The 113555-nt window shown below is 52.9% G+C and carries 117 protein-coding genes (1 of these 117 only partly in view); 53 read left to right on the forward strand and 64 right to left on the reverse strand.

Annotation, left to right across the window (positions count from 1 at the left end; all coding sequences use genetic code 11):
• Together IV04_RS10345 and aaeR are read right to left on the reverse strand one after the other, a co-directional pair.
• Positions 1 to 143 carry the start of an acetamidase/formamidase family protein gene (locus IV04_RS10345; RefSeq protein WP_037397397.1) on the reverse strand. Its footprint begins 760 nt before the window's first position, so the window shows 143 of its 903 coding nt (coding positions 1-143); the start codon lies at positions 141 to 143; its stop codon lies off the left edge, out of view.
• Between the two features lie 261 nt (positions 144 to 404).
• On the reverse strand, positions 405 to 1316 hold the full coding sequence (gene aaeR, locus IV04_RS10350) for an HTH-type transcriptional activator AaeR (RefSeq protein WP_037397399.1): 912 nt from the start codon (positions 1314 to 1316) through the stop codon (positions 405 to 407).
• A 292-nt stretch (positions 1317 to 1608) separates the two neighbouring features.
• On the opposite strand from aaeR, the gene aaeX reads away from it, so the two are divergent.
• The 5 genes from aaeX (at position 1609) to IV04_RS10375 (ending at position 5718) form a co-directional block, all read left to right on the forward strand.
• Entirely contained in the window at positions 1609 to 1812 is a 204-nt protein-coding gene (gene aaeX / locus IV04_RS10355) for a p-hydroxybenzoic acid efflux pump operon protein AaeX (protein ID WP_037397401.1), read from the forward strand.
• Between the two features lie 7 nt (positions 1813 to 1819).
• Positions 1820 to 2752, forward strand: coding sequence for a p-hydroxybenzoic acid efflux pump subunit AaeA (gene aaeA, locus IV04_RS10360; protein ID WP_037397954.1), 933 nt, complete (start codon positions 1820 to 1822; stop codon positions 2750 to 2752).
• The gene (aaeB, locus tag IV04_RS10365; protein WP_037397404.1) at positions 2752 to 4719 is read left to right on the forward strand and encodes a p-hydroxybenzoic acid efflux pump subunit AaeB; all 1968 of its coding nucleotides are present in this window, start codon (positions 2752 to 2754) and stop codon (positions 4717 to 4719) included. The genes aaeA and aaeB overlap by 1 nt, the downstream gene beginning before the upstream one ends.
• Before the next feature lie 239 nt (positions 4720 to 4958).
• A complete protein-coding gene (locus tag IV04_RS10370; RefSeq protein ID WP_037397406.1) occupies positions 4959 to 5414 on the forward strand; it encodes a ribonuclease domain-containing protein in 456 nt (151 codons plus the stop codon).
• Positions 5415 to 5418: 4 nt separating this feature from the next.
• Positions 5419 to 5718 (forward strand): barstar family protein, encoded by a 300-nt coding sequence (locus tag IV04_RS10375; protein WP_037397956.1) that lies wholly within the window; start codon positions 5419 to 5421, stop codon positions 5716 to 5718.
• Between the two features lie 33 nt (positions 5719 to 5751).
• Here IV04_RS10375 and yjgA read toward each other — a convergent pair whose 3' ends face one another.
• Complete coding sequence (gene yjgA, locus IV04_RS10380) at positions 5752 to 6300, reverse strand: ribosome biogenesis factor YjgA (protein WP_037397409.1); 549 nt, start codon at positions 6298 to 6300, stop codon at positions 5752 to 5754.
• Positions 6301 to 6571: 271 nt separating this feature from the next.
• Between yjgA and pmbA the strand changes: the two genes are divergently transcribed.
• On the forward strand, positions 6572 to 7912 hold the full coding sequence (gene pmbA / locus IV04_RS10385) for a metalloprotease PmbA (protein WP_037397412.1): 1341 nt from the start codon (positions 6572 to 6574) through the stop codon (positions 7910 to 7912).
• Positions 7913 to 8028: 116 nt separating this feature from the next.
• Positions 8029 to 8415 carry a cytochrome b562 gene (cybC, locus tag IV04_RS10390; RefSeq protein WP_037397415.1) on the forward strand — a complete coding sequence of 129 codons (387 nt, stop codon included), beginning with the start codon at positions 8029 to 8031 and terminating at the stop codon, positions 8413 to 8415.
• A gap of 62 nt (positions 8416 to 8477) precedes the next feature.
• Here the strand turns inward: cybC and rnk are convergent, their stop codons facing one another.
• A complete protein-coding gene (rnk, locus tag IV04_RS10395) occupies positions 8478 to 8888 on the reverse strand; it encodes a nucleoside diphosphate kinase regulator (RefSeq protein WP_037397417.1) in 411 nt (136 codons plus the stop codon).
• Between the two features lie 418 nt (positions 8889 to 9306).
• Between rnk and IV04_RS10400 the strand changes: the two genes are divergently transcribed.
• The 10 genes from IV04_RS10400 (at position 9307) to IV04_RS10445 (ending at position 18162) form a co-directional block, all read left to right on the forward strand.
• A complete protein-coding gene (locus IV04_RS10400) occupies positions 9307 to 9654 on the forward strand; it encodes a glycine dehydrogenase (protein WP_037397420.1) in 348 nt (115 codons plus the stop codon).
• Between the two features lie 36 nt (positions 9655 to 9690).
• Entirely contained in the window at positions 9691 to 10056 is a 366-nt protein-coding gene (locus IV04_RS10405) for an SFCGS family glycine-rich protein (RefSeq protein ID WP_037397423.1), read from the forward strand.
• Positions 10056 to 10352, forward strand: a complete 297-nt coding sequence (locus tag IV04_RS10410) for a DUF4312 family protein (protein WP_037397426.1) — start codon at positions 10056 to 10058, stop codon at positions 10350 to 10352. Before IV04_RS10405 ends, IV04_RS10410 begins: the two co-directional genes overlap by 1 nt.
• A 55-nt stretch (positions 10353 to 10407) precedes the next feature.
• Positions 10408 to 11184, forward strand: coding sequence for a DUF4311 domain-containing protein (locus IV04_RS10415; protein WP_037440792.1), 777 nt, complete (start codon positions 10408 to 10410; stop codon positions 11182 to 11184).
• An 11-nt stretch (positions 11185 to 11195) separates the two neighbouring features.
• Positions 11196 to 11846: a DUF4310 family protein gene (locus IV04_RS10420; RefSeq protein WP_197062164.1), complete on the forward strand. Its 651-nt coding sequence runs from the start codon at positions 11196 to 11198 to the stop codon at positions 11844 to 11846.
• A gap of 51 nt (positions 11847 to 11897) precedes the next feature.
• Entirely contained in the window at positions 11898 to 13037 is a 1140-nt protein-coding gene (locus IV04_RS10425; RefSeq protein ID WP_037397435.1) for an amidohydrolase/deacetylase family metallohydrolase, read from the forward strand.
• On the forward strand, positions 13021 to 14139 hold the full coding sequence (locus IV04_RS10430) for a DgaE family pyridoxal phosphate-dependent ammonia lyase (RefSeq protein ID WP_037397438.1): 1119 nt from the start codon (positions 13021 to 13023) through the stop codon (positions 14137 to 14139). The genes IV04_RS10425 and IV04_RS10430 overlap by 17 nt, the downstream gene beginning before the upstream one ends.
• The gene (locus tag IV04_RS10435; protein ID WP_037397440.1) at positions 14136 to 14876 is read left to right on the forward strand and encodes a KDGP aldolase family protein; all 741 of its coding nucleotides are present in this window, start codon (positions 14136 to 14138) and stop codon (positions 14874 to 14876) included. Before IV04_RS10430 ends, IV04_RS10435 begins: the two co-directional genes overlap by 4 nt.
• 139 nt (positions 14877 to 15015) lie before the next feature.
• On the forward strand, positions 15016 to 16194 hold the full coding sequence (locus tag IV04_RS10440) for a lactonase family protein (RefSeq protein ID WP_037397442.1): 1179 nt from the start codon (positions 15016 to 15018) through the stop codon (positions 16192 to 16194).
• A 51-nt stretch (positions 16195 to 16245) separates the two neighbouring features.
• Positions 16246 to 18162: a transcription antiterminator gene (locus IV04_RS10445; RefSeq protein WP_037397444.1), complete on the forward strand. Its 1917-nt coding sequence runs from the start codon at positions 16246 to 16248 to the stop codon at positions 18160 to 18162.
• A gap of 51 nt (positions 18163 to 18213) precedes the next feature.
• Here the strand turns inward: IV04_RS10445 and IV04_RS10450 are convergent, their stop codons facing one another.
• The 3 genes from IV04_RS10450 to fdrA are packed head-to-tail and all read right to left on the reverse strand — an operon-like array spanning position 18214 to position 22020.
• On the reverse strand, positions 18214 to 19032 hold the full coding sequence (locus IV04_RS10450) for a DUF2877 domain-containing protein (RefSeq protein ID WP_037397447.1): 819 nt from the start codon (positions 19030 to 19032) through the stop codon (positions 18214 to 18216).
• A 45-nt stretch (positions 19033 to 19077) separates the two neighbouring features.
• A complete protein-coding gene (locus IV04_RS10455; protein ID WP_037397450.1) occupies positions 19078 to 20343 on the reverse strand; it encodes a DUF1116 domain-containing protein in 1266 nt (421 codons plus the stop codon).
• Between the two features lie 9 nt (positions 20344 to 20352).
• The gene (fdrA, locus tag IV04_RS10460; protein WP_037397453.1) at positions 20353 to 22020 is read right to left on the reverse strand and encodes an acyl-CoA synthetase FdrA; all 1668 of its coding nucleotides are present in this window, start codon (positions 22018 to 22020) and stop codon (positions 20353 to 20355) included.
• A gap of 494 nt (positions 22021 to 22514) precedes the next feature.
• Here fdrA and allD point away from each other — a divergent pair, with 494 nt between their 5' ends.
• From allD to allE, 3 genes are all read left to right on the forward strand, one after another.
• On the forward strand, positions 22515 to 23564 hold the full coding sequence (allD, locus tag IV04_RS10465; RefSeq protein ID WP_037397456.1) for an ureidoglycolate dehydrogenase: 1050 nt from the start codon (positions 22515 to 22517) through the stop codon (positions 23562 to 23564).
• Positions 23565 to 23658: 94 nt separating this feature from the next.
• Complete coding sequence (allC, locus tag IV04_RS10470; protein ID WP_037397459.1) at positions 23659 to 24891, forward strand: allantoate deiminase; 1233 nt, start codon at positions 23659 to 23661, stop codon at positions 24889 to 24891.
• Between the two features lie 73 nt (positions 24892 to 24964).
• Positions 24965 to 25750: a (S)-ureidoglycine aminohydrolase gene (allE, locus tag IV04_RS10475; RefSeq protein WP_037397462.1), complete on the forward strand. Its 786-nt coding sequence runs from the start codon at positions 24965 to 24967 to the stop codon at positions 25748 to 25750.
• A 318-nt stretch (positions 25751 to 26068) separates the two neighbouring features.
• On the opposite strand, the gene IV04_RS10480 is transcribed toward allE, so the two are convergent.
• The 8 genes from IV04_RS10480 to IV04_RS10515 form a co-directional block, all read right to left on the reverse strand.
• A complete protein-coding gene (locus tag IV04_RS10480; protein ID WP_037397465.1) occupies positions 26069 to 27370 on the reverse strand; it encodes a uracil/xanthine transporter in 1302 nt (433 codons plus the stop codon).
• Between the two features lie 71 nt (positions 27371 to 27441).
• A complete protein-coding gene (gene allB, locus IV04_RS10485; protein WP_037397468.1) occupies positions 27442 to 28803 on the reverse strand; it encodes an allantoinase AllB in 1362 nt (453 codons plus the stop codon).
• Between the two features lie 105 nt (positions 28804 to 28908).
• Positions 28909 to 30384, reverse strand: coding sequence for a putative allantoin permease (locus IV04_RS10490; protein WP_037397471.1), 1476 nt, complete (start codon positions 30382 to 30384; stop codon positions 28909 to 28911).
• Positions 30385 to 30686: 302 nt separating this feature from the next.
• A complete protein-coding gene (glxR, locus tag IV04_RS10495; protein ID WP_037397474.1) occupies positions 30687 to 31568 on the reverse strand; it encodes a 2-hydroxy-3-oxopropionate reductase in 882 nt (293 codons plus the stop codon).
• A 10-nt stretch (positions 31569 to 31578) separates the two neighbouring features.
• Positions 31579 to 32358: a hydroxypyruvate isomerase gene (hyi, locus tag IV04_RS10500; RefSeq protein ID WP_037397476.1), complete on the reverse strand. Its 780-nt coding sequence runs from the start codon at positions 32356 to 32358 to the stop codon at positions 31579 to 31581.
• 10 nt (positions 32359 to 32368) lie between these two features.
• Complete coding sequence (gene gcl, locus IV04_RS10505; protein WP_037397479.1) at positions 32369 to 34150, reverse strand: glyoxylate carboligase; 1782 nt, start codon at positions 34148 to 34150, stop codon at positions 32369 to 32371.
• A gap of 120 nt (positions 34151 to 34270) precedes the next feature.
• Complete coding sequence (allR, locus tag IV04_RS10510; protein ID WP_037397482.1) at positions 34271 to 35095, reverse strand: HTH-type transcriptional repressor AllR; 825 nt, start codon at positions 35093 to 35095, stop codon at positions 34271 to 34273.
• A 76-nt stretch (positions 35096 to 35171) separates the two neighbouring features.
• Positions 35172 to 35663: an ureidoglycolate lyase gene (locus IV04_RS10515; RefSeq protein ID WP_037397958.1), complete on the reverse strand. Its 492-nt coding sequence runs from the start codon at positions 35661 to 35663 to the stop codon at positions 35172 to 35174.
• A gap of 344 nt (positions 35664 to 36007) precedes the next feature.
• Between IV04_RS10515 and allS the strand changes: the two genes are divergently transcribed.
• Entirely contained in the window at positions 36008 to 36922 is a 915-nt protein-coding gene (gene allS / locus IV04_RS10520) for an HTH-type transcriptional activator AllS (RefSeq protein WP_037397485.1), read from the forward strand.
• Positions 36923 to 37133: 211 nt separating this feature from the next.
• Here allS and IV04_RS10525 read toward each other — a convergent pair whose 3' ends face one another.
• Positions 37134 to 38261: an iron-containing alcohol dehydrogenase gene (locus IV04_RS10525; RefSeq protein WP_037397487.1), complete on the reverse strand. Its 1128-nt coding sequence runs from the start codon at positions 38259 to 38261 to the stop codon at positions 37134 to 37136.
• A 273-nt stretch (positions 38262 to 38534) separates the two neighbouring features.
• On the opposite strand from IV04_RS10525, the gene IV04_RS10530 reads away from it, so the two are divergent.
• The 4 genes from IV04_RS10530 (at position 38535) to IV04_RS10545 (ending at position 42619) form a co-directional block, all read left to right on the forward strand.
• Complete coding sequence (locus IV04_RS10530) at positions 38535 to 39299, forward strand: LuxR C-terminal-related transcriptional regulator (RefSeq protein WP_037397490.1); 765 nt, start codon at positions 38535 to 38537, stop codon at positions 39297 to 39299.
• 99 nt (positions 39300 to 39398) lie between these two features.
• Entirely contained in the window at positions 39399 to 40700 is a 1302-nt protein-coding gene (locus tag IV04_RS10535) for an FAD-binding oxidoreductase (protein ID WP_037397493.1), read from the forward strand.
• Positions 40701 to 40739: 39 nt separating this feature from the next.
• Positions 40740 to 41105, forward strand: coding sequence for a cupin domain-containing protein (locus IV04_RS10540; RefSeq protein ID WP_037397496.1), 366 nt, complete (start codon positions 40740 to 40742; stop codon positions 41103 to 41105).
• A gap of 20 nt (positions 41106 to 41125) precedes the next feature.
• Positions 41126 to 42619, forward strand: coding sequence for an aldehyde dehydrogenase family protein (locus IV04_RS10545; RefSeq protein WP_037397499.1), 1494 nt, complete (start codon positions 41126 to 41128; stop codon positions 42617 to 42619).
• 56 nt (positions 42620 to 42675) lie between these two features.
• Here the strand turns inward: IV04_RS10545 and npr are convergent, their stop codons facing one another.
• From npr to IV04_RS10600, 11 genes are all read right to left on the reverse strand, one after another.
• Positions 42676 to 42948: a PTS phosphocarrier protein NPr gene (gene npr / locus IV04_RS10550; protein ID WP_037397501.1), complete on the reverse strand. Its 273-nt coding sequence runs from the start codon at positions 42946 to 42948 to the stop codon at positions 42676 to 42678.
• Positions 42948 to 43799 (reverse strand): RNase adapter RapZ, encoded by an 852-nt coding sequence (gene rapZ, locus IV04_RS10555; RefSeq protein WP_037397504.1) that lies wholly within the window; start codon positions 43797 to 43799, stop codon positions 42948 to 42950. Before rapZ ends, npr begins: the two co-directional genes overlap by 1 nt.
• A 131-nt stretch (positions 43800 to 43930) precedes the next feature.
• A complete protein-coding gene (gene ptsN, locus IV04_RS10560) occupies positions 43931 to 44392 on the reverse strand; it encodes a PTS IIA-like nitrogen regulatory protein PtsN (RefSeq protein ID WP_197062162.1) in 462 nt (153 codons plus the stop codon).
• A 237-nt stretch (positions 44393 to 44629) separates the two neighbouring features.
• Positions 44630 to 44917: a ribosome hibernation promoting factor gene (gene hpf / locus IV04_RS10565; protein ID WP_037397510.1), complete on the reverse strand. Its 288-nt coding sequence runs from the start codon at positions 44915 to 44917 to the stop codon at positions 44630 to 44632.
• A gap of 23 nt (positions 44918 to 44940) precedes the next feature.
• Complete coding sequence (rpoN, locus tag IV04_RS10570) at positions 44941 to 46374, reverse strand: RNA polymerase factor sigma-54 (RefSeq protein ID WP_037397513.1); 1434 nt, start codon at positions 46372 to 46374, stop codon at positions 44941 to 44943.
• 30 nt (positions 46375 to 46404) lie between these two features.
• Positions 46405 to 47130 carry an LPS export ABC transporter ATP-binding protein gene (lptB, locus tag IV04_RS10575; protein ID WP_037397515.1) on the reverse strand — a complete coding sequence of 242 codons (726 nt, stop codon included), beginning with the start codon at positions 47128 to 47130 and terminating at the stop codon, positions 46405 to 46407.
• A gap of 6 nt (positions 47131 to 47136) precedes the next feature.
• Positions 47137 to 47676 (reverse strand): lipopolysaccharide ABC transporter substrate-binding protein LptA, encoded by a 540-nt coding sequence (gene lptA / locus IV04_RS10580; protein WP_037397517.1) that lies wholly within the window; start codon positions 47674 to 47676, stop codon positions 47137 to 47139.
• Entirely contained in the window at positions 47645 to 48223 is a 579-nt protein-coding gene (lptC, locus tag IV04_RS10585) for an LPS export ABC transporter periplasmic protein LptC (RefSeq protein WP_037397519.1), read from the reverse strand. The genes lptA and lptC overlap by 32 nt, the downstream gene beginning before the upstream one ends.
• On the reverse strand, positions 48220 to 48774 hold the full coding sequence (kdsC, locus tag IV04_RS10590; RefSeq protein ID WP_037397521.1) for a 3-deoxy-manno-octulosonate-8-phosphatase KdsC: 555 nt from the start codon (positions 48772 to 48774) through the stop codon (positions 48220 to 48222). The genes lptC and kdsC overlap by 4 nt, the downstream gene beginning before the upstream one ends.
• A gap of 16 nt (positions 48775 to 48790) precedes the next feature.
• Positions 48791 to 49777, reverse strand: a complete 987-nt coding sequence (gene kdsD / locus IV04_RS10595; protein WP_037397523.1) for an arabinose-5-phosphate isomerase KdsD — start codon at positions 49775 to 49777, stop codon at positions 48791 to 48793.
• A 15-nt stretch (positions 49778 to 49792) separates the two neighbouring features.
• Positions 49793 to 50773, reverse strand: a complete 981-nt coding sequence (locus IV04_RS10600; RefSeq protein WP_037397526.1) for a calcium/sodium antiporter — start codon at positions 50771 to 50773, stop codon at positions 49793 to 49795.
• A 434-nt stretch (positions 50774 to 51207) separates the two neighbouring features.
• Between IV04_RS10600 and mlaF the strand changes: the two genes are divergently transcribed.
• From mlaF to mlaB, 5 genes are read left to right on the forward strand one after another with little or no spacing between them, the layout of a single operon-like run.
• Positions 51208 to 52023, forward strand: coding sequence for a phospholipid ABC transporter ATP-binding protein MlaF (mlaF, locus tag IV04_RS10605; RefSeq protein ID WP_037397530.1), 816 nt, complete (start codon positions 51208 to 51210; stop codon positions 52021 to 52023).
• 4 nt (positions 52024 to 52027) lie between these two features.
• Positions 52028 to 52810 (forward strand): lipid asymmetry maintenance ABC transporter permease subunit MlaE, encoded by a 783-nt coding sequence (gene mlaE, locus IV04_RS10610; protein ID WP_037397533.1) that lies wholly within the window; start codon positions 52028 to 52030, stop codon positions 52808 to 52810.
• A 4-nt stretch (positions 52811 to 52814) separates the two neighbouring features.
• Entirely contained in the window at positions 52815 to 53348 is a 534-nt protein-coding gene (gene mlaD / locus IV04_RS10615) for an outer membrane lipid asymmetry maintenance protein MlaD (RefSeq protein WP_037397537.1), read from the forward strand.
• Between the two features lie 14 nt (positions 53349 to 53362).
• Positions 53363 to 53992, forward strand: a complete 630-nt coding sequence (mlaC, locus tag IV04_RS10620) for a phospholipid-binding protein MlaC (protein ID WP_037397541.1) — start codon at positions 53363 to 53365, stop codon at positions 53990 to 53992.
• Entirely contained in the window at positions 53992 to 54294 is a 303-nt protein-coding gene (gene mlaB / locus IV04_RS10625) for a lipid asymmetry maintenance protein MlaB (protein ID WP_037397545.1), read from the forward strand. Before mlaC ends, mlaB begins: the two co-directional genes overlap by 1 nt.
• A gap of 107 nt (positions 54295 to 54401) precedes the next feature.
• On the opposite strand, the gene IV04_RS10630 is transcribed toward mlaB, so the two are convergent.
• The 11 genes from IV04_RS10630 to IV04_RS10680 form a co-directional block, all read right to left on the reverse strand.
• The gene (locus IV04_RS10630; RefSeq protein WP_037397548.1) at positions 54402 to 55169 is read right to left on the reverse strand and encodes a C40 family peptidase; all 768 of its coding nucleotides are present in this window, start codon (positions 55167 to 55169) and stop codon (positions 54402 to 54404) included.
• 100 nt (positions 55170 to 55269) lie between these two features.
• Entirely contained in the window at positions 55270 to 56214 is a 945-nt protein-coding gene (gene lafU / locus IV04_RS10635; protein WP_037397551.1) for a putative lateral flagellar export/assembly protein LafU, read from the reverse strand.
• Positions 56207 to 57076 (reverse strand): flagellar motor stator protein MotA, encoded by an 870-nt coding sequence (motA, locus tag IV04_RS10640; protein WP_037397554.1) that lies wholly within the window; start codon positions 57074 to 57076, stop codon positions 56207 to 56209. Before motA ends, lafU begins: the two co-directional genes overlap by 8 nt.
• Positions 57061 to 57777, reverse strand: a complete 717-nt coding sequence (locus IV04_RS10645; RefSeq protein ID WP_037397557.1) for a FliA/WhiG family RNA polymerase sigma factor — start codon at positions 57775 to 57777, stop codon at positions 57061 to 57063. Before IV04_RS10645 ends, motA begins: the two co-directional genes overlap by 16 nt.
• Before the next feature lie 22 nt (positions 57778 to 57799).
• On the reverse strand, positions 57800 to 58267 hold the full coding sequence (gene fliL, locus IV04_RS10650; protein ID WP_037397560.1) for a flagellar basal body-associated protein FliL: 468 nt from the start codon (positions 58265 to 58267) through the stop codon (positions 57800 to 57802).
• 7 nt (positions 58268 to 58274) lie between these two features.
• Entirely contained in the window at positions 58275 to 59375 is a 1101-nt protein-coding gene (locus tag IV04_RS24660) for a flagellar hook-length control protein FliK (RefSeq protein ID WP_051916752.1), read from the reverse strand.
• Positions 59375 to 59680 carry a hypothetical protein gene (locus IV04_RS10660; protein WP_037397563.1) on the reverse strand — a complete coding sequence of 102 codons (306 nt, stop codon included), beginning with the start codon at positions 59678 to 59680 and terminating at the stop codon, positions 59375 to 59377. The genes IV04_RS24660 and IV04_RS10660 overlap by 1 nt, the downstream gene beginning before the upstream one ends.
• Positions 59673 to 60068, reverse strand: coding sequence for a flagellar export chaperone FliS (fliS, locus tag IV04_RS10665; protein WP_037397566.1), 396 nt, complete (start codon positions 60066 to 60068; stop codon positions 59673 to 59675). Before fliS ends, IV04_RS10660 begins: the two co-directional genes overlap by 8 nt.
• 15 nt (positions 60069 to 60083) lie before the next feature.
• Complete coding sequence (gene fliD, locus IV04_RS10670) at positions 60084 to 61403, reverse strand: flagellar filament capping protein FliD (protein ID WP_037397570.1); 1320 nt, start codon at positions 61401 to 61403, stop codon at positions 60084 to 60086.
• A gap of 332 nt (positions 61404 to 61735) precedes the next feature.
• Positions 61736 to 62575 carry a flagellin gene (locus IV04_RS10675; protein ID WP_037397573.1) on the reverse strand — a complete coding sequence of 280 codons (840 nt, stop codon included), beginning with the start codon at positions 62573 to 62575 and terminating at the stop codon, positions 61736 to 61738.
• Between the two features lie 214 nt (positions 62576 to 62789).
• Positions 62790 to 63629 (reverse strand): flagellin, encoded by an 840-nt coding sequence (locus IV04_RS10680; protein WP_037397576.1) that lies wholly within the window; start codon positions 63627 to 63629, stop codon positions 62790 to 62792.
• A gap of 383 nt (positions 63630 to 64012) precedes the next feature.
• On the opposite strand from IV04_RS10680, the gene IV04_RS10685 reads away from it, so the two are divergent.
• Together IV04_RS10685 and IV04_RS24665 are read left to right on the forward strand one after the other, a co-directional pair.
• Positions 64013 to 65011 (forward strand): transcriptional regulator, encoded by a 999-nt coding sequence (locus IV04_RS10685; RefSeq protein ID WP_231566267.1) that lies wholly within the window; start codon positions 64013 to 64015, stop codon positions 65009 to 65011.
• The gene (locus IV04_RS24665; RefSeq protein WP_051916753.1) at positions 64983 to 65447 is read left to right on the forward strand and encodes a hypothetical protein; all 465 of its coding nucleotides are present in this window, start codon (positions 64983 to 64985) and stop codon (positions 65445 to 65447) included. Before IV04_RS10685 ends, IV04_RS24665 begins: the two co-directional genes overlap by 29 nt.
• A gap of 127 nt (positions 65448 to 65574) precedes the next feature.
• On the opposite strand, the gene IV04_RS10695 is transcribed toward IV04_RS24665, so the two are convergent.
• The 12 genes from IV04_RS10695 to flgB form a co-directional block, all read right to left on the reverse strand.
• Positions 65575 to 66582, reverse strand: a complete 1008-nt coding sequence (locus IV04_RS10695; protein ID WP_037397581.1) for a hypothetical protein — start codon at positions 66580 to 66582, stop codon at positions 65575 to 65577.
• Between the two features lie 5 nt (positions 66583 to 66587).
• Positions 66588 to 67505 (reverse strand): flagellar hook-associated protein FlgL, encoded by a 918-nt coding sequence (gene flgL / locus IV04_RS10700; protein ID WP_072010868.1) that lies wholly within the window; start codon positions 67503 to 67505, stop codon positions 66588 to 66590.
• Between the two features lie 83 nt (positions 67506 to 67588).
• Positions 67589 to 68959, reverse strand: coding sequence for a flagellar hook-associated protein FlgK (flgK, locus tag IV04_RS10705; RefSeq protein ID WP_037397584.1), 1371 nt, complete (start codon positions 68957 to 68959; stop codon positions 67589 to 67591).
• 3 nt (positions 68960 to 68962) lie between these two features.
• Entirely contained in the window at positions 68963 to 69358 is a 396-nt protein-coding gene (locus tag IV04_RS10710; protein ID WP_037397587.1) for a rod-binding protein, read from the reverse strand.
• A gap of 11 nt (positions 69359 to 69369) precedes the next feature.
• Complete coding sequence (locus IV04_RS10715) at positions 69370 to 70464, reverse strand: flagellar basal body P-ring protein FlgI (RefSeq protein ID WP_037397590.1); 1095 nt, start codon at positions 70462 to 70464, stop codon at positions 69370 to 69372.
• An 11-nt stretch (positions 70465 to 70475) separates the two neighbouring features.
• Positions 70476 to 71141, reverse strand: coding sequence for a flagellar basal body L-ring protein FlgH (gene flgH, locus IV04_RS10720; RefSeq protein ID WP_037397592.1), 666 nt, complete (start codon positions 71139 to 71141; stop codon positions 70476 to 70478).
• 28 nt (positions 71142 to 71169) lie between these two features.
• On the reverse strand, positions 71170 to 71955 hold the full coding sequence (gene flgG / locus IV04_RS10725) for a flagellar basal-body rod protein FlgG (RefSeq protein WP_037397595.1): 786 nt from the start codon (positions 71953 to 71955) through the stop codon (positions 71170 to 71172).
• A 27-nt stretch (positions 71956 to 71982) separates the two neighbouring features.
• Entirely contained in the window at positions 71983 to 72714 is a 732-nt protein-coding gene (locus tag IV04_RS10730) for a flagellar basal body rod protein FlgF (protein WP_037397597.1), read from the reverse strand.
• On the reverse strand, positions 72714 to 73907 hold the full coding sequence (flgE, locus tag IV04_RS10735) for a flagellar hook protein FlgE (RefSeq protein WP_037397599.1): 1194 nt from the start codon (positions 73905 to 73907) through the stop codon (positions 72714 to 72716). Before flgE ends, IV04_RS10730 begins: the two co-directional genes overlap by 1 nt.
• Positions 73908 to 73951: 44 nt before the next feature.
• Positions 73952 to 74629, reverse strand: a complete 678-nt coding sequence (gene flgD / locus IV04_RS10740) for a flagellar hook assembly protein FlgD (RefSeq protein ID WP_037397601.1) — start codon at positions 74627 to 74629, stop codon at positions 73952 to 73954.
• Positions 74629 to 75054, reverse strand: coding sequence for a flagellar basal body rod protein FlgC (gene flgC, locus IV04_RS10745; RefSeq protein WP_037397603.1), 426 nt, complete (start codon positions 75052 to 75054; stop codon positions 74629 to 74631). Before flgC ends, flgD begins: the two co-directional genes overlap by 1 nt.
• Before the next feature lie 21 nt (positions 75055 to 75075).
• Complete coding sequence (gene flgB / locus IV04_RS10750; RefSeq protein WP_037397605.1) at positions 75076 to 75426, reverse strand: flagellar basal body rod protein FlgB; 351 nt, start codon at positions 75424 to 75426, stop codon at positions 75076 to 75078.
• An 86-nt stretch (positions 75427 to 75512) separates the two neighbouring features.
• Here flgB and flgA point away from each other — a divergent pair, with 86 nt between their 5' ends.
• From flgA to IV04_RS10765, 3 genes are all read left to right on the forward strand, one after another.
• Positions 75513 to 76319: a flagellar basal body P-ring formation chaperone FlgA gene (gene flgA, locus IV04_RS10755; RefSeq protein ID WP_081893197.1), complete on the forward strand. Its 807-nt coding sequence runs from the start codon at positions 75513 to 75515 to the stop codon at positions 76317 to 76319.
• A 258-nt stretch (positions 76320 to 76577) separates the two neighbouring features.
• On the forward strand, positions 76578 to 76757 hold the full coding sequence (locus tag IV04_RS10760) for a flagellar biosynthesis anti-sigma factor FlgM (protein ID WP_231566268.1): 180 nt from the start codon (positions 76578 to 76580) through the stop codon (positions 76755 to 76757).
• 2 nt (positions 76758 to 76759) lie between these two features.
• A complete protein-coding gene (locus IV04_RS10765) occupies positions 76760 to 77197 on the forward strand; it encodes a flagella synthesis protein FlgN (RefSeq protein ID WP_037397611.1) in 438 nt (145 codons plus the stop codon).
• 315 nt (positions 77198 to 77512) lie between these two features.
• Here the strand turns inward: IV04_RS10765 and IV04_RS10770 are convergent, their stop codons facing one another.
• From IV04_RS10770 to IV04_RS10805, 8 genes are all read right to left on the reverse strand, one after another.
• On the reverse strand, positions 77513 to 77800 hold the full coding sequence (locus tag IV04_RS10770) for a HigA family addiction module antitoxin (protein ID WP_037397614.1): 288 nt from the start codon (positions 77798 to 77800) through the stop codon (positions 77513 to 77515).
• Between the two features lie 75 nt (positions 77801 to 77875).
• Positions 77876 to 78313, reverse strand: a complete 438-nt coding sequence (gene fliJ, locus IV04_RS10775; RefSeq protein ID WP_037397616.1) for a flagellar export protein FliJ — start codon at positions 78311 to 78313, stop codon at positions 77876 to 77878.
• A 4-nt stretch (positions 78314 to 78317) separates the two neighbouring features.
• On the reverse strand, positions 78318 to 79637 hold the full coding sequence (gene fliI / locus IV04_RS10780; RefSeq protein WP_037397619.1) for a flagellar protein export ATPase FliI: 1320 nt from the start codon (positions 79635 to 79637) through the stop codon (positions 78318 to 78320).
• The gene (fliH, locus tag IV04_RS10785; protein WP_051916754.1) at positions 79630 to 80373 is read right to left on the reverse strand and encodes a flagellar assembly protein FliH; all 744 of its coding nucleotides are present in this window, start codon (positions 80371 to 80373) and stop codon (positions 79630 to 79632) included. Before fliH ends, fliI begins: the two co-directional genes overlap by 8 nt.
• 3 nt (positions 80374 to 80376) lie before the next feature.
• Positions 80377 to 81408 carry a flagellar motor switch protein FliG gene (locus IV04_RS10790; protein WP_037397622.1) on the reverse strand — a complete coding sequence of 344 codons (1032 nt, stop codon included), beginning with the start codon at positions 81406 to 81408 and terminating at the stop codon, positions 80377 to 80379.
• Positions 81380 to 83035, reverse strand: coding sequence for a flagellar basal-body MS-ring/collar protein FliF (gene fliF, locus IV04_RS10795; protein WP_037397625.1), 1656 nt, complete (start codon positions 83033 to 83035; stop codon positions 81380 to 81382). The genes IV04_RS10790 and fliF overlap by 29 nt, the downstream gene beginning before the upstream one ends.
• A 10-nt stretch (positions 83036 to 83045) precedes the next feature.
• The gene (gene fliE, locus IV04_RS10800; protein ID WP_037397628.1) at positions 83046 to 83420 is read right to left on the reverse strand and encodes a flagellar hook-basal body complex protein FliE; all 375 of its coding nucleotides are present in this window, start codon (positions 83418 to 83420) and stop codon (positions 83046 to 83048) included.
• Between the two features lie 19 nt (positions 83421 to 83439).
• Positions 83440 to 84495: a sigma-54-dependent Fis family transcriptional regulator gene (locus IV04_RS10805; protein ID WP_037397631.1), complete on the reverse strand. Its 1056-nt coding sequence runs from the start codon at positions 84493 to 84495 to the stop codon at positions 83440 to 83442.
• 532 nt (positions 84496 to 85027) lie between these two features.
• Between IV04_RS10805 and IV04_RS10810 the strand changes: the two genes are divergently transcribed.
• From IV04_RS10810 to IV04_RS10840, 7 genes are read left to right on the forward strand one after another with little or no spacing between them, the layout of a single operon-like run.
• Entirely contained in the window at positions 85028 to 85906 is an 879-nt protein-coding gene (locus IV04_RS10810) for a FliM/FliN family flagellar motor switch protein (RefSeq protein WP_037397634.1), read from the forward strand.
• Positions 85899 to 86300, forward strand: a complete 402-nt coding sequence (fliN, locus tag IV04_RS10815) for a flagellar motor switch protein FliN (RefSeq protein ID WP_037397638.1) — start codon at positions 85899 to 85901, stop codon at positions 86298 to 86300. The genes IV04_RS10810 and fliN overlap by 8 nt, the downstream gene beginning before the upstream one ends.
• Positions 86297 to 87052 (forward strand): flagellar type III secretion system pore protein FliP, encoded by a 756-nt coding sequence (gene fliP / locus IV04_RS10820; protein ID WP_037397645.1) that lies wholly within the window; start codon positions 86297 to 86299, stop codon positions 87050 to 87052. Before fliN ends, fliP begins: the two co-directional genes overlap by 4 nt.
• 2 nt (positions 87053 to 87054) lie before the next feature.
• Positions 87055 to 87327 carry a flagellar biosynthesis protein FliQ gene (gene fliQ, locus IV04_RS10825; RefSeq protein WP_037397648.1) on the forward strand — a complete coding sequence of 91 codons (273 nt, stop codon included), beginning with the start codon at positions 87055 to 87057 and terminating at the stop codon, positions 87325 to 87327.
• A 7-nt stretch (positions 87328 to 87334) separates the two neighbouring features.
• Entirely contained in the window at positions 87335 to 88108 is a 774-nt protein-coding gene (gene fliR / locus IV04_RS10830; protein ID WP_037397651.1) for a flagellar biosynthetic protein FliR, read from the forward strand.
• Positions 88108 to 89244 carry a flagellar biosynthesis protein FlhB gene (flhB, locus tag IV04_RS10835; RefSeq protein ID WP_037397654.1) on the forward strand — a complete coding sequence of 379 codons (1137 nt, stop codon included), beginning with the start codon at positions 88108 to 88110 and terminating at the stop codon, positions 89242 to 89244. The genes fliR and flhB overlap by 1 nt, the downstream gene beginning before the upstream one ends.
• Positions 89231 to 91327, forward strand: coding sequence for a flagellar biosynthesis protein FlhA (locus IV04_RS10840; RefSeq protein WP_051916755.1), 2097 nt, complete (start codon positions 89231 to 89233; stop codon positions 91325 to 91327). The genes flhB and IV04_RS10840 overlap by 14 nt, the downstream gene beginning before the upstream one ends.
• Positions 91328 to 91363: 36 nt before the next feature.
• On the opposite strand, the gene IV04_RS10845 is transcribed toward IV04_RS10840, so the two are convergent.
• Positions 91364 to 92362: a lysozyme inhibitor LprI family protein gene (locus tag IV04_RS10845; RefSeq protein ID WP_037397657.1), complete on the reverse strand. Its 999-nt coding sequence runs from the start codon at positions 92360 to 92362 to the stop codon at positions 91364 to 91366.
• Between the two features lie 283 nt (positions 92363 to 92645).
• Between IV04_RS10845 and ibaG the strand changes: the two genes are divergently transcribed.
• Entirely contained in the window at positions 92646 to 92900 is a 255-nt protein-coding gene (ibaG, locus tag IV04_RS10850) for a BolA family iron metabolism protein IbaG (RefSeq protein ID WP_037397660.1), read from the forward strand.
• Positions 92901 to 92956: 56 nt separating this feature from the next.
• Positions 92957 to 94216 carry a UDP-N-acetylglucosamine 1-carboxyvinyltransferase gene (gene murA, locus IV04_RS10855; RefSeq protein WP_037397663.1) on the forward strand — a complete coding sequence of 420 codons (1260 nt, stop codon included), beginning with the start codon at positions 92957 to 92959 and terminating at the stop codon, positions 94214 to 94216.
• Positions 94217 to 94413: 197 nt separating this feature from the next.
• Here the strand turns inward: murA and degS are convergent, their stop codons facing one another.
• From degS to zapG, 3 genes are all read right to left on the reverse strand, one after another.
• Positions 94414 to 95472 (reverse strand): outer membrane-stress sensor serine endopeptidase DegS, encoded by a 1059-nt coding sequence (gene degS / locus IV04_RS10860; RefSeq protein ID WP_037397666.1) that lies wholly within the window; start codon positions 95470 to 95472, stop codon positions 94414 to 94416.
• Between the two features lie 138 nt (positions 95473 to 95610).
• Positions 95611 to 96981 (reverse strand): serine endoprotease DegQ, encoded by a 1371-nt coding sequence (gene degQ, locus IV04_RS10865; RefSeq protein WP_037397669.1) that lies wholly within the window; start codon positions 96979 to 96981, stop codon positions 95611 to 95613.
• A 191-nt stretch (positions 96982 to 97172) separates the two neighbouring features.
• On the reverse strand, positions 97173 to 97574 hold the full coding sequence (zapG, locus tag IV04_RS10870) for a Z-ring associated protein ZapG (protein WP_037397672.1): 402 nt from the start codon (positions 97572 to 97574) through the stop codon (positions 97173 to 97175).
• 231 nt (positions 97575 to 97805) lie between these two features.
• On the opposite strand from zapG, the gene zapE reads away from it, so the two are divergent.
• The 5 genes from zapE (at position 97806) to sspB (ending at position 101506) form a co-directional block, all read left to right on the forward strand.
• The gene (zapE, locus tag IV04_RS10875) at positions 97806 to 98933 is read left to right on the forward strand and encodes a cell division protein ZapE (RefSeq protein ID WP_037397675.1); all 1128 of its coding nucleotides are present in this window, start codon (positions 97806 to 97808) and stop codon (positions 98931 to 98933) included.
• 221 nt (positions 98934 to 99154) lie between these two features.
• Entirely contained in the window at positions 99155 to 99583 is a 429-nt protein-coding gene (gene rplM, locus IV04_RS10880) for a 50S ribosomal protein L13 (protein ID WP_004958166.1), read from the forward strand.
• Between the two features lie 15 nt (positions 99584 to 99598).
• On the forward strand, positions 99599 to 99991 hold the full coding sequence (rpsI, locus tag IV04_RS10885; RefSeq protein ID WP_037397682.1) for a 30S ribosomal protein S9: 393 nt from the start codon (positions 99599 to 99601) through the stop codon (positions 99989 to 99991).
• Positions 99992 to 100376: 385 nt separating this feature from the next.
• Positions 100377 to 101018, forward strand: a complete 642-nt coding sequence (gene sspA, locus IV04_RS10890; RefSeq protein WP_037397685.1) for a stringent starvation protein SspA — start codon at positions 100377 to 100379, stop codon at positions 101016 to 101018.
• Positions 101019 to 101023: 5 nt separating this feature from the next.
• Positions 101024 to 101506, forward strand: coding sequence for a ClpXP protease specificity-enhancing factor (gene sspB, locus IV04_RS10895; protein WP_037397688.1), 483 nt, complete (start codon positions 101024 to 101026; stop codon positions 101504 to 101506).
• 123 nt (positions 101507 to 101629) lie between these two features.
• Here the strand turns inward: sspB and IV04_RS10900 are convergent, their stop codons facing one another.
• Together IV04_RS10900 and gltB are read right to left on the reverse strand one after the other, a co-directional pair.
• The gene (locus tag IV04_RS10900; RefSeq protein WP_037397691.1) at positions 101630 to 103048 is read right to left on the reverse strand and encodes a glutamate synthase small subunit; all 1419 of its coding nucleotides are present in this window, start codon (positions 103046 to 103048) and stop codon (positions 101630 to 101632) included.
• A gap of 11 nt (positions 103049 to 103059) precedes the next feature.
• A complete protein-coding gene (gltB, locus tag IV04_RS10905; RefSeq protein ID WP_037397695.1) occupies positions 103060 to 107520 on the reverse strand; it encodes a glutamate synthase large subunit in 4461 nt (1486 codons plus the stop codon).
• Between the two features lie 697 nt (positions 107521 to 108217).
• Between gltB and IV04_RS10910 the strand changes: the two genes are divergently transcribed.
• The 4 genes from IV04_RS10910 (at position 108218) to mtgA (ending at position 113531) form a co-directional block, all read left to right on the forward strand.
• Entirely contained in the window at positions 108218 to 109150 is a 933-nt protein-coding gene (locus IV04_RS10910; RefSeq protein WP_037397698.1) for a TIGR01212 family radical SAM protein, read from the forward strand.
• A gap of 422 nt (positions 109151 to 109572) precedes the next feature.
• Entirely contained in the window at positions 109573 to 111912 is a 2340-nt protein-coding gene (arcB, locus tag IV04_RS10915; RefSeq protein ID WP_037397701.1) for an aerobic respiration two-component sensor histidine kinase ArcB, read from the forward strand.
• A 237-nt stretch (positions 111913 to 112149) separates the two neighbouring features.
• The gene (elbB, locus tag IV04_RS10920) at positions 112150 to 112803 is read left to right on the forward strand and encodes an isoprenoid biosynthesis glyoxalase ElbB (protein ID WP_037397704.1); all 654 of its coding nucleotides are present in this window, start codon (positions 112150 to 112152) and stop codon (positions 112801 to 112803) included.
• Positions 112800 to 113531 (forward strand): monofunctional biosynthetic peptidoglycan transglycosylase, encoded by a 732-nt coding sequence (gene mtgA, locus IV04_RS10925; protein ID WP_037397707.1) that lies wholly within the window; start codon positions 112800 to 112802, stop codon positions 113529 to 113531. Before elbB ends, mtgA begins: the two co-directional genes overlap by 4 nt.
• Positions 113532 to 113555: the final 24 nt, after the last annotated feature.

Here is a 113555-nt window from a genome sequence, read left to right on the forward strand (position 1 = left end):
AATGCGGCCTGTTCAGAGGCGATCTGATCTTCGAAACAGTCGCAGGTTTCAAAGCAGACGTCGCTGCCGCTGGTAATTTTTGCCACAGGGGCATTATCACGCGACATGGCATAAACCACGTGCGTGCGAGGAATTGTTTCCATGGTGATTCCTGTCTAAAAAAGTTGTCTGAATTTTTCTTATGGGGGGAATTGCAATCTGCCGAAGACAGCATCAATTACCTTGCCTGAATTAATTAATCACACCCAACGGGGCGGTGGCAAGTGCAGCAAAAACCTGTTATCTGGGGGTTTAGATGAATATTCCGTATATAAAAAATATTCTGGTTATTTTTGTTGCCTTGGTGGTGTATGGCCTGATAACCGCTTTGCCATTCATCGAATGGCCAGCAGGTAAAATATCTATCAACGGTATCCCTGATAAACCGCCGCCACGCGTTTAAAGTATTCCGTCAGGTAATTAATGCACACCTGTACCTTCAGCGGCAGTTTGTCCTTTTTGGTGTACAGGGCGTACACCGGGCGGGGTTCTGAGTGATAACGCTTGAACAGGATTTCGATCTCGCCGCGCTTGATCTCTTCGATCACCCACATCAGGGGAACGTAGGCGATGCCAGCCCCGGCGTTCAGCCAGCGGATCATGGTTTGTGAATCGTTGGTCACGAAGCGCCCCTGCGGGGCAATGCGCGTACTGATGCCTTCTGGTGCCATCAGTTCAAATTCGCTGTCTGGCCGCACGCTGTATTCCAGCCAGGAAAAATTTGCCATATCGCTGGGCTTTTGTGGTGTGCCGTGCTGGCTGAGGTAACTTTTGGCGGCGCAAACCACCATCGGCATGGAACCCAACAGTTTGGAGAACAGACTGGAGTCTTGCAATGTACCAGTGCGGATCACCAGATCCAAACCATCGGTAATCAGGTCGGGAGCGGGGATGCCGGTAACCAGATTCACGGTTAAGCCGGGGTATTCTTGCAACATTTCGGCAGTCATGTTGGCCAGCACGTTTTGCGCGATGGTGGAGGAACTGCCGATGCGCAAGGTGCCGGTTGGCGTATTGTTCAGTGCATAAAGCTGTTCATGCACTTCGGTCACTTCCTGCAGCATCCGGCGGCAGCCTTGATAATAGATTTTGCCCGCTTCGGTGAGGCCGATGCTGCGTGTGCTGCGGTTAAGCAGCTTCACCTGCAGCTCATTTTCCAGCTTGGACACCGTTTGGCTGATGGAAGAAACGCTCATCGCGAGCTGGCTCGCTGCTGCAGTAAACGACCCACATTCAACCACTTTGGCGAACACCGACATCCGTTTTAGTCTTTCCATTGTTCACTCTGGCTTAAAAGTGATTTAGATCACATATTGTAGATGAGTTTATCGTAAGCAGGCTAATATACACCCATCGGGTGTATCTTCTGAGCGCTTGAGCGTGCTCAGCAATGCTGTTCGCCATGCGTTCCCTTTCATGAGTCTATGTCCGCAGTTTAACCCCTTTTCAGGTTTGTGGCCTGACAACCGTCCAGGCGTGACTTTTGGCGTCCTTTAGCCAAAATGTAAATGGGATGTGAAATCAGCAGGGTGCGATTTCCCGGTGCAGTAAACAATTAAGGAAAATGTGATGAGTTTGCTTCCGGTTATGGTCATTTTTGGGCTGTCGTTCCCGCCGGTTTTTTTTGAACTGTTGGCGTCGCTGGTGCTGTTTTTTATTATGCGTCGCTTGCTGCTGCCGACCGGGATTTACGATTTTGTCTGGCATCCGGCGTTGTTCAATACCGCGCTGTATTGCTGCCTGTTTTATCTGGTTTCATGTTTTTTTGTTTGAGGTGGCTGTGAAAACTTTTTCAATACAAATAACCCGAATTGCCGTCACGCTGATCGTTGTGGTGCTGGCCGCCATCGCGGTGTTCAAGTCCTGGGCGTTTTACACCGAATCCCCGTGGACGCGGGACGCCAAATTTGCTGCCGATGTAGTGGCGATCGCGCCAGACGTCAGTGGCCTGTTGACCGAGATACCGGTCACGGACAACCAGTTGGTGAATAAGGGCCAGATCCTGTTCGTGATCGATCGGCCACGTTACCAACAGGCATTGGCACAGGCTAATGCGGATGTGGCCTATTACCAGGCACTGGCTGAAGAGAAAAAACGCGAGGCAGGCCGCAGGACGCGCTTAGGCATTCAGGCGATGTCGCAGGAAGAGATCGACCAGTCGAGCAACTCATTACAAACCGTGCAGCATCAGCTGGCCAAAGCGATCGCCGCCCGCGATCTGGCGCAATTGGATCTCGATCGTACTACGGTACGAGCGCCCGCTGATGGCTGGGTGACCAACCTGAATGTGCACGTTGGGGAATTTATCACCCGTGGTTCCACCGCCGTGGCGCTGGTGAAGAAAGACACGTTCTACATTATGGCGTATCTGGAAGAAACCAAACTCAACGGCCTGCTGCAGGGCGATAGGGTAGAAATCACCCCGCTGGGCAGTAACCGTATTATGCATGGCACCGTCGACAGCTTGGCGGCGGCGGTGAACAACAGCAGCAGCACCGTTAACAGCAAAGGGCTGGCAGCGATCGACAGCAATCTGGAGTGGGTGCGCTTGGCGCAGCGCGTACCGGTGAAAATCAGGCTGGATGAGCAGGATCAGCAACACCCTTACCCGGCGGGAACCACCGCCACCGTAGTGATCACCGGTAAGAGCGATCGCAACGAAAACGGCTCACCCTTTATCCGGCTGATGCATCGGTTACGCGAGTTTGGCTGATGAATAGCCCAACGTTTATTCGGCTGAGATTTGCCTGCAAGCTCAGTTTCGCGATTGTCTTCGCGCTGTTTGTCGGTTTTCATCTTAACCTCGAAACCCCGCGCTGGTCGGTGCTGACGGCGGCGATCGTGGTGGCAGGGCCTGCTTTTGCCGCCGGGGGCGAGCCGTTCTCGGGGGCGATTCGCTACCGCGCCTGGCTGCGTATTATCGGTACTTTTATCGGCTGCTTTGTTGGTTTGGTGATCATCATACTTTGCGCGCGAGCGCCCGTGGTGATGCTGATGCTGTGCTGCATCTGGCTCGGGGTGTGTACCTGGATTTCGTCGCTGGTTAAAGTCGAAAACTCCTATGCTTGGGGCTTGGCGGGCTATACGGCGTTGATTATCGTTGTCACCTCCGCCAGCGGCCCCTCTGCGCTGTTGCAAGCACCGCAGTTCGCCCTGGAACGCTGTAGCGAGATTGTGCTGGGTATTCTCAGCGCCGTGTTGGCCGATCTGCTGTTTTCACCGCGCTCGATCAAACAGGATATCGATCGCGCGGTGGATCAACTGTTGGTGAGGCAATACCGGCTGATGCAGATGTGCATCAGCAATGCAGAAAAAGAAGACATCGATCGGGCCTGGGGCGATCTGGTCAAAAGCACCACCGCCTTGAACGGCATGCGCGCCAATCTGATGTTGGAGTCTTCCCGCTGGCAGCGGGTAAACCGCCGTGTGCGCGTCTTGCATACCCTTTCACTGACGCTGATAACTCAGGCTTGTGAAACCTACCTGATCCTGTTGAATCACCCCGAGGCCGTGCAGGAAAACATTCGCGAACTGCTGATGATGCCCGCAGAAACACCGCAGGAAGTGCATCAGAACCTGAAACGGGTGCGTCAGGTGTTAGCCACCAGTCTGACCCATGAAACCTTGCTCACCGTCAGCACTTGGGTGGGCACCGCGACGCGCTACCTGCTGGTGGCGAAAGGTGTGCACACCAACAGCGGCATCAGTGCGGTTGAAAACGAAATCTTGGCGGGTGAGGTTGAGGTAAAAAAACCGTCAGCGGAAGGCCATCATGCGTTGATCAACGGCCTGCGTGCGTGGGCAGCTACCTCTATTGGTTGCCTGTTCTGGCTGTGGACGGGTTGGACTTCTGGCAGTGGTTGCATGGTGATGATCGCCATCGTAACCGCCTTGGCGATGCGCACACCGAACCCGAAAATGATGGCGTTCGATTTTCTGTTGGGGGTGCTGATGGCCCTGCCGATGGGGGCGCTGTTCTATATGTTTATCTTGCCCCAGACCCAACAAAGCATGTTCCTGCTGTGCCTGAGCTTGGGTGCACTGGCATTTTTCATCGGTATTGAGGTGCAAAAGCGCCGCTTGGGATCGCTGGGTACGCTGTCGAGTACCATCAATATTATCGTGCTGAGCAACCCGATGCATTTCTCGATCACGACGTTTATCGACAGCGCGATCGGCCAGATCATCGGCTGTTTTGTGGCGATGATTGTGCTTTCCCTGATCCGAGACACTTCGCGCGAACGTACCGGCCTCACGCTGATGAACCAACTGGTCAGCAGCGCGGTTTCTGCATTAACCACCCAGGCAGCGCGGCGGCGCGAAAATCATCTGCCAGCGCTGTATCAGCGTTTGAACCAGTTGCTGATGATGTTCCCCAACGATATCGCCAAATACCGTTTGGGGCTTAATCTGATCATTGCTCACCAGCGTATGCAGCAGACTGAGATCCCGGCCAAGGAAGAACTGTCGTTGTTTCATCAGCAAATTCGCAAGACGGCTGACCATGTGGTTTCAGCCAAAAGCGCAAGAAAGCGGGCGTATTATTACGATCGTCTGCTGAAAGAGATGCACGAATACCAGCAGAAACTGGTGGATAACCAGGCGCCAATCAGCGTAACCGGGCCGGTAAAACGTCTGGCGGACATGCTGCATCGTTATCGACACGCTTTAATTGACTAGATCGCTTTGCCCTGAAAATCTGCAGGTAAAAACGTTACAATGAGCCATCTTTGATTCATCATTCTTTGCTATAAATTTATACTCGTCATACTTCAAGTTGCTTGGGTGTTGGCTGCCCTTGTTCACCCCAGTCACTTACTTGAGTAAGCTCCTGGGGCTTCACTCGGTTGCCGCCTACAAGCAACTCGAATTATTTTGGGTATAGCCATCATGGGGAATTCTCCTCATTCAGGGAAAATATGAATAAACGTACCCTTGTGGCGATGCTGATCGCCTTGGTGGTCGCCGGGTTTAGCGCATTGCACGGCAATACCGAACGGGCGATCGCTCCGTTACCGGCGGCCCCTGCTGCGGTGGCGAGTATCGATCAACTGACCGAGCCAAAGCGCGTTGCCCGTTATCTGCAACAGCATCAACGGTTGCCGGATTATTACCTCACTAAAAAGCAGGCGCGTGATCGGGGCTGGGAGGTGAGTGAAGGTAATCTGTGCCAGGTATTGCCGGGTAAAGCGATTGGTGGCGATCGTTTCTCTAACCGCGAAGGGCGTTTACCGATGGCAAAAACCCGGGTATGGCGCGAGGCGGATATCAATTATCGATGTGGCCGACGCGGTGCCGATCGCTTGCTGTATTCCAGCGATGGCCTGATTTTTATTACGCGTGACCATTATAAGAACTTCATACGGATGGAGTGAAATGATGGTGAAAATAGAGTTCGATTTTAACCAGATACCCGATCTACCGGCGTTTTATCAGCAATTTGCTGACAAGTTCGCGCTGAGTGAAGAGTTTGGCTCCAATCTGGATGCTCTGTGGGACGTGGTGACCGGCGGCATCAGCCTGCCGGTCGAGATTGAATTTACCAATCTCAATGCCCGGGGCAAACGCCGTTTTGGTGCCATTATTCTGCTGTTTGAAGAAGCAGAGGAAGAGCTGGATGGGAGCCTGCGCTTCAATCTCCGTGAGGCAGGCGCTGCAGCAACGCATCACCGGAGATGAACCGGGTTCATCCCACAGTGATGCTGCTGGCGATCACTGTTGCGCCTCAGCCAGATCGCGCAAGTACTGGAAGATTTGGCGGAAAGATTTTGGCGGCTTGTTAGCGGCCTTCTCTTTTTGCGCGTTACGCACCAGCGCGCGCAACTGCTGACGATCGGCTTCTGGATACAGATCCAGCACGGTCGGGATCGCATCATCACCTTCTTCCACCAGGCGATCGCGCAGCGCTTCCAGCTTGTGGAACAGTGAAACCTGTTGGTTATGGCGGTTCTTCAGCTTATCGAGCGCGGTCTGGATCGGCTCAACGTCACGGGCGCGCAGCAGTTTGCCGATCAGTTGGATCTGGCGGCGGCGGCCTTCTTTTTTGATCTTTTGTGCCAGTTCGATAGCGGCACGCAGATCTTCATCCAGCGGAATACGTTCCAGCGCGTTTTTACCCAGTTCGACCAGCTCGGTCCCCAGGTCTTTCAGCGCTTCGGCATCCCGTTTAATTTCACTTTTACTGACCCAGATGATCTCGTCATCGTCCTCATTTTCGTTCTCAGGGACGTCGTCGAGCCAGTCTTCAGGCTGTTTGTTCATGGTAGGCTCCGTTAAAAAGAGGCTAATCCTAACAGGTTGCTGGCTGTGTACCCAAAATAATTCGAGTTGCAGCCAACGCACATGCGGCTCGAAGTATGAAGGGTATATGCGAAATTCCACGCAGTTCCTGTTAGACTCAAAAACAGATTCGGCTGTATTCAGCGTTGCTGTGGCGAATGCGGTCTGGAATTATTTTGGCGCGTTGTAGCGCGCAAAACCACGCCGATACGGCACTTTTCTCAGCGATTTTCTGATTAATTATGGCAGATTGATGAAAGTAGTCACTCAAGTTGCAGAACAGCGCAAGGCGCTGGAACAAGCCGTTTCACAGGCTTTGGAACTGGCGCGTGCCGGTTCCGATGCGGCAGAAGTTGCCGTAACCAAAACGACCGGTATCAGCGTGAGCACCCGCTTTGGTGAAGTGGAGAACGTTGAGTTCAACAGCGACGGCGCGTTGGGCATTACCGTTTACTATCAGCAGCGTAAGGGCAGCGCCTCTTCGACCGATCTCAGCCCGGATGCCATTTCCCGCACCGTGCAGGCGGCGCTGGATATTGCCCGCTATACCTCGCCCGATCCCCACGCTGGCCCAGCGGAAAAAGATCTGCTGGCATTTACCGCACCGGATCTCGATCTGTTCCATCCAACCGAACTGGACGCCGAGCGTGGCATTGAGCTGGCGGCACGTGCTGAGCAGACGGCGTTGGCGGCAGATAAGCGCATCACCAACACCGAAGGCGGCAGTTTTAACAGTCATTATGGCGTTAAGGTGTTCGGTAACAGCCACGGCATGCTGCAAAGTTATTGTTCCAGCCGCCATTCGCTTTCCAGCTGTGTGATAGCGGAACATGATGGCGATATGGAGCGTGATTACGCCTATACCATTGGCCGTGCGATTGAAGATATGGCCAGCCCGGAGTGGGTTGGCCAGGAATGTGCCCGCCGTGTGCTGGCACGCCTGGCACCGCGCAAGCTTGCCACCATGAAGGCGCCAGTGTTATTCGCTTCTGAAGTGGCAACCGGGCTGTTTGGTCATCTGGTGGGGGCCATCAGCGGCAGCAGCGTTTACCGTAAGTCCACTTTTTTGCTGGATTCATTGGGTAAACAAATCCTGCCGGAATGGCTGACTGTCGAAGAACATCCACACCTGCTGAAAGGTCTCGCCTCTACGCCGTTCGACAGTGAAGGGGTGCGTACCGCGCGCCGCGACATCGTTAAAGACGGCGTACTGCAAACCTGGCTGCTGACCAGCTATGCCGCGCGCAAGTTGGGCATGCACAGCACCGGGCATGCGGGCGGCATCCACAACTGGCGCATTGCCGGGCAGGGTAATGATTTTGCCGCAATGCTTAAGCAATTGGGAACCGGCCTGCTGGTGACTGAATTGATGGGGCAGGGCGTCAGCGGTCTCACTGGCGACTATTCGCGCGGCGCGTCCGGTTTTTGGGTCGAAAACGGTGAGATCCAGTATCCGGTCAGCGAGATCACCATTGCCGGTAATTTGAAGGATATGCTGCGCAATATTGTCAGCGTCGGCAGCGATATCGAGACTCGCAGCAATATCCAATGCGGCTCCGTGCTGCTGCCGGAAATGAAGATTGCGGGTCAGTAATCACGCTTGAGGGCAGGCGTTCTGCCTGCCCTCTTTCCCGAATTATAAGTTTCGTTTTTGCTATTCAGTGTCTATGTTATTTATCGGTTAAATAAAACCACAACTGGAAGGTGAGCATGAAAAAAACATTAAAAGTATTGCTGGCATTGACGCTGTTGGGAGCCAGTTCAACGCTGATGGCGGTCGATCTGGAAACCGAGATGGGCACGTTGGCGAGCAATTACAAAGTGGTGCTGAAAACTGACTCTGTCGATACGTTCAAGCAGAGTCTGGAAAAGATGCGTGCAGCGGCGGTCATCGCAGAGCAAGGCACACCATCGAAGCTGAAAGGTAAGGCACCTGACAGCGCCGAGATGAAAGATTTCCGTCACGGCATGAAGACATTGATCGCACAGATCGACCAGTCATTGGCGTTGGCGAATCAGGGCAAACTGGAAGAAGCGCGCAAAATCGCGCAGGAATTCAAGCAAACCCGCGACACCAATCATAAGAAGTTCCGCTAACAGCACGTTGTGGGCGGTGTTTCAGCCGCCCGTTCATCCCCGCCGCCTTCCTTCATAAGCCATTAGCGGTGATATTCACCTGCGGCTTCTGGCTGATACAGCAGTTCCAGTACTTCAATCTGCGCTTCTTCACCATTCGGCAACTGCCAGTTGATCTGTTTGCCAATGTACATGCCCAGCAGTGCTGCGCCCAGCGGTGCCATCACCGAGAGCTGCTCGTTGCTGTCTTTGAGCGATGCCGGATACACCAACGTGCGGATATGCTCTTCTCCGGTGTGCAGATCGCGGAAGCGCACGCGGCTGTTCATGGTGACGACATTTGCCGGAATTTGTGATGGCGGTACGATGTCTGCGCGATCCAGTTCGTCATTCAGCGCGGCGGCGACGTCAGTGTTGGCAAAGGCAGGCTGTGCCAGCAGTGAATCCAGGCGTTCCGCATCCAGCTCATTAATGGTAATGGTTGGTTTGGTCATTCCACTCTCCAGTCAAATCAAAAGGCGCCCTTTCTGCGCCCATAAATTCGGAAAAACAACACAAAGCAACACCCCCGCGCCGTTGGGAGCGGGGGTGTAAGAAATCTCGACTTGTCCTACTGATAGTAGGCGCTTAAGCGCTGAAAAGGAAGAGATCGCGATCACGAAGTTTTTTGCCGCGTTTTTGCCCACTGTAAACGCGGCGTTGCGTCAGGCCATTGGCAAGAGCCACGATTTGCGAAATGGATCCCCCACTGTCACTCAATTTCCAGTTTGAACTGGAAAAAAACAGGCTACACAGGCAATGCCCTTAAGGTTAGGGTAAAGGCATCCGATAAAGTGGGTTATACCCGTCAGTTATTAGATGATGCACTTTACAACGTAAGTATTAATGTCTGAAACCTGGGGTGACTGAAAAGTGAATGAAGGAACTGCTTCGGTAAATGAAATAGAACAGGCAGATATCAGCAGAGCGGCAACCATCACCACGCAGGTGCTGGCAGATATCACGGCAATGTTGAGCGCAAAGGATATTTTTACCAATGCTGTGCAACAGCAAATGCTGGAGTCACATATTCGCGCCATGGTATTGCGCTCGATAACCGGTGAACCTTTGCCGGAAGTGGATAAATCCCTGTTTGACGAAATTTCTGCCGAGTCGATGCAAATGGCAGAACAGGTAGTGGATAAATTTGCCACATTGCCAATTGAAGAGGCTTACTTACTTTCCGTGCATTTTGAAGTAGCTAAAGATAATAACCAATAGGTTTGATGGAATTACATTCAATCAGGAGAACATACCATGGGTCAAATTACCGTAGTGATTGGCGATCGTTTGGGTAAAGGCCAGAAAGTCGGCCAAGGCATTGAAAATGCAGGCGCGAAAGCGATCGTTATTCCAGGCGTAGCGGCAGATATGAAGCTGGGTGACGTGATGAAAGCGGAAAGCGCACAGTTGGGCATTTCCTTCTGCGGCAGCGGCGGGGCCGGTGCCATTACTGCACAAACCAAGCATGGCTATAAAGCCAAATACGGTATGCGTTCGGTAGAGGAAGGTGTAACCGCCATTAACGAAGGCTACAACGTATTAGGCTTTGGCTTTATGGATAAAGAGGAGTTGGGCCAGCGACTGGTAGAAGCCTATATCAAAAAATATGGCAACGCGTAATGAAAGAACAATACACCACCTCGGTAACCGTGGAAGGTAAAGGCGACAGCAAAGCGAAAGCCTTTGCTTCCGCTTTGGCGAATGTACAGGGGGCAATATTAAAGTCCACCAGTAATATTCTGCTGCGCATTGAGCCACAAGACGTCAACGTATTAAAAGCGGAAGAGAAAATCACTAAAGAGAAATTTCTGTTTTTCTTTCTGCCGCGTGAAAGAAAGAGTTATGCCGTCTCTTTGGAAATAACCGTAAACGTGACGATCATCAATACCGAAAAAGTGGTTTTTACCACCAAATAAAACGTTATACCCAAAATCATCCAACGATGGGATATAGCATAAAAAGGGGATGTTAATGTTCTTAATCATCTTATTTAAGTCGATTATTATCGGCGGGCTGGTAGGTGTCGGCGTTGGTGCCGGTGCCGCACGCATGTTCCATGCCCCGACGACACAGGGTATGGGTGCTTTCCGCACCTTGGGCGAACTGAATTCCTGCGAAGGGGATCCGGCTTCTCACTTCTCATTCGGTCTGGGCTTCTTCTTTAACGCCTGGGCGTCTTCCGTGGCGGCGGGGGCTTTCACGCAGGACGTTGATCACCGCATTATCCCCAACTGGGGGGCAGCGGCCTTGATGATCAAGAACCGCAACGTGGCTGAAACGCTGCACGATCCGAAAAAAATGGCGATCGCTTGCGGCATCATCGGCATCCTGGTGGTGACTTTCCTCAATACTACCGCGTCGGCAGTGCCTGCGGCCTTGCAGGTGACGGCGATCAAGGTATTGGTCCCGGCAGCTAACCTGCTGGTGAACACCGTGATGCCGGTGATCTTCTGGCTGGCGGCCATTGAAGCCGGTAAACGTTCCGGGTTCTGGGGCACCATCTTCGGCGGTTTGGCGCAACTGATTATGGGCAACGCGGTGCCTGGGCTGGTTCTGGGGATCCTGATCGGTAAAGGCGTAGAAGAGAGCGGCTGGAACAAAGTCACCAAGATCATGATGGCGGTGATTGTGCTGCTGTTCGTGCTGAGCGGCTTCTTCCGTGGCTTTGATATGAAACTTCTGGAGTCCTTCAGCCTTGGCGTGCCTGGCTGGCTGGATGCCATTCATAACACCCTGAGCGGTAAATAAGGCGCTGAATGATGGAAACACAAACTCAAAAAGGCTTCTGGTACGCCGACTGGTCATTCCCGATTTTTGTCGGCCTGCTCTCGTCCGGCGTATTTGCCGGTACACATATGTATTACCTGTACGGCATTGGCGCGTTTAACGAAGTGGCGTTTGTCTCTATGTTGCGTGCCGGGATGGATACCGGGGTGTATGGCGCAGTGGCGGCGTTTGGGGCCAGCTTCCTGTTTGCCCGCATCATCGAAGGGTCGCTGGTGGGGATCCTGGATATCGGTGGGGCGATCCAGACCGGTGTCGGCCTTGGTGTTCCGGCGCTGTTGCTGGGGGCCGGGATCGTCTTCCCGGTGGCTAACTTTGCCGCAGCGCTGGTGACTGGCCTGGTAGTGGGGCTGGCGATTGGTTACCTGATTATTCTGGCGCGTAAATTCACCATCAACCAGAGCGACTCCACCTACGGCGCCGACGTGATGATGGGGGCCGGTAACTCCTCCGGGCGTTTCCTTGGGCCGTTGATCATCCTGTCTGCCATGGCTGCTTCGATTCCGATCGGGGTGGGCTCCCTGATCGGGGCATTGCTGTTCTATATCTGGGGCAAGCCGATTACCGGCGGTGCGATCCTTGGGGCGATGATCTTGGGGGCGATTTTCCCGGTAGCCATTGCTTAATCAAGAGTTCACCCCGAGGAGAAACCTCGGGGTGAAAGGGAGTCGTGAAGTATGTATGACCTAATTATCCGCCGCGCCAGACTGGTGGACGGCACCTTGGCCGATGTGGCCGTTCAAGGCGGTAAAATTGCCGCCGTGGGGCAGGTGCCAGCAGACGCCTGTGCACATCAGCAGCGCGATCTGGCGGGGAATTATTACCTGAGCGCCGGTTGGATCGACTCGCACGTACACTGCTACCCCTCTTCGCCGATCTACCATGACGAACCGGATCGGGTTGGCGTTGCCAGCGGTGTCACCTCGGTGGTGGATGCGGGCAGCACTGGCACGGATGATATTGATGAGTTCTACGCCCTGACGCGCAGTAGCAAAACCAACGTTTTTGCCTTCCTGAATATCTCGCGCATCGGTCTGTTGCGGCAGAACGAGCTGGCGGAGATGGCGGATATCAATAAACAGGCCATCAGAAACGCCATTGATGACAAACCGGGTTTTATTATCGGCATCAAGGCGCGTATGAGCAGCAGCGTGGTGGGCCAGAACGGCACCAGACCGTTGGTGCTGGCGAAAGAGATCCAGCAGGAAAACCAGCAACTGCCGCTGATGGTGCATATCGGTAACAACCCGCCGGATCTGGATGAAATTGCCGATCTGCTGACTCAGGGCGACATTATTACCCACTGCTATAACGGCAAGCCGAACCGCATCCTGACCCCCGCCGGTACGCTGCGTGAGTCGATCCAGCGTGCGTTAAAGCGCGGGGTGTTGCTGGATGTGGGCCACGGTACGGCCAGCTTTAGCTTTGAGGTGGCCAGACAGGCGATTGCGCTGGGCATTTTGCCGCACACCATCAGTTCCGACATCTATTGCCGTAACCGCATCAGCGGGCCGGTCTTCAGCCTGGCGGCGGTGATGTCCAAATTCTTTACCGTCGGGCTCTCACTCGCGCAGGTGATTGATTGCGTCACGGCAAACGCCGCTGCGGCGCTGCGCCTGACCACCAAAGGGCGCTTGCAGCCGGGACTCGATGCCGATTTGACCATTTTTGAGCTTCGCACCGCGCCACAGGTATTTGCTGATTCCGCAGGGGAATCGGTCAATGGCGAACAATTGCTGGTGCCACTGGCCGCCGTGGTGGCCGGGGAACTCCTATTAACCGATGAAGGGAAAGCCGCCGATGTCTTCAGTCTATGAAAAATATAATTTAAAACAGGTGATCAATACTTCCGGTCGCATGACCATTCTTGGCGTTTCCACGCCGCGCCAGGAGGTGATTGATGCCGTGGATTACGGCCTGAATCATTACTTTGAAATCAAGGATCTGGTGAACAAGACCGGCGCCTATATTGCCGAACTGCTGAACGTGGAAGATGCGGTGATCGTTTCCTGCGCTTCTGCCGGTATCGCTCAATCGGTGGCGGCGGTGATCGTCAAAGATGACGCCAACCTGCTGGTCAACCTGCATTCGGCAGCGGTGAAGGAACCGCGTGAGATCGTGTTGCCACGGGGCCATAACGTTAACTTTGGTGCGCCGGTTGACACCATGATCGCCCTCGGCGGTGGCAAAGTGGTGGAAGCAGGCTACGCCAACGAGTGCTCCCCTGAACAGATTGAAGCCTGCATCACGCCGCAAACGGCGGCGATCATGTACGTTAAATCCCACCATTGCGTGCAGAAAAGCATTCTCTCCGTTGAACAGGCGGCGGTGGTGGCACGCAAGCACAACTTGCCGTTGATCGTCGATGCCGCAGCTGAAGAAGATCTGATGTGTTACTACCAGATGGGCGCTGATCTGGTGATCTACAGCGGTGCCAAGGCGATCGAAGGGCCAACCAGTGGCTTGGTGATCGGCAAGAAACAGTACGTTGCCTGGGTGAAGCAGCAGTCCAACGGCATTGGCCGCGCGATGAAGGTCGGCAAAGAGGGCATTCTGGGCCTGACGCAGGCGATCGAAAGCTATTTGCGGCTGGAGAAAACCAGCGGTGCGCAAATGGTAGAACGCATGACGCCATTTATCACTCATCTCAATACTCTGAACGGCGTCAGTGCCAAAACCGTGTGGGATAGCGCAGGGCGTGATATTGCCAGGGCTGAAATCACGTTTGATGAAGCGGTGTTGGGTATGTCAACCGTCGACATCGTGCAGCGGCTCAAAACCGGCGACATCGCCATCTATTTCCGGGGCTATAAAGCTAACGAAGGCAAGATCGAAGTGGATGTGCGCAGCGTCAACGAGCAGCAGTTGATGACCGTTTTCACCTGTATTAAAAATCTGTTTACGGAGCAACAAGCATGAAGCTGAAGCCGAATTATTATAAAGATCGTGTGTGCCTGAACGTGTTGGCCGGTTCGAAAGATAACGCGCAAGAAATCTATGACGCGGCCCAGGGGCATGTGCTGGTGGGGGTGCTTTCCAAAAATTACCCGGACGTAGACAGCGCAGTCACCGATATGGCGCGTTATGCTCGCCTGATCGAGAACGCGCTTTCCGTTGGGTTGGGCGCAGGCGATCCGAAACAGTCAAATATGGTCAGCCAGATTGCCAAACAGGTGCAGCCGCAGCATGTGAACCAGGTGTTTACCGGCGTTGGTGCCAGCCGTGCGCTGCTGGGGCAAAGCGAAACCGTGGTCAACGGCCTGGTATCCCCGACTGGCCGGGTGGGTTGGGTGAAAATCTCCACCGGGCCGCTGAGTGCGCAGGCACCAGACGGTATCGTACCGGTTGAAACCGCGATCGCCCTGCTGAAAGACATGGGGGGCAGCTCCATCAAGTATTTCCCGATGGGGGGCCTGAAGCATAAAGACGAGTTCCAGTCTGTGGCGCGCGCCTGTGCTGAGCATGATTTCTTGCTGGAACCGACCGGCGGCATCGACCTGGAAAACTACGAAGCCATTATGGAGATCGCGTTGGCTGCCGGGGTAAAGCAGGTGATCCCGCATATTTACAGCTCCATCATTGATTCTGCCAGCGGCAATACCCGTCCACAGGATGTGAAAACCCTGTTGGCGATGACCAAGAAGCTGGTGGGTTAACACCTAACGTGTAGAGAGTGGGTACGGAACGGTAGTGAGGTGCAGGAGTTGATTTGTGGCACGTTCAGCCCCTTTTTCCTGTGGGAGAGGGGGGAGGAACAGGAGCTAACGTCTTTTCTAATCGGTTAAAAGGATAACTATGCGAAACTCTTTACGAATCACAACGCTATCCCTGGCACTGTTGGCGGTTGTCAGTCCGGCGCTGCAGGCTGAGAAGATCATGAAATCCCCATCGTCACAGTTTGCCTATATCGGCACCTACAATCCTAACGGAGAGGGCGTTTACCGGGTACGGGTGGATGCAACAAGCGGTGCGCTGAGTGACAGAACGCTGGTGAGCAATCTGCCGAATCCGGCACAACTGGTGGTCGATGCCAAAGGACAGACGCTGTATGTGGCCAGCGAAGTGGCAAATTTTAACGGTACCCAGCATGGTGGTATTGTCGCGTATCGCATCAACCCGCAAGACGGCAGCCTGACGCAGCTTAATCAGGTTGATTCGCAAGGCGCAGGGCCGGTTTACCTTTCCCTGTTACCTGACGGGCGGCACTTGCTGGTGGCGAACTATATCAGCGGCAGCGTGGCGGCCTTTCCGATCGATGCTGAGGGTAAGCTAGGAGCTGCCAGTTCGGTGCAACAGAGTGCTGGCCCGGCAGGTGCGGTAGAGGGCAGTTTTGCTATCAGCGATCACAACGGCCCGCATGCACATATGATTGCCAGCGATCCGAGCGGTAAATTTGTGTTTTCTACCGATCTGGGGTTGGATCGCATCTACCAGTGGCGTTTTGACAATGGCAGCGGCAAGCTGACACCGAACGATCCGCCATGGATTAGTGCTTCTTCCGCCGGAGCCGGGCCGCGCCACTTTGTGTTCCATCCAGACGGCAAAACGGTGTTGTTGATCAATGAAGAGGCTTCGACGCTGACCCGTTATCGTTTCGACAGCCAGAACGGCACGCTAAAGCAGCTCCAGGTTATTTCAAGCCTACCCGCTGATTACCGGGGCACCAGCTTTGCCGCTGGGCTGGCGCTGAGTGCCGAGGGGAAAAACCTGTACGTTGCCAACCGCTTGCATAACAGCATTGCGCAGTTCAGCGTAGGGGATAATGGCGTACTGCAACCGGTCGCAGAGGTGTGGACGCATGGGGATTATCCACGCACCCTGACTCTGGATCCGAGTGGCCGCTACCTGTACGCGTTGAATCAGCGCAGCGATAACATCACCCGTTTCAGCGTGGACCAGCAGAGCGGTAAACTCAGCTTTGTTGCTGGTTATATGCCGGTGGGCAGCCCTTCACAAATGGTGTTTATGCCATAACCCGTGGCCCGTCCGACGCGATCGGGCGGGCACATTAATAACGGAAAGAGCATGGTACGATTCCCCTACCCACGTTTGGCTTATCTGTTTGATGCTTTGCAGTCTGAGACTTTGCCTCAGGAAGAACTGGCGAAGCGTTTTGCCGTGTCTACCCGAACCGTGCGTGCGGATATCACTGCCCTGAATGACATCCTGGAAAAATACGGTGCGCGGTTTGTGCATAACCGGGGGGCGGGTTATCGCCTGCAGGTGGAGGACGCGGCGCTGTTCAGCGCCTTACAGCATCAGGAACGCAGAAAACAGGCCACCCCGCGCAGTGGGCAGGAACGGGTGCATTACCTGTTGATTCGCTTTTTGACCTCAGCCTTTTCTCTGAAGCTGGAAGATTTAGCTGACGAATGGTTTGTCAGCCGTGGCACGTTGCAAAACGACATGGCTGAGGTGAGGGAGCGTTTGGCGCACTATCAGTTAACCATTGAAACCAAACCGCGTTATGGCATGAAACTGTTTGGTTCAGAAATGGCGATCCGAGCCTGCCTGACCGATCTGCTGTTTCAACTGCATCTTGCCGACCCAGAAAATCCGCTGCTGAACAATGAGATCCTCCAGCAGCCGCAGGTGGCGAGCTTGGCTGGGCTGCTGCATCCGTTGTTGTCGCAGTATGCTATCCGGCTAACGGATGAAGGCGAGCAATACCTGATTTTCTATTGCGCGGTTGCGTTGCAGCGCATTATCGACGGTTATCCGCTGCCGGAGTTTGAGGTTGAAGACGGTGATGATTCAGTGCGCAAGGTTTCCAGCCGTTTGGCAAGCGAACTGCGTACATCGGCAGGTAAAGAGATCTCGGTAGCGGAAGAAGCCTATTTGCGGGTGAATATTGCCGCCCGGCGGGTACAGGAAATTCAGCCGACGGAAATCAATGCTGATGATGAAGATGCGCTGGTGGATTACATTCTGTCTTACATCAATACCCACTATAACTACAATCTGCAGGGCGACAAACAGCTACGTGCCGATCTGCTCACCCATATCAAGACCATGATTACGCGGGTGAAATACCAGATTACGATCCCGAATCCCCTGCTGGCTAACATCAAGCAGCATTACCCGATGGCTTACGATGTGACGCTGGCGGCGGTATCCAGTTGGGGGAAATACACCCCTTATACTCTGAGTGAGAATGAAATCGGCTACCTGGTGCTGCATATCGGCGTCGGCCTGGAGCGCCACTACAATATCGGTTATGAACGCCATCCGCAGGTGATGCTGGTGTGTGATACCGGCAATTCGACGGTGCGGATGATTCAGGCGCAGATTGCCCGCAAGTACCCGCAACTGGTGATGACGCGCATTGTTTCGCTGCGGGATTACGAGATCCTCAGCCAGATCGAAGAAGATTTCGTGATTTCCAACGCGCGTATCAGCGAGAAAAACAAGCCGGTGGTGGTGATGTCCCCCTTCCCGACTGAATATCAGCTCGAACAGTTGGGCAAGCTGGTGCTGGTGGATCGCACCAAGCCGTATATGTTGGAGAAATTCTTCGACGCCAATCATTTCATGATCGTCAACGAACCGCTGACGCAGGAACAACTGTTTAAAAAAGTCTGCACTCAGTTGGAGCAGGAAGATTATGTAGGCAGCGATTTTTACCCTTCGGTGGTTGAGCGTGAAGCGATCGTTTCCACCTTGCTGGGCGAGGGCATTGCCTTGCCGCACTCGCTGGGGTTGCTGGCGAAAAAAACCGTGGTCGTGACGCTATTGGCCCCGCAGGGCATAGCCTGGGGAGAAGGGGAGATCGCCCATGTGATCTTCCTGCTGGCGATCAGTAAAAGCGATTACGAAGAAGCGATGGCGATTTACGATCTGTTCGTCACCTTTGTGCGTGAACGTTCGATGAGCCGCCTGCTGAGCAGCGATAATTTCGACAGCTTCAAGGCGCTGGCGCTCGACTGCCTGAGCCGGATCTAGGCACCCCAGCCACCTGTTTGCACAAGCATCCTGGGGAGCTTTCCGCTTATGTTATGACTGGCTATTGATGGCCGCTACGCCCAGCCAGACCCCCAACAGAGTATCCGCGCCGGAGAAATAGCCGGTTTCTAACAGTTCACCGATCGCGGCCGGTAATTCATCGTGCCACAGCAAAGCCCGAGCCAGCCGCTGTAAGTGGGTAGAGAAAATGCCCTTTTCGGCGAACTGAAGATAGTGAGCACTTACCAGGGTGGTTAACTCGCCCAACGGCTGGCTGGCAGCAAAGAACGCGGGTAAACGGGCAATATCCACACGGCTATCAAGATGGGCGCTCAAGAGCATGCCGAGCACGGTATCGTCATTGCTTGGTGTCAGCCCTGGCCCTTTGCCCAGCACCGAACTCCAGTCAACGGCTTGCCCTTGCAGCCAGGCGACAAACTGCTGTTGCATCTCGTGGATCTCGGTACATAACGGCTGTCTGACAAGCAAAGCCAGGCGGCCAAACAAACCGGTATGGATCGGTTCATCGGCCAAGAGGGTGGCCAACGGTGAAAGCGGGATCTCATCGCGCAGGTTTAAGCGCAGATCCAGACGGTTATCCTGACGATGGATACAGATGTCTGCCAATTCGATACCCGCAGGCGAGAGCTGGCCGGGTTCTTCTCCCAATAGGCGGTCAAAGATCTTATCAAAATCACCACTGGCTATTTCCCAGCCCATTGGGCTGATCCCGCGTCCTTCGCGGTGGAGCGTCAACAGCCGCTCGCTTTGTGAGAGGAAATTGATGGCATGGTTGAAACGCCCCACACAACGTAGCGGGCCGTAATCCTGTGTGGCATGGTGGCTGACGGTTAACGCGGTAATTTCCATTAGAGATCCTCCTGTGCCTGGGGGGTGCCCAGGCACACACCTGATTTACGCGTTGATTCCCAGTTTTTCTGCCAAGGCTTCGATGGCTTTCTCAAAACAACCCAGTGGAGCGCGGACGGTGCCAGCCCCAATCTGGCCAATCCCGGCTTCCCGGTGAGCGATCCCGGTGTTGATTAATGGCGTGATGCCTGTTTCCACCACCCGCCGGGCATCCAACCCCAGGCAGGCCCCTTGGAAATCCCAGGTTGGGATCTGCAGCATCATGTTGTGTTCCAGATAAATCTCTGTCATTTCATCCGAGATATCGGTGGCGGCATTCATCCCGCCAGCAGCACCGACAAAGCGGGTGACGCCGGGCGCGGCCACCATCGCTGCCCCACCAATACCAAAGGTTTCTGTAATGGCGCTGTCGCCGATATCCGGGTTGGCATCGGCCTGGCTATAGCCGGAGAAGAACAAGCCTTCTGGCGTATTGACCGGCGCGGTAAACCATTGCTCGCCCATTCCGCTGATTTTGATGCCAAAGTTTTTGCCATTGCGGGTCATGACCGTCACGATCGTGCCCTGTTTGATCTCCGCCCCGGCATCCATTGCGGCCTTGCAGTAGGCCATTGCCAGGTTCAGGAAAAACTGATCGGTGATGCTGAGGAATTGCATGACTTTGGCCAGCTCGTTTTTATCCTGCTCCAGCAGGCTGATCTTGGGAGCCAGTTGGCGCATCAACAGTGCCGAGGCGGCAATATTGCGCTGGTGGAATTCATCCCCCATGGTGATGGCCTGTGCCATCACGGCGGTGAGATCGAGCCCCCCTTCGAAAGTGCTTAGCACTGCTTTCAGCACCGGAGCCAACGAGTCACGCATCCAGCGCAAACGCTCCTGCACATCTGGCCCATAGGCACCAAAGCGCATGACTTTGCCGATACCTTCGTTCATGTTGCAGTAGGCATGGTTACCATGAACGCTGTTTTTCACCACAATTAACGGCATATTCGCCGACGTTATGCCCCCCATCGGCCCGACCGCGCTAACGTTGTGGCAAGGGATAAATTCGATTTCGCCCTGTTCCAGCAAAGCCAGTGCCTGCTGTTCGTTGTCGGCCCATTGCTCAAACAGACAGGCTCCGATACAGGCCCCGCGAACCGGACCGCTCATTTCCTGCCAGGTAACCGGTGGCCCGGCATGCAGCAGCTTTCTGCCCTGAGCCAACTGGGGGATAAGTTTTTTGGCTAAATCAACATCTTGCCAATGTGGGCGTGCTTCGCGGATCCTGGCAATAACGGCAGCATTTGCTTGTTCAATAGATGCGTACATATCAATCCCTTACTTTAAATTTTTCAGTATGTTAGCCAATCGTTGATTGCCACCGGCAACCGGAGCCCATTGGTAGTGGACCACTGAAATATCATTGGTTTGCAGATCATCAGCAAAGCTGCGCAAACCCGCGTTAATCACGGAAACGCCGTCCAGCATTGCGGGGGCTGATGCGGTTACGCCAACCAGCGGGGGAGCAATGAGCTGGCTGGCCAGCAGCGTTGCTTCCGGCAGCGAGTTCATGACGGCAATACCTGCTGCACTGAGGGTGGCAATCTGTTTGGAGCGCTGCTGTGGATCCTGTTCAGTGCCGGTCACCGTGGCAATAACGGCCAGCGGCTGCGCCGCACCGCGCTTTTCACGCAGGCGTTTAACCTCATCAGCCAGCGAACTGGCGGGATCTTCCTGCGCGCCGTAGCCGATCACCACATCCAACAGCAACACGCCAACCTGTGGTTGTTGGGCAAGACGGGCAATTTCCTGATTGCGGGTAGAAGGGTCGATCATCGGGTGGGGCTTACCCTGAGTATAAAAATCATCCCCCAGATCGATAATGCGGTGCCCCTCGGTGTTGAGCATTGAGCCCTGTTGATGCTGGCGGTCGGCTTCAAGGCCTAACTCAGCAGCCAGCAGCATGGCGCATTCTGCTGCCAGCGTACCGCCAGCATACAAACCGCAAATCTTGCCGCCGCACACTGCGGGTTGTTGCGCCGCCATTTGCTGGATATGTGCCAACATTGCGGCAAGGCGGGCTGCCTCATCCAGCGTGCTGGCAAAAGTGATATTGCCCTCTTGCCTCACCGGGTTTTGCGCGCCAAGGAACAGCGCGACTACCGGTTTGCCGAGGGTTTTCATTTCTGCAATGACCTGCTTGCGCACGGTTTCTGCCGGGGGTTTGGAGACAAACGCCAGCACTTGGCTCTGTGGATCTGCTGCCAGCATGCGCAGTGCGCTGATGGCGCTGATTCCCCCCACGGCAGCCGTTAAGTCACGCCCGCCCAAGCCGATCGCGTGAGAAACGCCTTGCCTGGCCAGAGTAATTTGCGATATCAGTTCCTGGATCCCGGTTCCTGAAGCGCCAATGACGCCAATCATCCCTTTGGGAGCCAGATTGGCAAAGGCCAGCGGCGCTCCGGCGATATTGGCCGTGCCGCAGTCAGGCCCCATCACGATCAGGCCTTTGCTGCGCGCCTTGGTTTTTAACGCGACTTCCTGCTCAACGCTGACGTTATCGGAAAACATCATTACGTTGCAGCCATCATCCAGTGCTTGCTCGGCCAGCTCGGCGGCATATTCACCGGCAATCGAGATCAGCACCATATTGGCATCAGGCAGTTTCTGCCGCGCCATGCGCCAACTACGTGCTTTGAGCAGGCGTTTACCGCCCTGTTGCCCTTGAGCAAGCGCTTTCAGCGCCGCGTCTAACGCCTCACTGATTTGTTCAGTGATTGTGCCGTCGGCAACTGCTGTTTTGATCGCTACGCAAATGTCATTCGGGGTGGCCTCGCTGAATTGCGGGTGCCAGAAGCCGGTCGCTTCAAGCAAGGATTTATTGGCCGGGGTCCCCATCATGACCGAGATTTCTTCAACATTCGGTGATTCACTGAGTTTACGGGAAATGAGCATCAGGCTGACCGAGTCCTGAAAGCTCCCTTTTTTTATAAAAGCATGGATCATAGTGATATCCTTAAAACAGCATGTGAACTTCGCAAGCATTAATCATGAGCGGTAACCACAGGTATTTGGGGTATAGTTATTCGTTTCGTCTTCTTGTTTGCCAAGCTACAAATAAAACACTGCATTGAAGGTGAGTATCATCACACTTTATTTATTGTGAGATAAAATCATTAAATATTGCTTCAATTAATAAAGAAAATAATAAGATTGCACAACTTTGTTAGAAAAGTTTTAATAATGCCAAACCCATTCAATAAAAATTTAAGTCAATAAAGTAATATCCACCTGGATCACATTATTTTCTGCTGAGCTTTATACATTACCCTCCAGAGGTGGTTTTAATATACCCGTCATACTTCAAGTTGCTTGGGTGTTGGCTGCCCTCATTCACCCCAGTCACTTACTTGAGTAAGCTCCTGGGGATTCACTCGGTTGCCGCCTACAAGCAACTTGAATTATTTTGGGTATAAACCGTAGTAACAAAAGGACTGTCTATGAAAGTCTCTAAACAGCAATTGCATCAACTCATTCAAAATAAAATTCATGCTGCTGGTCTGAGCGAACAGCATGCAGGCATTGTCGCCGACGTTTTGGTTCACGCCGATGCCCGGGGCATCCATTCTCATGGCGCTGTGCGCGTGGAGTATTACTCTGAGCGCATCAGCAAGGGGGGAACCAACAATAATCCCCACTTTACGTTTGAAAAAACCGGTCCGTGCAGTGCTATTTTTGATGGAGATAACGGCGCCGGGCATGTTGCTGCCAAGCTGAGTATGGATCACGCGATCGAAATGGCTAAGGAAAATGGCGTTGCGGTGGTGGGTGTGCGCCGTATTGGCCACAGCGGCGCGCTGTCTTACTTTGTTCAGCAGGCCGCCCGTGCAGGCATGATCGGGATCTCTCTCTGCCAATCGGATCCGATGGTGGTTCCTTATGGCGGTGCGGAAGTGTATTACGGCACCAACCCGATCGCTTTCTCTGCGCCAGCGGAAGGTGATGACATCGTGACCTTTGATATGGCGACCACCGTGCAGGCATGGGGTAAAGTGCTGGATGCCCGTTCGCGCAACGCACCCATTCCAGATACCTGGGCCGTTGACAGTGAAGGTAAACATACCACCGATCCTTTTGCCGTGAGCGGGCTGTTGCCGATTGCCGGGCCAAAAGGCTATGGCCTGATGATGATGGTTGATATTCTGTCTGGCGTCTTGCTTGGGCTACCGTTTGGTAAACACGTCAGCTCGATGTATCACGATCTGAGCGCTGGCCGGGAATTGGGCCAACTGCATATCGTGCTCAACCCAGGTAATTTCACCAGTGCCAGCACCTTCCGTAAGCACGTCAGCCAGGTAATGAAAGAATTAAATGAAATCAAACCCGCTCCTGGTGTGGAAAAAGTGCTCTATCCTGGGCAAGGCAGCCATATGCGAGAAATACAGAACGAGAAGAATGGCATCGAAATTGTCGATGAAATTTATCAATATCTGATTTCCGATGATATTTACCAGCGTTCATACGATCATAAAGATCCCTTTGCCAGTTAATTCAGCAGATCATTAAAAAGGGCGTTTGAAATATCAGCGCCCTGCCTACCCCAAATAATTCGAGTTGCTGAAAATTGAAAGTGGACAGATAAAGATGAGAAATTTCCAACAAGCAATTAGCGAAACCTCTGGTTGGTTATCAAAAATAGGTGCAGATCCTGGCGGTGGCATGACGCGGCTATTATATACCCAAGAGTGGATCGATGCTCAACGTGCGCTTAAACAGGCATTTGAACGTGCGGGATTAGTGGCTTCTTATGACGCAATTGGTAACCTGTCCGGGCGCTTGCTGGGAAATAAATATCCCGACCAGGTGATCCTTTCCGGTTCCCATATTGATACCGTGGTAAACGGTGGCAATCTTGATGGGCAGTTTGGTATCGAAGCGGCTTATTTGGCGATTAAGTACCTTAAAGAGACCTATGGCACACCATTGCGGACTCTGGAGGTTATCTCCCTGGCTGAAGAAGAGGGCAGCCGATTTCCTTATGTGTTCTGGGGGAGCAAAAACGTTATTGGTACGGCAAACAGCGAAGAGGTTAAATCGATTTGCGACACGGCAGGCGTTAACTTTGTCGATGCGATGCATGACGCAGGTTTTGATTTCCCGGCGCCACATCAGCCGCCGCGCACAGATATTGCGGCCTTTGTTGAACTGCATATTGAGCAGGGCAAGGTGTTGGAAACCGAAGGGAAAACCATTGGTGTCGTGACCGATATCGTTGGCCAACGCCGCTATAATGTTACGTTGCTCGGTGAGGCTAACCATGCTGGCAGCACGCCGATGAGTTACCGCAAAGACACGATTCATGCTTTTAGCCGCATCTGTTGTGAGTCGATCGCTAAAGCACAGGCGGAAGGCGATCCGTTGGTATTGACCTTCGGCAAGGTTGAGCCGAAACCCAACGTTGTCAATGTGGTGCCAGGTTGTACGCATTTCACCATTGACTGCCGCCATACCGATCAGCCAACGTTGTTGCGCTTTACGCAGCAGTTGGAGGCCGACATTCAGCGTATTTGTGCGAAAATGGGCGTCATTTCTCAGATTGACTTGTGGATGGATGAGGCTCCTATCCCGATGGACCGGCGGTTGGTGCAAGATATCACCCATCTTTGCGAAACCGAGCGCCTCAGCTACCGCCTGATGCACAGCGGTGCAGGCCATGATGCGCAAATCTTCGCGCCACGGGTACCGACGGTGATGATATTTGTCCCCAGCGTTGCCGGTATCAGCCACAACCCAGCCGAAAAAACCGCCATCGGCGATCTGGCCGTAGGGGTCAATATTCTGGCTCACACTCTTTATCGATTGGCTTATCAGGAATAGGTAGCCAGAGGGCATCAACCTGTTCCTGCACGTTAAACACGTGGGAACAGATTTATTAATCAGGAGAATCAACGTGGGTTATTTCAACAATCAAATTGGCTATCCAACCGATATTTTATCATCTCGCTCAGTGATCAAACGCAACAACTATGCGCTTATTCCGGTAGAAGGCTTGGTACGCAATATCGTTCCGGGCTTTGAAAACTGCGATATCACTATTTTATCGACACCCAAACTGGGTGCCAGCTTTGTCGATTATCTGGTTACTCTGCACGCAGACGGTCGAAATCAGCAGGGGTTTGGTGGTGAAAACATTGAAACCTTTGTTTATGTGATCGACGGGAAAATTAACGCATCGGCTAATGAAACCTCTTATGCGCTGACCAGCGGCGGTTATCTTTATTGCCCGGCGGGGGTGACTTTGCGCTTGGCCAATGACAATGCAGGCAAGCCAAGCCAGCTATTCCTGTATAAACGCGCCTATAACCGCATTGCAGGTTATGAAGCTCATGTCGTTTGCGACAATGTGAAAAACCTCGAAAAGATCCACTACGAAGGTATGAGTGATGTGATCCTGCAGGACTTACTGCCGAAAGATCTTGGTTTTGATATGAATATGCACATTCTCTCTTTCGAACCTGGTGCCAGCCACGGTTACATTGAAACTCATGTTCAGGAACATGGTGCTTATATATTGAGTGGGAACGGTGTTTATAATTTGGACAATGAGTGGATCCCGGTGAAGAAGGGCGATTATATCTTTATGGCGGCCTATGTGCCTCAAGCTGGTTATGCAGTAGGTAAAGAGCGCTTCAGCTATATCTATTCAAAGGATTGTAACCGCGACGTTGAGATTTGATTTGGTTCAATTCGGTCGATGCCATTGGTATCGACCGACATTCTCCAACCAATTACTTCACCGTATCAAGCATGCGCCAGAGCACCACTTTATAAACCTGCTGCAGTGCCCCATCAAATTCCTGTTGCCTGCCATTACTGATAATCCTGATTCAACGTTAACAGCAGATCCGCTTCTTCTTGCGTACATTGATCCAGCCCTGCGCCGCTCTGTTCATTTTGCGAATACGCCGGGCAGTAGTTTCTTGTTTAACATACATGCTCCTGTTTATGATAAATGAACGGTTAGGTTTGTAATAATGGGAAAAATAAAGTCATCTTATTTCAGCCGATCCCAAGGTAAGATGTTTTCCAGTAACACTGACAGCATGACACCAATCAATAAACCATTACTCAGCAAGGGTCTGATCATCACGGGAACGCTGTGTAAAAAGCTAGCCGGAATGCTCATAAAGAATATCCCGAAAAATAAAGGGAACGCCAGACGGTAGATATTCTTTGGGCTCAAAGTAATCTGATTGAAAAAGAAGAAGGCTGAATAGAGCAACGGTAAATATGAGACCAGCATTACGGCACTGCTGATGGTTAACGGGATCGCGCAAAAAAAACGGGCTAACGCTGGCACTGCAGCGATCAACAGGAACAGTAGGCTACCTATTATGAACGATTGTCTGCTGCTGTCCTGCGTTTGGGTAATCAGGCCAATAGAAGAGACAAAGGGGGAAAATGGCACCACCCCTAATGGGGCCGAAAAACAGGTCAATAAACCGGAAGCGAAAAAACTGCGGCGGTAAAGCGCTTTGCTGGCCGGTTGATCACCATAAAACGCATCAGTACCGCGTATCGCCCCAAAACTGTTGGAAATATTAATCAGCCCGGCCAAGAGCGCACTGACAATAATGCCTGGCCGCAGATCTTGCGGTTGCCCAAGTGGGAAGAGCAGCCATTCATGGCTATCGATGCTCAACGCGTCGGGTTTGAATATCAGGCTATAGGCTACCCAGCCCACCACGGCCCCGATCAATAAAGCATATTTACCGATCGCGCGCGGCAAGAAAATAATGGTCACGACGATCAGCAGCATGATCGCAACTGCCAGAGAGAACGTCTGGTAGTTAATGATCACTGGCCCATTGTAGGCACCAAAAGGTAGCCCAAACATGCCTTTCATGAAGATCGCCACCAATTGGGCTCCCAGCAGGAACATAAACGTCCCCATAACGGCGGGGCGAAATAATGCTGCCAGCCGATGCCCAAGCCCGGTCACGCCAATCACAATGGTTAAAATACCTGACAGGAAAATCCCCACGGCCAGGCTACCGCCGATCACCGGCAGCGGCGTCCCGTTGGCCGATTCTGCCAGCGTCAGGGTTAATATTGTTACCCACCAGAGGCCGGTTGGCCCTTCCATAATGGCGCGCCGATGGCCGCCTATGACCTGGAACAGGCAGGCAATGGCGGTCGCCAGAAAGGTATATTGGGTAATACAGAAAGCCACACGGGGTGACAGATGAAATGCCGACTGCAAGGTGGGCGGAACCACCACCGTGTTGCAGAATATAAAGAAAAACCATTGAAAACCTGACAACAAGTGGCCTCGCCACCACGGGGTTCCACTCATGGTTACACCATCCTTCTCACTACACAAAGACAATCGCGTTCACCAGAAGATGAACGCGACATTAACGGTACTTATTGCTGGTGCTTCAGCACAAATCTGCCCGTAGGGCGTGCGCCAAAGCCGGTCTTGATATCGTAAATGACCTCACCGCGCAGAATGGTTTTTGCCACGCGTGCGTTGATTTTCCGCCCAACATACGGGCTGACTTTATGGCGATACTCGAGAGCGTCTGTGGTTAATACATAGCTGCTGTTTGGTTGAATGAATACCAGGTCTGCATCCTGACCAATAGCGATGCGCCCTTTATGTTTCAGACCAAATATATCGGCGGCGTTGGTGGACATTAATTTAGAGAAGTCAGGCAGCGACATCCCTCTTTTTTGTACCGCTTCATCAAACATGATATCGACGCAGTTTTGTATCCCAGCGATCCCGCCCCAGGCTTGCATGACATTGCCCGCTTTCATATCCGGTGGGCAAGGGGAGTGATCGGAAACCAGGCAGTCAATCTCACCATTAAACAGTTTGTCCCACATTCCCTGCTGATTTTTTGCATCACGAATCGGCGGTGAACATTTGGCTAATGTGCCAATTTCTTCAAACTGATCGGTATCCAGCACAAAGTAGTGCGGGCAGGATTCACAGGTGACCTGTTGCCCTTCCTGGCGTGCCCGGGTGACTTCTGCCACCCCTTCCGGGCTGCTGATATGGCAAATGTGCAGGCGGCAACCGGCGATTTTTGCCAGATACAGCACGCGGCGGATCGCTTCAACTTCGGTGAAGACGGGCCGTGACGCGACATAATCGTGGGCGGTGACGCGCCCAGCTTCTTTGGCTTCTTTACCCAACTCATCGCAAATCAGGGCATTTTCTGCGTGAACGGCCACCAGTTGGTCGAGCTTGGAGAGGATCTGCAATCCTCGGAAGTATTCAAAATCATTCACATCGCGGAAGTCATTGCTGACGCTGCGATCGCCACAGGTGGCGACAAAACATTTATAAGCCACCACGCCAGCTTTATCGAGTTCCTGCAGCCGATCCAGATTGTAGGAAACCAGGCCGCCGAATTGTGCAGCATCAATGGTGAGTTTGCCTTCTGCCGCAAAAAACTTCATTTCTATGGTGGCTTTGTCGACGGTGGCGGGCAACTGGTTCAGCGGCATTTCAATCATGGTAGTGATGCCGCCTTTTGCGGCTGCGCGCGTACCTGTTTCATAACCTTCCCAATGGGTGCGGCCTGGTTCGGACATATGCGCATGGGCGTCGATCATACCTGGTGCCACGACCATACCGGTGGCATCGATCTCTGTTTTAGCCCCCGACAGGCCATGACCGATGGCGGCGATTTTGCCCTCTTTTATGGCAACGTCTGTAATGATGGCTTGATGTTCAAGAACAACCGTGCCGTTTTTTATAATTGTATCGAATGACATAGTAACTCTCCTTTGTGAAATAAATTTATTGCGATTTAATATCTATACCCAAAATAATTCGAGTCAAAATCCAAGCAACTTGAAGTATGATGGGGATATATATTTCTACTTCGTTATGATATCCACATCAGGTATATTCTTGCCGCTTGCAGCGACCTTGCTTTTAATTAATGCATACAAACAGAAGGCACTAATAACGCCGACAAACCAGGAAACCCGGGACAAGGGCTCCAGGATGCTGATAAACTTGCCCCCCAGAGAAAGTACCACCGCGACTAAAGTCACAATAAAGGCTACGCTGTTAAAACCATTTTCGTAATATTTATAGTTGCCTGGTTCTGTGTATAAGGTGTCCAGATTAATGTCACTGCGTATCACAATAAAGTAGTGCGCCATCATTACCCCAATAACCGGCCCCAGAATCCCACCAATCACATCAAGAAACAGATAAATACTTTCCTGATTCTCCATTAATTTCCAGGGGCAGATGATGAGGCTGATAATACTGGCGATGACGACCCCATTTTTATAGGTCAGCTTCTTGGGGGCAATCGCCGCGATCTGGTAACCTGCCGGAATAATATTACCGGTTGCGTTGGTTGAAATCGTGGTCATCAAGATAACCAATACCGCAAACACCGAAGCAAAAACGCTATCCCATTTTTGTACGATATCCAACACGTTCCACGTATCAACCCCGTAATGGATGCTGGCTCCGGCTAAAATACAAACGCTGGCAACGGCAAAGAGCAAGTAGGCCACCACCAAGCCCAACGTTTGCCCGACAGCCTGTTGCTGGAAGCTTTTGGCATATTGGGTGAAATCGGATGCGCTGACCGCAGGTGCGGCCCAAACTGCCACTACCGCATTGATCACAACCAGAAACATAAAGCCGCTATTGCTGGTGATATCCGTATTTGCGGGGACATAGGCAATAATATTGCTCAACCCGGCGAGTGAGATGGCCCAGATCGCCATGCCACCAAATACGACGTAAATACAAGGGTTAAGGATCGCGGTGAATTTATTGAGAATGCTCCCGCCGCCTAAACCGATAGCCACGTTAACCGCCCAGAAAATCAGGAAAGCGATCAACCCCGGCAGGCTGATCCCCAGCAGGCTGAAATCGCCGCCTAACGTCAGGAACTCCGGCCACAGTTTGCCGAGTAGGATTAGAAAAGCCAGCGAACCGGCATAGCACTGCAGGCCAAACCACATGATAGCGGCCACACAGCCTCTGAGGATCCCCGGCAATAACGCTCCACGAACGCCATAAGATGCCCGCAGGAGCATGGCGAAAGGAATGCCGTATTTTGACCCTGCCGCACCGTTCATCACCATGACAAAAGCGATAACAAAAGCACTGAGGATAATCGCCGCCATAATACTGACGGTAGAAAGGCCCAGAATAAAAAAGCCCCCCACGGCAACATAGTTGGGGACGTTATGCACAGAACCCATCCAGAGAGTAAAATAGTTAATTGCTTTCCAGGTTTTCTTGTCCGTCTCTTTCGGGAGAAGATCTTCATGATAGCCACGCTGTTGGTATTTCTCTCGCTGCTTGCTGCTGATAGATTCCATGACAAGTCCTTCTTATTTTTAATAAGAAAATCGATTAAGTGAGTTTTTCTATCATTTACCTAAAATAGCCCACTGACATTTTTAGAAGCAGGTAGCACCTGAAAGCCATTCACAGCCTTGAGCATTAATAATTTAACTTGATAGAGAAAATACCAATATGTGCAGTAGTGTGAGCCAATTAAAAAAATAATATGCCAGGTGGCCTGCGATATATCGGGATCTATACCCTGTATACTTCAGGTTGCTTGGGTGTTCTGTTATCTACCAGCAACTAGAGTTATGCAGAGTAGAGATCCCACGCTTTAGCCAGATATTTTATGGTTGCCCATGATCTCCAACGCCTGAACTAAAGCGGAATGGTCCAGATCTTTGGCGCCGTTGGCAGCACAAAGGTTAAACAATTCCTGGCAAGAGGCCGTATTGGGCAAACTGAGGGCCAGAGACTTCGCTCCTTGCAGCGCAAGGTTGAGATCTTTTTGATGCAAAGAGATACGGAAGCCGGGTTCAAACGCCCGCTTGATCATCCGCTCGCCATGCACCTCCAGAATGCGCGAAGAAGCAAAACCGCCCATCAGTGCTTCACGCACCCGCGCCGGATCGGCACCGGCTTTGGAAGCAAAGATCAGGGCTTCAGAGACCGCCTCAATGGTCAGCGCCACAATAATCTGGTTGGCAACTTTACAGGTCTGGCCGTCGCCATTGCCGCCAACTAGCGTGATGTTTTTGCCCATCAGCGCCAGTAAAGGCTTCACGCGCCCGAATATGGCTTCGTCACCGCCGACCATGATAGTCAATGAGCCCTGTTTAGCCCCTACTTCGCCACCAGAAACCGGTGCGTCGAGGTAATCGGCACCCAGTTGGTTGATCCGTTTGGCAAATGTTTTGGTCGCCAAAGGTGAAATAGAACTCATGTCCACCAGGATTTTGTTTTTAAGCGCGGCTTCAGCGCAGCCATTGGCAGCAAATAACACTTCTTCAACCTGTGGCGTATCCGGCACCATAATGAAGATAATATCTGCCTGCTCGGCCACCTGTTTGGGGGTGGCGCAAGCTATTGCACCTTTTGCCAGCAATTCAGGGGGAACCTGGCTCAGCGTATTGGCATATAACTGGTGGCCACCCGCCATTAACTTTTCTGCCATCGGGGTGCCCATGATCCCTAAACCGATAAAGCCTACTTTCATGATATTTCCCTCAATGTTGATATTTCTTTATCCACGACATCCCGGCAACCGTCGTGGTGGCGGGCTTATATTCACAGCCGATCCAACCGCTATAGCCCATGTTGTCCAAGGCGCTAAACAGATAGTCATAGTTGATTTCACCGGTGCCGGGCTCGTGCCGCCCTGGATTGTCGGCAACCTGGATATGCGCTATTTGCTTGAGCAGTTTCTGCATGGTTTGGGTGAGTTCACCCTCCATACGTTGCATGTGGTAAATATCGTATTGAATAAACAGATTAGGGCTATCAACCCAATCCATCAGCTCTAATGCCTGGGTTGTCGTTTGCAAATAGAACGCTGGCATGTCGTATTTATTGATTGGCTCAACCAAGAAGCGAATATTCGCTTTCGCCAACTCCTTGGCCGCATAGCCCAAATTAGCCACCACAATTTCATCGGTTTTATGCCGCGCAACGGTGTTATCCGGGTTGCCAATCAGGCAATTGATTTGCGCACATCCTAAGCCCTGGGCATATTCAATCGCTAAACCTACGCCATCGCGAAACTCGGATTCGCGCCCAGGCAAACAGGCGATGCCCCGCTCACCTGCTGCCCAATTCCCCGCAGGCAGGTTCTGCAATACCTGAGTTAATTGATTTTCCTCCAGAGCATTTTTCAATGTCTGTAACGGATAATCGTAAGGGAACATATATTCTATCGCCGCGAACCCTTGTTCTTTGGCACAGCGAAAACGCTGCAAAAAGTCCACTTCGTTGAATAACATTGATAAATTAGCTGAAAACTTCGGCATAATTGTTCCCCTAACGATAATTGAAATAACTGACTGCGGTCGGGGCGTCTTCTGGTGACTCGGCAACAGGTTCAAATTCATTAACGTTGTCCAATTCTGTCCCCATTGAGATGTTGGTCACCCGTTCGAGAATAATCTCCACCACGACTGGAACCTGATGCAGACGCATGAGTTCTTGGGCCTGTTGGAACGCCGGGCCAATATCTTCCGGCTTAAACACCCGGAGAGCCTTGCATCCCAAGCCTTCAACCACTTTGACGTGATCAACACCGTACTCACCAATTTCTGAGTTATTGATGTTTTCAAAAGAGAGCTGAACGCAGTAGTCCATGTCAAAACCGCGTTGTGATTGGCGGATCAACCCCAGATAGGCGTTATTCACCAGCACATGGATATAAGGCAGCTTGAATTGCGCCCCTACCGCCAGTTCTTCGATCATAAACTGGAAGTCATAGTCACCGGACAGCGCAATGACTTTGCGTTGCGGATCAGCCGCACACACGCCAAGGGCCGAAGGAATGGTCCAGCCTAATGGGCCCGCCTGACCCGCGTTGATCCAGTGACGTGGTTTGAAAACATGCAGCAACTGGGCAGCAGCAATCTGCGAAAGCCCAATGGTGGTGACATAGCAGGCGTCACGGCCAAACGCCCGATTCATCTCCTCATAAACACGCTGCGGTTTGACCGGCACGTTGTCGAAATGGGTTTTGCGTAACAGGGTTTGTTTGCGCTTGAGGCAGGTTGCTGCCCAGGATGACCAGTTTGGCAAACTGCCTTGATCGGCCCGCTCACGCGCTCTGTCCAGCAACATCTGCAAGGCCGTTCTGGCATCTGAAACGATGCCAAGATCCGGGCAAATCACGCGGCCAATCTGGGTTGGTGCAATATCGATATGGATGATTTTGCGGCCTGCGACGTATTTATCCACTGACCCCGTGTGGCGGTTGGCCCAACGGTTACCGATGCCCAATAACAGGTCTGAATCCAGCAGGTTGGCGTTACCATAACGGTGTGAGGTTTGCAGCCCAGCCATGCCTGCCATTAAGGAATGATCGTCCGGAATGCAGCCCCATCCCATCAGCGTTGGGATCACCGGCACGCCGCACGTCTCTGCCAACTGTTGCAGCAAATCGGCAGCATCGGCGTTGTGGATGCCACCACCGGCAATGATCAGCGGTTTCTGTGCTGCACACAGCATGTCCAGGGCTTTGTCGATCTGCGCCTGAGTGGCGGCTGGCTTGTCGGCACCCAAAGATGAGTAGGTTTCTGGATCAAATTCGATCTCGGCCATTTGCACATCGTAAGGCAGATCGACCAGCACCGGGCCGGGGCGGCCTGAGCGCATCAGGTAAAACGCCTGTTGCAAGACGCGGGGAACCAGTGCAGGTTCCAGCACCGTCGTGGCCATCTTTGTGACGGGCTTCGCGATGGATTCGATATCAACCGCCTGGAAGTCCTCTTTATGCAGGCGTGCGCGCGGTGCCTGGCCGGTGATACAGAGAATGGGGATCGAATCGGCAGAGGCGGAATAAAGCGCAGTAATCATATCCGTCCCGGCAGGCCCGGAAGTACCGAGGCACACGCCAATGTTACCGGGTTTGGCACGGGTATACCCTTCTGCCATGTGAGAAGCGCCTTCAACATGGCGAGCCAGATAATGTTTGATGCCCCCATGTTGGCGCATGGCGTTATAGAATGGGTTGATCGCAGCGCCTGGCACGCCAAATGCGGTCGTTACGCCTTCTTTTTCCAGTACATACATTGCCGCATCTACCGCTCGCATTTTAGCCATCTGATACTCTCCTAATATTGGAAAATTTTTCCAAAATAAAAATGACTTCAAAAAAACCCGCTAGGTGGATAAACGCGGGGATCTCAGCCTGTAGGCGCTGCTGCGACTACAGGTCTTGCTTTAAAGGTTCTCTCTTTTACTGCGCGAATCGCCCAGGGCGGCGCTAATGTCGCTGGCCGCATCACGTACCAGTTCGCCCAACTCCTCAAAACGCTCGCTGCTCACGCGCGAACTTGGCCCTGAAATGGAGATCGCGGCAATCACGTTATTGTTACGGTCAAAAATCGCCGAGGCCAGGCAGTTCAAACCCAACGCATGCTCTTCGTCATCAATGGTGTAACCCTGTGACAGCGAGCGGGCGAGATCTTTCTGCAACAAATTCAAACTGGTCAGTGTTTTCGGGGTGAAGGAATGCAACCCTGAACGCACCACCAGATCCAGCATTTCTTCTTCCGCCAACGGGTAGAGCAACGCTTTACCCGCACCTGAAGCATGCAGAGGCAAGCGGCTGCCCAGTGGGGCACACATGCGTACCATCGCCTGACATTCACACTGGCGGATCAGCACAGCATCAACATTATTCCTGATTGCCAGGTTGGCCGTTTCGCCAGACAGGAGCATCAAGCGCCGCATATAAGGGCCTGCCACGGAGACCACATCTCTGTCGTTCATGTAGGTCGAACCAACAGTGAACGATTGTATGCCGATATGCCACCAGCCCAGTTGTGGATCCTGGAAAACAAACTCGGATTTCTCTAATACTTTCAATGTCCTGAATGTTGTCGACAGCGGTAAAGCCAACTGCTCGGATAACACGGAAACAGAGGAGCTACCACCGGCATTCGCCAGAAACTGCAGGATTTCCAGCCCACGCTCCAATGCTTGCGCGCCTTTTTTCACCCCCGATTCTGTCGTTGGTCTTCCTTTTCTGCGTAATTCGTTCATTCAGGCTTCCTTCATTTAGCTCAAGGTTTGGCTTTCTACCCGCTATAATAAACAGCCTGTACAGTTGGGGACAGCGCTATCCAAGGATAACTCGGCAAGGCTCTGGTAATTGGCTGACAACGCAGTTGTCTGCACCCCCACGATCGATGGTGAAAAAGTCGGTAACCTGACCAAAGGCAAACAAAGGGTGATGCCAGACGTTGCGATGATAATTCACCCCTTGCCGACCATTGGTGATAAACGCGCGCAACGTGTTAACCGGGATTTCATCACCTTTTCCCGCTTCGGCGACAATCACCACGAAACGCTCGCCATTCATCGGGATAAAAGCCTGTGAAGACAGGGGATGCTTTTCCAGCACTGAAAACTGCATCGGCATATCACAAGGTTCTGAGCGGTTGATGCTGGCCAGTACCCGATGACCATCAGAGACTTCGATTTTGGCAAGATCATGATATCGCGCCGTTTTCCCATCATTGATATGGAAAAATGACGATCCTTCGGTTTGCAGCACATCACCATAAGGGGCAAAGGCTTCTGGTGTGAGCTCAACGGCAATTAAATCCATCTGTTTCTCCAACATTATTTCCGGAACAACATGACAAACTGACTGATACCCACACTTTAAACAGGTCATCTGGAATTTAAAAGTTAAATTTGGAAAATTTTTCCACAATATGATCGCTCGCACAATTGGCGGTTTAAGTCATTTAAAATCAGTAAGTTAAAATATAATAAAGTCGGTGTCGGTTATTTAACAAAATAGTTACTTAGTCATTTTCTAACGCTGAACGCGGGCAAAGTGTGATCGGAGTCATGCTGTACCGTTTTATGACTAACCCGTAAAAGGTAAGAGCCGTAAATTATTCCGTATGGCACAAGAAATGTGGTAGTACTTTGTGAGGAATCATCATGCTGGACCAGGAAACCATTCGTTCGTTTATCAAAGTGGCAGAATGTCAGAGCTTTTCACGCGCTGCCGAATTACTGCACAAAACTACCGCCACCATCAGCTATCGCATCAAAGCATTGGAAGAAAGTATTGGGACCTTGCTGTTTATTCGCACGACCCGCAGTGTCAATCTGACCCCGGCCGGTGAATATCTGCTGGAACGCTGTAGTCAGTGGCATAACTGGCTCGTTTCTATGCCCGATGAGCTGCGGCAAATCAACGATGGGGTGGAACACCAGGTTAATATTGTGTTCAATAACCTGCTCTATAACCCGGTGACCGTTGCCCAATTACTGGCTTATCTGCAGTTACGCTACCCGTTTACCCAGTTCCATATTTCGCGTCAGGTCTATATGGGGGTATGGGATGCTCTGTTGAATGAGGATTGCCATCTGGCTATTGGAGCGACGGGTAATGAATCGTTGGAAAATACCATTAACGTATTGCCACTAGGCAAAATTAACTGGGTATTTGTCGTCGCACCGCATCACCCGCTCGCTAATGTGCCTGAACCGTTGCTCGAGGATCGGTTGCGACTTTATCCGGCAATTAACGTTGAAGATACCGCCCGCCATCTGGCTAAACGCATTGCCTGGCTACTCGCTGGTCAGCATGAAATTAAGGTGCCGGATCTGCATACCAAACTGGAATGCCATTTACGCGGGGTGGGGATCGGTTTTCTGCCGCATACGCTGTGTCAGCCTTATCTGGAGAGTGGGGAACTGGTACAGAAAAAGACCAAGCACCCGCGCCATCCATCAACCCTGTCACTGGCATGGTCAAGCCAGCGGAGTGGCGAGGTGGTAAAAAGCATCATTGCGTTATTCCAGGCCAGTGACCCGCTGATCGCAGGTTTTACGCTCCCCTTGGATTAACCCTGTGCTTTGCCAGCACGATCGGTTGCCTAAGCGGGAATTAAAACACTCCTCTCACGCAGGGAGAGGAGGCTGACGGTTGTTTACTCTTTCTTCTTGCCAAAGATCTTGATCAACGCACCGACGATCAGGCCAACCGCAATGCCGGTTAAAATCCAGTCGATAATACTCATGTCTTTGCTCCCGCTATTTTATTGATCTGATTATATAATCATTCAATCGGGAACGCTCCTTCGATCAGCCATCGCCGCTGTTGTTGCGAATAGTTGACCCAGGCGTTTTTGCTGTTGGACTTCTCCAGAACGATGGTCAGTTCATCGTGGCTGAGTGGTAAATCGTTCTGCCAGAATGGCACGATAGCGTTGCGGGTGATGAAATCGATCAAGAAATGCGCCGGGCTGCCCTGTTCTGTCGGGAACAGGCGGTACGCGAGTTCTGCCATTAATGCACGTTGTTGTGGGTGCTCACTTTCATTAAGCAATTCCAGAAAGGGCAACAACAGGCAACCGCATATTTGGCCGTGGTGGTAGTTACGCAGCGCCCCAATCTCACCCGCAATGCCGTGGATCACCCCGAGCCCAGCCGTACTCAGCGTCAAACCCCCAAGGTAGGAAGCCTGCATAATCGCTTCCCGCGCTTCATCACTGTGTTTCAACATCGGCCAAGCGCTGAGGAAATGCTGGATACCCGCCAGCGACAGAGTGCGTGACAGGCTGCTGGCCGTTTTGGACAGATAAGATTCAAGCAAATGTGTGAAAGCGTCGAGGGCGCAATAGGCCAGCACATCGTCTGGGGCTCCTTCCAACAGGGCGGGATCGAGGATCGCCACTTGAGGGACAAAGTTGTGGTGGCGCAATGAGGCTTTCACTTTGGCAAACCGGGTGTCGGTGAGCACAGCGTTTTGCGTTGCCTCGCTGCCTGTCCCGGCGGTGGTAGGAACGGCGATCACCGGCAGCGTCGCACCGCTGATTGGGCTATCACCGACTTTTTCCATATAGCGCAGCGTTGGCAGTGGGTGTTCGACGATCGCAGCAAAGGCTTTGGCGGCATCCAGCACGCTGCCACCACCAATCGCTACCACCCTTTTTACCTTGCCCCGCCAGCGGGCCACCCAGACATCAATCTCCTGTGGCGAAGCCTCATGGCTAACAATTTCACTGCCAACCAACAGCGGCGTCAGCGTATCTGCCAGTGACGAGTAAACGGAACCGGCCAGAAATGAACGGCAGGTGAACAGCAACGTCGTTTGGGGCTCGGCCCGCAGCAACGGGAGCAGTTGCTGAATACTCCCCTTGCCGAAATAGGTCTGTCGGTTAGCAATGATCTGGCTGGTTGTCATGTTCTCTCCTTAGACTCAGGTTTATCTGAAAATCACAGCTTAATTCAGCCGTTAACAGTGAACTAACGCTTTTTCATGTGCTAACTCTTAATTGTTAATATGTTAAATGTCACCCTGGGTCATGTGAATCAAACTTGTGATTTGTTTAACATGTAAACAGTCCCGGCCTTGCATTCTTGCCGGTTGAATGCTTTTTATAGGTGAGAGGCCACAGTCTGGCATTTGGCGTTGGAATAAACTGATTATTAATTTATTAATAATTTGGGGGCGGGGATGGGAATTCAGATCGAAAGGCTGTCAGCGGTGATCGACGCGGTGGCGACCCGCCAGTTCTATCCCAACTTGCTGGCCTATCTGGAAGGCTTTTTTGCTTTTGACAATGCGATTGTCTATGCCTTCGAGCGTGGTCAGGTACCGCGTTGCCTGATGAAGGCGGAAAAAGAAAACAGCGATGCGGTAAACCAGATTTATCAGCAAGGGGCCTACCTTGAAGATCCTTTTTACCGGGCGCTGAATGAAGGCGTGCATGGCAGCGTGTTTACCCTGCGCCAGTTAGCTCCCTGTGGTTTTTATCAGACGGATTATTACCGCAATTTCTACCGCAAAACCGGCTGGCACGATGAAGCTGGCGTATTGCTACAGTTGGCCCCAGAACGTGGTTTGGGGGTGTTTTTCGGCTCTGTGCGCCAAACGGTAGGCGTGCGCGCTCCCCGTCTGGCGGATTTACACGGGGCGTTGACGCTGGTGAAAAGCGTAGCGCGGCTGCACAGCGAAGTGGTACCCGCCAATCCACCGGTTTCCCCAGCTCCGCTGGCTGATAGCGCCGCTCAGGCGCGTTACGTTCTGACGCCGCGTGAGCGCGAGATTGTCGATCTGATCCTCAGCGGTAATGGCTCGCAGCAGATTGCCGAACGGCTGTTTATCAGCCTTGGAACGGTGAAAAATCACCGTAAAAATATCTATGGCAAACTGAAGATTGGTTCTCAGGCCGAACTGTTCAATCTGTTTCTTACCGCTCCTTTGCGGCGCACCGCATAATGTTAAAATTCTGTTGCAAATGTCCCTAAAGGGACATAGTCGCCTGTACTTGCCCTCCTGATAATTCAGGTTAGGAAATGAGTCAACGGGAGTGTAGCAATGAGTAATGAAATCGAATCGTTAACCTACTATGCGGCGACCAAGAAATACGATCTGCGCTTCCCGACGCTGGAAGAGGATCTGGACGTTGATGTGGTGATCATCGGCGGGGGCTTTTCCGGCATTAATACTGCGCTGGAGCTGGCAGAAAAAGGCATTACTAACATTGCCATTCTTGAAGGCCGTTATCTGGGTTACGGCGGTACTGGCCGCAACGGCGGGCAGGTGATGGCCGGGATCGGCCACGATCTGGAAAAGATCAAACGCCACGTTGGCCCGGCAGGGTTGGAGACTATCTTTAAGATCAGCAACCTGGGTGCCGGGATCATCCGCGAACGGATCAAAAAATACGACATTAATGCGGATTTCTGTTTTGGTTACGGTTATCTGGGCAGCAATGCGCGGCAAGAGAAAACCCTGCGTAGCTGGCTGAAAGAGTTCAAAGCGGTTTCACCGGATGAGGAGATCGAATTTTATACCGGCTCAGAGGTGAAGCAGGTGGTGGGCTCCGATGCCTATACCTGTGCGCTGAAACACATGGGGGGCGGCCACGTTCATTCGCTCAACCTGCTGCTGGGTGAAGCCAAAGCGCTGGCGGATTACGGCGTCAAAATCTTCGAAAACAGCAGCGTGCTAAACGTGGAATACGGTTCGCGGATCACCGTGCGCACAGCGATGGGGTCGGTGCGGGCGAATAAGATGCTCTGGGCCTGCAATGGTTTCCTGAACGGTATGGAACCTTTTATCTACCAAAAAACCATTAATACCTACGCTTTCCAACTGGCCACCGAGCCTTTATCTGACGATCTTATCCGCCAGATCAGCCCGATCCGCGGTGCTTACAGCGATATCCGACCGGTTATCGATTATTACCGCGTGACCAACGAGAACCGGCTGCTGTTTGGCAGCGCCACCCGCCTGATCGAATACATTCCGTCAGACCTGAAGGCCTGGAACCGTAACCTGATGCTGAAGGTGTTCCCGTATCTGAAAGACGTGAAGATCGATCTGGCCTGGGGCGGGCCGCTGTGCTGCAGTGCCAACCTGTTCCCGCAGATCGGCACGTTGCCACAGCATGACAATGTGTTCTATGTGCAGGGCTATTCCGGCTTTGGTGTGACGCCGAGCCATATCGTTTGCAAAGTGCTGGCAGAAGGGATGAGTGAGGGATCCGATCGTTACGATCTGATGAGCTCGATCCCGCACGTCAATATTTTCGGCAAGGACAAGCTGCGCCGGGTGATGACCACCGCTGGCAAAGTCTGGCACCAGACCTCGGGCTACTGGAAGGGCCGCCGTTAATTCTGTTGCCAACCATCATTAATTTTAAAAGGAAAAACCATGAAACCACTCCTGCTCAAACAAGCATTACCAGAACTGCTGCAAATCGGCAGCGTCAGCAATCTGGGCGCCACGGTTGTTGCCGGTGAACCCAACGTCGGCGTAGCGATGATCTTTGGTGAACCGTCGGACAACCTGAACTGTGGCGTCTTTAGCTGCACGCGCGGGGCGTTCGTGATGGAGTATCCGTTTAATGAACATGCCACGGTGTGGGAAGGCACGGCGACGCTGACCAATGAAAATACCGGTGAGGCGGTGCACTATCAGGCCGGTGATTCCTGGTTTGTAGAAAAAGGCACTCCGGTACGCTGGGAAATCACTTCCGATCGCTTTGTGAAGCACTATCTGGCGATTGTTGAGGGCTAACACGTAAAGAGGGGAATGCGATGACGGATATTACGTTGCTGCCGCAGGTGACGGCATTTCTTGGCCGTGAGCATGGTCATTACATTAATGGCCAGTCACTGAGCGGAACAGGAAAAGAGCAGTTTGCGGTCGTTAACCCGGCAACCGGGCAAGCCATTGCGCAGGTCATTGAAGGCGGGCAGAGAGAAGTAGAGGCCGCAATGCAGGCGGCATTTGCCGCTTTTCACTGCAGTTGGGCGCAGGTTTCACCCATGGAGCGCGGCAACTGCCTGACGCGTCTGGCTGACTTGCTGCAGGCAAACCGTGAAGAACTGGCGCAGTTGGAAAGCCTGTGTTCCGGCAAAACCATTCAATTGGCACGTGGCTTGGAAATCGACATGGCCGCGCAGTTCCTGCGCTACTTTGCAGGTTGGTCGAGCAAGATCAGCGGGGAAACGCTCAACGTCTCATTGCCCTCTTTCCGGGGGGAACAATATACCGCTTTCACCCGGCGCGAGCCCTTGGGTGTCGTGGTCGGGATCATCCCATGGAATTTCTCGATCATGATCGCCATCTGGAAGCTGGCTGCGGCGCTGACCTGCGGCTGTACGGTGGTGCTGAAACCCAGTGAATATACGCCGCTGACCATGCTGCGGGTCGCTGAGCTGGCGAAAGAGGCGGGGATCCCGGACGGGGCGCTTAATGTGATCAACGGTTCTGGTGCGCGTTTGGGCCCGGCGCTGATTGCTCATCCTCATTGCGCCAAAGTGTCGTTTACTGGCTCAGTCCCGACAGGCATTGCCGTGGGTAAATCCGCGATGGAGCAGGGGATTGTGCGCACCACGCTGGAGTTGGGGGGTAAAAATGGCGCGGCGTTTCTGGCCGATGTTTCTGTCGACAAGATGGTCGACGGTATTATCGAAGCCGGTTACCTGAATCAGGGGCAGATCTGCGCGGCGGCTGAGCGTTTCTATCTGCCCGCCAGCCATATTGATGCAGTGTTGGAGAAGTTGGCACAGCGTTTGGGGGCGATGAAGGTCGGGTCATCACTGGATGAAACTACCGAAGTGGGGCCATTAGCCAACGAGGCGCATTATCGCAAGGTACTTGGCCTGTTCGATAAGGCGCGTGCTGAAGGCAGCCAGATTGTCTGTGGCGGCCATGCGCTTGCTGGCCCCGGTTTCTTTGTGGCACCGACGGCGATCCGCGCTAACGGGCCCAATGATCTGTTGATGCGTGAGGAAACCTTCGGCCCGGTGGGCACGTTCCTGGCCTATAACGATGAAGAACAGTTGGTCGCGATGATGAACGATTCGCCTTATGGGCTGGCCGCCAGTCTATGGACCAACGATCTCAGCAAGGCAATGCGCATGATCCCACGGATCGAAGCCGGAACAGTGTGGATCAATATGCACACTTTCCTCGATCCGGCATTGCCGTTCGGTGGGATGAAATCGTCGGGGGTTGGGCGGGAATTTGGTAGCGCGTTTATCGAACATTATACCGAGCTGAAATCGGTGATGATGAGGTACTGAGTATACCCGCCGTGTTTCAAGCCGCAAAAATCTTGGCTGCGCAAGTGACCGGGGAATTAATCTTCATCAAAGCCGGAATTAAACAGTTCGATCACCGCCGCCAGGGCCTGCTGTTCTTCCGGCCCGGTGGCTTCAATTTCGATCTGGCGGCCTTGGGCGGAATCCAGCATCAGTAGGGCTATCACGCTGCTGGCTTCCGCTTCGGTGCCGCTGTCGTTGCGCAGCAGCACTTCAGCGTCAAAACTCTGCACCAGTTCAAACAGTTTCATCGCTGGCCGGGCATGCATGCCCAGCCGGTTCTTGATTTCTACCGTTTGCTTGACCGTCATTATTTGCGTTTTTCCAGCGTGCGGTGGCGTGACTGCACGTTCTTGCCGCGTGAGCGGAAATAATCAGCCAGCTGTTCTGCGACATACACCGAGCGGTGTTTACCGCCGGTACAGCCGATAGCCACGGTCAGGTAACTACGGTTGTTGGTTTCCAGCATCGGTAACCACAGTTCCAGATAGCTGCGCGTCTGGTAAATGAAGTTATGCACTTCGGTGTGACGATCGAGGAACGAGGCCACCGGTCTATCCAGGCCGGTCATTGGGCGCAACTTCGGATCCCAGTGTGGGTTTGGCAGAAAACGCACGTCGAACACGTAATCGGCATCAATAGGAATACCATGCTTGAAGCCGAAGGATTCGAACACCATGGTCAGCTCACGCTCGCGTTTACCCAGCAAGCGGGTACGCAACATTTCAGCCAGTTCGTGCACCGACATTTCTGAGGTGTCGATGATCAGATCGGCGCGTGAACGCAAGGGTTCGAGCAAATCGCTCTCTTCATCAATCGCGCTTTCCAGCGACAGATTTTTGGCAGAAAGAGGATGCAGGCGGCGAGTATCGCTGTAGCGGCGGATCAGGGTATTGCGATCGGCGTCGAGGAACAGCAACTGCGGTGAAAAGCTTTCCGGCAACTGAGTCATTGCGTGTTCAAACACTTCCGGCGATTCTGGCATGTTACGCACGTCAATGCTGACCGCTGCGGAGGTATTACGCTCAGCCAGCGTTTGTGCAAGCTGCGGCAGCAGAACCACCGGCAGGTTATCAACGCAGTAAAAACCCATATCTTCCAGCGCCCGTAGGGCGACAGACTTCCCTGAACCGGAACGGCCGCTGACAATCATCAGCACCATGTGGCAACTCCCCTGGCATCTCAATGGCGTTTATCGCCACCGTTAGGATCTTTTATTATCCAGGCCGGAGCCTGGATGATTCTCAGTAAAACAGTAGCGTTTTCATGGCTGAAAGTCACGCCAGGTAACGGTTATTCGGTGATAATCTGGTAGAGCTCTTCGTCTGTCTGTGCTGCACGCAGGCGGCGGCAGACAGTTTTGTCCGCCAGCCGTTTGGCGACCAGTGACAAAGTATGTAAATGCGTTTTGCATTGATCGGCTGGCACCAGCAGGGCGAACAGCAGGTCAACCGGTTGATTGTCGATGGCGTCAAAGGCGATGGGTTGTTCCAGACGGATAAACACGCCAACGGCTCGCAGGGTGTCTTCTTCCAGCTTGCCATGAGGGATGGCGATACCGTTGCCGATACCGGTACTGCCCATACGTTCGCGGGTGAGAACGGCGTCAAACACCACCTGCGGAGGCAGGTTGAGCTGATTGGCGGCCAATTCGCTGATAATTTCCAACGCCCGTTTCTTGCTGGTGCAGTGTACCGCGCTTTTGGTGCACTCGATGTTTAATACCGAGCTTAATTGCATTATTTCGTTGTTCATCTCATCTTCACTTAAAAAACCGCATCAAGCGCTAGGCTTGGATATCTGAAACCCGGTGAATAAAACAGCCGAGGTTGCAAACTACCTGTACCGATTACGCTCAATGAATCGGTTTTTTTCGCCGGTTTAACCCTGATGGCCGCTCGGCGCGCCCCGTTCAGGGTGACACGCCGATGCTTGCCTGGTAGCCAATGACTACAATTTGGGCCGCTGCCGCAGGCGGCAACTGCCCGAACGTCAGTGATGTTTTAGTTTGTCTTTATGTTTGTTCAATTGGCGTGCCAGTTTGTCGATCAGGCAGTCAATTGCGGCATACATATCTTCTTTTTCCGAAGTGGCGTGCAACTCGCCTCCATTCACGTGCACCGTTGCTTCCGCAATCTGTTGCACTTTTTCCACACTGAGAACGACATACACCTGATTAATGCGATCAAAATATTGCTCAAGTTTGGCGAACTTACTGTTCACAAACTCACGCATTGGTTCAGTGATTTCGATGTGGTGTCCGGTAATGTTGAGCTGCATAATGTCTTCCTTCTCTAGTGAGGTCAAATCAACTGTTTGCGCTGATTTGACGGCGGGATGGACAAAGACTCTCGGTACTTGGCAACGGTACGGCGTGCCACCATGATCCCCTGATCGGAAAGCATTGTGGCCAGCTTGCTGTCGCTAAGCGGTTTAGCGGGATTTTCCGCCGCAATCAATTTCTTCACCAACGCCCGGATCGCCGTCGAGGAGGCTTCGCCGCCGCTGTCGGTGTTCACATGGCTGGAGAAGAAATATTTCAATTCAAAAATGCCGCGCGGGCTGTGCAGAAACTTCTGCGTGGTCACGCGCGAGATGGTTGATTCGTGCATCTCCACGGCCTGGGCGATATCGGCCAGTACCATGGGTTTCATAAACTCTTCCCCCAGCTCAAAGAAGGCCTCCTGCTGCTCGACAATGCAGCGGCTCACCTTGAGCAGAGTCTCGTTACGGCTTTCGAGGCTTTTAATCAGCCATTTCGCTTCCTGCAGATTGCTGCGGATAAACTGACCATCCGCCTCGTTGCGCACGCTATTGCCAAGCGCCGCATACTGCTGGTTGATCTTCAGCCGTGGGATGCTGTCAGTATTCAGCTCCACCTGCCAGGTATCCTGTACCTTACGCACCAGCACATCCGGGATCACATACTCTGATTCACCGGTATTGATCGACTGCCCAGGGCGCGGATCGAGCGACTGGATCAGCACCATCGCTTCTTTCAGTGTATCTTCTTTTAAGCGGGTTGTTCGCATCAGGCTGCGAAAGTCGTGATTGGCCAGCAGATCCAGATGATTACTAATGATTAATTGTGCTTCGGCGAGATAAGGCGTGTTCTTGGCATATTGAGAAAGCTGGATCAGCAAACAATCGCGCAGATCGCGCGCCGCCACGCCGATCGGATCGAAGCGCTGTACGCGTTTCAAAACCGCTTCGACTTCGTCCAGGGTGACATTGTCGTCGCCGATGCTTTCCAGAATGTCTTCCAGCGGCACGGTGAGATAACCGGTATCATCAACGGCGTCGATGATCGAGGTGGCAATGGCGGCATCGGTATCAGAAAACGGCGTTAAATCCACCTGCCACATCAGATAATCCTGCAGCGTTTGGGTGGTTTCTCCCTGATAGACCGGCAACTCGTCATCGCTGTAATCGATGCTGCTACCGGAGGGAGTACCTGCCGTGTAGATCTCATCCCAGGTGGCATCCAGCGGCAGTTCTTCCGGTAGATCCTGCTGCTCCAGCGCTTCGCGGGTATCCAGCTCTTCGGTGTCGAGACGTTCCGCAGTCTCTATTTCGTCGTACGGGTCAGTCTGATCAAGCAAAGGGTTGCTCTCTAACGCCAACTGGATCTCCTGCTGAAGTTCAAGCGTAGACAGCTGCAACAAGCGTATCGCCTGCTGTAGCTGGGGAGTCATCGCCAATTGTTGGCTGAGCCTGAGTTGCAAACCTTGCTTCATAATCTTCGGTTGACTTCCGTTAGCCAGAACTTAGAGGCGGAACTCTTCGCCCAGATAAACGCGTTTGACTTGCTCATCAGCCAGAATAGCATCTGGTGTGCCGTGGGCAATCAATTTGCCCTGGCTGACGATGTAGGCGCGTTCACACACGTCCAGCGTTTCGCGCACGTTATGGTCAGTGATCAGCACGCCTAAGCCGCTGTCGCGCAGGTGTTCGATAATTTTTTTGATATCGATAACGGAAATCGGGTCAACCCCGGCAAAGGGTTCATCCAGCAGGATGAATTTCGGGTTGGCGGCCAGCGCTCGGGCAATTTCCACCCGGCGGCGTTCACCACCGGAAAGTGACTGGCCCAGGTTATTGCGCAGGTGCGAAATGTGAAACTCTTCCATCAGCTCTACCGCGCGGTCGGCGCGCTGTTCGCTGGTGAGGTCGTGACGGATTTCCAGCACTGCCATCAGGTTGTCGTAAACGCTCAAACGGCGGAAAATCGAGGCTTCCTGAGGAAGGTAGCCAATTCCACGGCGCGCACGCGCATGTAATGGCAGGATACTGATGTCTTCTTCATCGATGGCGATGCGCCCGGCGTCACGCTGAACGATGCCCACCACCATATAAAAAGTCGTGGTTTTACCGGCCCCGTTTGGGCCCAACAGGCCGACGATCTCACCAGATTTCACTTTTAGGCTGACGTCTTCAACGACTTTGCGGCCTTTATAGGCTTTCGCCAGATGTTCTGCGATAAGTGTTGCCATAAGTGATTAGTTACTCTTCTTTTGCGCGCTTTTGTCTTGCAACTGTGATGGCACCAATACGGTGGTCACACGGTTGCCTTTATCGCTGAACGCCTGCATTTGCTGCTGCTGCACCAGATAGGTGATGCGATCGCCTTGTACGTTGCTGTCGAGCTGTTCCAGGTAGGCATTGCCGGTGAGCGTGACCAGTTGGGTGGCAACGTCGTAACGGACTTTCTGCGCATGGCCTTTCACCGGTTTGCCGTTATCCTGCATCTGATAGAAGGTGACCGGGGTGCCGAAGGCTTCAATGTAGGTTTTGTTCTGATCGCCACCAGGGCGAGTCACGACCACTTTATCGGCCTTGATCTCAATCGTGCCCTGCTTGATGACCACTTCATCGGTAAACGTGCTGACGTTGCTCTGCATATCCAGCGACTGCTTCAGTGAATTGATATTCACTGGCTGATCGGCGTCGGATTTCAACGCCAGAACCGGGGTGCTGGCGGTCAAAACGAGGCTGGCGATCAATAGATTACGGAGTTGTTTTTTGGTTCTGAATTTCATAGTTGGTCTTGACCTTATCAATCAGCTCAGCGGTTTTGTCCCGCAGATTCCCACGCATTTTCATGCCATTAGAGGTAAAGTTGGTCCCGAACAGGGTGACTTCATCATCGGAAGAGATATCCTGTGTGACCAGATTAACCCAAGCATTATCTGTTTTAATTTTCTCTAGCTGCGAGGTGGTGGTCAGGCTGTTCACCTCAACGTGGCCGTACAGATACAGCATACGATCTTTGGTCAGTTTGGCGCGATCGGCGCGTACTGACCAGATAGCCACAGCGTTCTGATCAAACAGTGTCATCACCGGTTTAGTGAACCAGCTCAGTTCCTCGGCGGTAAAATACTGTACCTCTTCAGCCACCAGTTTATAGTTCAGCTTACCGGTTGGGCTATAGACCACGGTCACCGTATGCTGGCTCTGGTAGGTCGGATCCTGCTGATTGAGCGGGACTGGGTTATCATCGCCGCTGAAATCGGCCAGATTCCAGCCGATCAGTGCCAGTGCAATCACCGCCAGCATCAGAGTGACCCAAAGCTTGGTTTTACTCATATCGACAGCCCTTTGGCCTCTTCCAGCTTGTTCTGAGCCAAAAGAATCATGTCACACAGTTCACGCACGGCACCGCGCCCCCCGGCAATCCGGGTAACGTAATGCGCTCGCGGCGTCAGCAACGGATGCGCATCTGCTACTGCTACCGCCAAGCCCACCTCGGCCATCACCGGCCAGTCGATCAGATCATCGCCGATATAGGCGACTTCATCAGGGACTAACGACAGTTTATCCAACAGTTCACGGAAGGCCAAAAGCTTATCGGATTGCCCTTGATACAGATGGGTGATATCCAGCGTTTTTGCACGATCTTCCAACAGCTTGGCCGATCGGCCAGTGATGATAGCCACTTCAATGCCCGAGGTTTTCAGGCAGCGGATGCCATAACCGTCACGCACATTGAAGGCTTTCAGCTCTTCACCCTGGTTACCCATGTAGATCAGGCCGTCTGACAGTACGCCGTCGACATCACAAATCAGCAGGCGGATCTTCCCGGCTCGTGCCATGACGCTTTCAGTGATCGGCCCGTAGCAGGTTTCGACCATACTCATTGACTTCTTCCTTTCATTAGACAACGCCAGCGCGCAGCATGTCATGCATATGTACCACACCCAGCAACTGGTCGCCATCGGCAACCAGTACGGCGGTGATATGGCGTTGCTGCATCAGGTTGAGCGCATCGACCGCCAGCATATTCGGGCGTACCCGGATGCCGCCCAGCGTCATCACATCGGCAATTTTAGCGTTATTGAGATCGATACCCATGTCAAACACCCGGCGTAAGTCACCGTCGGTAAAGATCCCGGCGATCTTCATCAGATCGTTACAGATGACGGTCATGCCCAGATTTTTGCGGGTGATTTCCAGCAAGGCGTCGCGCAGAGAAGCCTCGGCGCTCACCTGCGGGATCTCATCACCGCTGTGCATGATATCGCTGACGCGCAGCAGCAGGCGGCGGCCCAGTGCCCCACCTGGGTGCGACAGCGCAAAATCTTCTGGCGTAAAGCCACGTGCTTTCAGCAGTGCCACCGCCAGAGCATCACCCATCACTAATGTGGCTGTGGTGCTGGTGGTGGGAGCCAGGCCAAGCGGGCAGGCTTCTTGCGGCACCTTAATACACAGATGCACTTCTGCGGCCTTAGCCATTGAGCTTTCCGGGTTGTTGGTCAGGCAAATCAACGGGATCTGCTGGCGTTTCAACACCGGAATCAACGCCAGAATCTCATTGGACTCACCCGAGTTGGAGATAGCCAGCACGATGTCCTGCGCCGAGACCATCCCCAGATCGCCATGGCTGGCTTCTGCCGGGTGCACAAAGAATGACGGGGTGCCCGTGCTGGCAAAGGTGGCGGCAATCTTGCAGCCAATGTGGCCGGATTTGCCCATGCCCATTACCACCACTTTGCCGCAGCAGGCGGCGATCATTTCGCAGGCGCGGGTAAAATCGGCATTGATATACTGATCAAGCTGGGCCAGGCCATCGCGCTCGATCTGGAGCACTTCTCTGCCTGCCTGCTGAAAATCAAAGCCCGGTTGCCACTGAATGTTCGACATACTTATTCCCATCACTTAGCCAAAAAACGCACTGAAAGGGTGAAAGAACAGCACCGCAAGATACGCAATAAACCCACATAATAACAGAGCCCCTGCCAGATGGCCGATGCGATGTTTGCGCCCCAAACACAAGGCACTGAGCAGGATGCTGGCTGCCAGCATCACCCAGTAATCACGCTGGAAAGCGGCGGGATCGATACTGCCCGGCGACAGCAGGGCGGGGACGCCCAGCACAATCACCAGATTAAAAATATTGGAGCCGATGATATTACCAATCGCCATATCATCTTCACCCTTTAGTGCTCCGGCGATGGTAGTGGCCAGTTCTGGCAGGCTGGTGCCGATAGCGATGATCGTCAGGCCAACCACCAATTCGCTGAGGGCGAAGTAATGGGCTATCACCGTGGCGTTATCGATGATCATTTTTGAAGAGAGCGGCAGGATGATAAATGCCAGCACCAGCCACAAGATGGCGACGGTGTTGCTGCTGTCCTGCGGCAGTTCGGCGAGCTGTTCCATAGTCAGGCTGTCATTGCCCTCGCGCTGGGCCTGCCGGGCGATTTTCAGCATCAGCAGAATAAACCCGGCAGCGGCGGCCAGCAATACTATGCCATCCAGCCTGCTGAGGGAGTTGTCCATCAGCACAAAACCACATAAAAGAGTGACGGCCAACATCAGCGGCAGTTCGCGCCGCAGGATGTCAGAACGGACCACCAAAGGGTGGATTAGGGCGGCCACCCCGAGGATCAATAAAATATTAGCAATGTTGGATCCCAAAACGTTGCCAACCGCCATGTCGGTCTGCCCGTTCAGTGCAGCGGTGACCGAAACAATCAGCTCTGGCAAGGACGTGCCAATGCCGACGATGGTCATCCCGATAATCAGCGGGGGAACGCCCAAAGAGCGGCTAATCACCGCAGCACCATAAACTAATCGATCTGCCCCATACACCAGTAAAAATAAACCAACGATTAACAATACTATCGCGAGAAACATGCAGGGTCCTTTATTGGGTATAATCCCCCGGTTTTTCAGGTTGTCGTGTTGTTGGTTTTGCACGTTCATCCTCAATGATTGAGGCACCGACTCACCGCCTGGCTACAACTTGAAATCCATTGGGTATCACCCCGGTTCGTTGGTAAAGCCGAAATTCGGCCATCTTGCTTGCCCAGCGTTGTGCAACTGCAGCAACGGATTTTCCCGGTTAAAAGTCAAACAGTTTCATTTTTTTGCGTTATCTCTTAATTTTGACTGGCTGAAGCTTAAAAGTAAAACCAATGGCATCATTGGTAGCGAAATGGCAGTAAGTTTTTGTAAAGATGAGACGCGCTGCGTCTGTTGCTTTAACATCACGGATAGATTTAAGGCCTGCGTAATCGCCTTAATTGCGGTGGCCCTTAGCAAGAATGCTCGGTAAAGGATCAATAAATATGCACCAGAAGGCAGATAATCTGGTCGAAGTGCGCGGTATGAGCTTTTCTCGCGGCGATCGGCTGATATTTGAAGATATTAATCTGACGGTCCCCCGTGGCAAAGTAACGGCGATCATGGGGCCATCAGGGATTGGTAAAACCACACTGTTGCGCCTGATCGGCGGGCAACTGTCACCCGATCGCGGTGAGATCTGGTTTGATGGTGACAACATTCCGGCACTGTCACGCCATCAACTTTATGAATCGCGCAAGAAGATGAGCATGCTGTTTCAATCGGGTGCGCTGTTCACCGATCTGACGGTATTTGAAAACGTGGCTTTCCCGCTGCGTGAGCACAGCCGCTTGCCGGAACCCATCTTGCGCAGCACGGTGCTGATGAAGCTCGAAGCCGTGGGGTTGCGCGGTGCGGCCAATCTGATGCCCAATGAACTCTCCGGTGGTATGGCGCGGCGTGCCGCACTGGCGCGAGCCATTGCGCTGGATCCGGAGTTGATCATGTTCGACGAGCCTTTCGTCGGCCAGGATCCCATCACTATGGGCGTGTTGGTGAAGCTGATTGACGAACTGAACCATGCGCTGGGCATTACTTGCATCGTGGTTTCACATGATGTGCCAGAGGTATTGAGCATTGCTGATTACGCCTATATCGTGGCGGATCACCATGTGATTGCCGAAGGCACGACACCGCAGTTGCAGAGCAATCCTGATGCGCGCGTGCGTCAGTTTCTGGATGGTATTGCCGATGGGCCGGTACCGTTCCGCTATCCGGCCAGTGATTACCAGACTGAGCTTCTAAGGAATGGGAGTAATTAACCTCATGTTTTTACAGGCGTTAGCGTCGTTAGGGCGCCGAGGTATCAATACCAGTGCGGCTTTTGGGCGCGCCGGGCTGATGCTGTTTCATGCGCTGGTTGGGCAGCCGGAACCGCGTAAGCAGTGGCCGTTGCTGCTCAAGCAGCTTTACAGCGTGGGTGTGCAATCTCTATTGATCATCATGGTTTCCGGTGTGTTTATCGGCATGGTGCTGGGGCTGCAAGGTTATCTGGTACTGACGACCTATAGCGCAGAGGCCAGCTTGGGTATGATGGTGGCACTGTCGCTGCTGCGTGAGCTGGGGCCGGTTGTGACCGCCTTGCTGTTTGCTGGCCGCGCAGGCTCGGCATTGACCGCTGAAATTGGCCTGATGAAAGCCACGGAGCAAATCTCCAGCCTGGAAATGATGGCGGTTGACCCGCTGCGGCGCATTGTGGCCCCGCGTTTCTGGGCAGGCTTGATCAGCATGCCGCTGCTGACGATCATCTTTGTTGCCGTCGGCATTTGGGGCGGCTCGGTGGTAGGGGTGGATTGGAAAGGCATCGACAGCGGCTTCTTCTGGTCTGCCATGCAGGGCGCGGTTGAATGGCGCAAGGATTTACTTAACTGCCTGATCAAGAGCGTGGTATTTGCCATAACCGTAACCTGGATTGCGATCTTCAACGGCTATGATGCAGTGCCGACTTCTGAAGGGATTAGCCGGGCAACGACAAGGACCGTGGTACATTCGTCACTGGCGGTGTTGGGATTGGATTTTGTGCTGACTGCACTGATGTTTGGGAATTAATTCGATGCAAACGAAGAAGAGTGAAATCTGGGTTGGGGCATTCATGCTGATTGCACTGTGTGCCATCGTCTTCCTCTGCCTGCAGGTGGCAAATATTAAATCGATCGGTAATGAACCGACTTACCGTATCTATGCCACCTTCGATAATATCGGTGGCTTGAAAGCGCGTTCCCCGGTGAAGATCGGTGGGGTAGTGATTGGCCGGGTGGCCGAGATCTCACTCGATGCGAAAACTTACACACCGCGGGTGGCGCTGGATATTCAGGATAAATACAACCAGATCCCGGACACCAGCTCGCTGGCGATCCGTACCTCTGGCCTGTTGGGTGAGCAGTATCTGGCGTTGAACGTTGGTTTTGAAGATCCTGATATGGGCACCACCATTCTGAAAGATGGCGGAACCATTCAGGACACCAAATCAGCGATGGTTCTGGAAGATCTGATCGGTCAGTTCCTGTACAAGAGTGGCGGCCAGGACAGTGCGGAAAAACCGGCTGTAGCACCAGACGCTGTTCCACAACCTGCCACAAGTCATTAATAGAGGAAGCCTGCATGTTTAAACGTTTACTGATGGTTGCGCTGCTGGTGGTTGCTCCGCTGGCTTCTGCGGTTGATCAGACCAATCCTTATAGCCTGATGCAGGATGCTGCGGATAAAACCTTCGCACGTCTGAAAGCCGAACAACCGAAAATCAAACAGGATCCCGACTATTTGCGCACTATCGTGCATGAAGAGCTGATGCCGTTTGTGCAGGTGAAATACGCCGGTGCGCTGGTATTGGGCCGTTACTATAAAGAGGCCACTCCTGCGCAGCGTGAAGCTTATTTCAGCGCTTTCCAGGCGTATCTGGAGCAGGCTTACGGCCAGGCACTGGCAATGTATAACGGCCAGACTTACCAGATCGAACCGGCGCAGCCTGTAGGGGATGCCGATATTGTCGCTATTCGTGTGACGATCATTGATAACGGTAACCGCCCGCCCGTGCGCCTGGATTTCCAATGGCGGAAAAACAGCAAGACCGGCTATTGGCAGGCGTATGACATGATCGCCGAAGGCGTCAGTATGATCACCACCAAGCAGAACGAGTGGGCGTCTACTCTGCGCACCAAAGGGGTGGATGGTCTGACTCAACAATTGCTGGTTGCCGCCAAGCAGCCGATCACGCTGGATAAGAAAAACTGATGGCCGAGGCATTAAGCTGGGAATCACAACAGCACACCCTCATTTTGCGCGGTGAACTGACCCGTGAAACGCTGCTGCCGTTGTGGCAACAGCGTGAGGCGTTGATGGCGGATAAAGCTATCGTTGATGTTGCATCGTTGCAGCGTGTTGATTCTTCCGGTTTGGCATTGCTGCTGCATTTGCGTGAACAACAGCGCCAACATGGCGTCGAGTTAAAAATTTCCGGCATGACAGAACGGTTGCAAACGTTGATTGCGCTTTACAATTTGCAGACGATAATGCCTGCTGATCCCACTGATTAATCACGTTTTCAGCGGCTGACAAGAAGCTCAGGGCCCGGTATTCCACCGGGCCCTGAGCTTTTAGTACTGCAAATTGCCTGTTGATTTGAATGGCACAGGAGAGGGCGTTACAACAACGCCGTCTCGGTGATGACCCGCTTGGCGCCGATGTAGTGGCTTTGCCAAAAGTTATCCGTCAATTTGCTGATACGGACATTAGCCCCGGTACGTGGCGACTCAATAAACTGCCCATCCCCCAAGTACACCCCGACGTGATCCGGTACGTCCTTTTTAATGCGGAAAAACACCAAATCCCCTTTGCGCAGTTCACCTTGTTTGATGTGCCGCAATTTTTTGCTTTGATACATCTGGTTGGTCGTGCGCGGCAGTTTTTCGTTCAGGTGCTGATTATAAACGTAATAAACCAGGCCGCTGCAATCAAACCCCTGTGATGGCGTTTGCCCGCCCCACACATAAGGAATGCCGATCTGGGATTTCAGCTTTTGGATCACGGTATGAATAGCGACCTCCACGCGAGGATTACCCAGATCGCCCATTAACTCTTCCGTTGCCAACGTTGGCATACGATCTGAACCGCCGATATAGCCTGGCTTCCAGCGCCCATGCATGGCCAGTTGTTCACGGTTCTGCAAACGCTGCTCCTGTTTCACCAGCGCTTCACGACGCGCCTGTTCCGGCGTCAGTGGGACAACGGCAAGGCGGCCTTTCGACTTAGCCAGCAGCTTCGCACGATTTTGCATACGTTCAAGGGCTTCTTTATTCTGCGGTTGCGTCGCATTCGATCCAGGCTTTTCCGCCGTTTTCTTTTTTGCTGGCGCTGCACTGGCCCCAAGGGAGATCAGTAACAACAGCGGCAGAATAAAAAAGCCAGTCATGCACCGACGAAGCCCTGCCGTAACCGGCAAGAAAGGTGCAGACAGCGTGCAAAAGATCACAAACAAAACAAGGTTTCCTACAATTTCCAAAACAAAACGATTACTCAGCGATATCAGGCGACAGCCGGGCAATTTTGTCCGCTAAAGGTTTAACCACTTTTTCTCCATTCACTCCAAAGAATTGATAGAGCGACTCGCTGGCAGCATGGGTTAACACCATGATCTCAATACGACGGTTAGAAGAACTGAGCGGATCCTCAGCATCCAGCAACATCTGGTCGGCCATTCCGCTTACCTGCAAAATTTTCGCCTGATCCAAGCCCCCTTGCGTCAGCACCTGACGGGCTTGCATGGCGCGCTCGCCGGAGAGATTCCAGTTGTTGTAATGCTCCTGATCGCGAAAACGGGTGGCGTCAGTGTGGCCGGTAATAATAATTTTGTTGTCGATGGTGTCTAATGCCGAGGCAAACTCACTCAACAGCCGTTTAAAGAACGGCGTCAGCACCGCGCTGCTGCGTTGGAACATTTCGCGTTTCTGATCGTCTTGGATCAAGATACGCAACCCCTGCGGCACTATCTCAATTTTCAGGTTGGACTGTGCATCGTAGGCCGAGGTGATCTGCATGATAATCCGGGCCAGGTTTTCAATTTCTGCCTCAGAACGCTTATTAACATCTTCAATGCTTTCTGCGATCGCCGCGACATTGGTCAGCACAGGCACTTGGCTGATCTCCATGACCGGTGCTTTTTGTTCGATATCCTGTTTGGCTGCCAGCACGTTCAGCGAGCCATTGGCGCCTTCCGGTTGAACCATTGGTGTGATAGACGCGCCGTCAAAAATCGTCTGCCCATTGAGCAGCATCACCACTTCTTTACGCTCTTCCTCGGTCACCGCGCCCATGATCCAAAGCACCATAAACAGCGCCATCATCGCCAGGGTGAAGTCAGCAAAAGCGACTTTCCAGGCACCACCGTGGATCGCATCATGGCCTTTACGCGATGAGCGTTTGATGATGGTGGTATGTCCTTTTGCTGAATTACGCATCAGATTCACTCGTCAGTTGATTTACCCAGCCATCCAGAGTGGCGAAAGTCGGTTTAGAGTCCAGCGGCAGCATTTTGCGCCCGGCGTCTACTGCCAGCAGAGTCGGCTTGCCCGCCACTTGATTGACCAGCACGGTACGCACGCACTCCAGCACCGCCATTTGCTTCTTGGTGCGCTGTTCCATGGCGTTAGACACTGGATCCATCAGGCAGTAACAGAAGAATACCCCCAGGAAGGTCCCTACCAGGGCTGCGGCGACTTTCACACCAATCACTGCGATCGACCCATCGATTGACTGCATGGTGATAATGATGCCGAGTACCGCTGCACAGATACCAAAGCCGGGCATGGCTTCTGCGGTGCGCTGCAAAGAGCGTGAAGGCTGTAGCAATTCTTCTTCCATCGCTACCAGTTCCTGCTCCAGGATCCCTTCCAGTTCGTGCTCGTTGATTTTCCCCATCGCCATCAGACGGAAGTTATCGGCGATAAAGGTCACCAGCGCTTTATCACGCAGAATTAACGGATACTTTTGAAACAGTGGGCTGCTCTCAGGCACTTCGATATGGGCGTCCAGCATTTTCAGGCCGCCGTTCTGTACCAATTCCAGCAGTTCGTGCAGCAGCATCAGAAGCTGTTGCTGATAGACTTCGGTGTACTCGTTTTTACGCATCACACCGCGGAACTGGCGATACATTTCACGCAGTACTGCTTTCGGGTTGGCTAATACCATGGCTCCCATACCGGCGCCGAGAATAATAATGATCTCTCCGGGCTGCCAAAAAGAAGCCAAACGGCCGCCTGACATAATAAAACCGCCAACAACACAGGCGAAAATAATGACTAATCCTAATAACTTTTGCATGAGGCTTCACTCTTAAAAAAACTTTGAATCTTTTGTGTAATGACTTTATTAAGTTGGCAGATCCTTGCCTCGGTTAAATCCAGTACCAGCGCGATCTCTTTCAAGCTCATTTCATGCTGGTAATACAGCGTCAAAATCAATTGCTCACGCTGTTCAAGGGTGGCCAGTGCGCTGCGTAAGGTGCGACTGTTAATAATCCCTTCTTCCAACGGGCGGCTGTCCAAGGCGCCCGTGTGAGTATCGCTGCTGAGCAGCTCATCCAAACTTTCCATTGCTTTAGCGCAATCCAACAACAAGTACTCCTGATATTCCTCGGCCGTGATAGACAGTTTGCTGGCCAAATCCTCAAAACTGGGTTCCCTACCCAATTCACGCGCTAATTCCCGGATCGCGTCATTAATTTTGTGGTTCTTTTGTCGCAAACGGCGCGGGCGCCAATCCAACTGCCGTAATTCATCCAATATGGCACCGCGGATCCGCCGGGCTGCGTAAGCGGCAAACTGCTCATCCGGATGCCCATAACGGCGCAGCGAAGAGAGCAAGCCCATCAGCGCAATCTGCTCCATATCCTCTTGGTCCATAACGCTGCTACTCTGATAAGAGAGTTGCTTTACGATACGGCGCACCAGCGGTAAATAGGCCTTCACATAACGTGATTCGTCAGCTGGGGTCAGCGCATCGCTGGCAATAAAATCCATCATTTCTATCAATCGCTTTAGCTACTTATTGAAAAATCATCTTGCTGATAATCACGTCATTGAACGGCATCTCGATCCCAAGCGTCTTAAAACGCGCCGTATAGGCCGCCATTAGGCGCTCGCGCAGTTCATTAACACTCAGCGCACGCGCATCGCTGTATTCAAGCTCAGAAAACAGGCTGACTGTGGCGCCGCGGATTGCTGGGGACATCTCTTCAATGCGCTTGATTTTGGCGTTTTCGTGGGTCACCAGTGCCAGTTCCAGCAGCAGGTAGTGTTCCTGCCTACCGCTGTTTTTCATCGTCAACACCACATTCTTTAATTCAAAAAAAGCGACCGGTTGCTCTTTTGTGGACTTGAAAAGGGAGCTTGATTTGCCCGCTTTTTCTTTATCTCCACTCAATAAATGGGTGCCGTACACCGTTGCGGCGGCGGTCAACAGTGCTGTTGCCAGCACTAAAACCAGACTCAGGGAAATCGTTTTTATATTCATCGTCTTCTCAAATGGTCAATAACACGGATTCATCTTGGTGCAGGCGTGAGTCCTGTGAATCACTGGCGAACTCGGCTTCTGGCAAAATCGCTGTTGAAGCCTCCTGCTGCTGTTCTCTCTTCTGCTGCTGCCCCGCTTGCGAGGAAATCTGAACATTCACCTGCACAAAGTTCTGTTCGGTCAAACTCTGGCGTAATTCATGGCTCATCTGAGTCAGCGCGCGATAAACCTCGCCTTGGCCTGCATTGATATGAACCTTGATGTTGCTGTTCTCTATCTGCAGGGAAATATCTATCTTGCCCATGTTGGGGGGATCCAAACGGATGGTGGCGTGTTGGATCTGATTTTTAACCTGCATCTGTAACCGCTCACCCAGAGCTGATTGCAGCTGCTGTGACCAACGCTCCTGCTCGCCTTCCAGTTTCAGCGTCGTGGCTTGCCCAGCGTGGAGCGGGTTGCTATTGCTGACGTTTTTGGCGCTGTGGTTGGTCGCTTCACCAATGGCTGGCGTATTTGCCGCAGGCATGGTTCCTTCTACGGGCGTCAGTGCCGCAGGTTGTGGCAGCGGGGTGAGCCCTTTCACGGCAGCCAACACCGATTGTGGCGTGTTCACGTCAACCTGCGCATCGGGCTGAGGTTGCGCTGCCGCCGCAGTAGGCTGAGGCATCCCGATTTGTGCCGCTGACGATGGACGAACATCGCCATTCAAGCGCTGGCTTAGCAGGACATCACTGCCCGGCAGAGCAGGGCTGTCTTCTGAAACCGCCGCTTTTGCCGCCAGTTGGCTTGCCATCAACAGCATATCCAACAGCTGTTGCGGGTTAGCGGCAGGATCGATCACCGCTGTGCTGTCGTTTTGCTCGGAAACGTCCTGAGACTGCGCCATGGCATCGTCAGAAGCCGTCTGTGACAGCTCTTCCTGGCCCGCCGCCGCCAGCAACGTATTGGTCACATCCATCAGCGCGCTGTTGAATGCGTTTACTGCCGCATCTGCCGTTGCTTCAGGTGTGGCTACCGATGGTGCTGCCTGTAATGGCGCAATGTCGGTACTGAGCATTGAAGAACTCCCCAGTTCCGTTGCTGCCGTTGGTGCAGTCATACTCATCATTAACCAATATCCTCATCATTCATAAACACAGCGTAAGCAAGCGCACCCTCTTGATTACGGCGGCGCAGCATCATTTCTCGTTCCAGGATCTCGCTCTGCCGACGGCAGTGTTCGTTCACTTCCTGGTGTACCTGCTTCAGTGTTCTCAGGGCTTCGCGCTGCGTGTTGCTTAATGGTTTACCTGCCAGCGCACTTAACAGTGAGGCGATCTGCTGATCGACTTTCAGGACGTTTGCCCAATTACTTTCGCTGGCAGATACTTCCAAAGCGCGCGTCAAAAAGTGAATGACCTGTACATCATCCATTCTGTTTCCCCATGCGCTGCCAACCATCTTGCAGGTTGCCGAGGATGCCTTCGACTTCATCGATAAACTCCACCGACATCTTGTGGCTGGCGCTGTACAGACGGTAAACGCAATAGTCGTAAAGATTGGCCATGCTCAGCGCCAGTTCACCGCCTTTGTCGTAATCCAGGGCGCTGGTCAAGGCATTGAGGATGTCGATGCACTTGTTGATGCTTTTCACCTTGCGCTCATAACGCCGGGCGGCGATATGGCTTTTGGCGCGTACCAGTTCATCCATCAGGCCATTAAACAGCATCAATACCAGTTGATGTGGTGTGGCTGCCGCCGCCTGAATAGTCAGATCTGACTGTTGATAGTGGCCCAGGCTTTCCTGCTCATTTGAATACATAAAAATGTGTCTCCGTTAAACTAAACCAAACATACTCATTGTGTTGTTCATCTGCGTCATCACCGATTGCAGTTGGGTAAACTGCCGCAGATACCGGTTGTAAGATGTCTCGTAACGCGCCGAGATCTTGTCCGTTCTGCCGTCAACTTCAGCCTGTTGGCGGTCAAGCGTTTCCTGACGCCCCTTCAGCATGCCGGTTGACGAGTTGAGGTATTTATCCAAAGACTGATCGACCTTTTTCAACAGCCCGTCATTACCGTTGAACAACGCATTCAAACCGTTAGGATCGTCAGTCAGTGCTTTATCTAATTTGCTGCTGTCAATCTTCAGCTTGCCTTCACGATCGGCAGTAATGCCGTATTGCGTGATGCTTTTCTCGCCAAACTCGGTGCGCAGCATGGCGTTCAATTCACGCTCCAGCGAGGCGATCGCCGAATCCCCTGCGAACGCTCCACGCTCTTTACCCCCACTGCCGCTGGCCGTCAGCGTATCCAGCGAAGATTTCAGGGCATTAAAGGCATCCACAAAGCTCTGCACCTGCTCTTTGGTTGACGACGTATCGGTGCCTACCTGAATACGCAGCGGTGTCTCACCTTCTTTCTGCGCTTGCGTCAGTTCGATTTTGACGCCGTCGATCAGCTTATCCAGGGTATTGGAGCTGCTGGTGTACTCTTTAGGGCTATCACCCAGACGGAAAATAGCGTCTGCGGCTTTGGAAATAGTGTCCTGATTGGCCGTATCAAACAGCCCGGCGCTGGTGCCGTCCATTTTGCTGGTATCGAGCGACACCTGATTGGCTGCACCGGTCTCATCGCTGCTGAACATCATGCTGACGTTACCGTCGGTGCGGATCAGAGAGACCGTCACGCCTGGGTTTTCTTTCGACGAATTCACCGCACCAGCAAAATCCGCCATGCTGTTAAGCCCGTCCATCTCGACATCGACAGATTTGCCATTGATGGTGATGCTCATGGTGCCAGTGGCGTTTTTGATCGCGTCATCATTCAGGTTGTCGTAAGAGACTTGATGTGCGGAAGCCAGCTGTTTGACAAACAGGTTATACGTCCCTTTTTGCGCCGTTGAACTGGCGGTCACCGTTGCCACGCCGTCCGTACTGGTGGTGGCGCTATTTTGCAGCATGCCATTGTCGGTCTTGTTTAAGGCGGTCAGCGCAGTGCGAAAATCGTTTAATGAGGTCCGCAAGGTATTCAGGGCGGTTTGCTGCGCCTTAAGATTCAGCGTTTGCTTTTGCAACGCTGTTTTCATCGAAAGGACATCGTAGCTGGCCAATTGAGAGGCCAGCGTTTGTGGATCAAGACTGGTAAGGTCGGACATTATTTTTCTCCAAATTTATTAGCGGCCGTGATACTGCGCTGTGCTTTTATAAAGCAACATGCGTGCCAACTATTTATTAAAATAAAATCAATCAGTTGAATATTAGGGGGAAAGGGAATTTCCGCTTTTGGCGGAAATCAGGAAGGAAATGTTCAAGCAAAAAAAAAGCACCGCCATACAAAGGATGGTGGTGCTTTTCTGAACTCATGTACTCGTTACGCTGCGCGTTGCAGAGTGGTTGCCCCAGTCACAGAGTGTTCTGTGCTGTCAAAGAGCCCCTGGCTCGCCGCTTTTCTGCCACACACAGACGCTGGAAGAGTCAATCAACTCAATTAGCCCAGCAGAGACATCACCATCCCAGACATGCTGTTAGATTGCTTGAGCATGGACATGCTGGTCTGTGACAGCATCTGGTTACGGGTCATGGAAGAGGCTTCTTTCGCGAAGTCTGCATCCTGGATGTTACCCAGCGCCAGTTCGGTGTTGTCTTTCATGTTGGCCAGGTTGGCCGCTGTGTGACCCAAACGGTTAATGTTGGCACCCAGGCTTGAGCGCAACGTACCGACGTCACCCAGTGCGGTTTCGAGCCCGTCGATCACATCGCTAAATGCCGCGCCATCTTTCAGCGTAAACGCACCCACATCACCCATTGAGGTGCCAACTGCGGTCATTTCGGTACGCAGATCCACACTCATCACTTCAGCAGAGCTGGCACCAATCTGGAAGTTCATGGCACCGCCAGCCAACTTACCGCCTTCCAGCAGTTTCTCACCGGCAAACTTGGTGTTGCCCATGATGTTTTTCAGTTCTGAGTTCAGTTGCTGGAACTCAGAATCCAGCGCGTCACGATCTTTTGTCGAGTTGGTGTCGTTCGCTGCCTGCGTTGCCAGATCTTTCATGCGGTACATGATGTTGCTCACTTCATCAAACGCACCTTCAGCCGTTTGCAGCATGGCGTTGGCATCGGCGATGTTGCGTTGGGCAACGGCCATGCCGTTGGTTTGCCCTTGCAGACGAGAAGCGATTTGCAGACCCGCAGCATCATCAGCCGCAGAGTTGATACGCTTGCCGGTACCCAGACGCTCCATAGAGGTTGAGAGCATGCTGTTTGCTTTGTTCAGCGAGTTAGTAGAAGCCATTGAAGAGGCGTTGGTGAAAATAGATAAGCTCATGTAAAAATTTCCTAGTCAGTCAAAGTGTCAACCCAGTGGCTGTTTATAAAGGCACTCAATAATCAAATTAATTGCCTGGCAGAAACATCCTCAGGGTTCTATTTTTTAAACGAAAACATCAGCGAGCGCCTGGCGGGCGTATAACTCGCCAAGGCACCGCAATTTCTTCAGGTTAAGCGGCAGGCACCTAACCTCTGGTGTGATATGCCAGGGTTTAGCCCAGCAGAGACATCACCATCCCAGACATGCTGTTAGATTGCTTGAGCATGGACATGCTGGTCTGTGACAGCATCTGGTTACGGGTCATGGAAGAGGCTTCTTTCGCGAAGTCTGCGTCCTGGATGTTACCCAGCGCCAGTTCGGTGTTGTCTTTCATGTTGGCCAGGTTGGCCGCTGTGTGACCCAAACGGTTAATGTTGGCACCCAGGCTTGAGCGCAGCGTACCGACGTCACCCAGTGCAGTTTCGAGCCCGTCAATCACGTCGTTAAACGCAGCGCCATCTTTCAGATCAAGCCCAGCGATAGTGGTCATTGACGTGCCAACCGCGGTCATATCGGTACTCAGATCCACACTCATCACTTCAGCAGAGCTGGAACCAATCTGGAAGTTCATGGCGCCGCCAGCCAACTTACCGCCTTCCAGCAGCTTCTCACCGGCAAACTTGGTGTTGCCCATGATGTTTTTCAGTTCTGAGTTCAGTTGCTGGAACTCAGAATCCAGCGCATCACGATCTTTTGTCGAGTTGGTGTCGTTCGCTGCTTGCGTTGCCAGATCTTTCATGCGGTACATGATGTTGCTCACTTCATCAAACGCACCTTCCGCCGTTTGCAGCATGGCGTTGGCATCGGCGATGTTGCGCTGGGCAACGGCCATGCCGTTGGTTTGCCCTTGCAGACGAGAAGCGATTTGCAGACCCGCAGCATCATCAGCCGCAGAGTTGATACGCTTGCCAGTACCCAGACGCTCCATAGAGGTTGAGAGCATGCTGTTTGCTTTGTTCAGCGAGTTAGTAGAAGCCATTGAAGAGGCATTGGTGAAGATGGATAAGCTCATTAGTTTTATCTCCTTAAGAACCTGCCAATCAGGTTCATTACTGTTGTGATGAAATAAAACGACACAACAAAATCAGAAATTAAGCCGCAGATAAAAAAATGAGCAAAATTTTTTATTCTTTTGCCGCAGTGGATTTTTTTTATAAATAAAATCAATGAATTAAAAATATATTATTTAATCCATTTTTATCACCGCACTCCGAAAAAAAACGGGTTTTACGCATAAAACACCAAGAAAATGCCATGTTCCGGTTGGAAAAAAAGCTAACGCCTAAGCTAAGCAGCACACGTCCGGGCTTTTTTTCAAAAACCTGCTTCAGTATATGTATACCCAAGTCACTTCGAGATGCAGTGCAAGCTATTGCAACACGGTAGGAAAAGCGCGTGAACGACATAGCCATGATCAAAACAGAGTACGCTTCGGTAAATAATTGGCTGATTGATTCCCCTTCTGGCTCAATTATCCATGTCATTACCGGTGAAAAAAAACGCCTTGGTGAATACCAGCTAAAAATGCTGGAAGTGCTGTTTGAAAACCGCGGTGTCATATTGAGCCGCGAGGAACTGACGGCCTTGGTGTGGGAAGGGCGGGTGATCGGTAATAACAGCCTGCCCAATGCGATCCATGCTTTGCGCATCGCTCTCGAAGACAACGGAAAACAGCAAAGGATCATCAAAACGATCCCCAAAAAAGGGTATCTGTTAGAGGCTGAATATTGCCGCTATTTTGAAGAAAATGTGCAAGAAGATCGGGAAAACGATCAGGAAAATGAGCATGAGCGAAGCGAAGAAACGATGACTGCGGAAAAAACTGCCGCAGACCGCTTCCAGGAAAACGACCACAGTACCGTTCCCCCCTCTGCTGAAGCTAGCCTCTCTATAGCATGTGCGGAGCCTGAGCACTGTTTTCCTGTACCCACAAGCGTCACTTCTGACACCAGGAGTGTCGTCTGGCGTAAGAGGTTTGTACTCCTCGTCCTGGTTTTTATCTGTGTTGCCTGTTGGTGGTATTTTTCCATACCGCGGGCAAATCAGCTCAGGGTGGTGGAAGTGGAAAATGGGGTCTATAGCAACATCCAACTGCATGAAGTCTGGCAAACCAGAGAGATGCAACAGCGTACAGGCACGTTGCGCAATACGTTGAGAAACACATTCAACAACCTGAATCAGCAATTAAGAATCAGCTCTTCTCGCATGCAGGTCTATTACAGCGCCACCGATCTCACGCTCAATTATACGCTCTACATCACCAACTCATGCAATCAGCGCCAGCTTTCTATGGCGATCAGGCAATGGCGCAGCGAACCACAGCAGCTCAATACGCTAGTCTTGCGTGAAACCCGGAGGATTATTAATGAAATGGCAACCTGTCCTGCTCCTTAAATGGGGGGGCGGCCTGCTGGCTGCCGCGGCAATCGTGGGGGCCGTGGCCCATTTTAGCAAAGGTGTCGAGCTCACTCGTCCAACCTCGTTTGACAGCGATCTGCAGATTGGGCTTTACGATCTCCAACTGCACCGCAAAGAGATTTACGACGTTCATGCCAGAACCATCGATAACTCGCTGAATCTCACCATCACCAGCCCGGATGATAAGCGCTTTATTGTCCGCGGGATCATTCAACGACAGGGCTGGCGTAACGGGCAACGTTTTTATTCGTATGCTCCCACTTTTTACGCGTCCCCACACCGGGGATTAATGATTGATGAGATGATCGATCTGCTGAAGTACGGTGGGTTTGTGGTAAAGCCCAACGAGCCTAATGGCAGCTCCCTTATTATCAGCAATAGAGGCATGATATTTTTGCACAATTTTCAATAAGGAAGCGATGCGTTTGACGGCTCAGGTCAGCCGTGTAAAAGCGCGGAGTCCTGGGGATTTTGACGATCGTGGCGCTGCTGGCAAGCAGCAACGCCCGGTCTGGTAGAAGTGCGGAAGAGGGGTTCTGTTAACCCAAAAGATTCTTCACCGTAGCCAAACGGATATTGGCCTGTGCGCCTAAGGCTCGTGATAAATCAGCATAGTTTGCCGCGCTGTTTTCCAGCACGTTGCCTAAGGCCTGGGCTGTGTCCTGTGCCTGCTGCGGCGTGTAGGGGGTAGCCATATCATTGATACGCGCCACAACGCGTTCCTGATGCATACGCAGTTTGCCGCGCTGAGTGGTGATGCGCTCTAACGCATTTTGCATCTGGAGGGTCGTGTCGCGCGGATTATCGGACCGAGCGGCAATACGCGCCAACCCTTCATCCTGAGCTTGTTCAGGTTGTGCCGCCAGCAGCGTAAAAGAGTCGGCAGGGAAATTACGCCCTTCGCCACGCACGCTCAGATGCTGGCTTACCCGCCCCCAGCGCGATTCATCGACGCTGAAAATCACCTGCCCAACGCTGTCCTGCCGGGCATGGATCCCCATGCGGCCAAGGCCGACGTTCAACTGAGCCAGCACCTGACGCGGGGAGCCCTCTTCAGGCAGCACCACGGCGGTTAATTCGCGCTTGTTGCCCCCTAAGGCAAAAATCAGTGTCTCGCCCTGCGGGTTTTCGATCAATTGCTCGCTGATCGCCAGGCCAAAGTTCACCTGGGTCTTTTTCTCTAGAGTGACGTTAAAATGCCGGTCCACCGTGCCGCCAGAAAGCTCGGTACGTTGATCCAACAGGCGTTGTAATTTGACGGTTTTCGCGGTTTTATCCCCACGTAGCCCCGTGTGCCGCAATTGCAGCAGTTGGCTTTCCGTTTCTGCCAAATAATTATCGGCTTGCTGTACGGCGGTAATTTGCCTATTAAGCTGCACGTTGTAGCGTAAAGGCCGCGTTGAGATCAGCGCAGCTTCAGGAAAAGGATTACGAGCCTCAGGGGTTTTAACAATTTTACGTTGTTGAACCGACTGAGGTGCCTCCAGCCTGCCGCCCGTTAACGCGGCAGACGTGGAAGATGGAATAGTTTTTAAACCGACTTGCATAACCGTTACATCACATTAAAGAGCGAGAGTTGGCTAATCATATTGTAAGCTTTATTGGTGATCTGCACCGAATTGATATAAAGCTGCAAATTGACACTGGTTGTTGCCCAGTCAGCATCAGCAAGTTCACTCGCCACTTGACTATTGGCGGAACTCACGTCGGTATGGGCGTTATCCAGCAGGGTTAAACGATTCTGACGTCCACCCAGATCGGTGAATATGGCAGCTACGTTATCTCGCGTATTATTGACAGATTCCAGCATCGTGGTGATGTCGCTCTGGTAATCACTAATGGCGGCATTGGGATCTTGCATCTTTTCACTCAGCGCTTTGAGTTGGTTGAGCATCTCCAGTTGATCGCCTCCTTGAGAGAAGGCCTGCGCCAAGTGGGTATTTTCGGTTAAATTTACACCATTTGCAACCGTTGTTTCACGCGTACCGTCATTACCGGCGTAAATATACTGCTGGCTGGTTTCATCCCATTGAACTGGCTTGGTATCTGTTTTCGTACCAGAGAACAGATAGCTGCCATTCTCATTTTGCGTATTCATCACCGCAACCAGCGTTTCCAGCATCGACTCCAACTCTTTGCCGTATCCAGCCATATCTGTCTGGCTGTGCGTATCGTTGGCGGCAGACAGTAACTTGTCGTTAAGCGCCAAAAGCTGGTTATTGACCGCGCTGACATGTGATTCCTGGATCGCCAACCGGCCACTGACGCTGGTGATATTACTTTGGTACTGCGTAATCGCAGACTGCTCGCGGTTGATCTGCACCAGACGGCTGGCTGCAACCGGATCGTCAGAAGGGACATTAACACGCTTCTGAGTGGCCATCTGCTCCATCAACTTACTGATACGTGTACCATTCTGGTTCAGTTGTGCGAGCATGGCGTTAGAATTATAAAGACTACTGACACGCATGAATTATTTCCTCATCGTTATACCCGTCATACTTCGTGTTGCTGGTAGCTTATAAACAACGCGAATTATTCGGGGTGTAACCATCAAAACAGGTTAAGTAAATCACTGAAAATCTGATCGCCTGTAGCGATCACTTTCAGGTTGGCTTGGTAGGCGTGCATATACACTTGCAGGTTAATGGCCTCTTCGTCGTTATTCACGCCGCTCAGGTTGTCACGCTGAATCTGCGCCTGTTGGAAGATGGCGGTAGCCGCTTCCAGTTCAGTCTGGTTTTCACGGCTGGCAATACCGATCCCAGAAATAATCGACGCGGCCCCTTCATTCAGGCTCATGTCACCCATACCCGATATCGGGCTTTTCTTGTTCTTCAGATCCACCAGCGCCAGCAGATTATCGCCATTGCCTGCCTCACCGGGCTGGCTTGACAGCGCCAGCTCTTCCGGCTTGAGGTTGTTGACCTGCAACATACCGCCAGGATTGCTGGGATCGAACACAAACAGAGGTTTGCCTGGGTTACCATTGAGATCAAACCCTTGTTCCAGTTGGCTGTTAAACATGTCAGCCAGCGTCTGAGCCATCCCTTGGATCGAGTCCTGCATATTTTTAAGCGGACCGCTTTCATAATCGTGCAGCGCCCCTAACTGCCCCCCCATTGAGGGGTTCAGGGAAAATTCACTGTTACCAAACTGCAGATTGATAGACGTGCTGCCGTCGCTGTTTTTACCCACCGCCAATTGCCCGGAGGTATTGCCGCTCACCAGCGGTTGCCCGCCTTTCAGGGCTACTGTGTAACGCCCGGCGTGATCTTCACTGATCTTCACGTCGGCAAAACCGCTTAACTGTTTGACCAACTCATCACGCTGATCGCGTAATGCGCTGGCATTGCCCCCAGACGCTTCCATCTCGGAGATCTTCTGGTTGTAGCTGGCGATATTGCTGCTCAGGACGTTGATGTTTTCAACCGAGGCCTCACGCTGGGCAGCGATCGAGGTTTTCTGGCTGTTGATAAAGTCGTTGGTGTTATTAAAACGCATCGCCAGCGAGTTCGCCTGGTTAAGCGCCTGTTGACGTAATGCCGGTGACTCGGGTTGCGTCGTCATGGCGCTTAATGAAGCAAAAAACTCATCAAGCCCGCTACCCAAACTGGTGGATTCATTACCCACCACTTTTTCCAAAGCGCCCAGGTACTGCTGCCCGGCGTTGTAATAGCTCGCTTTGCCATTGGTATGCCAAACTTGCCCCACCAGGTACTGATCGGAAACCCGCCGGATGCTGTCGACCTGTACACCATTACCTGCCGCCAGGCCGACTTGTCCCATCGGGCCGATGGAGCTTTGCTGCACCACCTGGCGGCTATAGCCCGGCGTCAAGGTGTTAGCGATGTTCATAGAGGTCACATTCATTCCCATACGGGCGGCCTGTAAACCACTAAACGCGATATTCGTGATACTCATAGGTTACTCCTCCCTTCTGCTCATCACGGGGATGACAGGAGGGGTTAATTCTTGTGGCTGCTGCTGTAGAGCGACACTTTTCTGGTCAATCTTAAGCTCACCCTGTGTTGCAGGTGCCAGTTGAGCCATGATCATCTCGGCAATGCCGCTGCTGCGCTGCGAAGCAAGCTCTGTCGCCATCCTGTCATCATAAAAATCGCGCATCATGCGCTGCTGCTTGCTGTTAAAGGGATCGCCCTCGTTCACCATGGCGTCAGACGCTTTACGCATCTGATGCATGACGGAACGCAGAAACATAGCTTCAAACTGCTCTGCAGCCTGTTCGAGGGTCTGGGGTTTGACTTGCCCGCCAAAATCTCCGGGCAACACTGCTTGTTGACGATTGATAGCATTGATCACGGCCTGGCTCCTTAGATCACGACCAATTCGGCATCCAGCGCGCCTGCTTCGTGCAGCGCCTGCAAAATAGCCATGGTATCGTCAGGGGCGGCCCCTAGACTGTTAATGGTGCTGACAATACTGCGCAGGTTGGTACCGGTTGGAACCGTCACCATTTGCCCACGACCGCGATTAACGCTGACGCTGCTTTCCGGCGTTGCTACCGTTTGCCCGCGGCTAAAGGCCGGAGGCTGGCTCACATTGGTGCTCTCGTTGATAGTGACCGTCAGATTGCCATGAGAAACCGCAGCTGAACGCACCACCACACCCTCACCGATCACCACTGTTCCAGTACGGGCATTGAACACCACACGTGGACGCTGTTTACCGACATTGATCTGCACATCTTCCAGCATCGACATAAAGGCGACGCGGGCACCGGCACCTTGCGGTGCTTTTACTACCACGTTGGTGGAGTTCTGTGCCGTGGCGGTATTGGCGCCGAAGGCGTTATTGAGCGCGACGGCAATATTGTTGGCCGTTTTAAAGCTAGGGCGCTTGAGGTTCAGTGTTACCTGATCGTTTTCCTGAAAATCGCTTGGGATCTCACGCTCGATCGAGGCTCCGTTGGGCACTCTGCCCACCGTCGGGGTATTGATGGTCACGCTGGAGCCACTATTCCCCTCCGCTTTGATCCCCCCAACGACCACGTTGCCTTGTGCCAGAGCGTAGACTTCGCCGTCTGCACCGCGCAGTTGGGTCAGCAACAGCGTTCCGCCGCGCAAACTTTTGGCGTCACCGATGGAAGAGACGGTCACGTCAATGGTCTGCCCACGGGCATAACCGGGTGGCAAGGTCGCGCTGATCGCTACGGCAGCCACGTTTTTAACTTTAGGGTCAATTTTCGCTGGCATCTGCACGCCAAACTGGCGCAGCATGTTGGTCACCGACTGACTGGTGAACTTCACCTGGTTTTTGTCGCCGCTGCCGTCGAGCCCGACGACTAGGCTGTAACCGACCAGTTGGTTACCGCGTACTCCTTGAATATCAACCAGATCGCCCAGCGTTTCCGCCCAGCTCACCGCGCTCCAAAGAAGTGAAAAGAAAATAATAAAATAATGACGCATGACAGCTCCTGTTAGATCGGGAATACGGGGTGGTTAAAGATACGGGTCAGCCAGCCTGCGGTATTGGCATCGCTCAATGCCCCACGCCCAGCATAAGAAATTCGTGCATTGGCAATGCGTTGCGATGACACTGAGTTATCACGCTCCACATCGTCGGCACGTACCAGCCCCGTCACGCGCATATACTCATCGCCCTGATTGAGCGTGAGCCACTTCTCCCCACGAACTGCCAACACGCCGTTTGGCAACACCTTGTACACCGCAACCGTAATCGAACCACGCAGGCTGTTTTGCTGCTGTGATACCGCGTTGCCGCTAAAATTACGGTCGGCATCCACAGAACCACTCAACTGATCTACCGAACGGCCAAAAGCTTCTGGTACACCGATGGAAACATTGTTCTTTTTGCCGAAATTGGTACGTGCCTGTTTGCTGGCCTGGGTAGACTCATCAAGACGCACAGTCAGGATATCCCCCACCCGGTAAGCGCGGCGATCTTGCAGCAGCGACCAGTTGTAGGCTCCGTTATAAAGGCCACCACCGCTGACCTGGCTGGCAGGCGCAAGAATATCTTCCGGTGGTGCGTAGGCCTCATCGTCTTTTTTGACTAACAGAGGCGAGCTGCCGCATCCGGTCAATACCAAGGCCAATAAACTCATAACACATATCTTTTTCATTACGTTCTTCACTTCTTCCACTCAACCATTACATGGTCTGAGTAATAAACTTCAACATATCATCGGCCGCAGAGACCATTTTGGCGTTCATTTCATAGGCGCGCTGGATGGTGATCATATCGACCATTTCTTCAACAACCTGGACGTTCGAACCTTCCAATGCCCCTTGTTCCAACTGGCCAAAAGCTTCTTCGCCGGGAACCCCTTCCACTGCTGCGCCACTGGCCGCAGTTTCACGGTACATATTGCCCCCGACGGCTTCCAAACCGGCCGGATTGACGAAATTCACCAGGGTAATCTGGCCCAGTTCCACCAGATCTGTCTCACCACCGACGCTCGCCATTACCGTGCCGTCTTTGGCAATCTGGATCTCTTTGGTCTGCTCAGGCAATTCAATTTGCGGGATCAATGGCAGACCTTGCGCGGTAACGATGATGCCGTCCGCATTCTTCTGCAGGTTACCGGCGCGGGTGTAGCCAATATCGCCATCCGGCATTTCCACCTGGAAAAAGCCCTGGCCAGCGATCGCGACGTCAAGGTTTTGCCCGGTATTCTGTACGTTGCCGACGGAGAACTCTTTCTGCGTACCGACAATTTTCACACCGCTACCAAACTGCACGCCGGTCGGCGCCATGTTGTTCTGATCCAACTGGCTGCCTGGTGCGCGCTGGTTCTGGTAAAACAGATCGGAGAACATCACTCGATCACGTTTAAAACCGGTGGTATTAACGTTCGCCAGGTTGTTTGAGATGGCACTCATTTTAGCGTCTTGCGCCGCAAGGCCGGTTTTGCTAATCCATAACGCTGAATTCATTACTGTTATCCTACTTTCTTTAAGTCATTAACTGCCGCGTAGCAGGCGATTGCCCGCATTGGCCAGGTCTTCTGCTGATTTCATCATTTTGATCTGGGCTTCGAACTGGCGGTTCAGCGCAATACTGGCCACCATCTCGTTGATGGCCGATACGTTTGAACCTTCCAGATGCCTTGCCGCCACCGTGATTTCTTCCGCACGCGGATTGGTGGTTGCCTGTGTGATCAGAAAACCATTTTCGTTTTTTTGCAGTTCCTGGGCCGCAATATCCACCAGCTTGATGCGATCAACATCGATAGGAGCGGCAACGCCGCCACCCTCAGGAATAATGGTGATCACCCCATCATCAGCGATGGTGATCTGTGAATAGGGCGGCAGAATGATGGGACCATTGTCACCTTCTACCGGCAGACCCTCGATCGTCAGTTCGCCATCGGCCCCAATATCCATCTGCCCGTTACGGGTGTAGACCTCACGGTTACCGCTGGTGAGAGCGATAAGGCCATTGCCTTTGATCGCCACATCCAGATCGCGCCCGGTCGATTTAGCCACGCCCGGTGCCATATTGATGCCACCGTTGCCGGAGCTGACCAGAAAGCGTGAGGAGAACCCCGCACCGGTCACTTGCTGCGTCATGGCCGTTTCCAAATCATGGCGGAAACCTTGCGTATTGACGTTTGCCAGGTTGTTAGCGTGGATCTGCTGCTGAATCAGAGTGCGATTTGCGCCGCTGGTGGCGGTAAAAAGTAAGTGATCCATTAGACCGCCTGGAACAGTGCCGACATCATGCTGTCATTGGTGCTGATCACTTTGGTATTGGCCTGATAATTGCGTTGTGCCGTCATCAAACCGACCAGTTCAGCGGTCAGATCCACGTTGGAGGATTCCAACGCCCCTGCGGTCAGTGAACCCAACAGCCCAGTGCCGGGTGCACCGGTCAGCGGAGCGCCTGAACTGGCGGTTTGCGTCCAGAGCGTGCCGCTTTCTGAACTCAGGCCATTCGGGTTGGCAAAGTTAGCCAGGATCAGTTGCCCTTGCAGCAGACGCTCGCCGTTAGAAAAGGTGGCGTACACTGAGCCATCGGCATCAATCTGCTGACCAATTTTCTGGCCTGAAGCGTAACCGTTGCCCTGGTTTTTGCTGACGGTGAAGTCTGCGCCGTATTGGCTGGTGCCCGAATAGCTAAGGTCGATAGCCAAAGGCTCAGCGCCTGCAATATTCATCGACAGATTGACCGAACCGTTCGGGGTTTTCAGGATCCCTTGCTCGGAAAACTCCATGGTCTGGCTTGCCGGGCTGTCGAGTGGCTCACCATCCATGTAGTAGTAAGCTTCCCAGGTGTTTTCACCGGTCTTGACAAAGTACTGGTTGAGCGTGTGCTCGCGGCCCAGTGAGTCATATACCTGAGTGGCATAGGTGTTGTTGTAAGAATTGCTGTCTTTAGGATCAAAAGGGGTGGTTTCTGGAACCTGAGCATTGGCATCCATGTTGGCGGTAAAGTTCAGGTTGCTGGTGGCTTTTGCCGGGATCGAACCGCTGCTGATGCTAAGGTTGCCCACGGTGCCCACTTGCAGCGCGCCGTTGGCATCGACCGGATACCCTTGCAGAGCCATTCCCTGGTTGTTGACCAGGTTACCGCTGTTGTCGGTACCGAAATAACCCGCACGGGTATAGGCCATGCCGCCTGCGTTGTCGCGTACGACAAAGAAGCCGTTGCCAGAGATCGCCAAATCCATACCGTTGCCGGTCGCGGTGATGTTGCCACCTTTGGTGATGCTTTGGGTCACACCGCTCACCCCGACGCCCAGTGCCCGGTTTTGAGCATACAGTGACGAAAACTCGGCACGGCCAGACTTAAAACCCACGGTGCCAGAGTTGGCAATGTTATGAGAAATGGAGTTCAACTGTTCGTTGATGGCATTCAAACCCGTGGTGGCAATACTAAAACTCATAAAATCAATTCCTAATGCTATTAAAAGTAAAAAATGATGTGCGCTTAAGCGTTCTTGTCAGAACCCGTGCGACCAAACTGCGTAATGTTGTGGTAAGGGAGCTCACCGACGCCTGGGATATTGAGCATGGTGGAACTGCCATCCAGCGGAATGCGCACACCGCTCACGGTGCCCCCCAGCTCAATCGGCACTTTGCTCTCTTCGGTATCGGTCACTACGCTCAGGCTGTATTTGCCTTCGCTCAGCCCCAGTTTTGCCGGATCGATAGTGAAATCCACCTGGCCGGTGTCCTGAGCGCCCAATTCAATCTTGTGTTCAACGCCCGCAGAATCTTTCACGATCACCGTCACCACATTGGCAGGGTGTTCCAGGGTCAAACGCCCATCAACCACCGTCTTACCGTCGCTGTTGAGGGTTTCGCTCTGTACCATCACCTTCTGCCCAACCAGGTTACCGGTTGACAGGGTTTGCAGGTTGTCCATCAGGACGGCGTTATTGGCCATCAGTTGCGACATATATTCCATCGACTGCACCTGGGTCAGCTGAGCCAACTGGCTGACATACTCGGTGCCGTCAGTCGGGTTAAGCGGATCCTGGTTTTGGATCTGCGCGACCAGCAGCTTCATGAACATGTCATTGAGCCCGGGCATTCCCCCATTATTCGCTACGCCCTGATCGCTGCCGTAGGCGCTTTGGCTTTGTGGCGTGTTATTGACGTTCATTAAGCTTCTCCAAGTCTCAGCAGGCTTTGCTGCATACTTTTAACGCTATTAAGGACATCAACGTTGGTTTCAAAGTTACGCGATGCTGCCATCATGTCGGCCATCTCTTCGACGACATTGACGTCGGGGTAGAAGACATAACCTTTCTCATCGGCCAGGGGGTGATGGGGTTCATAGCGCTGTACGGCGCCACCGGTTTCCACCACGTCCATCACCTGCACTCTGGCACCCGTGAGGCTGTTGTTGCCCATCAACTCATCGTTCTGATAAACCGCTGCAAAAACGGGGCGGCGGGCTTTGTACACACTTTCTTCACTCAATGCGGGGGATTCCGCGTTTGCCATGTTGCTGGCAATGGTGTTCAAACGAATGGTCTGCGCACTCATGGCAGAACCGGAAACACGATAGATATTGTCAAACGACATAAGGGTCATTACCTGGTTAAATTACTTACCTTCGATGGCCTTTTTCAGGCCACCAAACTTCATGTTTAAAAACGCCAGGCTCATCTGATAATCCTGCATATTTTTGGAAAACTCAGTCTGCTCGACATCCAGTGCAACGGTGTTGCCATCGAGAGAAGCCTGATAGGGCACACGATATTTCTGCTGTACTGAGGTGCTGGTTGAAAAATGTCCTTTTGATCGTTGCATCTCAGCAGCAAAGTCAATATCTTTAGCTTGGAAGTTCGGGGTATTGACATTAGCCAGATTGGCTGATAGCAACTCAGCTCGTGAAAGCCGGAGCGACACCGCTTGGGGATGAACGCTTAATGCCTTGTCAAAAGAAATACTCACTACCTTCTACCTCTTGATTTAAATAACCTGCCAAATATTTGCTATGCTGTTCTATATAGCAACAACCGTGCCAGAGTTTTAACATCATGAATATCAAAGATTTTGTAAAATCGTCTAGCGCCAAACGGAAATATGTTTTCCCCTTTATGCCGCGCAATTTCCGCTTCATTGCCGCCTGGGGGCTGTTTATTCTGACGCCTTCCCTGCTGGCCGCCCCCAGCAGTGCCGACACCGCACGCAAGCAGATCCATGCCAGCGTTGTTGCCAGCGCAACCGCAGCAGTCAAGCAGGAAGGGAAGTCACGTAACTGGCCGGAATATCAGGTGAAAATGAACGTTTTCATTCCGGCAGAAGCCACCCAATACGCTGCTTGCAGCCATCCGCCGACCATTTCAATGCCTGGGGGCGATCGCATCGATCTCAACCGGATGCGTTTTGACGTGCGCTGCGACGACAGCGGGGGGTGGAATGTGGCAGTGACGGTTAAACCGGATATCTACCTGCCGGTCGTGATTGCCAAGACGAGCCTGCCGCGTGGCCATGTCATCACGCCGTCGGACGTGAAAATCAAAAAGCACAACATCAGCAATAACCGTGGCGGTTTTGTCACCAACCCAGATGAGATCATGGGGCTGACCGTGAAGCGCAATTTGCGTGAACTACAGCCCATCAGCCTGACGCAGTTGGAAGGGCCGGTGCTGGTCGAACGTGGGCAAAGTGTGGTGATGATCGCCAGCCACAACGGGATTGAAGCGCGCACTATGGGCGTTGCCATGAAAAAAGGCCGCAAAGGCGAAGTGATCAAGGTTAAAAACAGCAGCAGCGGGCGTGAAGTGAGCGCCATTGTCGATGGGATTGGCGTGGTGCGCATGGTCTTTGCACCCGGTGACTAGGCTGTGTTCCGTCAATGTCCGTAGTGCTGCCGCAGACCCAAAACTATTTTCAATTCGCATTAAAGTTATGCCTTCATTGGGTCGCTCATTTATAGGCAAGGAAGTAGGAAAAAATATTTCCTCTCAGTAGAAAGCCCATATGGGCACGATCGGAGAGCAGCAATGAAAGTTCCACCCAGTACTTATAACGTCGCTCTAGCGGCGACTAACACAACAAATGTAACAAGGAAAGTTGAAGCTCAAATGACGGAAGAGTTGATGGTTAAACCAAGCAGCGCCATTGATCCTGCTCTCGGCGAAGCGCAAAGCCAGTTGTCCAGGCTGCCCGACGTCGACACAGAACGCATCGCAGAAATGAAAGATGCCATCAAGGCAGGAAAGCTCAACATCGATCTGGATGAGCTGACCAGTGCAATACAGCAATATTACCAGAGGTAGCAATGAGCAATAACAGCCAGCGTGTCAAACTCCTGATCAACGACATGATCAGCGATCATCACGCTTATTCAGAACTTAACCAGTTGCTTGAACAGCAGCGCCAACTGATCATCGGCCGCAAGGCAGCAGAGTTGGACACGCTGAACGACCGCCTGATCGAGATCTACCAACAACTGTCGAAGAGTGCCCAGCAGCGTTACAGGCTTCTTCAGCAATTGGGGGTTTCTGCTGGCCCGCAAGGGATCCAGGCACTGCTTGCCCGTCTCCCGGCACCACACCAGGGCAAAGTGAGTGCGCTGTGGAAAGATCTGGAGCAGCAGACCGTACATTGCAAGCGCATCAACGAAGGCAACGGCGCGTTGCTCGGTATGCAGCATGACATTCTGCAAAACCTGATCAACAGCGGCGAACCTGAAAACTGGTTGTATCAGCAGGCTTGATATCACCGGCGTAATGCCGGTGATATTCTCCTCTTGCTTCTCTCCCGCTCTTCATTCTCTCTTGGGTATATTCCAGACATCGACCACATGCTGGTATTACTCGGGGATTAAATGCGTAAACTCGATCACAAGCCAGATAATCTCACCGCTCCCCTTGTAGCGGTACGGGTCGAACTCCTTGGGTACACCGGGACGGTGGGAAAGAGATGGCAGCGGATGGTATTCAGAATAACTGGAGAGTGGGGCAGGGTGTAAGGTAAGACGTGAGTCATGCGCCAGTTATCATAACTATAACTGGCGCGGAAAGTGCGGCCCTTATGCAGCATGTAGCCTATGCAGCCTTGAAATATCAACAGCCTGCTGAGCCTGCCAGAGATCATAATCGACTTGCATGCCCATCCAAACCTGCGCAGAACTACCAACAACTGCGGAAAGCCGTAACGCCATTTCAGGGGACATATCTGACTGACCGGTGATCAAGCGCTGTACTGTTGACGGCGCAACGCCTAATTCTTTAGCGAGTGCCCTGGCGCTCAGATTAAGCGCTTCCATAGTCTCTTTTACCAGTCGCCCCGGATGGGGCGGATTATGCATCATAGCCATCAGTGATAATCCTCATAATTGACCACATAAACATCACTATACTACTTTTGATGCACCTCAAGCGGCTAAGCTGTGTTATTGCTCCGCCAGTCGCTGACGCAGCCAACATTGGGCAGAAATGGCGTCGGTATTTTTTTGTTCGCTGCGTTGACGATCGAGCGCCTGCGCGCGTTTGTGCCCGTCAAGCACCAGCTCCAGGCTTTTTTCTCGCTTGGCTTCCGCCAACAGCGCACCCTGCAGTTTTTTCGCTTCCGTCTTGGCCAGCGCCTGCTCCTGTTTTTGCCAGTCAATCACCCGCTGAATATTACGTTTGTAACCTGAGTGGTTGCTCATCAGCACCGGATTGTACTCTGACGAATCCTGTACGCCAGCCGCCAGGCTGGTGAGGGTGGATATATTACTTTCATAACGTTGGCAGCGCTGGCGCTGGGATGCCAGCTGTAGCTGCAAATCCTGCACCGAGCGCTGGCGCAACAGACGCAGTTGCTCCAGTGTGGGAATAAATTGACTCATACGCTTACCCCGCTTGTGCTAATAACGTCAGGTTTTCTATGGTGTTATCGAGCAACGCGGCATCCCGTACTTCTTGCTGCAAAAATTGATTGATCGCCGGAGCCAGCTTCACGGCCCGATCTGCCGTTGCGTCAGCGCCCGCCACATATCCCCCAAGAGGGATCAACGGTTTGATGCTTTGATACTCGCCATACAACTGTTTGATGGTACGTGCTGCCAATTGATGTTCACGTTTCGTCACCTGGCTCATACAGCGGCTGATGGATTGACTGATATCGATCGCCGGATAATGTCCGGCCTCCGCTAAATGGCGCGAAAGCACAATATGACCATCCAACACCGCACGGGCACAGTCGACGATCGGATCCTGCTGATCGTCACCTTCTGCCAATACCGTATAGATGGCCGTCATGGTCCCGCTGGCATCGCTGTTGCCCGCGCTTTCCACCAAGCGTGGGATCATGCTGAACGCCGAAGGCGGATAGCCTTTGGTTGCCGGCGGCTCCCCGAGCGACAGCGCGATTTCACGCTGGGCCATGGCATAACGGGTCAGGGAATCCACCAGGAGCAGCACATCTTTTCCTTTGTCACGATAATAGCTGGCAATGGTATGACACAGCTCGGTGGCTTTAATCCGCATCAGCGGTGACTCATCGGCAGGGGCTGCGACAATCACCGACTTAGCCAACCCTTCGGCCTGTAAGGCATTATCGATAAATTCTTTCACTTCGCGCCCACGCTCGCCGATCAGCCCAACCACCACCACTTCGGCTTTGGTATAACGGGTTATCATGCCGAGCAGGACGCTTTTCCCCACGCCGCTACCGGCCATCAGCCCGACGCGTTGGCCTTTGCCGATGGTCAGTAAGCCGTTAATCGCACGAACCCCGACATCCAGGGGCTCTTCCACCGGCTGACGCGTCAGCGGATGCACTTGCGCACACTGTAGCGGCAGCGTGGTGTCGCCGCCGAGCTTGCCCTTATCATCAATGGGTTCCCCTAAACCGTTCACCACGCGCCCCAGCCAGCGATCGCCGATCTGCACGCCCTCTTGCTTGGCGGCAGGGAACACGCGCGCACCAGCAATCAGCCCGGTAGGATGTTTAAACGGCATCAACCAGGTCATATCGCGATCGAACCCCACCACCTGGGCGTCAATCATTTCATTGTCGACGCTTTCCACCTGGCACAGTTGGCCAACCGCCAGGCGGCAGCCAACACACTCGAGCAAAATGCCTTTTACCCGTACCAGACGGCCCGCCACGCGTGCCAGATTGATATTCTCAATTGAGCGTAACGCCTGTTCAAACTCGATATCACTCATCTTTGGTTTCCGGTAAAAGGGTATCTTTCAGTACCTCGAGACACTGTTCCAAGCGGTGCTGACAGCCAATGTCCATTTCACTGGTATCGGTGACAACGCGGCACTCGCCGGGAGCCAGATCGGGATCGGCCATCAGGCCCCACTGTTGGGCACGCTGGGGATCGGCATCGCTGATGCGGCGGAATTCGTCGCTGTTAAGCTGAACGCGGATCTGCTCAGGCTGCTGTGGCAAACTGCTTAACGCCTCTTCCACTAACGCCAGCAACTGCGTCGGCTGTAGCGCTAGCTCGCAGCGGATCACCTGGCGGGTGACTTTCTCTACCAGTTGCAGCAGTTCTTCACGGCGGCGCTGTTCGTAGTGGGCCAGATACTGGTTTAGCTCCTGCGCCACGTCTTCCAGCGGTTTAGCTGCTTCGTCAAACTGTTGTTTGGCTTGCAGCTTGCCCTCGTTGTTCCCTTTGCGCAGCCCCTCGTCATGGCCGAGGCGCACGCCTTCCTGATACCCTTCCTGCTTGCCTTCCTCCATCCCTTGGGCGAACCCACGGTTTAAACCATCCTGGAAACCTTGCATCAATTGCTGCTGATAAGCGGCCGGATCGCGTATTTCCAGCGAGTCGCTGGCCGTGTGCGCCCAATGGCGGCGCAGTGGCGGGAACTTGTGCAGCCGTGGCTTGATCACCGCTTGTCGGCGCGTCGTGAGCGCCGAAAGCGAGGTATCCTGTAACTTTTTGAACATGCTTTACTCCATGGTCTGTTCAGCAAACAGCTGAACCTGCAGTTCGCCTTCTTCTGCCAATTGCCGAACTGTACCCATAATCTCTTTACGCACCTGCTCAATGCGGCTGACCGGTACCGGCCCCAGACGTGAGGCGGTACTTTGCAGCAGTTGCACCTGGCGCTTCGGCATGACGTTGAAAATCGCCTGACGCAGCACAGGTTCGGTGCCTTTGAGTGCCACCGCCCATTCTTCTATCGCCACCTCTTCCAGCAGACGCTGCAAGGTCTCTTCGCTTTGGCGGCTGAGGATAAAGAATTCGTACATTTTATCTTTCAGCTCATCCATCACTTCTTCGTCACGCTGGCGGAGTTGATCCAGCAGTTGCTGCTGGTTGTCCGGGATACGGTTAACAATGTTAGCCGCGTGCTTGATCCCCATCACTTTAGAGCCGTGCTCGGAGAGGACGGCCACACCGCGATCGATCAGGCGATCCAGTTCATCAATGACATCACGGTTCACATCATCAAGTTTGGCAATACGGTACAGAATTTCATCCTGGCGATCTGCGGGTAGCTGGCTCAGCACGCTGGCAGCCACATCCGGCGGCAAAAATGCCAGGAAAACCGCTTGCAGCTGCAAGTGTTCCTGATCGATCAGTGCCGCCAGTTGCGGGGTATCCACCCACTGCAGGCGCGCCATGCGGTAACGGATTTCGTCGCCGTAGATACCGTTGATCACGCTGCTGGCAATCTCCCCACCCAGGGCTTTTTCCAGAATACTGCGCAGATAGGTGCGCGATGCGCCGTTGATGCCGCTTTGTTCGCGATAATCCTGAAAAAAGTTGTTCATCGCCTGGCGTGCCTGGGGGACTTTCACCCCGTGCAAACGCGCCATGGTTTCGCTTAGCAGTAAGACCTCTTCGCGGCTCAGCTTCTGCATCACTTGTGCAGCGGCATCTTCGCCGACGCTGAGCAGGAGGATCGCCGCCTGTTCGATACGTGGGCGACCGCTGTTGGTACTACTATTACTGTTGTGTGCTGTTGCTTCGCTCATTACTGTTAATCCACTGTTTTAATACTTCAGCTACGCGTTCTGTCTCGCTTTGGGCAAGCATCTGCAGGTATTCCACTTTGGTCTCCAGACCGGAGCTTTGCGGTGGCAAATTGTCTTCGTTCTGGAACGAGGCACTCGGTAAGCCCGGCGTCAATGTCCCTTCACGTTTTGCTGTATCGGTTTCCAGCAAGGCGGTATCGATGCTCGGTTCCGGCAGTTCCGCCACCTCGCTTGACTGCCGCTGGGTGACCCGCAGCATCAGCGGACGTACGCCAAACAGCAACGTCAACAGCGCCAGCAGACCAATGCCCCCCATCTGCCCCCAATATTGAATCGCAGGGTCCTGCCACCAGTTCAACACCGGTACTTCAACAGGCGCTGGGCGGGTAAATGCCATCAGATCCAGCGTCAGTGAATCACCGCGCTCTTTATCAATACCTGCCGCTTCTTCCACCAGCCGGGTCAGGCTGGCGATCTTCTCTGGCGTAATGTCGGCCAGTGCCGGAGCGGTTTGATCCAGGGCTACTGCGACACGCATTTTCTCCAGTTGAAAACCGGGGTAGCGGGTATGGCGAATTTCGCGATCGTAGGCGTATTTACGCTGCTCCTGATTACGGTTGCTCAGCGAGCGGGGATCGGTGGTTTGCGCCGTGTTGCCTGCCTGCCCAGCTTGGGCTGGCGGGGTAGCCGGGCGATTGCTCAAGGAGCCAGGGATACCGATCGCCATTTCATTGGTCATATTCTCCTGGCTGATGTTTTCGTCAGTAATACGCCCCTCTTTACCCAAGCGTTCCTGCGTCTCCTCCACGCTGCTCATATTGACCTGCGGAGCCGCGCTGATGCGGAAATGATTCGCACCGACCAGAGAGGTCAACAGTACGGATACGTTCTTTTCGGTATCGGCTTTCAGACGCTGGGTGACATCGTTACCCTGCCGGATCCCCATCAGGTTGTTGTTTTGGATGTTTTCAGACAGAAGATTGCCGTTCTGATCCACCACCCGCACATTGCTGCTCTTCATGCCCGGCACGCTGCCTGACACCAGTTGCACAATGGCGGCGACCTGCGGATCGTCAAGCTGTTTGCCCGCCCGCAGTTGTACGATCACCGATGCGCTGCTTTCCGGTTTGTTGCTCATCACAAAAGAGCTGGCTTCACTCAGCCCCAGATGCACGCGGGCGGAATCCACGGGATCCAGCCCCATGATGCTTTTTGACAGCTCACCTTCCAGGCTGCGCTTATAACGCACGTTCTGCACAAATTGGCTGCTGCCGAGCAACTCTTCTTTATCCATCAGTTCGTAGCCTTCCGGCAGCACGGCACTGATACCTTTTGCGGCTAACGCCATCCGTGCGCGCGCCAGTTTGCTTTCTGGCACCAGAATCTGACCGCTGTCTGGATTGACACGATAGCTGATGTTTTCGGTACCTAGCGCTTCAACCACTTGCGCGGTTGGCAACTTCTCATTGGCGCCGTACAAGGCAACGTAACCGGGTTCGGAACGCCACAGTGACGTGACAATGGCTCCGGTCAGCACCAGTACGGCACCACCTATCAGCCATTTATTTCTGTTGTTGCCACCCGTAGATAACAGAGCGGCAAATTGAGTTTTGATTTTATCTAGCACGGTAATAACCTTAGAGCGCCATGTTCATCACTTCATCCAGAGCCGTGGTGAGCTTATTGCGCACCTGCACCATTGCCGAAAACGCCACGCTGGCTTTTTGGCTTTCGATCATAGCGCCGGTCAAGTCGTCGCTTTGGCCGGTATCAATGGCCATTTGTCGTTCACTGGCGGAATGCTGTAGTTTGTTGACATTATCGATAGCCTGCTCCATTACCTTGCCAAAAGAGGTAGGAGGGGTGACCGTAGTCACCAGGCCGCTTGGGCTTTGAGTAAAATCTGCCGAAGGAGCAATCGCTCCGTTAGTTGCACTGGCGGCCGCGTGTTGCATACGGTTTAACAGTTGCTGTTGTGTGGCGGATATGCCCAAACCGGAAATTTTTTCCATGCTTTAATACCTCTGAAATTTAGGAGTAACACTCAACATCGATCCCTTCTTCACGCATGGAAGCCAAGCGATAGCGTAAGGCTCGTGGCGTGATACCTAAGAAGTCGGCAGTTTTAGATTTGCTGCCCTTGTGCTGGCGCAGCAGTTCAACAATGTACTGATACTCAGCCATACGGCCGTGTAACTTCACTTGGCGAATGGCATCCACGCCCCCGTTGGCCTCACTGGCTACCAAGGCGGCTGGCTGAGGTTCACCCAACATGTCAGCCACAGACAGTACCGGCGCTACAGGGACTGACGGCGTCAGCCCCAGATCGTTGGCCGTAATTTCGCCACCGTTGCTCAAGATCAGGCCGCGCTGGATAACGTTTTCCAGTTCACGCACATTGCCGGGCCACTCATAGTCCAGCAGCGCACGCTTGGCGTCGTTGGTCAGCATGGCGTCTCCCTGATGGAGAGACTGATACTTTTCGACAAAGCGCTGTGCCAGCGGGACGATATCCTGTGGACGCTCACGCAATGGCATAATATGGATTGGCACCACCGAAATACGGTAAAACAAATCCTGACGGAAATTGCCTTCGGCGATCTCAGCCTGCAAATCTTTATTTGTTGCGGCCACCAAACGAATATTTAACGGGATCCGCTTGTGGCTGCCTAAACGCTCGACTTCCTGCTCTTGCAATACGCGCAGTAATTTGGCTTGCAATGCCATAGGCATATCGCCGATTTCATCAAGCAGCAAGGTTCCGCCGTTGGCCATTTCAAATTTACCCGGTACGCTGTTAACTGCGCCGGTAAACGCGCCTTTTTCGTAGCCAAATAACACGGCTTCGAGCATGTTTTCAGGAATAGCCGCACAGTTGACACCCACATAAGGGCCATCATTACTGGCTGCGTTCTCGTGAATATATTTTGCAATACATTCTTTACCTGTGCCGGTTTCCCCTGTGATCAATACAGGGACAGTAAACTTAGCCACACGTCTGGCTAGAGTAAATACACCAACACTTGAAGCTGAGTTGGCAATAAAACCGTGCTTATTACTTGGAATTTGTTCCATAGAGACACTCATGACTTATCACCGATTATCGCTTCACCAATAAGTAGACGATTTGCAAGTTCAATGCACCGATTATCACAACATATATGACGGGCATCGGCCATGCTCGGCTAGAGGATATTGGTCAAGCTTAAGTTAATTTCCCAGCACGTCTATGTAGAGCGTGTGGGGCTTTGTTGAGGCGAGTATATCTATAAATTGGTATATATCTATTTTTTTAGGGATATTAAAATATTAATTTAATAAAATCATATAGTTAACAAAAAATATTAATTTAATATTATTTATTTAAATAATGAATTAATAAAGGGGTGTCTATTGATAAAAGGCTGGGAATTAGGTCTAATCTTACTACTTAAATAAGAGCTGAGAGTGGTGGTGCATATGAAAAGTGGCAGGGTGTCATGAAGTGCCACAGTCATATACAGCGACCTTTCTCACTCACAACTTAAGTCGTAACGTAAATTTTTTTTGGTGTGTAACGCAGTCTAATGTCGGGACGTGTTACCGATATCGATTGATAACAGGGTTATACGGAAAAATTATGCAGTCTGTACCACAACGCATTAGGATCCATCACCACGAGCAATTGCCCGACCTGGTGAAACTGGATGTGAAAAAACTCGGGCGCCCATGGCATAAACTTCCCAAGATAATGAACGACAGGTTCAATATTCTTGATGCCAAGCTGAGCATTTATTTCCTGAAGAAATTTCGTGTCAACGTAGCATTAAAAAGCATGACGTTTGCCGCGGACAGGATCCATCGGGATATCCAAACCTATTCCACACCTTATGGGAATCTGGCTTTTGATATTGACCGTATTTTGCTGCTGGATATTCTGCATGATTATTACGGCTTAAGTAAAGACGGTAATCAGATTGTGCCGAACATCAGCTCGCCGATCACTAAAACGGAGGAGCGACTAAAAAATAAGTTAGGCCATGAACTCACACTTTTGATCATCAATAAAGAAACATTTGGTGAAGATCTGGAGTTGAAAAATGATTATTCAACGCTGATCAACCAATGGTCATGGTGTATTACCTTCACGCTGGAAGGTTACGACAAGGGCAATTTTACCATTTTGCTCGATCAGCCCCATGTCGACCGGATGTTGAGCATGTTGCGCTCGCCCGACGGCGAACCGTCGCAGGAGCAGGAGCAGATCAGCTCCGCACAAATTGAACGGCTGTTCTACAACCTGCCGCTCAAGTTACAGGGGCAAGTCGCCAGCCTCAACCTGACGGTAGCACAACTGGCGGATATCGAAGCGGGTGACATCATCCCGATTGCTTTGAACGAACCGGTACCGGTGTTTATCGGTAACGAACAAATCTATAGCGCCATGATCGCTGAAGAGCGCGGCAAGCTATTCCTGAGTGAATTTAACGATAAAACCATCGAGAAAAATTATGAGTGATTTACAGCAAGAACAAGACCTGGGGCTGGATTTGGACGGCCTGAACTTTAACGACCTCGACGGTGAAGAGACGGTTGAAGGCAATATCCGTATGGATATCCAGCCAGAAGCCCAGCGCGATCCGTCGGTTGAGCAGCTACGCAAGATGTCTTTGCTGAGCCGCATTCCCGTGACGTTAACGCTGGAAGTGGCTTCGGTGGACATTTCGCTGGCTGAACTGATGACGGTCAACAACGATTCGGTGATTGAACTGGACAAGCTCGCCAGCGAGCCGCTGGACATCAAGGTCAACGGTATCCTGTTCGGCAAAGCGGAAGTCGTGGTTTTGAACGACAAATATGGCCTGCGCATCATTGAATTCAACAACAAAGAACTGGGTGAACTGACACGATGAGCCAACTGTTACGCCAAGGTGGTCTGTCGTTGCTGCTGATGCTGGGGCTGAGTTTCTCGCCCCTGCTGTTCGCAGCCAACGGGGACATTACGCTGTTCAGCACCACAAATAGCGCAACCGGGCAGGATTACAACGTCAAGATAGAGATCTTGATCCTGATGACCCTGCTTGGTCTGCTGCCGATTATGCTGCTGATGATGACCTGTTTTACCCGCTTTATCATCGTGCTGGCGATTTTGCGCCAGGCGTTAGGGTTGCAGCAGAGTCCACCCAACAAGATCCTGACCGGCATCGCCCTCGCCTTGACGTTACTGGTGATGCGCCCGGTGTGGACCACGGTCTATGACGAAGCGATCGTGCCGTTTCAGAATGATGAAATCACGATGCAACAGGCGTTAGCCAAGGCAGAAGTCCCCATCAAGAAGTACATGTTGGCGCAGACTAACAATAAAGCGATGTCACAAATGATGGACATTGCTGGCGTCCAGGGGGATTCACGTGAGCAGGATTTGACGGTTGTGACCCCGGCTTACCTGCTGAGTGAACTGAAAACGGCCTTCCAGATCGGCTTTATGATTTACATTCCGTTTTTGGTGATCGACCTGATTGTCGCCAGTGTCTTGATGGCGATGGGGATGATGATGCTTTCGCCACTGATCGTCTCATTACCGTTCAAACTGATGCTGTTTGTCCTGTGCGACGGTTGGACGCTGATTGTCGGCACTTTGACCTCTAGCGTACAGGGGCTTTAGCGATGATGAACATGGATACCGCCGGGGACATTATGACCTCCGGCATTCAACTGGTGCTGCTGATCTCGGCTGTCGCCATCGTTCCCAGCCTGTTGGTGGGGTTGTGCGTCAGTATTTTTCAGGCCACGACCCAGATTAACGAACAAACGCTGAGTTTTTTACCCCGCCTGGTCATGACTTTGGTCATACTGATCTTTGGGGGCAAATGGATGCTCACCAAATTGGTGGACTTCACGGTTGGCATTTTTCACCAGGCCGCAAGCCTGGTAGGGTAAAACCACGATGGGTATCGACATTCATGCTCTGCTAGGCCCACTGATGGCGCTGCTGCTGCCCTTTTTTCGCATCCTGGCATTTTTACATTTCTGCCCGGTATTCGATAACAAGGCGATTTCACGACGCATCAAGATCGCCGCCGCCATGACGTTGACGGTGCTCATCACCCCGATGTTAAGCAACAACGTGGTGCTGACTGAACTCATCTCAATGCGCAGCATTATCCTGATCGGTGAGCAACTGCTGTGGGGCGCGCTGTTTGGCATGGCGATGCAACTGGTGTTTGTCGCCTTGCAGGCCGCAGGGAATATTGTTTCGATGAATATGGGGCTGGGTATGGCGATGATGAACGACCCGACCAGCGGCGGCTCCACCACGGTGATTTCGCAGATCATTTTTGTGTTCTGCGCCCTACTGTTTTTTATCATGGACGGCCACTTATTGCTGGTGACCATTCTGTTTAAAGGCTTCAGCTATTGGCCGATTGGCCAGGCGATCAACCAACCCACGCTGATGATGCTGGTGCAGAGCCTGGGGTGGATTATGGCTTCGGCAACGCTGATCGCGCTGCCAACCACCTTTGTGATGCTGATCGTACAAGGCGGTTTCGGTTTGCTGAACCGCGTCTCGCCGACGCTGAACCTGTTTTCACTGGGTTTTCCCATCAGCATGCTGTTCGGTCTGCTGTGCGTCACGCTGATTATCACCCACATTCCAGAGCATTATCTCAATCTGACCAATGAGATCCTTAACCAGCTTGATTCAATAAGGACGCATTAATGTCCAGCTCAAGTGCAGACAAAAGCGAAAAACCTACCCCCGGAAAATTACGCAAAGCGCGTGAAAAAGGCGATATCCCACGCTCGAAAGATCTCACCATGGCGGTGGGTCTGGTGGCGTCATTCGCCACCATCGGGGCGTTTATGCCCTATTATAAGACGCTGATCGGCGAATCCTTTCTTTCCGTCGGCATGATGGCCGGGAAACTCGATGACAGCGGGGCCATGAGCCAGTTCATGCTGCTTAATGTGATGCTGATTATCAAAACGATCGCCACCCTGGTGCCGATCCCGCTTGCCTGTATGATCGCGAGCCTGATCCCCGGTGGCTGGATTTTCACCCCCAAAAAAGTGATGCCGGATTTCAAGAAAATCAATCCCATCAGCGGATTGAAGCGGATGTTTTCTTCCAGCCACTATGTCGACGTCGCCAAAATGTTGGCGAAATGTACCATCATTCTTATTGTGCTCTATGTGATGGTCCAGAGTTCGTTAAACAGTTTGCTCTATTTGCAGCAGCTATATTTAAACAAGGCCGTTGATTCCGGCTTTGGTATTTTCCGTCATGTGATTGGCTGCTTTGTGTCAGTCATCGTGATTTTCGCGGTGTTGGACGTGCCGCTCAGCAAATTTATGTTCACCAAAAAAATGCGCATGACCAAGCAGGAAGTAAAAGAAGAACATAAAAATAACGACGGTAATCCACAGATTAAAGGCCGAGTGCGTCAGTTACAGCGACAGATGGCCATGGGGCAGATCAATAAGGTGGTGCCTTCTGCTGACGTGATTATCACCAACCCCACGCACTATGCCGTGGCGCTGAAATACGATCCGCAAAAGGCGGCGGCACCTTATATCGTCGCTAAAGGGGTGGACGAGGTGGCACTCTACATTCGTGAAATCGGTAAAAAGAATAACGTAGAAGTCGTCGAATTCCCTCCGTTGGCACGTGCGGTCTATTACAGCACGCGCGTCAATCAGCAGATCCCGGCGCAACTTTTCCGGGCCATTGCGCACGTACTGACCTACGTGATGCAAGTGAAGTCGTGGCGTTCAGGCAAGACAGAACAGAAGCCGCACCTGAACAAGCAAATTGATATTCCAAAAGAGGTATTGCAAGCCAATGGCGAACAGTAATTTTATGCGGAGGTTGAACGCGCTCAAGCAGATGCACGTTGGCGTACCGGTGTTGCTGTTAAGCGTTCTCGCGATGGTGATATTGCCGCTGTCACCGCTGGTGTTGGATGTGTTGTTCACATTCAACATCGTGTTGGCGGTGATTGTGCTGCTGGTGGCGGTCGGCAGCAAACGCGTGCTGGATTTTTCAATATTTCCGACCATCCTGCTGCTCACGACATTGATGCGCCTGACCCTCAACGTGGCGTCAACCCGTGTGGTACTGCTGCACGGTCATGAGGGCGAAGGGGCGGCCGGTAAGGTCATTGAAGCCTTCGGCCAGGTGGTGATCGGCGGTAACTTTGTCGTGGGCTTTGTGGTGTTCGTCATTTTGATGATCATCAACTTTGTGGTGGTGACCAAAGGGGCTGAGCGTATTTCCGAAGTGTCGGCGCGCTTTACTCTGGATGCGTTGCCCGGCAAACAGATGGCGATCGACGCCGATCTGAATGCCGGTATCATCAACCAGCAACAGGCTAAAGCCCGACGTAAAGAAGTTGCCAGTGAAGCTGACTTCTACGGTGCGATGGACGGTGCCTCCAAGTTTGTGCGTGGTGACGCCGTCGCCGGGATCATGGTGTTGATTATCAACATCATCGGTGGGATCAGCATCGGGATCTTCAAATACAATCTCGATGCCAGCCAGGCGTTCCAACAATATGTGCTGCTGACCATCGGTGACGGCCTGGTTGCGCAGATCCCCTCTCTGCTGTTGGCTACCGCAGCGGCGATCATCGTTACGCGCGTTAGCGACGGTGAAGACGTCAGTGACGAAATCAAAACTCAGTTGCTGGCCAAGCCGAATATTCTCTATACCGCCGCCTTTGTGATGTTTGTGCTGGCGATCGTCCCCGGCATGCCTCACATTGCGTTTCTGGTCTTTACCGGGTTGCTGCTGTTTGCTGGTTGGCGGCAGAGCAAGGTTGTGCATACTGCTGAGCCGGAAACCGACATGGAGGCGATTACCGAGGCCATAAGCGGTGACAACGAACCCACCGTCAGTTGGGAGAGTATTCCACAGGTAGAACCCATCGGGCTGAACCTGGGCTATAAGCTGGTGACGCTGGTAGACAACGCCAAAGGCAGCCCGTTGTCGCAACGTATTCGCGGAGCGCGCCAAGTGATCTCGGAAACCTGCGGCGTACTGCTGCCGGAGATCCGTATCCGCGAAAATTTTCGTTTAAAACCGGCGCAGTACGCCATTCATATCAACGGTATTCGTGTTGCGCTAGGCGAGGTACATGCCGAAAAACTGATGGCGATCCCTGGCACCGAACTGTATGGGGAGATTGATGGGGTGCTGGATACCGATCCTGCCTATGGCATGGCTGTGGTCTGGATCGATCCTGAGCAAAAAGCGCGTGCCTTGAATCTGGGCTACCAGGTGGTGGATTGCGCCAGCGTGGTGGCGACGCACGTTAACAAAGTCGCCCGTCAATATCTGCCGGAACTGTTTAACTATGATGACATCACTCACCTGCATGCCCGCTTGGCGCAACGCGCGCCAAAGCTGGCTGAAGATCTGAATAACGCCCTCAACTACAGCCTGTTGCTGCGCATTTATCGCCAGTTGCTGCTTGAACAGGTGTCTTTGAAAGACATTGTCACCATCAGTTCGACGTTGGTGGAAAGTGCTGCAGTCACCAAAGATCCTCTACTGCTGGCTGCCGATGTGCGCTACGCGCTGCGCCGCTCCATCGTCAATGCCATCAATGGCGATCGCGGTTCTCTTTCTGCTTTTACCGTGGACAGCGAGCTGGAAAATATGCTGCTCAACGCCCTCAACCAGAGCCAGCAGGCGGGTAAAGTGGCGTTGGATAACTTCCCGGTTGACCCCAACATTCTACAGCAGTTGCAGAACACTATGCCGATGATTTACGAGCAGATGAAAGCCAAAGGCCTACCGCCGCTGCTGCTGGTAACGCCGCAACTGCGCCCGCTGCTTTCACGCTATGGTCGATTGTTTGCCCCAGGGCTGAACGTGCTGTCATATAACGAGATCCCTGATGACAGCAACTTGAGTGTGGTCGGTTCGCTCAGTTAAAGCGTCGGGTTGCCGTGCTGGCAACCCGGCTTCACGCTAATGGCCCAGATAGCGCACGCGCCAGTTCACCAGCGTGCGTGGCATCTGGCTCTGATCATCGCCTTGTGAACTGAAATAGTGCATCTGCAACTTGCCGCTGTTATCGGGAGCAATGCGCCCGGCCCACATCGTACCATCGGGCCGATGCATGATGATCGCTACCCGCCGGTTGGCCGCCCCGCGCACCCACATGGAAATCACCTGGGCACCAATATTGTCGAGATCGTCTTCGTAGATGAACACGTTAGCCGTGTTGACAAAGTTCTGATAATCATCCCCCACCATGTTTCTGAATTTCCGATCAATTTCTTTGGTTGGGAAGATACCGATCGACAGCAGGCTGGGGGGAGGGCGCGGATCGCTTTTGGCCTGCTGGTAGCGCCCATCCAGGAATACCCCAATAGGCAAGGAAATATTGCACCCCCAATCGGCATTGCTAAATACCTGTAGAGAGCCATTTTTTCTGGGGATCATCAGCAGTTTACAACTATTGGTATCTTCAATCCTTTCAACAAAAGCCACCCCATTGATAATCCGCGCTTCAGCGGTGAATTCATCATTATTCATCCCTGCCCAGGCACGAATATCCACTGCCACACTCCAATGGGCTGCGCGGCTAAAGCGGATGGTGTTGCCGCTCATATTGGGGGCTTCGATGTTCCACCACAGCCCCTGCCAGTTGAAGGCCAGATCGGCATCAACGATTTGGCTGATGCCTTTGTAATAAGCCTGTTCAATGCAGTTATCCGACGTGCATTCACGTAGCGACTCACGCCAATTGAGATATGTCTGGCGGACTTTTAGCGGATCCCCTTCGGTCAGCATCAGCAGATAAATCTCCATCATGGTGCGATCTAACCATTGGAGGACGCTATTATGACAAATGGTATTTTCTAACGGCGTGGAAGCACGCTGGCAATTGACTGCCTGGCTCTCTGGACTGTACAGCCCCAAGCCAGCAAGAATAAAACAGAGAAAAACAATGTTTTTACGCATGAGATAAGCAGTATATCGGCAGAGTATTAAATTACTCTTAGCAGTTCCGCGCCATTTTGCAATCTTTCCCTCTAGCTATTACCCGTGATTATCAAGATTTCCTGATGTATACCCTTCATACTTCAAGTTGCTTGGGTGTTGGCTGCGTTACTCGGCCCATACTGGGCCTCAGCCCTTCGGGGCCGTTCATTTTGAGATCGGCTTTTTCTTTAGTTTAAGAAACCGTCGGATTCCACTAAGATACGAGGCTGAGAATGATCCTTTTAATACAGAACTGGATACTATGGAAAATAGCGAAATTAAAGACGTGCTGATGCGAGAGTTGGCACTGGATGAAGTCCATGTTACCGGTGATGGTAGCCACTTTCAGGTGATCGCGGTAGGTGAACTGTTCGCTTCCCTGAGCCGTGTCAAAAAACAGCAGACAGTCTATGCACCGCTGATGGAATATATCGCGGATAACCGCATTCATGCGCTGTCGATCAAAGCATTCACACCAGAAGAGTGGCAGCGAGACCGCAAGCTCAACGGACTTTAAGGCTGTTTGCCTTGTCAGGCAGGCAGCTCAGAACAAATAACAGAGAATATAGTTAAATGGATAAATTTCGTGTGCAGGGTCCGAGCCGCCTCAGCGGTGAAGTGACCATTTCCGGGGCGAAAAATGCCGCCCTGCCGATCCTGTTTGCCGCATTGTTAGCCGAAGAACCCGTCGAGCTGCAAAATGTCCCGAAGCTGAAGGACATTGATACCACCATTAAATTGCTCAGCCAGTTGGGCACCAAGATCGAGCGTAATGGTTCGGTGTTTGTGGATGCCAGCGCGGTGAACGAGTTCTGTGCCCCATACGAACTGGTGAAAACCATGCGTGCATCTATCTGGGCCTTGGGGCCATTGGTCGCGCGTTTTGGCCGTGGCCAGGTGTCGCTGCCTGGCGGTTGTGCCATCGGTGCCCGCCCGGTGGATCTGCACATTACCGGCCTGGAACAACTGGGTGCGGAAATCAAACTGGAAGAGGGCTACGTTAAAGCCTCTGTAGACGGGCGTTTGAAAGGCGCGAATATCGTAATGGATAAGGTCAGCGTAGGCGCGACCGTGACCATCATGAGTGCGGCAACCTTGGCGACCGGTATCACCACCATTGAGAACGCAGCACGTGAGCCGGAAATTGTCGATACCGCCAATTTCCTCAACACGCTGGGCGCCAAAATCAGCGGAGCAGGCACCGACCGCATCACTATTGAAGGCGTCGAGCGTTTAGGCGGTGGTGTTTATCGTGTGCTGCCAGACCGTATCGAAACCGGCACTTTCCTGGTGGCGGCGGCGGTTTCCGGCGGTAAAGTCCTGTGCCGCAATACGCGCCCGGATACGCTGGATGCGGTGTTAGCCAAGTTGCGTGAAGCCGGAGCCGATATTGAAGTGGGAACCGACTGGATCAGCCTGGATATGCATGGCAAACGCCCGAAAGCGGTGACCGTGCGGACTGCGCCACACCCTGGCTTCCCTACCGATATGCAGGCGCAGTTCAGCCTGCTCAATCTGGTGGCAGAAGGCACGGGTGTGATCACCGAAACCATCTTTGAAAACCGTTTCATGCACGTTCCTGAGCTGATTCGTATGGGCGCGCATGCGGAGATCGAGAGTAATACCGTGATTTGCCACGGTGTCGAGCAGCTTTCCGGTGCGCAGGTGATGGCAACGGATCTACGCGCTTCCGCCTGCCTGGTGCTGGCGGGCTGTATTGCCGAAGGCGTGACGATGGTTGACCGTATCTATCATATCGATCGCGGTTACGAAGGCATCGAACATAAACTGCGGGCGCTGGGTGCTAATATCGAGCGAGTGAAAGAAGCATAAGCCAGATGTGGTTTGCCGTAGTCATCAGAGCCCGGGAAACCGGGCTGAGGTTGATGACAAAGTGGCTTTTTAACCCGAGATACCCGGGTCTAGCGCACCGAGGGGCGCTCCGGCGGCTTACGCCGCTACGACCCCTTCGGCACGCTCCCCCTAATAACAGGCTTTGTCAGCAGTCTGAGCCCGGGAAACCGGGCTTTTTAGCTATTATCTTCCGGGAATTCACCCACCGTCATCTTTAACGTCAGGCGTTTACCTTCACGCAAGACCACGACCGGAATTTCCGTACCTGGGCGAATTTCCGCCACCTGATCCATGGTTTCCAGTACGGCTACTGCCGGTTTGTTATCCACGTTGATAATGATGTCGTTGATGTGAAAACCCGCGCTGGCCGCTGGCCCATTAGGCGATATTTCTGTCACGATAATGCCTTGCAGGCGATCAATACCGGTGTTGGAAGTGCGTACAGGGATAATCTCTTTCCCCTGAATGCCGAAATAGCCACGGATCACACGGCCATCACGGATCAGTTTGTCCATAATCTTGGTTGCCAGTGCGGTGGGGATGGCGAACCCCAAACCTTCGGGTGTTTCCCCATCGGTCACTTTGTCATAGGTGAGCGTATTGATGCCCATCAGTTCACCCAATGAGTTAACCAATGCACCGCCGGAGTTACCACGGTTGATGGAGGCATCGGTTTGCAGAAAGGTTTGTCGCCCGGTCGTGCTCAGGCTGATACGGCCAGTGGCGCTGATAATTCCTTGCGTCACGGTCTGCCCCAGGTTGTAGGGGTTGCCGATTGCCAACACCACATCGCCAATATGCGCCGGGCGTTGGTTATTAATGGGGATCACCGGCAAATTACCGGGATCGATTTTCAGCACGGCTAAATCGGTCAGGCTGTCGGAACCTACCAGCAGTGCTTCATAACGTCGGCCATCCTGCAGCACCACGGTGATCAACTGAGCATCTTTGATCACATGGCGATTGGTAATGATATAGCCGCGATCGTTCATGATCACACCAGAGCCTAGTGAGAGTACGTTGGTGGTGCCACTGATATTGCGGTTATAGATATTCACCACCGCAGGTGCTGCGCGGCGTACGCCGATGTTGTAACTGGCGGGGGCTTCGTTACTGCTGTTATCCGGTTTGCTTGCGAAAATATTATTGGAGGAGCGCAGCACGGGCAAGGCAACCAACAGCAGGCCGGCGACAATCAAACCAATAATGACGGAACGCAAAAGCTTAGCAAACATGGAGTTTTAACATGCAAAATGAAGGATAAATGGAGGATAGCATGAGTTAACCGGGTGCAGTATACCCTTATTATTTGAAGTCGCAGACAACTCCAACTATTTGGGGCAATAAGTTACCACACCCGGTTTTGCAGCAAATTAACGCATTAACAGATAAATATTTTCATTACCGCGCATAATGCTCAGCGCCGTAACGGCGGGTTTGGTTTCGAGCAGTTTGCGTAACGCCGTGATGTCTTCGATCCGTACCCGATTGATGCCGATGATCACATCCCCTTTCTGCAGGCCAATCTGGGCCGCCGGAGTGCCTTTTTCGACGTTCTCAATTTTCACCCCTTTCTCACCGCTTGGCAGAGCACCGTTGCTGAGAGAAGCACCTTGCAGTGAAGGAGAGAGCGTCTCGGCGTTGGTAGAGGCGCTTTCGCTGTTTTCCAGGGTGACTGAAACCTCCATCGGCTTGCCTTCACGCAGCAGTCCCACCTTGATGGTAGTGCCTGGTGCGGTAGTACCGACTTTGGCACGCAGTTCAGCGAAACTGCCGATCGGCTTACCTTCAATAGAAACCAGAATGTCACCGGCTTTGATGCCCGCTTTGGCGGCGGCAGATTTTGGTAGCACTTCACTGACGAAAGCACCGCGTTGCACATCGGTATTAAAGGCTTTCCCCATATCGGCGGTCATTTCGCTGCCCTTGATGCCCAGCAGGCCGCGTTTGACTTCGCCAAACTCAATCAGTTGTTTGCTCAGGCTCTGCGCCATATTGCTCGGGATGGCAAAACCGATACCGATATTACCCCCGCCCGGGGCCAGAATTGCCGTGTTGACGCCGATCAGTTCACCATTGAGGTTAACCAGCGCACCGCCGGAGTTGCCACGGTTGATGGAGGCATCGGTCTGGATGAAGTTTTCCAACCCTTCCAGGCTCAGGCCGCTGCGGCCCAAGGCGGAGATAATGCCTGAGGTGGCCGTCTGGCCGAGGCCAAACGGGTTACCGACCGCGACGGCAAAATCACCCACGCGCAGTTGGTCAGAATCGGCCATTTTTACCGCAGTCAGGTTTTTGGCACCGCTGACCTGCAGCAGGGCAATGTCAGACTGCTCGTCGCGGCCCAGCAGTTTGGCTTCGTATTCGCGGCCATCATTTAACTGAATGCTGATTTTGTCGGCATTATTGATGACGTGGTTATTGGTCAGGATATAGCCTTTTTCCGCATCAATAATCACACCGGAGCCCAACCCTTCAAAAGGACGTGAGCTTTCCTTCTGTGAAGGCATGTTCGGGCCGAAGAAGAACTTAAACTGCTCGGGTAATTGTTGGCGTTGTACCTGAGTGCCTTCCACACGCACGCTCACCACGGCGGGCAGGACTTTTTCCAGCATAGGTGCCAGGCTTGGCAATGGTTGCCCTTGAACGGCAACGGGCATGACTGCGTTGGCTACCGGAACAGAAGTGAGCGTCAGGCTGATGCTTATTGCTAACGCACTAAGAATTAATGATTTTTTCTTCATTGATAAGAACTCTCTTAATACCTGCCGGTGAAATTATGGTGATAAAGCAAGAACGATACCCATGTAAGACTGTGAATTTGCGTGAAAAGTTCACTTCATCGTCAGTAGCTAGGATAGCTCAGATGCGGGGGATCAGGCGTGGAAAAAATCAGCAAACCCGTGGGATGCCTCACGGGTTTGCATAAGAGAAATTAATCGCGGCGTGGGGTGGTGCCACGCAACAGGCCGGATGCCCCTTCGGAGTAGTCACGCGGCATTTCGACTGGGGCCTGATCGTTATCGGCCTCCACTTCGGTCAAACGATAGCGGAACGGGTTGTCTTGGAGCGGCAGATCCGGCAGCAGGTTATTGGAGCTTTTCGCCATATGCTGGTAGAGCTGGCGATAGTCACGAGCCATGTTATCCAACAGTTCGGCACTGCGGGCAAAGTGTCCAACCAGCTCTTGGCGGTATTCCTCAAGGTCGGTTTTGCTTTTATCCAACTCGTTTTGCAAGGCTTGTTGCTGACGCAATTTACTGTTACCAAAACGCATCGCCACCGCACCAATCACGATACCGACGGCCAAACCTATTAGCGCATACTCCCAGGTCATGATGACTCCTATTTTGACTTCGTTGTTCCGTAGGGATTTTTCACTTAATAATGTCCACTATAACCGTTAACCTTGTCAGAGTGGAATCCTGATAAGCCATTACCGAATGCTTGCAGGGTTTTTCTCTGGCCGTAGCGCAGGTAAATGTGGCGAACTGGGTGCGAAGCAGCAGCGAAACGCCGCGAAAATTTGCTAAATAAATTCTCAGAGTTCTTAGGGATCTTCGAATAAATGCAGGCACAGTCACCGTTATCACGCTACCAGCAGGCGCTGGATGCGGGGGAATATCAGGCCGATGCGGTTCAGCGTCAGGCTGTTGCGCAGTTGGATCAGATCTATCAGGCGTTGTTGCAGGCACCTGCTCAGGGGGCAACAGCGGGGGGATTACGCGGCAAGCTCAGCCGATTGTGGGGCAAAAGCAACACAACACCAAGCCAGCGCCCGGTGCAGGGATTGTATATGTGGGGCGGGGTCGGCCGTGGCAAGACCTGGCTGATGGACCTGTTTTTCCACAGTTTGCCGGGTGAACGCAAACTACGGCTGCATTTCCACCGTTTTATGCTGCGGGTACACGAAGAACTGACAGAATTACAGGGGCATGAAAATCCGCTGGAGATCGTGGCCGATGGTTTTAAGGCACAGACAGATGTGCTGTGTTTTGATGAGTTTTTTGTTTCGGATATCACCGACGCCATGCTGTTGGCAACGCTGCTGCAGGCGCTGTTTGCACGTGGGATTACTTTAGTCGCCACGTCCAACATTCTGCCGGATCACCTCTATCACAATGGCCTGCAGCGGGCGCGGTTCCTGCCAGCCATTGCACTGATCAAGGAATATTGTGATGTGATGAATGTCGATGCGGGTATTGATTATCGCCTGCGCACGCTGACACAGGCTCATCTCTATCTGACACCGCTCACTGTACAAACCCAGAGCACAATAGAGCAGATCTTTCTGAAGCTGGCGGGCAGAGAGGGGGAAGACGCGCCGGTATTGCAAATCAATCATCGGCCATTACCGACGATCCGTGCGGTGGAAGGGGTGCTGGCGGTGGATTTCCACACGCTGTGCGAGGAGGCACGCAGCCAGTTGGACTATATTGCGCTGTCGCGTCTGTATCACAGCGTGATGTTGCACAACGTGCGTGTCATGGGGCCGCTGAAAGAGAATACCGCACGCCGCTTTTTGGCCCTGGTGGATGAATTCTATGAGCGCCACGTCAAACTGGTGATAACCGCAGAAGTCTCCATGTTTGAGATTTATCAGGGCGAGCGGCTGAAGTTTGAATTCCAGCGCTGTTTGTCAAGGTTGCAGGAGATGCAGAGTGAAGAGTATCTGAAACTGCCTCATTTGCCATAAATCGCTGTTCGCCCCAAAAACTGTTCGATCTTTGTGGGCGACTTCTCTATAATCCTGCGACCCCACGTTACAACAAAGTTTTTTTTCCCAAAAACTTTATAGTGCCGGCAATGGCTATTCGAAGGGGTAGGTTTGCTGGACTTGATGGTCGTGTGAGCCTCAACTGTTTTCGAGCGTTTGGGTGTTCACCAACGTGTAACTAATTATTGGGTAAGCTTTTAATGAAAACTTTTACAGCTAAACCAGAAACCGTAAAACGCGACTGGTACGTTGTTGATGCAGACGGTAAAACTTTAGGCCGTCTTGCTACTGAACTGGCTCGTCGTCTGCGCGGCAAGCATAAAGCGGAATATACTCCGCACGTTGATACCGGTGACTACATCATCGTTCTGAACGCAGAAAAAGTTGCTGTAACCGGCAACAAGCGTAATGACAAGATGTACTACCACCACACCGGCCACATCGGTGGTATCAAAGAAGCGACCTTTGAAGAGATGATTGCCCGCCGTCCTGAGCGTGTGATTGAAATCGCGGTTAAAGGCATGCTGCCGAAGGGCCCGCTGGGTCGTGCAATGTTCCGTAAGCTGAAAGTTTACGCGGGCACTGAGCACAATCACGCGGCACAGCAACCGCAAGTTCTTGACATCTAATCGGGATTATAGGCAATGGCTGAAAATCAATACTACGGCACTGGTCGCCGCAAAAGCTCCGCCGCTCGCGTCTTTATCAAGCCGGGCAACGGTAATATCATTATTAACCAGCGCAGCCTGGAACAGTACTTCGGTCGCGAAACTGCCCGCATGGTAGTTCGTCAGCCGCTGGAACTGATCGACATGGTTGGTAAATTTGACCTGTACATCACCGTTAAAGGTGGTGGTATCTCTGGTCAAGCTGGTGCTATCCGTCACGGTATCACCCGTGCACTGATGGAATATGATGAGACTCTGCGTGGCGAACTGCGTAAAGCAGGCTTCGTTACTCGTGATGCTCGTCAGGTTGAACGTAAGAAAGTCGGTCTGCGTAAAGCACGTCGTCGTCCGCAGTTCTCCAAGCGTTAATTCCTGCTGCTTCGGCAGTACGATATACGCGAAAAACCCGGTGCCTCACCGGGTTTTTTTATGCCTGAAATACCTTGAAACTTCATGAAAATCTGCGGCCTGCTTGACAATTCAACATGAAATCGCCGCATAGTCCCCACAAAACAGTCAAAATCTGGTAGACTACCACCCACTTTTGCGCCTGTTCGCTGTGCAGTTGCTGTCAGTCTACCTCCGAGACCTGTTTTCTCGACCCAAGGTTGATCTGCAAGCTGCTGGCTTGCGGTCAAGATTATTCAGGATAGCAGCCTGAGAGGCCCAGTTGATTTCAAGTTGTCTGACAATTTGAAGGATGAAGGGAAGTTGGCTATTCGCAGTATTTTCTAGATAAAACTTGGAGGTTTTCATGGCTGTCGCTGCCAACAAACGTTCGGTAATGACGCTGTTTTCTGGCCCGACCGACATCTTTAGCCATCAAGTACGCATCGTACTGGCGGAGAAAGGTGTCAGCGTCGAGATCGAGCAGGTTGAACCGGATAACCTGCCACAGGATCTGATTGACCTCAATCCTTACCAAACGGTACCTACGCTGGTCGATCGCGAACTGACGCTGTACGAATCCCGTATTATCATGGAATACTTGGATGAACGTTTTCCACACCCACCGTTGATGCCGGTTTACCCGGTTGCTCGTGGCGAAAGCCGCCTGATGATGCTGCGTATCGAGAAAAACTGGTACTCGCTGATGTACAAAATCGAGCAGAACAACGGCCAGGAAGCAGAATCGGCACGTCGTCAACTGCGCGAAGAACTGCTGGCGATCGCCCCGATCTTCGGCCAAGCGCCGTATTTCATGAGCGAAGAGTTCAGCTTGGTGGATTGCTACCTGGCACCGTTGCTGTGGCGTTTGCCACAACTGGGTATTGAATTGAGTGGTGCCGGTTCCAAAGAGCTGAAAGGCTACATGACCCGCGTGTTCGAGCGTGATGCATTTCTGGCCTCCCTGACCGAAGCCGAGCGCGAAATGCGCCTGCAGACTCGGGGCTAAGCGTTATGGATACGTCTCAGATGACCCCGCGCCGCCCTTATCTGCTGCGGGCATTCTATGACTGGCTGTTGGATAACCAGCTCACCCCGCATCTGGTGGTGGACGTGATGCGCCCTGATGTCCAGGTGCCAATGGAGTTTGCCCGCGATGGCCAGATTGTGCTGAACATCGCGCCGCGCGCCGTGGGTAACCTGCAGTTGGGGGATAAAGACGTGAGTTTCAACGCCCGTTTTGGCGGTGTGCCACGTCAGGTACTGGTGCCAATGGCTGCGGTGCTGGCGATTTACGCACGTGAAAACGGCGCTGGGACCATGTTCGAGCCTGAAGCCGCCTATGAAGAAGGGGCTTTCGAAGATCTGGATAACCAAACCAGTGCTTCAGAGAATCTGATGTCAGTGATTGACGGCGATCGTCAGGAGCATGACCCAGAGGATGAACCGCCGCAGCCGCCACGCGGTGGCCGCCCGGCGTTGCGCGTCGTGAAGTAATCAGTAACCGGCAGGATAAAAAGGTACAGCATGCTGTGCCTTTTTTGTTGCCCAGAGCTTGGGCGCTCAGCAAAAAATAAAGGGCCAGCATGCTGGCCCCTTGGGATCACGCAGAGGGGTTAATTACACTTCCAGATAGCTCATGATGCCTTCTGCGGCTTTACGCCCTTCGGCAATCGCGGTCACTACCAGATCGGAACCGCGCACTGCATCGCCACCGGCGAAGATTTTCGGGTTGCTGGTCTGGAAAGCGTTATCGATATCTTCCGAAGCCACAATCCGGCCCTGTTTGTCGAGCTGCACATCATGCGCTGCCAACCAGTCCATTTGGTGTGGGCGGAAACCGAACGCCATCACCACCGCATCGGCATCAAGTACGTGCTCAGAGCCTGCGACCTGCTCGGCAACCTGACGGCCATTAGCATCCGGGGCACCCAACTGAGTACGCACCATCTTCACGCCTGCCACACGGCCCGCGCCGTTCAGTTCAATGCTCAGTGGTTGCAGATTGAATTTGAACTCTACCCCTTCCTCACGCGCATTCTTCACTTCGCGTTTAGAACCCGGCATGTTGGCTTCGTCACGGCGGTAGGCACAGGTGACCTGAGTCGCACCTTGGCGGATGGCGCTGCGCACGCAGTCCATCGCGGTATCACCGCCGCCAAGCACCACCACGCGTTTACCTTCCATGCTGATATAAGGTTCGTGCTGCGCCGCTTCATAGCCCATCAGTTGCTTGGTATTGGCAATCAGGAATGGCAGGGCATCATAGACGCCCGGTGCTTCTTCGTTCGCCAACCCGCCGCGCATCGACTGATAAGTACCCACACCAAGGAACACCGCATCGTATTCGCTTAACAGCGTCTCCATGGTGATATCTTTACCGATTTCGGTATTGAGCTGGAACTCGATGCCCATCTCGCTGAAGATCTCACGGCGTTTGATCATCACCTCTTTTTCCAGCTTGAAGGCCGGAATACCGAAGGTCAGCAGGCCGCCGATCTCGGGATGGCGATCGAAAACCACCGCTTTTACCCCGTTACGGGTCAGCACATCGGCGCAGGCTAAACCCGCCGGGCCAGCGCCGATCACCGCCACGCGCTTACCGGTGGGCTGCACGTGCGACATATCCGGTTTCCAGCCCATCTCGATGGCTTTATCATTGATATAGCGCTCGATATTGCCGATGGTGACCGCCCCGAACTCGTCATTCAGGGTGCAGGAACCTTCACACAGGCGATCTTGCGGGCAAACGCGGCCACAGACTTCCGGCAGGCTGTTGGTCTGGTGCGCCAGGTCGGCAGCTTCCATAATACGGCCTTCGTTCGCCAGCTTCAGCCAGTTGGGAATGTAGTTATGCACCGGGCATTTCCATTCGCAATATGGGTTGCCGCAAGACAGGCAGCGATCGGCCTGCGCTTTCGCCTGGGTTTCCGAAAACGGCTCGTAAATCTCGACAAACTCAATTTTACGGATCTTCAGCGGTTTCTTTGGCGGATCAACACGCTGCAGGTCGATAAATTGATAAACATTCTGACTCATTGCATGACCTCTTACTGTGCCTGAACCCGCAGCTCGGCGGCGCTTCGACTACGGTGACCCAACAACGCTTTGACATCGCTGGACTTCGGCTTAACCAGAGCAAACTTAGGTGCCCATTCCGGCCAGTTAGCCAGGATCTCTTCGGCACGCGACGAACCGGTGGCCTGCACGTGCTCGGTAATCAGACCGCGCAAGTGTTCTTCATGGATCGCCAGTTGGTCGACGTCTAGCACTTCCACCAGCTCTGGGTTGACGCGCTTACGGAACTCGCCGTCTTCATCCAGCACATAAGCGAACCCACCGGTCATGCCTGCACCAAAGTTGATACCGGTTTTGCCCAGCACACAGACGATACCGCCGGTCATGTATTCACAACCGTTATCGCCAATCCCTTCGACCACGGTGATGGCCCCGGAGTTACGCACCGCGAAACGCTCACCTGCGCGGCCAGCAGCGAACAGCTTGCCACCGGTTGCACCATACAGGCAGGTGTTACCGACGATGCTGGCTTCATGGCTGCGGAAGGCTGAGCCCACTGGCGGGCGCACGGCAATGCGGCCACCGGCCATGCCTTTACCCACGTAGTCGTTGGCATCACCGGTTAAGGTCAGCTCAACCCCACCCGCATTCCAGACGCCGAAGCTCTGGCCAGCGGTGCCGGAGAAGTGCGCCTTGATTGGATCGGCAGCCATACCTTGGTCGCCGTGCAGGTTCGCAATCGCCCCCGACAAGGTGGCACCGACGGAACGATCGGTGTTGCGGATATCGAAGTAGAACGTTTTGCTTTGCTTCGCTTCCACATGAGGCAGCGCCTGCGCCAGCAGATGCTTATTCAGCAAGCCCTGATCGAACGGCGGGTTGCTGCTTTCAGTACAATGCAGCGCTTTACCCGCATGTGGCGTGGCGGTTTTCAGCAACGGCGACAGATCCAGCTTGTTCTGCTTGGCAGAGATCCCATCCAGCTCGGTCAGGAACTCGGTACGGCCAATCAGATCGACCAACTGGCCGACGCCCAGCTCTGCCATGATCTCGCGGGTTTCGCGCGCGATAAACTGGAAGTAGTTGACCACGCGCTCCGGCAGACCGTGGTAGTGATCGCGGCGCAGCTTTTCGTCTTGGGTAGCAACACCGGTAGCACAGTTATTGAGATGGCAGATACGCAGGTATTTACAACCCAGCGCCACCATTGGGCCAGTACCGAAACCGAAGCTTTCTGCCCCCAAGATGGCGGCTTTAACAATATCGACGCCGGTTTTCAGGCCACCATCCACCTGCAGGCGGATTTTGTGGCGCAGGCCGTTGGCCACCAGCGCCTGCTGGGTTTCCACCAGGCCCAGCTCCCACGGGCACCCGGCGTATTTCACCGAGGACAGCGGGCTGGCACCGGTGCCGCCATCATAACCGGCAATGGTGATCAGGTCGGCATAGGCTTTCGCCACGCCGGTAGCAATGGTGCCTACACCCGGCTCGGAAACCAGCTTCACCGAAATCATCGCCTGCGGATTCACCTGTTTCAGGTCAAAGATCAGTTGGGCCAAATCTTCGATCGAATAAATATCGTGGTGCGGCGGTGGGGAAATCAGAGTCACACCCGGCACTGAATAACGCAGCTTGGCGATATATGGCGTGACTTTATCCCCCGGCAACTGACCCCCTTCGCCTGGCTTGGCCCCTTGGGCAACCTTAATCTGGATCACATCGGCATTCACCAGATAAGCAGGCGTCACACCGAAACGGCCAGAGGCTACCTGCTTGATACGGGACACTTTGTGGGTGCCATAACGTACCGGATCTTCACCGCCTTCGCCGGAGTTGGAGAAACCGCCGAGGCTGTTCATGGCGATCGCCAGCGACTCATGCGCTTCAGGGCTCAGCGCCCCGATGGACATGGCTGCGGTATCGAAGCGTTTGAACAGTGACTCCGCCGGTTCAACCTGATCGACCGGGATCGGCGTCCCCTGCGGTTTGATCGCCAGCAGATCGCGCAGCGTGGCGACTGGGCGCTCGTTTACCAGCTTGGCATAAGCCTGGTAATCGCTGTATTCACCGCTGTGTACCGCTTTCTGCAGCGAGTTCACCACGTCCGGGTTGTAGGCATGATATTCGCCACCGTGGACAAACTTCAGCAGCCCGCCCTGTTCCAGCGGTTTGCGTTTCAGCCACGCACGCTTATTCAGATTTTGCAGATCCTGTTGGAAGTCGCTGAAGCTGGCACCGCCGATGCGGCTGACCACGCCCTGGAAGCACAAATTGGACAGATCACGGTGCAGGCCGACGGCTTCAAACAGTTTCGAACAACGGTAAGAGGCGATGGTCGAAATGCCCATTTTGGACATGATCTTGTACAGCCCTTTATTGATACCGTTGCGGTAGTTCAGCATCACTTCGCGGTATTTCTTGTCGATCGCCTGGCTGTCCACCAGTTTGGCCAGCGTTTCGTAGGCCAGATACGGATAGATGGCGGTGGCACCAAAGCCCAGCAGCACGGCAAAGTGGTGCGGATCGCGCGCGCTGGCGGTTTCAACGATGATGTTGGCGTCGCAGCGCAGGTTTTTTTCCACCAGACGGCTCTGGATCGCCCCCACGGCCATCGGGGCCGGAACCGGCAGGCGCTGGCTGCTGATGGCGCGATCGGACAACACCAGCAGCACCGCACCGTCACGGACTTTACGCTCCGCTTCGTCGCACAGGGCGCGAACCTTCTGCTCCAGATCCTGCTCGGCGGGCTCGAAGGTCAGATCCAGCGTATCGGCGCGATAATATTCGCCTTCCAGCGTGGTGAGCTGTTTGAAATCCGAGTACAGCAGGATCGGTGATTTAAAGCTCAGGCGATGTGCCTGGCCTTCGGCTTCGCAGAACACGTTCATTTCACGGCCAATGCTGGTGGCCAATGACATTACGTGCGCTTCACGCAGCGGATCGATCGGCGGGTTGGTCACCTGCGCAAACTGCTGACGGAAATAGTCATAAATGATCCGTGGGCGGCTGGAGAGCACGGCAAACGGTGTGTCGTCCCCCATCGAACCGGTCGCTTCCTGGCCGATTTCACCCAGCACGCGGATCACCTGATCCAGTTCTTCGCTGCTGTAGCCGAACTGTTTCTGGTAGGTTTCGAGCGTGGCGTCATCCAGTTCACGTTTACCCACCTGATCGTCCGGCAACTCTTCAAACGGCACCAGACGCTTAACGTTTTTCTCCATCCACTCCTGATAGGGATGGCGGCTTTTCAGATCGTCATCGGTTTCGGCGGAGTGCAGGATCTTGCCGCTGCGGGTATCGATCACCATCAGCTCACCCGGCCCAACGCGGCCTTTTTCTACCACTTCATCCGGCTGATAATCCCAGATGCCCACTTCAGAAGCGCAGGTAATCAACTTGTCTTTGGTGATCACGTAGCGCGCCGGGCGCAGGCCGTTACGGTCCAGGTTACAGGCGGCATAGCGGCCATCAGACATCACGATACCTGCCGGGCCGTCCCACGGCTCCATGTGCATCGAGTTGAAGTCGAAGAAGGCGCGCAGATCGGTGTCCATATCCGGGTTGTTCTGCCAGGCTGGTGGCACCAGCAGGCGCATGGCGCGGATCAGATCCATCCCGCCCGCCAGCAGCAGCTCCAGCATGTTATCCAATGAACTGGAGTCGGAACCGGTTTCGTTAACGAAAGGCGCGGCAGTTTGTAAATCCGGGATCAGCGGCGTCTGGAATTTATAGGTACGGGCGCGTGCCCACTGGCGGTTACCGGTGATGGTGTTGATCTCACCGTTGTGCGCCAGATAACGAAACGGTTGCGCCAATGGCCAGCGCGGCACGGTATTGGTGGAGAAGCGCTGATGGAACAGGCAGATGGCGGATTCCAAACGCAGATCCGCCAGATCCAGATAGAAACGTGGCAGATCCGCAGGCATACACAGGCCTTTGTAGATCGTCACCAGGTTGGAGAAACTGCACACATAGAAGCTGTCATCCTGGACGCGCTTCTCGATACGGCGGCGTGCCACAAACAGGCGGCGTTCCATATCGCGCGGACGCCAGCCTGCAGGGGCGTTGACGAAAATCTGTTCAATACGCGGCAGGGAGGAGAGGGCGATTTCACCCAGCACATCCGGGTTGGTGGGAACTTCACGCCAGCCGACAATCGACAGTGTTTCGTTCTGCAGTTCTTCTTCCACAATGCGGCGGCTGGCGCGGGCTTCCTCTTCGTCGGTACTGAGGAACATCATGCCAACCGCATAGTTTTTGGCTAAACGCCAGCCGCGCTCTTCCGCCACCATGCGGAAAAAGCGATCGGGCTTTTGCAATAACAGGCCACAGCCGTCGCCAGTCTTGCCGTCAGCAAGGATTGCACCACGGTGTTGCATGCGGGCCAGTGCGTGAATGGCGGTGCGCACTACCTTGTGGCTAGGTTCGCCTTCTATGTGGGCGATCAGGCCGAAACCACAGTTGTCCCTTTCTTGGGATTTGTCGTACAACATATCAGTGAACCTCCCCAGGCTCTGCGTGACTCTCACAACCACCCACAAGGGGCTTCCTGGTTTCAGGCGGAAGTCCGAACGGCGCGCTGAAGTGTGCCGAACTGCTTTTCCGCCCTCCATCAATGGCCTCTCGTGACGGTTTTCACAAGTGGTAAATGACTTGTTTTAAGAGGGAGTCTTAAAATACTGCATAAATATGACGAGACGTTTGCCCGTCCAGAAAGCTTCCAGCGGACTTCCAACTTATACGAGAAAGAATACGCAGGTCAAATATGGGCCTAAGAAGGTTTTAGGGTGGATAAAATGCGTTTATTTTTTTGAAAAATAAGCTTTTTTAGACGTTTATTTCATTGTGATGGGGCAAAGGCAGGACTAGGAAAGTGTGAGCTGTCTCACTGTAGTGCAAGGCTTGGATCTCTGCACCATGCTGGTGAGAATGTTAATTTTAGATTTTTATGCCATAAAAATAATATTTATTGTTGGTTATGACTGTTTTTCATTGCTTTGTAACAAAAAGGCTAATAACGCTGTGCAGATTAGAAAAATTCATCGTAGTAGGGATGATTTTATTTGCAGTAATAATGAATAGTTATGCCTAGGGTAGCCTTTGGGAGAAAAGCGTTGATCTCTGTCATCGCAGGAAAAGCCACCTTTAGATTAGCATCACGGGCTTTGAACACAGAGAAACTCCAAGATTATGCAGTTGCCGCAATTAGTCAATATGTTTGGCAGCGATCTTCAGCGCCGCTATGGTGAGAAGATCCACAAACTCACGCTGCATGGCGGTTTTAGCTGCCCGAATCGCGACGGTACGCTTGGCCGTGGCGGCTGCACTTTCTGCAATGTCGCCTCATTTGCCGACGAGCAGATGCAGCAGCAGAGCATTGCCGAACAACTGGCCGTGCAGGCGCGCAAGGTCAACCGGGCTAAACGTTATCTGGCCTACTTTCAGGCCTATACCAGTACTTATGCAGAAGTGGAACTGCTGGCCAAGATGTATCAGCAGGCACTGTTGCAGGCAGAAATGGTCGGGATTTGCGTGGGGACTCGACCGGACTGTGTACCCGATGCTGCGCTTGATCTGCTGGCAGATTATTGTGAACAGGGGTTTGAAGTCTGGTTGGAACTAGGGCTGCAAACGGCGCACGATAAAACGCTGAGACGTATCAACCGTGGCCATAATTTCTCCTGTTATCAGCAGACCGCACGGCGGGCGCGTGAACGCGGCCTGAAGGTCTGTAGCCATCTGATCGTTGGCCTGCCGGGGGAAACTCAGGCCGATCATCTGGCAACCTTGCAAGCGGTGGTGGACAGCGGGATAGACGGTATCAAGCTGCACCCATTGCATATCGTCACAGGCAGCATTATGGCGCGAGCCTGGCAGGCGGGCCGTTTGCCGGTGCTGGCGTTGGATGATTACGCCGCCAGCGCTGGTGAAATGATCCGCCATACGCCGAAAGAGATTGTCTATCACCGTATTTCCGCTAGTGCGCGTCGGCCAACGCTGCTGGCACCATTATGGTGCGAAAACCGCTGGAATGGCATGCAGGCGGTGGGGAGTTACCTGCAATGCCATGGTGGCCAGGGCAGCCAGTTGGGGGCGGAGCAGAGGTATCAGGCAGCGTTATAACTGCAGGCTACCCGTTGTTCTGGCACGATCTGGGCCAGCAGAATGGCGGTCAAGTAGCTGTCCATGGCATGCCCGCTCGGGTAAGAACCGCCTTCTGGTGGTGACAGCAGCGAGAGAAAATAGTCCTAAGGCTTCGGTATCCGTGTTTGAACGGAGGGGCTCCGCACACGGTATTTCATTCATATATTAATGAACGGTCAATCTCAAGAGGGTAAACAGTGGGGTGAATCACAAATAACTCTTTTAATAACAATTGATTAGTTATTAAGTGTTAGAGGTTTGACTGACGCATCTTCGCTGCGGAAACACTGTGCTGGCAGCGTGACAAATGCCGTTATTTTCCATTAGCTCGACATCACTCCCAGACGCAGGGGAAAAGTTTACGGTATGATTTAACTGATTATGTTTGATGGGAATGGCTCATGAAGCAACTCCGGGTGTTAGCCCAGTACTACGTTGATTTGATGGTAAAGCTTGGTCTGGTGCGCTTTTCGCTGTTGCTGGCTTCTGCGCTGGTGCTGCTGGCGATGGTGGTGCAGATGGCGGTCACCATGCTGCTGAGTGGTCAGGTAGAGCGCATTGATGTGGTGCGCTCGATCTTCTTTGGCCTGTTGATCACACCCTGGGCGGTTTACTTCCTTTCGGTGGTGGTCGAGCAACTGGAAGAGTCACGCCAGCGCCTGGCACGGCTGGTGGATAAGCTCGAAGAGATGCGCAACCGCGATCTCGCCCTGAACCAGCAGATGAAAGAGAACATTACCCAGCTTAATCAGGAAATTGCCGAGCGCATCAAGGCGGAAGAAGGCCGCCAGCAGGTAATGGATAAGCTGACCGAAGAAATGGAACAGCGTGAGCGGGCGCAGGTGGAGCTTGGCCAGCAATCCGTGCTGTTACGCTCTTTTCTCGACGCTTCACCCGATTTGGTTTACTACCGGAACGAAGACAAAGAGTTCTCTGGTTGTAACCGGGCGATGGAACTGCTGACCGGCAAGAGCGAAAAGCAGCTGATCGGCCTGACGCCGTTTGATGTGTATAGCCCGGATGTCGCCGAGAAAGTCATCGAAACTGATGAAAAAGTGTTCCGCCATAACGTTTCGCTCACTTACGAACAGTGGCTGGTGTACCCGGATGGGCGTAAAGCCTGTTTTGAGTTGCGCAAAGTGCCGTTTTACGATCGCGTGGGCAAACGACACGGGCTGATGGGGTTTGGCCGCGATATAACCGAGCGTAAACGCTACCAGGACGCGTTAGAGAATGCCAGCAGGGATAAGACCACCTTTATCTCAACGATCAGCCACGAGCTGCGTACGCCGCTTAATGGCATTGTTGGCCTGAGCCGCATCCTGCTCGATACCGAACTTAATGACGAACAACTCAATTATCTGAAAACCATTCACGTCAGTGCCATTACCCTAGGCAATATTTTCAATGACATCATAGAGATGGATAAACTCGAGCGGCGCAAAGTGCAGTTGGACAACCAGCCGATCGATTTCACCGGCTTTCTGGCCGACCTGGAAAACCTCGCTGGCCTGCTGGCGCAGCCCAAAGGGTTGCAGTTTGTGATGGAACCGCAGCTCCCCTTGCCGCAGAAAGTCATCACCGATGGCACGCGTCTGCGCCAGATCCTGTGGAACCTGATCGGCAATGCGGTGAAATTCACTCCTCAGGGCCGGATTGTGGTGCGAGTGCGGCATGAAGATCATGAGCGAATGACTTTCGAAGTGGAAGATTCCGGCCTGGGTATTCCGCAGGATGAGCAGGATAAGATCTTCGCCATGTATTACCAGGTGAAAGACCAGAACGGTGGGCGGCCTGCGACCGGAACGGGTATTGGTCTGGCGGTTTCCAAGCGGTTGGCGCAAAGCATGGGTGGTGATATTACCGTGCAAAGCGTACAGGGGCACGGTTCTTGCTTCACGTTGACTATCTCGGCCCCGGCGGTGCAAGAGGTGGTGAACCAGGCCGAGCAAGAAGAAGAGTTGCCATTGCCGGCACTGCACATTCTGCTGGTGGAAGATATTGAACTGAACGTGATCGTTGCCCGTTCGGTACTGGAGAAACTGGGTAACAGTGTGGAAGTGGCAATGAACGGCTATGATGCGCTGGCGATGTTTGACCCGGACGAGTTCGACCTGGTGCTGCTGGACATTCAGTTGCCGGATATGACCGGGCTGGATATCGCTCGTGAGCTGCGCAGCCGTTATAGCGGGCAGGCGTTGCCGCCGTTGATTGCTTTGACGGCTAATGTATTGAAAGACAAGAAAGAGTATCTTGATGCGGGCATGGACGATGTGTTGAGTAAACCTTTGTCGGTACCGGCTTTGACCCAGATGATCAAACATTACTGGGATCTTCAACCCTCACATACCACAAAAAAAACGGAGCAAAAGGCGATGCAGATTAATGAATCCTTGCTGGATACCGCAATGCTGGAGCAGTACATGGAACTGGTGGGGCCACAGTTGATTTATCAGAGCCTGGATATGTTCGAACAGGTGATGCCGGGTTATCTGGCGCTGCTGGATTCTAATATGACCGCACGTGACCAGAAAGGGATCACCGAAGAAGGCCACAAGATTAAGGGCGCAGCGGGTTCCGTCGGGCTGAAGCATCTGCAGCAACTGGCGCAGCAGATTCAGACTCCGACCTTACCGGCATGGTGGGATAACGTGCAGGATTGGGTGGATGAACTCAAACTGGAATGGCGTAACGATGTGGCAATGCTGCGTGCCTGGGTGGAGAACGTTGAAAAAAAATGACCCCGACCTAGGCCGGGGTGCGCGAATATTGCGCCAACACCAGGGAAATCGTGAACCTGCGTATTGGTTTTCAATGTTCAGGTAAAGCAGGTTGAGGAAAATTCGTATACATCATACAGCGAACAACATAGCAAATGTAAGCGCTCTTGTTAGAAGATTCATTAAAATGTGTGATGTAGTTATTGTTTGTTGGCTTTGGGTACTCATCCATTGGTCGTCCTGATTGGGAGAATATCGATGAAACAGGTAGGCGTAGTACTGAGTGGCTGTGGTGTTTATGACGGTGCGGAGATCCATGAAGCGGTGTTGACATTACTGGCATTGGATCGTGCTGGTGCTCAGGCGGTATGCTTTGCACCAGACGAAGAACAACTGCATGTTATTAATCACTTATCTGGTGACACCTTACCCGAAAGACGTAACGTTTTAATCGAATCGGCGCGCATTGCACGTGGGAAAATTCTGCCTCTTTCCCAGGCCGATGCCAGCCAGTTGGACGCTCTGATCGTACCCGGTGGATTTGGTGTGGCGAAGAATCTTAGCAGCTTTGCTGAGGAGGGGGCCGAATGCATCGTTAATACCGATTTTGCTGCGATTACGCAAAAAATGCATAAGGCGCATAAACCAATTGGTTTTATGTGTATCGCACCCACCCTGTTACCCAAGATTCTGGGCCAGCAAATCCGGCTGACCATTGGTAACGATCCCGATCTCGGTGAGGTGATTGACGCCATGGGAGGAGAGCCGGTGATTTGCCCGGTGGATGATATTGTGGTCGATATTGAGCACAAAGTGGTCACGACACCGGCCTACATGTTGGCTCAGTCGATCGGTGAGGCGGCGCGCGGAATTGATAAGCTGGTGTCACGGGTGTTGGATTTAGCTGAATGAGCAGATTTGCGGCTAAGCTGGTGATTCCCCGGTTGTGGTATTGGCTTAAACGCGCATTGTTGGCAGTGGTGGGGTTCTGGCTGGCGGGAATGATCCTGTTTGCTTTCCTGCCGGTGCCTTTTTCTGCCGTGATGGTGGAGCGGCAAATCAGTGCCTGGTTGAGCGGTGATTTCAGCTATGTGGCTCATTCTGACTGGGTGCCGATGGATGAGATCTCGCCGAATATGGTGCTGGCGGTGATGGCCGCAGAGGATCAGAAATTCCCCGATCATTGGGGTTTTGACGTGGCGGCCATCCAGAAAGCGCTTAGCCACAATGAGCGGCGTCCGACGCGGATTCGTGGTGCTTCTACGCTGTCTCAGCAGATGGTGAAAAACCTGTTTCTGTGGGATGGCCGCAGTTGGGTGCGCAAAGGGCTTGAGGCCGGGCTGACGGCGGGCGTTGAACTGGTATGGACCAAACGCCGTATTTTGACGGTGTACCTCAATATTGTCGAATTCGGCGAGGGTATTTTTGGGGTGGAAGCCGCCGCTCAGCGTTTTTTCAACAAACCGGCCAAGCGGTTGACGGCATCTGAAGCTGCCTTGCTGGCGGCGGTTTTGCCGAATCCTCATAGGTTTAAGGTGAAAGCCCCTTCAGGATACGTGATTCAGCGCAAGCAGTGGATCCTGCGTCAGATGCAGCAGTTGGGTGGGGCGGAGTTTCTAAAAGAGAATGAGCTTGATTGAGACAGCCTGAATGTATGCGCCTCT

It is taken from the genome of Serratia sp. Ag1 (assembly GCF_000743355.1).
In the GTDB taxonomy this organism is placed as follows: Bacteria; Pseudomonadota; Gammaproteobacteria; order Enterobacterales; family Enterobacteriaceae; genus Chania.

Excerpts from the sequence above, each read along its gene's own strand:
- aaeR (WP_037397399.1), bottom strand. The coding sequence starts at position 1,316 with ATGGAAAGACTAAAACGGATGTCGGTGTTCGCCAAAGTGGTTGAATGT.
- aaeX (WP_037397401.1), top strand. The coding sequence starts at position 1,609 with ATGAGTTTGCTTCCGGTTATGGTCATTTTTGGGCTGTCGTTCCCGCCG.
- aaeB (WP_037397404.1), top strand. The coding sequence starts at position 2,752 with ATGAATAGCCCAACGTTTATTCGGCTGAGATTTGCCTGCAAGCTCAGT.
- IV04_RS10370 (WP_037397406.1), top strand. The coding sequence starts at position 4,959 with ATGAATAAACGTACCCTTGTGGCGATGCTGATCGCCTTGGTGGTCGCC.
- IV04_RS10375 (WP_037397956.1), top strand. The coding sequence starts at position 5,419 with ATGGTGAAAATAGAGTTCGATTTTAACCAGATACCCGATCTACCGGCG.
- yjgA (WP_037397409.1), bottom strand. The coding sequence starts at position 6,300 with ATGAACAAACAGCCTGAAGACTGGCTCGACGACGTCCCTGAGAACGAA.
- pmbA (WP_037397412.1), top strand. The coding sequence starts at position 6,572 with ATGAAAGTAGTCACTCAAGTTGCAGAACAGCGCAAGGCGCTGGAACAA.
- cybC (WP_037397415.1), top strand. The coding sequence starts at position 8,029 with ATGAAAAAAACATTAAAAGTATTGCTGGCATTGACGCTGTTGGGAGCC.
- rnk (WP_037397417.1), bottom strand. The coding sequence starts at position 8,888 with ATGACCAAACCAACCATTACCATTAATGAGCTGGATGCGGAACGCCTG.
- IV04_RS10405 (WP_037397423.1), top strand. The coding sequence starts at position 9,691 with ATGGGTCAAATTACCGTAGTGATTGGCGATCGTTTGGGTAAAGGCCAG.
- IV04_RS10410 (WP_037397426.1), top strand. The coding sequence starts at position 10,056 with ATGAAAGAACAATACACCACCTCGGTAACCGTGGAAGGTAAAGGCGAC.
- IV04_RS10415 (WP_037440792.1), top strand. The coding sequence starts at position 10,408 with ATGTTCTTAATCATCTTATTTAAGTCGATTATTATCGGCGGGCTGGTA.
- IV04_RS10420 (WP_197062164.1), top strand. The coding sequence starts at position 11,196 with ATGGAAACACAAACTCAAAAAGGCTTCTGGTACGCCGACTGGTCATTC.
- IV04_RS10425 (WP_037397435.1), top strand. The coding sequence starts at position 11,898 with ATGTATGACCTAATTATCCGCCGCGCCAGACTGGTGGACGGCACCTTG.
- IV04_RS10430 (WP_037397438.1), top strand. The coding sequence starts at position 13,021 with ATGTCTTCAGTCTATGAAAAATATAATTTAAAACAGGTGATCAATACT.
- IV04_RS10435 (WP_037397440.1), top strand. The coding sequence starts at position 14,136 with ATGAAGCTGAAGCCGAATTATTATAAAGATCGTGTGTGCCTGAACGTG.
- IV04_RS10440 (WP_037397442.1), top strand. The coding sequence starts at position 15,016 with ATGCGAAACTCTTTACGAATCACAACGCTATCCCTGGCACTGTTGGCG.
- IV04_RS10445 (WP_037397444.1), top strand. The coding sequence starts at position 16,246 with ATGGTACGATTCCCCTACCCACGTTTGGCTTATCTGTTTGATGCTTTG.
- IV04_RS10450 (WP_037397447.1), bottom strand. The coding sequence starts at position 19,032 with ATGGAAATTACCGCGTTAACCGTCAGCCACCATGCCACACAGGATTAC.
- IV04_RS10455 (WP_037397450.1), bottom strand. The coding sequence starts at position 20,343 with ATGTACGCATCTATTGAACAAGCAAATGCTGCCGTTATTGCCAGGATC.
- fdrA (WP_037397453.1), bottom strand. The coding sequence starts at position 22,020 with ATGATCCATGCTTTTATAAAAAAAGGGAGCTTTCAGGACTCGGTCAGC.
- allD (WP_037397456.1), top strand. The coding sequence starts at position 22,515 with ATGAAAGTCTCTAAACAGCAATTGCATCAACTCATTCAAAATAAAATT.
- allC (WP_037397459.1), top strand. The coding sequence starts at position 23,659 with ATGAGAAATTTCCAACAAGCAATTAGCGAAACCTCTGGTTGGTTATCA.
- IV04_RS10480 (WP_037397465.1), bottom strand. The coding sequence starts at position 27,370 with ATGAGTGGAACCCCGTGGTGGCGAGGCCACTTGTTGTCAGGTTTTCAA.
- allB (WP_037397468.1), bottom strand. The coding sequence starts at position 28,803 with ATGTCATTCGATACAATTATAAAAAACGGCACGGTTGTTCTTGAACAT.
- IV04_RS10490 (WP_037397471.1), bottom strand. The coding sequence starts at position 30,384 with ATGGAATCTATCAGCAGCAAGCAGCGAGAGAAATACCAACAGCGTGGC.
- glxR (WP_037397474.1), bottom strand. The coding sequence starts at position 31,568 with ATGAAAGTAGGCTTTATCGGTTTAGGGATCATGGGCACCCCGATGGCA.
- hyi (WP_037397476.1), bottom strand. The coding sequence starts at position 32,358 with ATGCCGAAGTTTTCAGCTAATTTATCAATGTTATTCAACGAAGTGGAC.
- gcl (WP_037397479.1), bottom strand. The coding sequence starts at position 34,150 with ATGGCTAAAATGCGAGCGGTAGATGCGGCAATGTATGTACTGGAAAAA.
- allR (WP_037397482.1), bottom strand. The coding sequence starts at position 35,095 with ATGAACGAATTACGCAGAAAAGGAAGACCAACGACAGAATCGGGGGTG.
- IV04_RS10515 (WP_037397958.1), bottom strand. The coding sequence starts at position 35,663 with ATGGATTTAATTGCCGTTGAGCTCACACCAGAAGCCTTTGCCCCTTAT.
- allS (WP_037397485.1), top strand. The coding sequence starts at position 36,008 with ATGCTGGACCAGGAAACCATTCGTTCGTTTATCAAAGTGGCAGAATGT.
- IV04_RS10525 (WP_037397487.1), bottom strand. The coding sequence starts at position 38,261 with ATGACAACCAGCCAGATCATTGCTAACCGACAGACCTATTTCGGCAAG.
- IV04_RS10530 (WP_037397490.1), top strand. The coding sequence starts at position 38,535 with ATGGGAATTCAGATCGAAAGGCTGTCAGCGGTGATCGACGCGGTGGCG.
- IV04_RS10535 (WP_037397493.1), top strand. The coding sequence starts at position 39,399 with ATGAGTAATGAAATCGAATCGTTAACCTACTATGCGGCGACCAAGAAA.
- IV04_RS10540 (WP_037397496.1), top strand. The coding sequence starts at position 40,740 with ATGAAACCACTCCTGCTCAAACAAGCATTACCAGAACTGCTGCAAATC.
- IV04_RS10545 (WP_037397499.1), top strand. The coding sequence starts at position 41,126 with ATGACGGATATTACGTTGCTGCCGCAGGTGACGGCATTTCTTGGCCGT.
- npr (WP_037397501.1), bottom strand. The coding sequence starts at position 42,948 with ATGACGGTCAAGCAAACGGTAGAAATCAAGAACCGGCTGGGCATGCAT.
- rapZ (WP_037397504.1), bottom strand. The coding sequence starts at position 43,799 with ATGGTGCTGATGATTGTCAGCGGCCGTTCCGGTTCAGGGAAGTCTGTC.
- ptsN (WP_197062162.1), bottom strand. The coding sequence starts at position 44,392 with ATGAACAACGAAATAATGCAATTAAGCTCGGTATTAAACATCGAGTGC.
- hpf (WP_037397510.1), bottom strand. The coding sequence starts at position 44,917 with ATGCAGCTCAACATTACCGGACACCACATCGAAATCACTGAACCAATG.
- rpoN (WP_037397513.1), bottom strand. The coding sequence starts at position 46,374 with ATGAAGCAAGGTTTGCAACTCAGGCTCAGCCAACAATTGGCGATGACT.
- lptB (WP_037397515.1), bottom strand. The coding sequence starts at position 47,130 with ATGGCAACACTTATCGCAGAACATCTGGCGAAAGCCTATAAAGGCCGC.
- lptA (WP_037397517.1), bottom strand. The coding sequence starts at position 47,676 with ATGAAATTCAGAACCAAAAAACAACTCCGTAATCTATTGATCGCCAGC.
- lptC (WP_037397519.1), bottom strand. The coding sequence starts at position 48,223 with ATGAGTAAAACCAAGCTTTGGGTCACTCTGATGCTGGCGGTGATTGCA.
- kdsC (WP_037397521.1), bottom strand. The coding sequence starts at position 48,774 with ATGAGTATGGTCGAAACCTGCTACGGGCCGATCACTGAAAGCGTCATG.
- kdsD (WP_037397523.1), bottom strand. The coding sequence starts at position 49,777 with ATGTCGAACATTCAGTGGCAACCGGGCTTTGATTTTCAGCAGGCAGGC.
- IV04_RS10600 (WP_037397526.1), bottom strand. The coding sequence starts at position 50,773 with ATGTTTCTCGCGATAGTATTGTTAATCGTTGGTTTATTTTTACTGGTG.
- mlaF (WP_037397530.1), top strand. The coding sequence starts at position 51,208 with ATGCACCAGAAGGCAGATAATCTGGTCGAAGTGCGCGGTATGAGCTTT.
- mlaE (WP_037397533.1), top strand. The coding sequence starts at position 52,028 with ATGTTTTTACAGGCGTTAGCGTCGTTAGGGCGCCGAGGTATCAATACC.
- mlaD (WP_037397537.1), top strand. The coding sequence starts at position 52,815 with ATGCAAACGAAGAAGAGTGAAATCTGGGTTGGGGCATTCATGCTGATT.
- mlaC (WP_037397541.1), top strand. The coding sequence starts at position 53,363 with ATGTTTAAACGTTTACTGATGGTTGCGCTGCTGGTGGTTGCTCCGCTG.
- mlaB (WP_037397545.1), top strand. The coding sequence starts at position 53,992 with ATGGCCGAGGCATTAAGCTGGGAATCACAACAGCACACCCTCATTTTG.
- IV04_RS10630 (WP_037397548.1), bottom strand. The coding sequence starts at position 55,169 with ATGACTGGCTTTTTTATTCTGCCGCTGTTGTTACTGATCTCCCTTGGG.
- lafU (WP_037397551.1), bottom strand. The coding sequence starts at position 56,214 with ATGCGTAATTCAGCAAAAGGACATACCACCATCATCAAACGCTCATCG.
- motA (WP_037397554.1), bottom strand. The coding sequence starts at position 57,076 with ATGCAAAAGTTATTAGGATTAGTCATTATTTTCGCCTGTGTTGTTGGC.
- IV04_RS10645 (WP_037397557.1), bottom strand. The coding sequence starts at position 57,777 with ATGATGGATTTTATTGCCAGCGATGCGCTGACCCCAGCTGACGAATCA.
- fliL (WP_037397560.1), bottom strand. The coding sequence starts at position 58,267 with ATGAATATAAAAACGATTTCCCTGAGTCTGGTTTTAGTGCTGGCAACA.
- IV04_RS24660 (WP_051916752.1), bottom strand. The coding sequence starts at position 59,375 with ATGATGAGTATGACTGCACCAACGGCAGCAACGGAACTGGGGAGTTCT.
- IV04_RS10660 (WP_037397563.1), bottom strand. The coding sequence starts at position 59,680 with ATGGATGATGTACAGGTCATTCACTTTTTGACGCGCGCTTTGGAAGTA.
- fliS (WP_037397566.1), bottom strand. The coding sequence starts at position 60,068 with ATGTATTCAAATGAGCAGGAAAGCCTGGGCCACTATCAACAGTCAGAT.
- fliD (WP_037397570.1), bottom strand. The coding sequence starts at position 61,403 with ATGTCCGACCTTACCAGTCTTGATCCACAAACGCTGGCCTCTCAATTG.
- IV04_RS10675 (WP_037397573.1), bottom strand. The coding sequence starts at position 62,575 with ATGAGCTTATCTATTTTCACCAACGCCTCTTCAATGGCTTCTACTAAC.
- IV04_RS10680 (WP_037397576.1), bottom strand. The coding sequence starts at position 63,629 with ATGAGCTTATCCATCTTCACCAATGCCTCTTCAATGGCTTCTACTAAC.
- IV04_RS24665 (WP_051916753.1), top strand. The coding sequence starts at position 64,983 with ATGAAATGGCAACCTGTCCTGCTCCTTAAATGGGGGGGCGGCCTGCTG.
- IV04_RS10695 (WP_037397581.1), bottom strand. The coding sequence starts at position 66,582 with ATGCAAGTCGGTTTAAAAACTATTCCATCTTCCACGTCTGCCGCGTTA.
- flgL (WP_072010868.1), bottom strand. The coding sequence starts at position 67,505 with ATGCGTGTCAGTAGTCTTTATAATTCTAACGCCATGCTCGCACAACTG.
- flgK (WP_037397584.1), bottom strand. The coding sequence starts at position 68,959 with ATGAGTATCACGAATATCGCGTTTAGTGGTTTACAGGCCGCCCGTATG.
- IV04_RS10715 (WP_037397590.1), bottom strand. The coding sequence starts at position 70,464 with ATGCGTCATTATTTTATTATTTTCTTTTCACTTCTTTGGAGCGCGGTG.
- flgH (WP_037397592.1), bottom strand. The coding sequence starts at position 71,141 with ATGAAAAAGATATGTGTTATGAGTTTATTGGCCTTGGTATTGACCGGA.
- flgG (WP_037397595.1), bottom strand. The coding sequence starts at position 71,955 with ATGAATTCAGCGTTATGGATTAGCAAAACCGGCCTTGCGGCGCAAGAC.
- IV04_RS10730 (WP_037397597.1), bottom strand. The coding sequence starts at position 72,714 with ATGGATCACTTACTTTTTACCGCCACCAGCGGCGCAAATCGCACTCTG.
- flgE (WP_037397599.1), bottom strand. The coding sequence starts at position 73,907 with ATGAGTTTTAGTATTGCCACCACGGGTTTGAATGCCATCAACGAACAG.
- flgD (WP_037397601.1), bottom strand. The coding sequence starts at position 74,629 with ATGAACGTCAATAACACGCCACAAAGCCAAAGCGCCTACGGCAGCGAT.
- flgC (WP_037397603.1), bottom strand. The coding sequence starts at position 75,054 with ATGTCGTTTGACAATATCTATCGTGTTTCCGGTTCTGCCATGAGTGCG.
- flgA (WP_081893197.1), top strand. The coding sequence starts at position 75,513 with ATGAATATCAAAGATTTTGTAAAATCGTCTAGCGCCAAACGGAAATAT.
- IV04_RS10760 (WP_231566268.1), top strand. The coding sequence starts at position 76,578 with ATGGTTAAACCAAGCAGCGCCATTGATCCTGCTCTCGGCGAAGCGCAA.
- IV04_RS10765 (WP_037397611.1), top strand. The coding sequence starts at position 76,760 with ATGAGCAATAACAGCCAGCGTGTCAAACTCCTGATCAACGACATGATC.
- IV04_RS10770 (WP_037397614.1), bottom strand. The coding sequence starts at position 77,800 with ATGGCTATGATGCATAATCCGCCCCATCCGGGGCGACTGGTAAAAGAG.
- fliJ (WP_037397616.1), bottom strand. The coding sequence starts at position 78,313 with ATGAGTCAATTTATTCCCACACTGGAGCAACTGCGTCTGTTGCGCCAG.
- fliI (WP_037397619.1), bottom strand. The coding sequence starts at position 79,637 with ATGAGTGATATCGAGTTTGAACAGGCGTTACGCTCAATTGAGAATATC.
- fliH (WP_051916754.1), bottom strand. The coding sequence starts at position 80,373 with ATGTTCAAAAAGTTACAGGATACCTCGCTTTCGGCGCTCACGACGCGC.
- IV04_RS10790 (WP_037397622.1), bottom strand. The coding sequence starts at position 81,408 with ATGAGCGAAGCAACAGCACACAACAGTAATAGTAGTACCAACAGCGGT.
- fliE (WP_037397628.1), bottom strand. The coding sequence starts at position 83,420 with ATGGAAAAAATTTCCGGTTTGGGCATATCCGCCACACAACAGCAACTG.
- IV04_RS10805 (WP_037397631.1), bottom strand. The coding sequence starts at position 84,495 with ATGAGTGTCTCTATGGAACAAATTCCAAGTAATAAGCACGGTTTTATT.
- IV04_RS10810 (WP_037397634.1), top strand. The coding sequence starts at position 85,028 with ATGCAGTCTGTACCACAACGCATTAGGATCCATCACCACGAGCAATTG.
- fliN (WP_037397638.1), top strand. The coding sequence starts at position 85,899 with ATGAGTGATTTACAGCAAGAACAAGACCTGGGGCTGGATTTGGACGGC.
- fliP (WP_037397645.1), top strand. The coding sequence starts at position 86,297 with ATGAGCCAACTGTTACGCCAAGGTGGTCTGTCGTTGCTGCTGATGCTG.
- fliQ (WP_037397648.1), top strand. The coding sequence starts at position 87,055 with ATGATGAACATGGATACCGCCGGGGACATTATGACCTCCGGCATTCAA.
- fliR (WP_037397651.1), top strand. The coding sequence starts at position 87,335 with ATGGGTATCGACATTCATGCTCTGCTAGGCCCACTGATGGCGCTGCTG.
- flhB (WP_037397654.1), top strand. The coding sequence starts at position 88,108 with ATGTCCAGCTCAAGTGCAGACAAAAGCGAAAAACCTACCCCCGGAAAA.
- IV04_RS10840 (WP_051916755.1), top strand. The coding sequence starts at position 89,231 with ATGGCGAACAGTAATTTTATGCGGAGGTTGAACGCGCTCAAGCAGATG.
- IV04_RS10845 (WP_037397657.1), bottom strand. The coding sequence starts at position 92,362 with ATGCGTAAAAACATTGTTTTTCTCTGTTTTATTCTTGCTGGCTTGGGG.
- ibaG (WP_037397660.1), top strand. The coding sequence starts at position 92,646 with ATGGAAAATAGCGAAATTAAAGACGTGCTGATGCGAGAGTTGGCACTG.
- murA (WP_037397663.1), top strand. The coding sequence starts at position 92,957 with ATGGATAAATTTCGTGTGCAGGGTCCGAGCCGCCTCAGCGGTGAAGTG.
- degS (WP_037397666.1), bottom strand. The coding sequence starts at position 95,472 with ATGTTTGCTAAGCTTTTGCGTTCCGTCATTATTGGTTTGATTGTCGCC.
- degQ (WP_037397669.1), bottom strand. The coding sequence starts at position 96,981 with ATGAAGAAAAAATCATTAATTCTTAGTGCGTTAGCAATAAGCATCAGC.
- zapG (WP_037397672.1), bottom strand. The coding sequence starts at position 97,574 with ATGACCTGGGAGTATGCGCTAATAGGTTTGGCCGTCGGTATCGTGATT.
- zapE (WP_037397675.1), top strand. The coding sequence starts at position 97,806 with ATGCAGGCACAGTCACCGTTATCACGCTACCAGCAGGCGCTGGATGCG.
- rplM (WP_004958166.1), top strand. The coding sequence starts at position 99,155 with ATGAAAACTTTTACAGCTAAACCAGAAACCGTAAAACGCGACTGGTAC.
- rpsI (WP_037397682.1), top strand. The coding sequence starts at position 99,599 with ATGGCTGAAAATCAATACTACGGCACTGGTCGCCGCAAAAGCTCCGCC.
- sspA (WP_037397685.1), top strand. The coding sequence starts at position 100,377 with ATGGCTGTCGCTGCCAACAAACGTTCGGTAATGACGCTGTTTTCTGGC.
- sspB (WP_037397688.1), top strand. The coding sequence starts at position 101,024 with ATGGATACGTCTCAGATGACCCCGCGCCGCCCTTATCTGCTGCGGGCA.
- IV04_RS10900 (WP_037397691.1), bottom strand. The coding sequence starts at position 103,048 with ATGAGTCAGAATGTTTATCAATTTATCGACCTGCAGCGTGTTGATCCG.
- gltB (WP_037397695.1), bottom strand. The coding sequence starts at position 107,520 with ATGTTGTACGACAAATCCCAAGAAAGGGACAACTGTGGTTTCGGCCTG.
- IV04_RS10910 (WP_037397698.1), top strand. The coding sequence starts at position 108,218 with ATGCAGTTGCCGCAATTAGTCAATATGTTTGGCAGCGATCTTCAGCGC.
- arcB (WP_037397701.1), top strand. The coding sequence starts at position 109,573 with ATGAAGCAACTCCGGGTGTTAGCCCAGTACTACGTTGATTTGATGGTA.
- elbB (WP_037397704.1), top strand. The coding sequence starts at position 112,150 with ATGAAACAGGTAGGCGTAGTACTGAGTGGCTGTGGTGTTTATGACGGT.
- mtgA (WP_037397707.1), top strand. The coding sequence starts at position 112,800 with ATGAGCAGATTTGCGGCTAAGCTGGTGATTCCCCGGTTGTGGTATTGG.